80 protein-coding genes, 19 tRNA genes, 2 pseudogenes, 1 riboswitch and 1 other annotated feature (1 of these 103 cut by a window edge) are annotated in these 83,759 nt (G+C 44.9%); of the genes and pseudogenes, 29 read left to right on the forward strand and 72 right to left on the reverse strand.

Annotated features, from left to right (window positions below; all coding sequences use genetic code 11):
• On the forward strand, positions 1–424 hold the 3' portion of the coding sequence (gene pbuO, locus V756_RS0110580) for a hypoxanthine/guanine permease PbuO (protein WP_024714646.1). Its footprint begins 875 nt before the window's first position; only the last 424 of its 1,299 coding nucleotides appear in the window; its start codon lies beyond the left edge, outside the window; it ends in the stop codon at positions 422–424.
• Between the two features lie 39 nt (positions 425–463).
• Here the strand turns inward: pbuO and V756_RS0110585 are convergent, their stop codons facing one another.
• Both V756_RS0110585 and V756_RS0110590 read right to left on the reverse strand, forming a co-directional pair.
• Positions 464–1,621: an ABC transporter permease gene (locus V756_RS0110585; RefSeq protein WP_024714647.1), complete on the reverse strand. Its 1,158-nt coding sequence runs from the start codon at positions 1,619–1,621 to the stop codon at positions 464–466.
• On the reverse strand, positions 1,618–2,328 hold the full coding sequence (locus V756_RS0110590) for an ABC transporter ATP-binding protein (protein ID WP_024714648.1): 711 nt from the start codon (positions 2,326–2,328) through the stop codon (positions 1,618–1,620). Before V756_RS0110590 ends, V756_RS0110585 begins: the two co-directional genes overlap by 4 nt.
• A gap of 288 nt (positions 2,329–2,616) precedes the next feature.
• Here V756_RS0110590 and V756_RS0110595 point away from each other — a divergent pair, with 288 nt between their 5' ends.
• Positions 2,617–2,838 carry a DeoR family transcriptional regulator gene (locus V756_RS0110595; RefSeq protein WP_003152337.1) on the forward strand — a complete coding sequence of 74 codons (222 nt, stop codon included), beginning with the start codon at positions 2,617–2,619 and terminating at the stop codon, positions 2,836–2,838.
• A 120-nt stretch (positions 2,839–2,958) separates the two neighbouring features.
• Here the strand turns inward: V756_RS0110595 and V756_RS0110600 are convergent, their stop codons facing one another.
• Both V756_RS0110600 and murJ read right to left on the reverse strand, forming a co-directional pair.
• The gene (locus V756_RS0110600) at positions 2,959–3,678 is read right to left on the reverse strand and encodes a pseudouridine synthase (RefSeq protein WP_024714649.1); all 720 of its coding nucleotides are present in this window, start codon (positions 3,676–3,678) and stop codon (positions 2,959–2,961) included.
• Between the two features lie 68 nt (positions 3,679–3,746).
• Positions 3,747–5,381: a lipid II flippase MurJ gene (gene murJ / locus V756_RS0110605; RefSeq protein ID WP_024714650.1), complete on the reverse strand. Its 1,635-nt coding sequence runs from the start codon at positions 5,379–5,381 to the stop codon at positions 3,747–3,749.
• A 204-nt stretch (positions 5,382–5,585) separates the two neighbouring features.
• Between murJ and V756_RS0110610 the strand changes: the two genes are divergently transcribed.
• Together V756_RS0110610 and opuD are read left to right on the forward strand one after the other, a co-directional pair.
• On the forward strand, positions 5,586–6,848 hold the full coding sequence (locus V756_RS0110610; protein ID WP_024714651.1) for a BaiN/RdsA family NAD(P)/FAD-dependent oxidoreductase: 1,263 nt from the start codon (positions 5,586–5,588) through the stop codon (positions 6,846–6,848).
• 176 nt (positions 6,849–7,024) lie between these two features.
• Positions 7,025–8,560, forward strand: a complete 1,536-nt coding sequence (opuD, locus tag V756_RS0110615) for a glycine betaine transporter OpuD (protein ID WP_024714652.1) — start codon at positions 7,025–7,027, stop codon at positions 8,558–8,560.
• Positions 8,561–8,597: 37 nt separating this feature from the next.
• Here the strand turns inward: opuD and V756_RS0110620 are convergent, their stop codons facing one another.
• Both V756_RS0110620 and bioB read right to left on the reverse strand, forming a co-directional pair.
• Positions 8,598–8,780, reverse strand: a complete 183-nt coding sequence (locus V756_RS0110620; protein WP_003223398.1) for a sporulation protein Cse60 — start codon at positions 8,778–8,780, stop codon at positions 8,598–8,600.
• Positions 8,781–9,039: 259 nt separating this feature from the next.
• A complete protein-coding gene (gene bioB / locus V756_RS0110625) occupies positions 9,040–10,044 on the reverse strand; it encodes a biotin synthase BioB (RefSeq protein ID WP_172458993.1) in 1,005 nt (334 codons plus the stop codon).
• Between the two features lie 557 nt (positions 10,045–10,601).
• Between bioB and V756_RS0110630 the strand changes: the two genes are divergently transcribed.
• The 5 genes from V756_RS0110630 to melA are packed head-to-tail and all read left to right on the forward strand — an operon-like array spanning position 10,602 to position 15,999.
• The gene (locus V756_RS0110630) at positions 10,602–11,636 is read left to right on the forward strand and encodes a LacI family DNA-binding transcriptional regulator (RefSeq protein WP_024714654.1); all 1,035 of its coding nucleotides are present in this window, start codon (positions 10,602–10,604) and stop codon (positions 11,634–11,636) included.
• A 33-nt stretch (positions 11,637–11,669) separates the two neighbouring features.
• Entirely contained in the window at positions 11,670–12,950 is a 1,281-nt protein-coding gene (locus V756_RS0110635; RefSeq protein WP_024714655.1) for an ABC transporter substrate-binding protein, read from the forward strand.
• Positions 12,943–13,854, forward strand: coding sequence for a carbohydrate ABC transporter permease (locus tag V756_RS0110640; RefSeq protein WP_024714656.1), 912 nt, complete (start codon positions 12,943–12,945; stop codon positions 13,852–13,854). The genes V756_RS0110635 and V756_RS0110640 overlap by 8 nt, the downstream gene beginning before the upstream one ends.
• The gene (locus tag V756_RS0110645; protein WP_024714657.1) at positions 13,851–14,681 is read left to right on the forward strand and encodes a carbohydrate ABC transporter permease; all 831 of its coding nucleotides are present in this window, start codon (positions 13,851–13,853) and stop codon (positions 14,679–14,681) included. The genes V756_RS0110640 and V756_RS0110645 overlap by 4 nt, the downstream gene beginning before the upstream one ends.
• Positions 14,682–14,700: 19 nt before the next feature.
• Complete coding sequence (gene melA, locus V756_RS0110650; RefSeq protein ID WP_024714658.1) at positions 14,701–15,999, forward strand: alpha-galactosidase MelA; 1,299 nt, start codon at positions 14,701–14,703, stop codon at positions 15,997–15,999.
• Between the two features lie 22 nt (positions 16,000–16,021).
• Here melA and V756_RS0110655 read toward each other — a convergent pair whose 3' ends face one another.
• From V756_RS0110655 to V756_RS0110665, 3 genes are all read right to left on the reverse strand, one after another.
• Positions 16,022–16,333, reverse strand: a complete 312-nt coding sequence (locus V756_RS0110655) for a rhodanese-like domain-containing protein (protein ID WP_003237998.1) — start codon at positions 16,331–16,333, stop codon at positions 16,022–16,024.
• A 116-nt stretch (positions 16,334–16,449) separates the two neighbouring features.
• On the reverse strand, positions 16,450–18,864 hold the full coding sequence (gene leuS, locus V756_RS0110660; protein WP_024714659.1) for a leucine--tRNA ligase: 2,415 nt from the start codon (positions 18,862–18,864) through the stop codon (positions 16,450–16,452).
• Between the two features lie 109 nt (positions 18,865–18,973).
• Positions 18,974–19,188, reverse strand: a binding site (T-box leader).
• A 103-nt stretch (positions 19,189–19,291) separates the two neighbouring features.
• On the reverse strand, positions 19,292–19,627 hold the full coding sequence (locus V756_RS0110665; RefSeq protein WP_024714660.1) for a DUF4257 domain-containing protein: 336 nt from the start codon (positions 19,625–19,627) through the stop codon (positions 19,292–19,294).
• A 392-nt stretch (positions 19,628–20,019) separates the two neighbouring features.
• On the opposite strand from V756_RS0110665, the gene ytvA reads away from it, so the two are divergent.
• A complete protein-coding gene (gene ytvA / locus V756_RS0110670; protein WP_024714661.1) occupies positions 20,020–20,805 on the forward strand; it encodes a YtvA family blue-light photoreceptor in 786 nt (261 codons plus the stop codon).
• A gap of 30 nt (positions 20,806–20,835) precedes the next feature.
• On the opposite strand, the gene V756_RS0110675 is transcribed toward ytvA, so the two are convergent.
• On the reverse strand, positions 20,836–22,029 hold the full coding sequence (locus tag V756_RS0110675) for an MDR family MFS transporter (RefSeq protein WP_024714662.1): 1,194 nt from the start codon (positions 22,027–22,029) through the stop codon (positions 20,836–20,838).
• 187 nt (positions 22,030–22,216) lie between these two features.
• Between V756_RS0110675 and V756_RS0110680 the strand changes: the two genes are divergently transcribed.
• Positions 22,217–22,963 (forward strand): sunset domain-containing protein, encoded by a 747-nt coding sequence (locus V756_RS0110680; RefSeq protein WP_024714663.1) that lies wholly within the window; start codon positions 22,217–22,219, stop codon positions 22,961–22,963.
• 36 nt (positions 22,964–22,999) lie between these two features.
• Here V756_RS0110680 and V756_RS0110685 read toward each other — a convergent pair whose 3' ends face one another.
• The 12 genes from V756_RS0110685 to V756_RS0110740 form a co-directional block, all read right to left on the reverse strand.
• Entirely contained in the window at positions 23,000–24,940 is a 1,941-nt protein-coding gene (locus V756_RS0110685) for an ABC transporter permease (RefSeq protein WP_024714664.1), read from the reverse strand.
• Positions 24,930–25,691, reverse strand: a complete 762-nt coding sequence (bceA, locus tag V756_RS0110690; RefSeq protein WP_024714665.1) for a bacitracin ABC transporter ATP-binding protein BceA — start codon at positions 25,689–25,691, stop codon at positions 24,930–24,932. Before bceA ends, V756_RS0110685 begins: the two co-directional genes overlap by 11 nt.
• A 100-nt stretch (positions 25,692–25,791) precedes the next feature.
• Entirely contained in the window at positions 25,792–26,796 is a 1,005-nt protein-coding gene (gene bceS, locus V756_RS0110695) for a two-component sensor histidine kinase BceS (protein WP_024714666.1), read from the reverse strand.
• Positions 26,789–27,484 (reverse strand): two-component response regulator BceR, encoded by a 696-nt coding sequence (gene bceR / locus V756_RS0110700; RefSeq protein ID WP_024714667.1) that lies wholly within the window; start codon positions 27,482–27,484, stop codon positions 26,789–26,791. The genes bceS and bceR overlap by 8 nt, the downstream gene beginning before the upstream one ends.
• A 96-nt stretch (positions 27,485–27,580) precedes the next feature.
• Positions 27,581–28,897 (reverse strand): ABC transporter permease, encoded by a 1,317-nt coding sequence (locus tag V756_RS0110705; protein ID WP_024714668.1) that lies wholly within the window; start codon positions 28,895–28,897, stop codon positions 27,581–27,583.
• A complete protein-coding gene (gene ytrE / locus V756_RS0110710; protein ID WP_024714669.1) occupies positions 28,887–29,582 on the reverse strand; it encodes an ABC transporter ATP-binding protein YtrE in 696 nt (231 codons plus the stop codon). The genes V756_RS0110705 and ytrE overlap by 11 nt, the downstream gene beginning before the upstream one ends.
• A gap of 14 nt (positions 29,583–29,596) precedes the next feature.
• Complete coding sequence (gene ytrD, locus V756_RS0110715; protein ID WP_024714670.1) at positions 29,597–30,574, reverse strand: ABC transporter permease YtrD; 978 nt, start codon at positions 30,572–30,574, stop codon at positions 29,597–29,599.
• Positions 30,575–30,605: 31 nt separating this feature from the next.
• Positions 30,606–31,577: an ABC transporter permease gene (locus tag V756_RS0110720; RefSeq protein ID WP_024714671.1), complete on the reverse strand. Its 972-nt coding sequence runs from the start codon at positions 31,575–31,577 to the stop codon at positions 30,606–30,608.
• Positions 31,571–32,449, reverse strand: coding sequence for an ABC transporter ATP-binding protein YtrB (gene ytrB, locus V756_RS0110725; RefSeq protein WP_024714672.1), 879 nt, complete (start codon positions 32,447–32,449; stop codon positions 31,571–31,573). The genes V756_RS0110720 and ytrB overlap by 7 nt, the downstream gene beginning before the upstream one ends.
• Positions 32,442–32,834, reverse strand: coding sequence for a GntR family transcriptional regulator YtrA (gene ytrA / locus V756_RS0110730; RefSeq protein WP_024714673.1), 393 nt, complete (start codon positions 32,832–32,834; stop codon positions 32,442–32,444). The genes ytrB and ytrA overlap by 8 nt, the downstream gene beginning before the upstream one ends.
• 32 nt (positions 32,835–32,866) lie before the next feature.
• Positions 32,867–32,995, reverse strand: coding sequence for a hypothetical protein (locus tag V756_RS1000000123880; protein WP_032682082.1), 129 nt, complete (start codon positions 32,993–32,995; stop codon positions 32,867–32,869).
• 160 nt (positions 32,996–33,155) lie between these two features.
• Positions 33,156–33,428, reverse strand: a complete 273-nt coding sequence (locus tag V756_RS0110740) for a YtzC family protein (RefSeq protein ID WP_024714674.1) — start codon at positions 33,426–33,428, stop codon at positions 33,156–33,158.
• A 161-nt stretch (positions 33,429–33,589) separates the two neighbouring features.
• On the opposite strand from V756_RS0110740, the gene mnmL reads away from it, so the two are divergent.
• Together mnmL and mnmM are read left to right on the forward strand one after the other, a co-directional pair.
• Entirely contained in the window at positions 33,590–34,558 is a 969-nt protein-coding gene (gene mnmL / locus V756_RS0110745) for a tRNA modification radical SAM protein MnmL/YtqA (RefSeq protein WP_024714675.1), read from the forward strand.
• A complete protein-coding gene (gene mnmM / locus V756_RS0110750) occupies positions 34,555–35,139 on the forward strand; it encodes a tRNA 5-(aminomethyl)-2-thiouridylate-methyltransferase MnmM (protein WP_024714676.1) in 585 nt (194 codons plus the stop codon). The genes mnmL and mnmM overlap by 4 nt, the downstream gene beginning before the upstream one ends.
• Here the strand turns inward: mnmM and tbcS are convergent.
• Positions 35,129–36,232, reverse strand: coding sequence for a tetraprenyl-beta-curcumene synthase (gene tbcS / locus V756_RS0110755; RefSeq protein ID WP_024714677.1), 1,104 nt, complete (start codon positions 36,230–36,232; stop codon positions 35,129–35,131). The two genes, mnmM and tbcS, sit on opposite strands and share 11 nt — an antisense overlap.
• 20 nt (positions 36,233–36,252) lie before the next feature.
• Positions 36,253–37,032 (reverse strand): phospholipase YtpA, encoded by a 780-nt coding sequence (ytpA, locus tag V756_RS0110760; protein WP_024714678.1) that lies wholly within the window; start codon positions 37,030–37,032, stop codon positions 36,253–36,255.
• Positions 37,033–37,080: 48 nt separating this feature from the next.
• On the opposite strand from ytpA, the gene V756_RS0110765 reads away from it, so the two are divergent.
• Positions 37,081–37,596 (forward strand): gamma carbonic anhydrase, encoded by a 516-nt coding sequence (locus V756_RS0110765; RefSeq protein ID WP_024714679.1) that lies wholly within the window; start codon positions 37,081–37,083, stop codon positions 37,594–37,596.
• 248 nt (positions 37,597–37,844) lie between these two features.
• On the opposite strand, the gene alaP is transcribed toward V756_RS0110765, so the two are convergent.
• From alaP to metK, 3 genes are all read right to left on the reverse strand, one after another.
• Positions 37,845–39,236 carry an alanine permease AlaP gene (gene alaP, locus V756_RS0110770; protein ID WP_024714680.1) on the reverse strand — a complete coding sequence of 464 codons (1,392 nt, stop codon included), beginning with the start codon at positions 39,234–39,236 and terminating at the stop codon, positions 37,845–37,847.
• A 134-nt stretch (positions 39,237–39,370) separates the two neighbouring features.
• Positions 39,371–41,269, reverse strand: coding sequence for an asparagine synthase (glutamine-hydrolyzing) (gene asnB / locus V756_RS0110775; RefSeq protein WP_024714681.1), 1,899 nt, complete (start codon positions 41,267–41,269; stop codon positions 39,371–39,373).
• A gap of 148 nt (positions 41,270–41,417) precedes the next feature.
• The gene (gene metK / locus V756_RS0110780) at positions 41,418–42,620 is read right to left on the reverse strand and encodes a methionine adenosyltransferase (protein ID WP_003223309.1); all 1,203 of its coding nucleotides are present in this window, start codon (positions 42,618–42,620) and stop codon (positions 41,418–41,420) included.
• A 167-nt stretch (positions 42,621–42,787) separates the two neighbouring features.
• A riboswitch (SAM riboswitch) is annotated at positions 42,788–42,926 on the reverse strand.
• A 199-nt stretch (positions 42,927–43,125) separates the two neighbouring features.
• On the opposite strand from metK, the gene pckA reads away from it, so the two are divergent.
• A complete protein-coding gene (gene pckA, locus V756_RS0110785; protein WP_024714682.1) occupies positions 43,126–44,709 on the forward strand; it encodes a phosphoenolpyruvate carboxykinase (ATP) in 1,584 nt (527 codons plus the stop codon).
• 38 nt (positions 44,710–44,747) lie between these two features.
• Here pckA and V756_RS0110790 read toward each other — a convergent pair whose 3' ends face one another.
• Both V756_RS0110790 and V756_RS0110795 read right to left on the reverse strand, forming a co-directional pair.
• Positions 44,748–44,990: a DUF2584 domain-containing protein gene (locus tag V756_RS0110790; protein ID WP_024714683.1), complete on the reverse strand. Its 243-nt coding sequence runs from the start codon at positions 44,988–44,990 to the stop codon at positions 44,748–44,750.
• 51 nt (positions 44,991–45,041) lie between these two features.
• Complete coding sequence (locus V756_RS0110795) at positions 45,042–45,815, reverse strand: alpha/beta hydrolase family protein (protein ID WP_024714684.1); 774 nt, start codon at positions 45,813–45,815, stop codon at positions 45,042–45,044.
• Between the two features lie 149 nt (positions 45,816–45,964).
• Between V756_RS0110795 and V756_RS0110800 the strand changes: the two genes are divergently transcribed.
• From V756_RS0110800 to V756_RS0110810, 3 genes are read left to right on the forward strand one after another with little or no spacing between them, the layout of a single operon-like run.
• Positions 45,965–46,969, forward strand: coding sequence for an ABC transporter substrate-binding protein (locus V756_RS0110800; protein WP_024714685.1), 1,005 nt, complete (start codon positions 45,965–45,967; stop codon positions 46,967–46,969).
• Between the two features lie 12 nt (positions 46,970–46,981).
• A complete protein-coding gene (locus V756_RS0110805) occupies positions 46,982–47,764 on the forward strand; it encodes an ABC transporter ATP-binding protein (RefSeq protein WP_024714686.1) in 783 nt (260 codons plus the stop codon).
• Complete coding sequence (locus tag V756_RS0110810) at positions 47,739–48,551, forward strand: ABC transporter permease (RefSeq protein WP_024714687.1); 813 nt, start codon at positions 47,739–47,741, stop codon at positions 48,549–48,551. The genes V756_RS0110805 and V756_RS0110810 overlap by 26 nt, the downstream gene beginning before the upstream one ends.
• 25 nt (positions 48,552–48,576) lie before the next feature.
• Here V756_RS0110810 and ytkD read toward each other — a convergent pair whose 3' ends face one another.
• The 3 genes from ytkD to V756_RS0110825 form a co-directional block, all read right to left on the reverse strand.
• Positions 48,577–49,053 (reverse strand): RNA deprotection pyrophosphohydrolase, encoded by a 477-nt coding sequence (gene ytkD / locus V756_RS0110815; RefSeq protein ID WP_024714688.1) that lies wholly within the window; start codon positions 49,051–49,053, stop codon positions 48,577–48,579.
• Between the two features lie 207 nt (positions 49,054–49,260).
• Positions 49,261–49,665, reverse strand: coding sequence for a phage holin family protein (locus V756_RS0110820; protein ID WP_024714689.1), 405 nt, complete (start codon positions 49,663–49,665; stop codon positions 49,261–49,263).
• Between the two features lie 166 nt (positions 49,666–49,831).
• On the reverse strand, positions 49,832–50,269 hold the full coding sequence (locus V756_RS0110825; RefSeq protein WP_024714690.1) for a Dps family protein: 438 nt from the start codon (positions 50,267–50,269) through the stop codon (positions 49,832–49,834).
• A gap of 130 nt (positions 50,270–50,399) precedes the next feature.
• Between V756_RS0110825 and ytzI the strand changes: the two genes are divergently transcribed.
• Entirely contained in the window at positions 50,400–50,540 is a 141-nt protein-coding gene (ytzI, locus tag V756_RS0110830) for a YtzI protein (protein WP_024714691.1), read from the forward strand.
• Here the strand turns inward: ytzI and V756_RS0110835 are convergent.
• Both V756_RS0110835 and V756_RS0110840 read right to left on the reverse strand, forming a co-directional pair.
• A complete protein-coding gene (locus tag V756_RS0110835; RefSeq protein ID WP_024714692.1) occupies positions 50,534–50,971 on the reverse strand; it encodes a FixH family protein in 438 nt (145 codons plus the stop codon). The two genes, ytzI and V756_RS0110835, sit on opposite strands and share 7 nt — an antisense overlap.
• 119 nt (positions 50,972–51,090) lie before the next feature.
• The gene (locus tag V756_RS0110840; RefSeq protein WP_014114882.1) at positions 51,091–51,564 is read right to left on the reverse strand and encodes an S-ribosylhomocysteine lyase; all 474 of its coding nucleotides are present in this window, start codon (positions 51,562–51,564) and stop codon (positions 51,091–51,093) included.
• A gap of 128 nt (positions 51,565–51,692) precedes the next feature.
• Between V756_RS0110840 and yidD the strand changes: the two genes are divergently transcribed.
• On the forward strand, positions 51,693–51,920 hold the full coding sequence (gene yidD / locus V756_RS0110845; RefSeq protein ID WP_024714693.1) for a membrane protein insertion efficiency factor YidD: 228 nt from the start codon (positions 51,693–51,695) through the stop codon (positions 51,918–51,920).
• Here the strand turns inward: yidD and V756_RS0110850 are convergent.
• Together V756_RS0110850 and V756_RS0110855 are read right to left on the reverse strand one after the other, a co-directional pair.
• On the reverse strand, positions 51,917–52,480 hold the full coding sequence (locus V756_RS0110850; RefSeq protein ID WP_024714694.1) for a beta-class carbonic anhydrase: 564 nt from the start codon (positions 52,478–52,480) through the stop codon (positions 51,917–51,919). The genes yidD and V756_RS0110850 overlap by 4 nt on opposite strands.
• Positions 52,481–52,600: 120 nt before the next feature.
• The gene (locus tag V756_RS0110855) at positions 52,601–52,849 is read right to left on the reverse strand and encodes a type B 50S ribosomal protein L31 (RefSeq protein ID WP_024714695.1); all 249 of its coding nucleotides are present in this window, start codon (positions 52,847–52,849) and stop codon (positions 52,601–52,603) included.
• 206 nt (positions 52,850–53,055) lie between these two features.
• Between V756_RS0110855 and V756_RS0110860 the strand changes: the two genes are divergently transcribed.
• From V756_RS0110860 to V756_RS01000000122265, 3 genes are read left to right on the forward strand one after another with little or no spacing between them, the layout of a single operon-like run.
• Positions 53,056–54,387, forward strand: a complete 1,332-nt coding sequence (locus tag V756_RS0110860) for a cytochrome ubiquinol oxidase subunit I (RefSeq protein ID WP_024714696.1) — start codon at positions 53,056–53,058, stop codon at positions 54,385–54,387.
• 42 nt (positions 54,388–54,429) lie between these two features.
• Entirely contained in the window at positions 54,430–55,470 is a 1,041-nt protein-coding gene (locus tag V756_RS0110865) for a cytochrome d ubiquinol oxidase subunit II (protein ID WP_024714697.1), read from the forward strand.
• Positions 55,471–55,523: 53 nt separating this feature from the next.
• Positions 55,524–55,682: a DUF1540 domain-containing protein gene (locus V756_RS01000000122265; protein WP_032682083.1), complete on the forward strand. Its 159-nt coding sequence runs from the start codon at positions 55,524–55,526 to the stop codon at positions 55,680–55,682.
• An 18-nt stretch (positions 55,683–55,700) separates the two neighbouring features.
• Here the strand turns inward: V756_RS01000000122265 and V756_RS0110875 are convergent, their stop codons facing one another.
• From V756_RS0110875 to V756_RS0110905, 7 genes are all read right to left on the reverse strand, one after another.
• A complete protein-coding gene (locus V756_RS0110875; RefSeq protein WP_024714698.1) occupies positions 55,701–55,892 on the reverse strand; it encodes a hypothetical protein in 192 nt (63 codons plus the stop codon).
• 251 nt (positions 55,893–56,143) lie between these two features.
• Positions 56,144–57,259: an o-succinylbenzoate synthase gene (menC, locus tag V756_RS0110880; RefSeq protein ID WP_024714699.1), complete on the reverse strand. Its 1,116-nt coding sequence runs from the start codon at positions 57,257–57,259 to the stop codon at positions 56,144–56,146.
• On the reverse strand, positions 57,256–58,716 hold the full coding sequence (locus V756_RS0110885; protein WP_024714700.1) for an o-succinylbenzoate--CoA ligase: 1,461 nt from the start codon (positions 58,714–58,716) through the stop codon (positions 57,256–57,258). Before V756_RS0110885 ends, menC begins: the two co-directional genes overlap by 4 nt.
• A 90-nt stretch (positions 58,717–58,806) precedes the next feature.
• Positions 58,807–59,625: a 1,4-dihydroxy-2-naphthoyl-CoA synthase gene (gene menB, locus V756_RS0110890; protein WP_003219322.1), complete on the reverse strand. Its 819-nt coding sequence runs from the start codon at positions 59,623–59,625 to the stop codon at positions 58,807–58,809.
• Between the two features lie 34 nt (positions 59,626–59,659).
• Complete coding sequence (gene menH / locus V756_RS0110895; protein WP_024714701.1) at positions 59,660–60,484, reverse strand: 2-succinyl-6-hydroxy-2,4-cyclohexadiene-1-carboxylate synthase; 825 nt, start codon at positions 60,482–60,484, stop codon at positions 59,660–59,662.
• Positions 60,472–62,214 carry a 2-succinyl-5-enolpyruvyl-6-hydroxy-3-cyclohexene-1-carboxylic-acid synthase gene (gene menD, locus V756_RS0110900; RefSeq protein WP_024714702.1) on the reverse strand — a complete coding sequence of 581 codons (1,743 nt, stop codon included), beginning with the start codon at positions 62,212–62,214 and terminating at the stop codon, positions 60,472–60,474. The genes menH and menD overlap by 13 nt, the downstream gene beginning before the upstream one ends.
• Positions 62,211–63,626, reverse strand: a complete 1,416-nt coding sequence (locus V756_RS0110905) for an isochorismate synthase (protein ID WP_024714703.1) — start codon at positions 63,624–63,626, stop codon at positions 62,211–62,213. Before V756_RS0110905 ends, menD begins: the two co-directional genes overlap by 4 nt.
• Positions 63,627–63,917: 291 nt before the next feature.
• On the opposite strand from V756_RS0110905, the gene V756_RS0110910 reads away from it, so the two are divergent.
• On the forward strand, positions 63,918–64,637 hold the full coding sequence (locus V756_RS0110910; protein WP_024714704.1) for a yteA family sporulation protein: 720 nt from the start codon (positions 63,918–63,920) through the stop codon (positions 64,635–64,637).
• Between the two features lie 8 nt (positions 64,638–64,645).
• On the opposite strand, the gene V756_RS0110915 is transcribed toward V756_RS0110910, so the two are convergent.
• Positions 64,646–65,464, reverse strand: coding sequence for a UTP--glucose-1-phosphate uridylyltransferase (locus tag V756_RS0110915; RefSeq protein WP_024714705.1), 819 nt, complete (start codon positions 65,462–65,464; stop codon positions 64,646–64,648).
• 173 nt (positions 65,465–65,637) lie between these two features.
• Here V756_RS0110915 and V756_RS0110920 point away from each other — a divergent pair, with 173 nt between their 5' ends.
• The 3 genes from V756_RS0110920 to V756_RS0110930 are packed head-to-tail and all read left to right on the forward strand — an operon-like array spanning position 65,638 to position 69,097.
• Entirely contained in the window at positions 65,638–66,924 is a 1,287-nt protein-coding gene (locus V756_RS0110920) for a UDP-glucose dehydrogenase family protein (RefSeq protein WP_024714706.1), read from the forward strand.
• On the forward strand, positions 66,921–67,871 hold the full coding sequence (locus V756_RS0110925) for an NAD-dependent epimerase/dehydratase family protein (RefSeq protein ID WP_024714707.1): 951 nt from the start codon (positions 66,921–66,923) through the stop codon (positions 67,869–67,871). The genes V756_RS0110920 and V756_RS0110925 overlap by 4 nt, the downstream gene beginning before the upstream one ends.
• 2 nt (positions 67,872–67,873) lie before the next feature.
• Positions 67,874–69,097: a glycosyltransferase family 4 protein gene (locus V756_RS0110930; protein ID WP_024714708.1), complete on the forward strand. Its 1,224-nt coding sequence runs from the start codon at positions 67,874–67,876 to the stop codon at positions 69,095–69,097.
• A 74-nt stretch (positions 69,098–69,171) separates the two neighbouring features.
• Here the strand turns inward: V756_RS0110930 and V756_RS1000000124815 are convergent.
• The 4 genes and pseudogenes from V756_RS1000000124815 to cotSA form a co-directional block, all read right to left on the reverse strand.
• Positions 69,172–69,405: pseudogene (locus tag V756_RS1000000124815) on the reverse strand (hypothetical protein); the annotation flags it as partial.
• Positions 69,400–69,729, reverse strand: a pseudogene (locus V756_RS1000000124410) (hypothetical protein); the annotation flags it as partial. The pseudogenes V756_RS1000000124815 and V756_RS1000000124410, both read right to left, overlap by 6 nt.
• A gap of 1 nt (position 69,730) precedes the next feature.
• A complete protein-coding gene (gene cotS, locus V756_RS0110940) occupies positions 69,731–70,786 on the reverse strand; it encodes a spore coat putative kinase CotS (protein WP_024714710.1) in 1,056 nt (351 codons plus the stop codon).
• A 14-nt stretch (positions 70,787–70,800) separates the two neighbouring features.
• The gene (gene cotSA, locus V756_RS0110945) at positions 70,801–71,934 is read right to left on the reverse strand and encodes a spore coat protein CotSA (RefSeq protein WP_024714711.1); all 1,134 of its coding nucleotides are present in this window, start codon (positions 71,932–71,934) and stop codon (positions 70,801–70,803) included.
• A gap of 189 nt (positions 71,935–72,123) precedes the next feature.
• Between cotSA and cotI the strand changes: the two genes are divergently transcribed.
• Together cotI and V756_RS0110955 are read left to right on the forward strand one after the other, a co-directional pair.
• Positions 72,124–73,197, forward strand: coding sequence for a spore coat kinase CotI (cotI, locus tag V756_RS0110950; RefSeq protein WP_081719838.1), 1,074 nt, complete (start codon positions 72,124–72,126; stop codon positions 73,195–73,197).
• Between the two features lie 85 nt (positions 73,198–73,282).
• The gene (locus V756_RS0110955) at positions 73,283–73,750 is read left to right on the forward strand and encodes a TspO/MBR family protein (protein WP_024714713.1); all 468 of its coding nucleotides are present in this window, start codon (positions 73,283–73,285) and stop codon (positions 73,748–73,750) included.
• Positions 73,751–73,780: 30 nt separating this feature from the next.
• Here the strand turns inward: V756_RS0110955 and glgP are convergent, their stop codons facing one another.
• The 24 genes from glgP to V756_RS0111075 all read right to left on the reverse strand — a co-directional run bounded on the left by glgP (position 73,781) and on the right by V756_RS0111075 (position 83,689).
• Positions 73,781–76,177 carry a glycogen phosphorylase GlgP gene (glgP, locus tag V756_RS0110960; protein ID WP_024714714.1) on the reverse strand — a complete coding sequence of 799 codons (2,397 nt, stop codon included), beginning with the start codon at positions 76,175–76,177 and terminating at the stop codon, positions 73,781–73,783.
• The gene (gene glgA, locus V756_RS0110965; protein ID WP_024714715.1) at positions 76,164–77,618 is read right to left on the reverse strand and encodes a glycogen synthase GlgA; all 1,455 of its coding nucleotides are present in this window, start codon (positions 77,616–77,618) and stop codon (positions 76,164–76,166) included. Before glgA ends, glgP begins: the two co-directional genes overlap by 14 nt.
• Positions 77,615–78,646, reverse strand: a complete 1,032-nt coding sequence (gene glgD, locus V756_RS0110970; RefSeq protein WP_024714716.1) for a glucose-1-phosphate adenylyltransferase subunit GlgD — start codon at positions 78,644–78,646, stop codon at positions 77,615–77,617. The genes glgA and glgD overlap by 4 nt, the downstream gene beginning before the upstream one ends.
• Positions 78,647–78,669: 23 nt before the next feature.
• Positions 78,670–79,812 carry a glucose-1-phosphate adenylyltransferase gene (locus V756_RS0110975; RefSeq protein WP_024714717.1) on the reverse strand — a complete coding sequence of 381 codons (1,143 nt, stop codon included), beginning with the start codon at positions 79,810–79,812 and terminating at the stop codon, positions 78,670–78,672.
• The gene (glgB, locus tag V756_RS0110980) at positions 79,809–81,692 is read right to left on the reverse strand and encodes a 1,4-alpha-glucan branching enzyme (protein WP_024714718.1); all 1,884 of its coding nucleotides are present in this window, start codon (positions 81,690–81,692) and stop codon (positions 79,809–79,811) included. Before glgB ends, V756_RS0110975 begins: the two co-directional genes overlap by 4 nt.
• Positions 81,693–81,925: 233 nt before the next feature.
• A tRNA-Glu gene (locus V756_RS0110985) sits at positions 81,926–81,997 on the reverse strand.
• Positions 81,998–82,026: 29 nt separating this feature from the next.
• Positions 82,027–82,117: transfer RNA gene (locus V756_RS0110990), tRNA-Ser, on the reverse strand.
• A 3-nt stretch (positions 82,118–82,120) separates the two neighbouring features.
• Positions 82,121–82,195: transfer RNA gene (locus V756_RS0110995), tRNA-Asn, on the reverse strand.
• Between the two features lie 12 nt (positions 82,196–82,207).
• Positions 82,208–82,284: transfer RNA gene (locus V756_RS0111000), tRNA-Ile, on the reverse strand.
• A 15-nt stretch (positions 82,285–82,299) separates the two neighbouring features.
• Positions 82,300–82,373 (reverse strand) — tRNA-Gly (locus V756_RS0111005).
• A 10-nt stretch (positions 82,374–82,383) separates the two neighbouring features.
• Positions 82,384–82,459, reverse strand: a tRNA-His gene (locus V756_RS0111010).
• A gap of 19 nt (positions 82,460–82,478) precedes the next feature.
• Positions 82,479–82,554: transfer RNA gene (locus V756_RS0111015), tRNA-Phe, on the reverse strand.
• Between the two features lie 12 nt (positions 82,555–82,566).
• A tRNA-Asp gene (locus tag V756_RS0111020) sits at positions 82,567–82,643 on the reverse strand.
• Between the two features lie 65 nt (positions 82,644–82,708).
• Positions 82,709–82,785 (reverse strand) — tRNA-Met (locus tag V756_RS0111025).
• A 20-nt stretch (positions 82,786–82,805) separates the two neighbouring features.
• A tRNA-Ser gene (locus tag V756_RS0111030) sits at positions 82,806–82,898 on the reverse strand.
• Positions 82,899–82,904: 6 nt separating this feature from the next.
• Positions 82,905–82,981: transfer RNA gene (locus V756_RS0111035), tRNA-Ile, on the reverse strand.
• A 2-nt stretch (positions 82,982–82,983) separates the two neighbouring features.
• Positions 82,984–83,060 (reverse strand) — tRNA-Met (locus V756_RS0111040).
• A gap of 20 nt (positions 83,061–83,080) precedes the next feature.
• Positions 83,081–83,153: transfer RNA gene (locus V756_RS0111045), tRNA-Ala, on the reverse strand.
• A gap of 5 nt (positions 83,154–83,158) precedes the next feature.
• Positions 83,159–83,235 (reverse strand) — tRNA-Pro (locus V756_RS0111050).
• Positions 83,236–83,250: 15 nt separating this feature from the next.
• A tRNA-Arg gene (locus tag V756_RS0111055) sits at positions 83,251–83,327 on the reverse strand.
• Positions 83,328–83,336: 9 nt separating this feature from the next.
• Positions 83,337–83,422 (reverse strand) — tRNA-Leu (locus V756_RS0111060).
• Positions 83,423–83,436: 14 nt separating this feature from the next.
• A tRNA-Gly gene (locus V756_RS0111065) sits at positions 83,437–83,511 on the reverse strand.
• Between the two features lie 5 nt (positions 83,512–83,516).
• A tRNA-Leu gene (locus V756_RS0111070) sits at positions 83,517–83,603 on the reverse strand.
• A 10-nt stretch (positions 83,604–83,613) separates the two neighbouring features.
• Positions 83,614–83,689, reverse strand: a tRNA-Lys gene (locus tag V756_RS0111075).
• Between the last annotated feature and the right edge of the window lie 70 nt (positions 83,690–83,759).

Below are 83,759 nucleotides of genomic sequence, written 5' to 3' on the forward strand. Positions count from 1 at the left end.
AGGAGCTGTTTTCGGCACAAGTCCGACAACGGCATTTATCGAATCTTCCGCTGGTGTCGCAGCCGGGGGAAGAACGGGGCTTACAAGTTTGACAGTTGCTGTGCTGTTTGCGGCCTCTATGTTTTTCAGTCCGCTCGTCAGCGCCTTATCAGGCATAGCCGCCATTACCTCGCCTGCTTTGATTATCGTCGGCAGCCTGATGATGAGCTCTGTGTCGAACATGAACTGGAAAGAGATGGACGAAGCATTCCCAGCGTTTCTTGTTATTCTCGCCATGCCTTTGACATCAAGCATTTCTACTGGGATTGCGCTTGGCTTTATTTCATATCCGATTGTAAAAGCAGCACGGGGAAAATGGAGAGAGATTCACCCGCTCGTCTTCGTTTTCGCCATTCTGTTTTTCATCCAGCTGTTTATTTTATAACACATACAGAAAAACCCAAACGCCGCCGTTTGGGTTTTTTTATGTAAACAATAAAGAAACAGCGGCCGCTAAAAAACAGCAGGCGGCAAACGCATAGTGCAGCGTGTTGATACAGCTTTTTCGGGCCCGGTAATACTCATCACTTTCCTTATCAGCGCCAATTAAAAAAGGAGCATCCATGATCTTGTCAAAAATAAGCGTAAGGAGATAACGGCAAACACCTGTATACACGAACAGCACAATCAGCTTCAGCCAGATCGGGGAGACAAATAGCAGAACAGTGAACGCTGACAATAACATGTACATGTGCCTCATATACTCGCCATTCCTCAGCATGACTTTGAAAAACAACTCCTTATAGCCAGTACAGATTGTCCGTTTTTTAAATATCCTTTTTGAATTCCGGTAAAATAACGGTTTTCTTCTCATTCTATCTTTTACCTTCGGGATTCCCGCCTCCTGGCTCATCATCATCACAAGGCCTGCAAGCGCCAATCTGCTTTTTTTCTCTTCCATCACCTCTGCTTCAAAACCCAAGATTGAAGCTGCCTTTTTCAAACCGCGCCAGAATGCGAAAATCAAAAACAAAATGCCAGTGAGCGCAAGCAAACGCCAATCAGTAAAAGCCATCAGAGCAGCAGAACCGGAGAAAAGAACGGCTCTGAAAAGAATGTCAGCAAGCCATCTCGAAATGGAGCGCCGCTTTCTGATCGTGTCTTGTTTTAAGGATAAAAAGAATGCATGAAGGCCAAACAGGTAACACAATAGGGCTGCGCTTTCTGTCAATGTGATGTGAACAGAATGACGGATGAAAGGAAAAACAATGCAAAAGAGCAGCATCCATTTCGCCAGCGTGATCAAAAAAGAATACACAAGCGCGTACCGTTTTAGCTGATAGATCATCTCTTTCTTCTGCAGCAAAAACACTTTGTCCGCTTCCATTAAAAATGTATGGACCTTGCCTGTGCACACGATCAACACACACACAGCATACAGCCATCTCCATCCCATCACCTCAGACCACTCATAAAAAAGGCCTCTTCCGTTCAGCAAATCAATATACTGATAGATCAAAAAAGCAAGCGCCGGCAAAACAATGTAGAGAGCGACTGTCCAGTCAATAACAGCATGCAATACTTTAAACTGATACTTGTAATAGTCAAACAGCCTTCGAAAAAAGAGCGTACGCCCGTTCATGGCCGATCACCTTGAACCGCCTTATAAAAACAGTCGAGCAATGACTGCTCCTTTAATCCAGTCTTGTCCTGAATATCTTTTAACGTGCCTTGGAGAAATAAAGAACCTTTCTCAATCATATAAAATCGGTCACAGATTTTTTCCGCGGTATCGAGTACGTGCGTGCACATGAGAATGCCGGCTCCCCGTTCTTTTTCGGCTTTAAGCATGTCCACAAAGCGTTTCGTCGATATCGGGTCGAGACCGATGAATGGTTCATCAATCACATACACATCCGGCTTAGCGAGAAAGGCCTGGATCAGCATCAGTTTTTGCTGCATGCCTTTCGAAAAGGTGACAGGCAGCTCATGCATGACATGATCTAGCGAAAACGTCTGCAGCAGACTTTGGGCCCGCCGCGTACATTCATCCTCCTCGATGCCGTGGAGCGTGCTGATCAGATCCAAATGCTCCCACAGCGTCAGTTCTTCGTAAAAGGACGGATGCTCAGGAATATATGCGAATGAACTGTCGTTCCAAGTAATATCCCCTTTAAAGTATTCCGAGAGGCCGAGTATCGCTTTAATTGCGGTGCTTTTCCCGGCACCGTTAGCTCCGATCAGCCCGACCAGCTCCCCTTTTCCGACTTCCAAAAACACATCGGTGAGCACTTTTTTTCGGCTTGTATACCCCGCCTGTTTTATAGAAGCTTCAAGCAATTTTGTCAAATGTCACCCACCTCCAATATTTACTACGAAACAGAATAAAAAAAGTTTCTTTAACCATAATAATATTAAGCCGAAATACATAGTAATCCAACAAGGATGGCTGCCCAGCTCGTATTGGAAAAAATTAATAGGAGTTATCCCTAGATTCATCACTGCGATTTCGTGTATAATGAGGGCGAATTATCTAAAAACTTTAGATGTCTGCCTTAGTTGCTATTTCGTACGCAGTTGATAGTCGTGAGTTGTGGTTAGTCAAGTCCATCCGATCTTATGATAGGGAGTGGTTTTTTGAAACCTTCAACAAACCGTATGCTAACTCGAATCAAATCAGTTTACATGTTTATCCAAGAAAAAGGTCTTGTGACAACACAGGAACTGGTTGACGAATTCGGCATTACACCTAGAACGATTCAAAGAGACTTAAATGTGTTGGCATACAATGATCTTGTTCATAGTCCAAGCCGTGGCAAGTGGGAGACAACGAGAAAGAAAGTAAAAATTACCTCTTAAATTGCAAAATTACATATGGCCGCCTGTGTGCGGCCTGATAGATACAGGGCGCAGAATCTCCTAAGCCTTGTTTTTGTGTGCTTATATAAAAAAAATCCCGCATCGAAATGCGGGATTTTTTCATGCCTGCGGCTCTTTCAGCAAATGAAGTTCTTCTTCTGTAAGTTCACGGTATTCTCCCGGCTCCAGAGCGGGATCCAAGGCAACCGGCCCCATCGAAAGCCGCTTCAGATAAATCACTTCATTGCCGACAGCCTTTGCCATCTGCTTGACTTGATGGTATTTACCTTCTGTAATCGTCAGGTATATCACGGTATTGCCGCTATCGTTTGCTTTGATTTCCGCTTTTGCCGGCTTTGTTTTATAGCCGCCTTCTATGTAAACACCAGCTTCCAAATCGGAGATGTCTTCTCGTGAAATCTGTGATGTTAGGTGAACTTCATACGTTTTTGGAACATGCTTTTTAGGCGAAAGGAGCCTGTGTGCGAGCTGGCCGTCATTTGTGAGCAGCAAAAAGCCCTCTGTATCTTTATCAAGCCGGCCGGCTGGAAACGGCTCAAATCTCATCTCTTCCGGCGTCAGCAGATCGACCACTGTTTGCTGACGGCTGTCCTCAGTCGCCGACAGCACTCCCTGCGGTTTGTTCATCATCAAATAAATGAACTCGCGGTAATCAACCGGTTCACCGTATACGGTAACCTCCTGCGTATCAGGATCAACGTGCGCCTTTACATCTTTGGCCGGTTTGCCGTCGACCATGACGGCCCCCGCCTTCACAACAGCTTTGACTTCTTTTCTGGAACCATACCCGCTATTGGAAAGCAGCTTATCAAGTCTCATTCCCAATCTCTCCTTTATAAAAGAAAGCCCGCAGCATGCGAGCCTTCTATTGTACTATATTTTGTTCATCAGCCGGCATGTTTGCCTCTTTTTAAGAATCCCGGCAAACGGCGTCCTAATATTTTCTGCAAAAATCCTAACCGGTAGCCGCAATACAGGTAGACAGCTCCGCCAACAGCGGCCGCAATCACCACAATAATCGCAGCGTGAAGCTGGCCATCCTGATAGGAAATAAAGAAACTTAATAACCATTGCACGATTTTCACGGCTACAGCCATAACGGCGGACAAAACCAGCATCAATACAGTCCGTTTGACTAATACCTTATACGAATAGCCTGCATGACGTTTAATCATGATAAATCCATATAAAAGTGAAGCGATATAACCTAGCGCCGTCGCTAAAATCGCGCCGTCCGCCTGCATCAGCTTGATCAGCGGAACATTCAGCACAAGCTTGATCACTACACCGATGACAAGGCTGACAACCGCAAATTTTTGTTTATTGATGCCCTGCAGAATGGCTGCGTTGACCGTAAATAAAGAGAACAGAATCGCAATCGGGGAATACCAAAACAGAATGTTTGCCCCAAGTTCAGGTAGAAGGCTTTCAGATCCGTAAAAGAACGTATATGTCGGCCCAGCCAATACAGAGATCCCGACAACAGCAGGAATAATTAAAAACAGGATCGTCTGCATCGTTTGATTAATCTGCTGATTCAGCAGTTTATAATTTCCGCTTGTAAACGATTCAGTAATCGTTGGAATTAATGTCAGGCCGAAAGCAGTTGCAAGCGAAACCGGGATCATGACGAGCTTCTGCACATACAGGGTAAGAATCGCCAGCATGTCCTGGCTGATGGCTTGATGGCCTGCTTCAATCATCGCTTTGTTAAACGTATTTGTATCAATATAGTTGTACAAAGGGATGGCCAGTCCGACAAAAACGTACGGAGCGGCATAGCTGAACAGCTCGAGAAACATTTTCTTGTAGCTTAAATTTGCTGTCGGCCCCGTATTCGGCGCCATTGCCAGCAGGCTGCTCTTCCGTTTGTTCCAATAAATATACAGCACGATCAGTCCCCCGAAGGCGCCGATCAGCGCTGCGAAGGTCGCATAACCGACAGCGATGACAAGACCGCCGTTGAACACCTTCAATATTAAGAATGTCGCACTCAATAAAAAGATGATGCGGACAATCTGTTCAACAACTTGGGAAACAGCTGTCGGCCCCATCATTTGATGACCTTGGAAGAATCCGCGGACAAGGCTCATAATCGGCACGACCAAAAGCGCTAAGCTAACCATGCGGATGACATAAACGACATGATCTATTGTCAGGCCGTTATTGTCCTTGCCGCCCAGCGATATTTCCGCAAACATCGGAGCGGATAAATACAGAATGAAAAAGGCAATCATTCCTGTGACGAGCATAACCGACATACCCGCCTTGAGCATTTTTCGGCTTGTTTCATAATCCCCTTTGGAATTATATTTGGAAACAAATTTTGAAACAGCAGCCGGAAAGCCCATCGTAGCGATATTCAAAAATAAAGTGTATTGGTTGTATCCGTATTGAAATAACGCACCGCCTGTCGCCCCGACCATAATGCTGAAGGGAATTAAATAGACCATTCCCAGAATTCGCGATATGTACGTACCGAGCGTTAACACAAACGTGCCTCTTAACAGTTTGCTTGACATGTTTCTTCATCACCATTTTCTACGAAGATTCAACTTTTCTATTTTACCACAACTAGGCATTTAGACGGTAATAAATACAAAAGCAAACTTGTGAACATTCAGTTTCACTGCAAAAGACGTTTAAGGAGAGTCTGTCTTTCGCTATAATAGTACTGCGGACAGAGCGTTCGCACACGAAATGGAAAAAGAAAGTTGATGATAAAGATGAAACAATTTGACGTTATCGTAATCGGAGGAGGCCCTTCAGGCTTGATGGCTGCGATTGCAGCAGGAGAACAGGGAGCTCACGTGTTGCTGATAGATAAAGGAAATAAATTGGGACGGAAACTCGCGATTTCCGGGGGCGGCCGCTGCAATGTGACGAACCGCCTTCCTGTGGATGAAATTATTAAACACATCCCCGGCAACGGGCGTTTTTTATACAGCGCGTTTTCTGAATTTAGTAATGAAGACATTATCAAGTTTTTTGAAAATCTCGGGATTCAATTGAAGGAAGAGGATCATGGCAGGATGTTTCCTGTGACCGACAAAGCCCAAAGTGTCGTTGACGCATTGTTAAACAGGCTGAAACAGCTGCGCGTAACGATCAGAACGAATGAGAAGATTAAGTCTGTTATATATGAAGATGGGCGCGCAGCAGGGATTGTGACAAATAATGGCGAAATGATCCATAGTCAGGCAGTCATTATTGCTGTCGGCGGTAAAAGCGTGCCTCATACCGGAAGCACGGGAGACGGCTATGAATGGGCTGAAGCCGCAGGCCATACGATAACAGAGCTGTTTCCGACAGAGGTTCCCGTCACATCTGGCGAGCAGTTTATTAAGCAAAAAATACTTCAGGGCTTATCACTAAGAGATGCCGCTGTCAGTGTGTTAAATAAAAAAGGCAAACCGATCATCACACATAAAATGGACATGCTGTTTACGCATTTCGGCCTCTCAGGCCCCGCCATTCTCAGATGCAGCCAATTTGTGGTGAAAGAGCTGAAAAAACAGCCCCAAGTGCCAATCAAGATTGATTTGTATCCGGATATTAATGAAGAAACGCTATTCCAAAAGATGTATAAAGAGCTAAAGGACGCACCGAAAAAAACGATTAAAAACGTGCTGAAGCCTTGGATGCAGGAGCGCTATCTCCTCTTCTTGCTTGAAAAAAACGGCATCTCTCCGAACGTATCGTTTTCTGAGCTGCCGAAGGACCCTTTCAGACAATTTGTAAAGGACTGCAAGCAATTTACCGTTCTCGCAAACGGCACACTGTCTCTTGACAAGGCTTTTGTCACGGGTGGCGGGGTATCTGTAAAAGAAGTTGACCCGAAAAAGATGGCTTCTAAAAAGATGGAGGGCTTGTATTTTTGCGGCGAAATCTTGGATATCCACGGCTACACAGGCGGGTACAATATTACGTCAGCCCTTGTCACAGGCAGACTCGCAGGACTCAATGCCGGACAATTCGCCCGTTCTTAACCATTACTTCACACTATGAATCATTGAACTTCTCCGCATTCATGATAGGGCGGGACATGTTTTGTTTCACCTGATTGCGGGGTAATTTTAAGAGAAGGATGATCTGCCTGCGTACGGCCATACTAAGTTTCCAAGCAAAATATAGGCGCACACAAAAAATTAGAGGGTGAGAGTATTTGAAACATATATCCAGTGTATTTTGGATTGTGATTTCCATCACAGCCGCAGCTGTATTGTGGGGCGTTATTGCTCCCGACAGCCTGCAAAATGTGTCTCAATCTGCACAAGCGTTTATTACCAATTCATTTGGCTGGTATTATCTTTTAGTTGTCTCTTTGTTTGTCGGGTTCTGTCTCTTTTTTATTTTCAGCCCGATTGGAAAAATCAAACTCGGAAAACCCGATGAAAAACCGGAATTCGGGTTACTAACATGGTTTGCCATGCTGTTCAGCGCAGGCATGGGAATCGGCTTAGTATTCTACGGTGCGGCTGAACCGATCAGCCATTACGCAATTAGCTCTCCATCAGGTGAAACAGAAACGCCCCAAGCTTTCAGAGATGCGCTCCGCTATACGTTTTTCCACTGGGGTTTGCACGCTTGGGCCATTTATGCCATTGTGGCATTATGCATCGCCTATTTCCAATTCCGCAAAGGCGCTCCCGGATTAATCAGCAGCACGCTGTCACCGATTCTCGGCGATAGAGCAAACGGCCCGATCGGCAAATTAATTGACTGCATCGCTGTTTTCGCAACTGTTGTCGGGGTGTCGACAAGTCTTGGGCTCGGTGCGACCCAAATTAACGGCGGTTTGAATTACCTATTCGGCATTCCGAATAGCTTTGTGGTTCAATTTATTTTAATTGTCATTGTGACAGTGCTCTTTTTGCTTTCTGCGTGGAGCGGACTTGGAAAAGGCATTAAGTATTTGAGCAACACAAACATGGTTTTGGCAGGACTGTTAATGCTGTTTATGCTCGTTGTCGGTCCGACTGTGCTGATCATGAACTCATTTACAGATTCTATCGGCCAATACATTCAAAATATCGTTCAAATGAGCTTCAGACTGACACCGAACGACCCCGAAAAACGCGAGTGGATTAATGACTGGACGATTTTCTATTGGGCATGGTGGATTTCCTGGTCCCCGTTTGTCGGCATTTTCATCGCCCGTGTATCCAGAGGCCGGACGATCCGCGAATTTTTAATCGGCGTCTTGGTGACACCTTGTATTTTGGCATTTCTATGGTTCTCTATTTTCGGCGTATCAGCCATGGATCTTCAGCAAAAAAACACATTCGATATAGCAAAGCTTTCAACTGAAACGATGCTGTTCGGAACACTTGATCACTATCCGCTGACAATGGTGACATCGATCCTTGCGTTGGTTCTGATCGCTGTATTCTTTATCACATCTGCTGACTCAGCGACATTCGTGCTGGGCATGCAGACGTCCTACGGTTCTTTAAATCCGGCAAATTCTGTGAAACTCAGCTGGGGGATCATTCAGTCCGCCGTGGCGGCTGTGCTCCTATATTCCGGCGGGCTTGCCGCTTTGCAGAACACAGCGATTCTGGCAGCACTGCCATTTTCTATCGTCATTCTGCTGATGATTGCCTCTCTCTATAAATCACTCTCAAAAGAACGAAGAGAGATCAGAAAAGCGGAGAAAATCGATAAACCGAGAAGTCCAAGAGTAAAAAAGGCTTATTAACAAAAAAAGATCTTTCCGCACCTGCGGGAAGATCTTTTTATTTGCGATATAAAATAAGGGCGGAAAAACAGTAAAGCTGCTCGCCATCTGGGTCACACGCCGCCGACACCGTATATTTGATATCAATCAGCTGCTCCTCCGATATCCCTTTTAAAAATGAATTGATTTCTGTCTGCAAGTCTTTTTCATGCTCTTCATCAAATACCGCCACCTTCAGCATCTTATCCGCTCTCCTTTCTCTATCAATCTATTCCGTTTGGAACAGCGTTATGATAGAGAAATCATTTTCGCCCCGCTCTCCAGATAACTATGGCGTCTCCTGGCTCACCGTCTTGCCGCCCGACTTTCAGCAGTACGGCATAAACAACCCGCAGATGAACAGCAGATCAGCTGACGCTGGAAAAAGAGAGAGCGAAAGCACGAGGAGCGTATACTGCAAATACGGCGACAGACATCACACCGATTGCTTATGGATTCTCTCAGCTTTTCGCCATTAAACCAGCCTTCATTTCTTCGACTGATTCAACTTCAAAGCCCAAATCACTCAGCATTTTATGATCCTCCGTCTCTTCCTGGCCGGCAGTTGTTAAGTAATCTCCGACAAAAATGGAATTTGCGGCGTAAAGGCCTAATGGCTGCAATGAGCGGAGATTAACCTCTCTTCCTCCGGAAATACGGATTTCTTTTGATGGATTGATAAAACGGAACAGCGCCAGCACTTTTAAACAGTACAGCGGAGTGAGTTCGTTGACACCTTCTAATGGCGTGCCGTCAATCGCATGCAAAAAATTCACCGGAATGGAATCCGCGTCAAGAGCCTTCAAGCTTTTTGCGATATCGATGACATCCTGTTTCGTCTCCTTCATTCCGATAATGGCGCCTGAACATGGAGACAGCCCCGATTCTTTTGCCATTTCAACCGTATGAACCCTGTCGTCGTATGTATGTGAAGTCGTGATGTTTGAATGATTTCGCTGTGACGTATTCAAATTATGATTATAGCGGTCTACTCCAGCTTCCTTCAGCCGTTTCGCCTGCTCAGGCTTTAACAGTCCGAGACACGCACAAACCTTCAGTCCATATGTCTCTTTCATTTCCCGCACCGCATCTGCGACCTGATCCACTTCTCTGTTAGACGGCCCCCTGCCGCTTGCCACGATACAATATGTGCCGATATTCAGATCGTGCGCCCGCTTTGCGCCTTCAAGAAGCGTTTCCTTATTCACCATCCGGTAAGACTGAATCGGCGCTTTCGAAATCGCGGACTGTGAACAATAGCCGCAGTTTTCCGGACAGAGCCCTGATTTGGCATTCATAATCATATTGAGCTTCACTTTTTTTCCGTAAAAGTGTTTTCTGATGTGAAAAGCCCCATGCATCAAAAGCAAAATATCTTCATCTGGACAGTTTAATATCGAAAGCGCCTCTTCGTCTGTCACTTCTGCTCCGGCCAGCACCCGGTCTGCGAGTTCCATCCATTTCATTCTCATACCCCCACTTGATTCATTCTGACACGATAAAATGTTTCTTCTTTCATCCCTTCCCGCCCTTTCACTGATCACTGAAGAACATGTGGTGCTTCCCACTTAAAATGTTAACCAATTATAAAAAACGTTAACAATTAGAATATTATTGTTCTCACTTGTTTCTGTCAATAGACGAAAGCATCAATTGATGTCAGCCAGGTAAAAGAAAACCAAAAGACCGTTTTAACATAAAACAGCCCCCCAGTTTCGATCTTTTACTTTTGCAAAAACCGGACAGCTCCATGCCTTATGACTGTAATATGCAGACACCTTTTCATATCCGTTTACATCAAGCAGGGGCGTTTCAATGATGTTTCCTTCGCTTACTTCACATTTAAGAGGCAGATCTGGTTTCCCCTTTATTTTTACAAATCGCATCGTTTACTAAATATTAAGTAAATATAACAAAATTTTCCGAAAACAGTTATTGTAACCGCTTACTTTTATATGATAGTATCAATTTATCAAAAAACACAATGAGTTTATATTTTACTAAATAGATGAGAGGGATACCTATGGTTCGGATTAAAGATATCGCCTTGAAAGCTAAAGTTTCCAGCGCGACTGTTTCCAGAATTTTAAATGAAGATGAGTCGCTTTCTGTTGCGGGCGAAACGAGACAACGAGTCATCCATATCGCTGAAGAGCTCGGCTATCAAACAGTTTCCAAACGCCGGAAATCCCGCAGACAAAAACATCGTGCTCAGCCGCTGATCGGCGTGCTGAGCTGCCTGTCTCCCGATCAGGAACGGCAGGACCCTTATTTTTCTTCCATTCGCAAAGGCATTGAAAAGGAATGCTTTGAACAGAAAATCTTCATTACAAATTCGATTCATCTCGGTTCCTTTCAGGAGCATATCTTGCGGGAACTGGATGGTGTCATTGTCATCGGCCGAGTTCATGATGAAGCCGTTACGCACATCAGCGGACGGCTGGAGCATGCCGTATTTATCAATCACTCTCCTGATCCTCAAGCGTACGATTCGATTGGCATCGATTTTGAAGCGGCTTCACGCCAAGCGATTGATCATCTTTTCAATCTAGGCTACAAACGGCTAGGCTACATTGGCGGGCAAGAAAAAGAGCATACGCTGAAGGATGGCCAAAGCATTCGCAGAACCATCGAAGACAAACGCCTGACTGTCTTTTTGAAGTCCGCCGCGCCCCAGCCTGAGCATGTGCTGGTCGGAGAATACAGCATGCGTGAGGGCTATCGCCTGATGAAGAAAGCAATCGCTCAAGGCCATCTGCCGGACGCATTCTTTATCGCGAGCGATTCTATGGCGATCGGCGCGTTAAAAGCGCTTCAGGAAGCCGGACTGCAAGTGCCGCGGGATACAGCGATTGTCAGCTTTAACGGGATTGAAGAAGCTGAATTTGCCAGCACGCCTTTAACGACAGTGAAGGTGTATACAGAGGAAATGGGACGGACAGGCGTAAAACTGCTGCTGGACTGCCTCAATGGCCGAACGCTTCCTCACTGCGTCACCCTGCCCACCACTTTAATCGTGAGACAAAGCTGCGGATGTCCAGCTAAGGAGGTGACATAAGCAAGCATTCATCACGATGATAAGGAGGAAAAGATGAAATACACTTTTGTTTTATTTCTCTCTCTTATTCTGCTTATTCTGCCCGGCTGTTCAGCAGAGAAAAGCTCAGCGGACACCGCAAAAAAGACGTTAACCATTTATTCTACAATGTCAACGGACAGTGAAAGAGCTACGTTCAGAAAACTTGCGGCAGCGTTTGAAAAGGAACACAGTGACATTCGTGTCAGCCTTCATTTCCCAGGCAATGACTATGAAAATATGACGCGTGTCAGAATGGCTGCCAATGATTTGCCTGATCTTTTTGATACACATGGCTGGGGGAAAATCAGGTACGGAGAATATACAGCGGATCTCCGGGATATGAAATGGACTCAAAACCTCGATCCACATTTAAACAGCATTCTCAAAAATAAAAACGGAAAGGTGTATGCCTATCCGATCAATCAGGCAAAAGACGGACTGGCGTATAACCGCAATATGTTAGACCGTTATGGCATTGACCCGCCGGAAACGATTGATGACTTTATGAAAGCACTGAGAACGATTAAAGAAATGAGCAAGGGAAAGATTGCCCCCTTCTGGTTTGCCGGATATGACAAAAGCTCATTCGCCCAATATTACGACCAATTCGCTACACCTCTTCTCATTACAGATCCCGCCCATAACGAAAAAAAACAGCTCATTAACGGCACCTTTCAGTGGAGCAAATTCACTTATTTATCAGACATCCTTAAACAAATGCAGAAAGAAAAACTGATCAATATCGACGCTGTAACCGCAAAAAAATCTCAGCTCATTGAATTAATGGCCCAAAACAAAATCGCCTTTACAATGCAAGGCGGCACACTCGGCCACGATGTTGCCCAAATCAATCCAAACGTCGAGGTCGGCATTATCCCCACACCTGCGATACATGCCGGAGATGCCCCGATATGGATCGGCGGTGAACGCTATACGCTCGCAGCATGGAAAGACTCACCTCAACTAAAAGAAGCAAAAGAATTTATTTCATTTATGGCACGTCCCGCTAATGCCAAACAAATGGCTGAAGCCACCTCGCTTCCCTCGGGTCTGACCAATGTGAAAGCTGATATTTACTATGCAAATGACTATGAGCATTATCAAAATGTCAAAGTCGAACCTTACTTCGATCGTTTATACTTGCCTAACGGAATGTGGGACGTCCTGGGGACAGCCGGGCAGGAACTTGCGGCTGATATTTTGACGCCTCAAGAGATTTCGCAAAAGCTGAAAAGAGAATATAAACGACTCCGGGAGCAATCGGAAACACAGGGAGCTGAAAACAATGAGTGAGATTGCAAGGGACATTCATGTAAAACAGGTTAAGCCAAAAAAGCAGACCTCACTTTGGTGGATGTACATTCCTGCTTTACTCTCCGTTCTGATCTTTATGATTTATCCGTTTATGAAAGGCGTATTGATCACCTTTACAAACTGGAACGGCTTTTCGCAAGTCTACCAATGGGTGGGATTCGCGCAATATGAAAGGCTGTTTACTGACCCTGACACTTGGCACATTCTAAAAAACACGCTTCTTTACGGGCTCGGCAGCACCTTTTTCCAAAATGCGGTCGGACTCTTGTACGCCCTGCTTCTAAAGCAAAGCATCAAAATGAAAGCGATAACAAGAACCGTTGTCTATTTGCCTGTGATGATCAGTCCGCTCATTATGGGATACATTTGGTACTTTTTCTTCTCCTATGACGGAGGCGCGCTCAACGATTTGCTCGGTGTCTTCAGCATCAGCCCGATCAATGCGCTCGCCAGTCCAACACTGAATCCCTGGATCATCGTTTTGATTAACACCTATCAATATGTCGGGATCGCTATGATTGTCTACTTAGCCGGCCTGCAAAGCATTCCGAAGGATTACTATGAAGCCGCGCAAATGGATGGTGCGAAACCAGTCCAGCAGTTTTTCACCATTACACTGCCGCTGTTAATGCCCTCAATAACGATTAATATGGTCATCAACATCATTGGAGGCTTAAAGCTGTTTGACGTCATTATCGCGCTCACCGCTGGCGGCCCTGGGAATGCGTCACAATCCATGTCCACGTTTATGTATGATTTGTATTTCAAACGGCAGGATGCCGGCTATGCCGCAACGCAAGGCATATTGATGGCATTTGTCATTTTGATCATCAGCTTTTGTGCGCTTGCGTATTTTAAAAGAAAGGAGACGGAAATGTCATGAAAACCGCCCGTTCAAAAAATCTGCGGATCGTTACACTTCTTGCCGCCATTGTGGCCTGTGCGCATTTTATTCCTTTTTACATTCTGCTGACCACCTCATTAAAAGCAAAGGGAGACTACAGTTCGAAATGGATGTTTCCAGGCGATATCTCCTTCCGCAATTTTTCAGAGGCATGGGAGCGCGCTTCACTTGGAAACTCTTTTATAAACACCATCATCATCACAGGCTTTTCTGCTTTGTTATTGATCATATTCGGCTCACTTGCCGCCTACCCCCTTGCCCGGCGGGAAACAAAGCTGAATAAAGCCGTTTTCGCCTTGCTGATTTCCATTATGATCATCCCTCCGCTAACATCCATGGTGCCTTTATACCGAATGGTCGTGGATGCCGGAATGGTGAATACACACGCCATCGCCATTTTCGTCAATACAGCGGCTTACATGCCGTTAACCATATTCCTGTATTCAGGTTTTATCCGATCAACAGTTCCAAAAGAGCTTGAAGAAGCTGCAAAAATTGACGGCGCGGGCATGCTGAAAATCTTTTTTACGATCGTGTTTCCTCTGCTGAAGCCGATCACAGCGACCATCTGTATTATTTCCTGTGTCTTTATATGGAACGACTATCAATTTGCGATTTTCTTTTTACAAGATCAAAAGGTTCAGACATTAACAGTGGCCATGGCAGGGTTTTTCGGAGAAAACGCCAACAATCTGCATTTAGTTGCCGCAGCGGCTCTTTTGGCAATGTTGCCGATGATTGTTCTGTTTTTGGCGCTGCAGAAATATTTCATTGCCGGCCTGTCATCCGGAGCGGTAAAGGGATAACATTAAAGGAGGAAGCAATATGAAAAAGATTACATTTATCGGTGCAGGGAGTACCATTTTCGCCAAAAATGTATTAGGAGACTGCCTGTTAACAGAAGCACTGAATGGGTTTGAATTCGCTCTTTTCGACATTGACCCCAAACGCCTGCAGGAATCCCAGCTCATGCTGGAAAATCTGCGAGACCGCTATAACCCGAGTGTGGCGATCAACAGCTACGATGACAGAAAACTTGCCTTGCAGAACGCAAGCTATGTCATCAATGCCATTCAGGTTGGAGGATATAAACCGAGCACTGTCATAGATTTTGAGATTCCGAAACGGTACGGGCTGCGCCAAACGATTGCCGACACAGTCGGCATCGGCGGGATCTTCAGATCACTCAGAACCATCCCCGTCTTATTTGATATCGCAAAAGATATGGAAGACATGTGCCCAGATGCGTGGTTTTTAAATTATACAAATCCAATGGCCTCCCTTACAGGCGCACTGCTCCGCTATACAAATATTAAAACAATCGGGCTCTGCCACAGTGTTCAAGTGTGCACGAAGGATTTATTCAAATCTCTCGGAATGGAGCATGACGGAATTGAGGAACGCATCGCGGGAATCAATCATATGGCCTGGCTTTTGGAAGTCAAAAAAGACGGTATAGATCTCTATCCGGAAATTAAAAGGAGAGCAAAAGAAAAACAAAAAACAAAGCATCATGATATGGTGCGGTTTGAATTGATGGATAAGTTCGGCTATTATGTCACGGAATCATCCGAACACAACGCAGAGTATCACCCGTACTTTATTAAACGGAATTACCCTGAGCTGATCAGCGAGCTGCAAATTCCGCTAGACGAATATCCGAGAAGGTGCGTCAAGCAGATTCAAAATTGGGAGAAAATGCGGGATGATATCGTCAACAATAAACACCTTACGCACGTACGTTCAAAGGAATATGGTTCAAGAATAATCGAAGCGATGGAAACGAACGAGCCATTCACCTTCGGAGGAAACGTCTTGAACACAGGACTGATCACCAACCTTCCTTCAAAAGCCGTTGTGGAAGTGACATGCGTCGCCGCCAGAAAAAAAGTGACCCCGTGCTTCGCCGGAGAACTGCCTGAGCAGCTCGCAGCCCTAAACCGGACGAATATTAATACACAGCTGATGACAATTGAAGCCGCTGTCACACGAAAAAAAGAAGCGGTTTACCAGGCCGCAATGCTTGATCCGCATACAAGCGCGGAGCTTTCCTTGAATGACATCATCTCCATGTGCGACGATTTATTTGAAGCGCACGGCGATTGGCTTCCGTCGTACAAATAAAAAACTAGGGGACCGCTCTCCCCTAGTTTTTTGGTTTTGTTTCGCCTTCCCAAGCCATCATGCCGCCTTCGACATTGACTGTTTTAAAGCCCTGTTCATCCAAGTACCTGCAGACATTCATGCTGCGCATTCCTGAGCGGCAGATAAACACGTACTCTTTGTCTTTATCAAGGGTGTCCATTTTTTCAGGAATATCCCCCATGCGAATATGAACGGCTTGCGGGATCATGCCTTCCGCAACCTCTTCATCTTCTCTGACATCAATCAAATATAATTCTTCGTCCGCCTCAATTTTTTCTTTCAAAGCGGCTGTGCTGATTTCTTTTATTTCCAAAGAAAACACTCCCATTCACAATGATCATGTTTTAGTATATCAAAGTCAGCTGGACGATTGCTATTTCGAGACTGATTTAGAAAAATCCCCTTTTCGCAAAGGGGATTTTTCTAGGCTTAGTTTGCCACAATATTGACGAGTTTGCCAGGCACTGCGATGATTTTTCGAATCGTTTTGCCTTCAAGCTGCTCTTTGACCTTTTCATCGGCTTGAGCAAACTGTTCGAGCTGTTCTTTCGTCGCATCGGCAGGAACCAGTAATTTCGCTTTTACTTTGCCGTTCAGCTGAACAACGATTTCAACTTCATCATCCACAAGTTTCGTTTCATCATAAACAGGCCAAGCTTCATATGCAATCGTGCCGGAATGGCCAAGCTTCTCCCAAAGCTCTTCCGCTAAATGAGGCGCAATAGGAGAAAGAAGCTTCACGAAGCCTTCCATATATTCCTTCGGCAGCTCTGTTGCTTTATATGCTTCATTGATAAAGACCATCAGCTGGGATATACCCGTGTTGAAACGAAGGCCTTCGTAATGGTCTGTGACCTTCATGACTGTTTCATGATACACGCGCTCCAATGTTTCACCTGCGCCGTCAACGATTTTGCCGTTAAGCTCACCGCTGTCTTCTACAAACAGGCGCCATACGCGGTCAAGGAAGCGGCGCGCGCCGTCTAATCCTGATTCAGACCAAGCGATTGAAGCATCTAGCGGTCCCATGAACATTTCGTACAATCTGAGCGTATCAGCACCGTGAGAGGCAACGATTTCGTCAGGGTTGACAACGTTCCCTTTCGATTTACTCATTTTTTCGTTGTTTTCGCCGAGAATCATTCCTTGGTTATACAGCTTTTGGAACGGTTCTTTCGTCGGCACTACGCCGATATCATACAGGAACTTATGCCAGAAGCGGGCATACAGAAGATGGAGCACGGCATGTTCTGCGCCACCAATATACATATCAACCGGAAGCCATTTTTCCAACTTCTCTGGTGATGCCAGCTGATCCGGATTGCGCGGATCAATGTAGCGCAAGAAATACCAGCAGCTTCCCGCCCATTGCGGCATCGTATTCGTTTCTCTTCTTCCTTTTTTCCCTGTCTCAGGGTCTGTGACTTCCACCCAATCTTTAATGTTCGCAAGCGGTGATTCGCCTGTTCCGCTCGGTTTGATTTCATCCGTTTTCGGCAAAATCAGCGGCAGCTCCTCTTCAGGCACAGCCGTTGATGTTCCGTCTTCCCAATGAATGACCGGAATCGGCTCGCCCCAATAACGCTGGCGGCTGAAAAGCCAATCGCGCAGACGGTACGTCACTTTTTTCTCGCCGTTTTTCGTTTCTTCCAGCCAAGCAATCACTTTCTCAATCGCTTCCTGTTTGTTAAGGCCGTTCAGGAAATCAGAATTCACGTGCTCGCCGTCGCCAGTGTACGCCGCTTCCTCAACGTTTCCACCTTTCACAACTTCCTTCACCGGAAGGCCGAATGTTTTGGCGAATTCAAAATCACGCTCATCGTGTCCTGGAACAGCCATGACAGCACCTGTTCCGTATGATGCAAGAACGTAATCCGCAATCCAGATCGGCAATTTCTCTCCGTTTACAGGATTGATCGCATAAGCTCCTGTAAATACGCCTGTCTTTGTTTTCGCAAGATCAGTACGCTCCAGGTCACTCTTTGATTGAATTTCTTTGATATATGCTTCAACAGCTTCTTTTTGCTCAGCCGTTGTGATGTTTTCCACCAATGCATGTTCCGGGGCAAGTACCGTGTATGTAGCGCCAAACAGCGTGTCTGGTCTTGTCGTAAACACCGTAAAGGATTCATCATGTCCATCTATAGCAAAATGAACGTGAGCGCCTTCAGAACGGCCGATCCAGTTGCGCTGCATATCTTTAATGCTTTCCGGCCAGTCAAGCTCTTCCAAGTCTTCAAGAAGCCTGTCCGCATAAGCGGTGATTTTCAGCATCCACTGCTTCATCGGACGTCTCTCTACCGGATGGCCGCCGCGTTCGCTCTTACCGTCAATGACTTCTTCGTTGGCAAGAACCGTACCGAGAGCCGGGCACCAGTTTACAGGCACTTCGTCAACGTAAGCAAGGCCCTTTTCGTATAGCTTTAAGAAAATCCATTGCGTCCATTTATAGTATTCAGGGTCAGTCGTATTGATTTCACGGTCCCAGTCATATGAGAAACCAAGCGATTGAATTTGACGGCGGAAATTGTCGATATTCTGCTTCGTAAACACAGCTGGATCGTTCCCTGTGTCAAGCGCATATTGCTCAGCCGGCAGGCCGAATGCGTCCCAGCCCATCGGATGAAGGACATCATAGCCCTGCATGCGCTTCATGCGGGACAGGATATCTGTAGCTGTGTATCCTTCGGGATGGCCGACGTGCAATCCCGCTCCTGACGGATAAGGGAACATGTCCAGCGCGTAAAATTTTTGTTTTTCATTATGATCAAGAGTGGCAAATGTTTTGTTTTCAAGCCAGTATGTTTGCCATTTCTTTTCTATCTCTTTGTGCTGAAAACTCAAAGTAAAAACCTCCTTCTAATTGAATACGGCGTTTATGGTTCAAGTATTGACGGGAAGGAGCGAACTATATTCAGAATATTCCCAAACTAAAAAAAACTCCCTCATCCCAAAAAGGGACGAGAGACTTTCGTTTTCCCGCGGTACCACCCTCGTTAGCGCGGCATACGCCGCACTCACTTGATACTTTTAACGCAGTTATGCGTCAGCGGCTTTTCACCGCTGCAACTCTGAGGTGAGTTCGGAAACAAACTTGATTGACTTTCACCAGCCGTCAACTCTCTGCAACAATATCTGCTTCTTACTGCTCCTCTTCATTGTTCTTATCGCAACCGTAATCTTAACTGTATTTTATAGAATTCTGTTCATAAGTGCAAGCAGGTTTGTATACAATGGGAATGTACCCTGAACGGGCGAAGATTGAGGACAATTATTCGGGTGGAGTTTTGGTTTGACGTTTAGACTCGGCTGGGTCGCCGCCGCTGTTCATTTCTCTCACAAAGTCAAAACTTCTGAGAACAGCTTCACCGCCGTAGCCTGAGATAATCGATAAGATGACAAGTTGAATTCCTGAATCGGGGTCAGCGGATAATACAAGTAAAATGGAAGCTGTCATTCCGATAAACCAATCTTCCAAAAATCCAAGGTAGATAAACCGCTTCGTCATTCTGGGTTTCTCCAGCCTGCCTCTCTTTTTCACATGACCGAGAATCCCCATGATTCCTCCAATTACACAAGCAATAAGTACCTGATGCAGCATCTTCATCATCACCTTCCTAAAGCCCTTATTTCGTAAAGCGACTTCAGGCCATCCAGCCCCCTTAAACGATTCCGATGATTTTCGATATCTACATACTGGCAAATCTGAAAAAAGCTTGTTTCTTCCATTATATGTGAACACATGATCGATAAGCTTGATGCATTGGATTCATTTTTCACCCAGTGACATTTACCTAGTCACTCACTTAGCTGCTTTCGGTCATATGTTCAATCTCTGTTCTTATTTTAGTGTATACGAGGACAAGCCTTGATGACAAACAACAAACTGCGCTTGCTTGAATCAGAACATACGTTATGCTACGGTTACTGTAGAATTCATTTTAAAAAAGGGGAATACCAGGCTTCGCACAGTTAGCTGACAGCCTAAGGGGGATTTATATGGCTAGTTTTCAATCATTTGGCATGCACGGACAGCTGGAAGTCATAAAAAAAGCGCTTGATCACGCGCGAGTCGGTGTGGTCATTACAGACCCCGCACTCGAGGATCATCCTATTGTCTACGTAAACCAAGGCTTTGTTCAAATGACCGGTTATGAAGCCGGAGAGATTTTAGGAAAGAACTGCCGATTCTTACAGGGGAAACACACAGAACCCGCTGAAGTGGACACGATCAGAACCGCTTTACAAAATAAAGAGCCGGTTACCGTTCAGATCAAAAACTACAAAAAAGACGGAACGATGTTCTGGAATGAATTGAATATTGATCCGCTCGAGATTGAAGGCAAGACCTATTTTGTCGGCATCCAAAAAGACATCACCCAGCAAAAAGAGTATGAAAAGCTTCTAGAGGATTCCCTCACAGAAATCACTGCACTTTCAACGCCTATTGTCCCGATACGCAACGGCATTTCAGCTCTTCCGCTAGTCGGAAACCTGACTGAGGAGCGATTCAGTTCCATTATCTGCACATTGACGAAAATTTTAACAACATCCAAGGATGATTATTTAATTATCGATTTATCTGGATTAGCCCAAGTGAACGAACAAACCGCCGATCAGATTTTCAAGCTGAGCCATTTGCTGAAATTGACGGGTACCGAATTAATTATTACCGGCATTAAGCCCGAATTGGCTATGAAAATGAATGGTTTGGATGCTAATTTTTCATCGTTGAAAACATTTTCAAATGTAAAGGATGCCGTTAACGTTCTTCCTGTCATGTAAAAAGATCCCGCTCATCAGCGGGATCTTTTATTATGAAGAGATTGATGCTTGCTTATTTGTTTCTTTTGCCGGTTTTATCCGTTTGTCGTATAAAAGCGTTGTGGCAATACTGATCAGCAGCAAAACCAATAGAGATAAAACAAGAGCCCGGATGCCAAAATGATCGACAAGCAAACCGCCGAATAACGGACCAATCATTCTGCCGCCTGTCGCCGCGCTGTTGACAAAGCCTTGATAAAAGCCTTCTTTCCCCTTAGGCGCAAGCTGATTGGCAATCGTCGGCACCGCTGGCCAAACAAGCATTTCTCCGATAGTCAGAATCACCATGGCAGCCAGAAACATCGGGAAGTGCTTTGCCGTCAGCAGCATGCTGTAGGACAGTATAAAAATGATAAAACCGATGACCAATTGCGCTTTCAGCGACTCCGCCCATTTTTTTACCACAAAGCTGACAAACGGCTGGCCAATCACAATTAAAATTCCGTTAATTGTCCACAGCACGCTGTATAAGGAAAGAGATATTCCCATGCTTTGCGTGTACGAAGCAATCGTGGTAGACCATTGAGAATAAGCAAGCCAGCCTAGTACATAGCCGCTGCTTAATATGATCAGCGCGGCAAATTTCGCTTTGCCGTTCACAGCATCATAATCAAGCACGGATGTTTGAGACGCATCCTTCGTCTGAATATTTCGAAAGCCGAAATATACGATAAAGAAAAAGATCAGATACAATACGGCATTCGCCATAAATACGTAGGAAAACGAGAAAGACGCCACGACACCGCCAAGAGCTGAGCCGACGGCCACCCCCGCGTTTTGCGCGACATAGATCGCATTAAATGCCTTCCTTCCCCCTTCAGGCCACACTGCCCCAGCCATTGCATAGCTGGCCGGAAAAACAACACCGGATCCAAAACCCACAACCGTCAGCAGTGCAATATAGGCAGGCCAATCATGGAAAAAGACAAGACCCATCAAACTTGCTAACGTAATCGCAATCCCAAGCATAATCGATTTAAAGCCGCCGATTTTATCAAACAAAAAACCGCCGCATAAATTACCAGCCACACTGGCGCCGGAATTCAGCATCAGAACAAGCCCGGCTACTGTTAATGACTTTCCTAAATGATTATGAATATAAATCGTATTCAGCGGCCATAAAAAAGAAGCCCCCGTCACATTAATAAACATTCCAATGATTAAAATTTTAAGAGCACGCGGCATACTCATCCCCCTTTCTTACCTAAAAAAACTCATGAAAAAAACGAAACCTAAAACGGCTCCGTACGAATCGAGTGATCATAGCACATTCATTCTATCTGTCTACCTCACATTTTTCAACTGATGAGCATAAAAAAATCTAACACATATTGTTCGAAAAATGTAAAATAAATAGAAAAGGGGTCATTTTATGGAAATGGCATTAGCATTCTTAGGTTTTCTTGCATGTCTCATTTCGCTTAGCTATGGATTGTATCACCTCGTCAGATATGTGCTGAAAAAAGAAAAACGTTTTTCTAAGAAACTTTTTTGGCCGCTTTTGATAGGAGGCCTGGTGCTGCTCTTCACCGGAGCAGGACTGTCAGAGCCTGATGATGATGCTGCAAATGCGGAGAAAAAATATTCAGCGTTAAACGCCGAATATCAAAGTCTCACAAAAGAGCATGAAGCACTTGAAAAAGAATACAAATCTGTCAGCATTGAAGCAAAGACATTAAAAGACGGCACAGAAGATCAAGACAAGCTGAAGCAGCTTGAAAAAGAGAATAGCGAACTAAAAAAGACGCAGAAATCATTAAAAGCTGAAATGAAAGAGCTCCAAGACAATCAAAAACAGCTGAAAGAAGATACAAAAACCGCAAAGGCTGAAAATGAAACACTGCGACAAGATAAAACAAAGCTTGAAAAGCAATTAAAAGAGGCGAAAAGCCATACCGCAAGTTCTTATGAAGACACTGGAAGTTCTTCAAGCCATACCAATCAAGCTGATGAAGCCAAAGCAGCTGACACAGCAGAAGGCTGTAATATTAAAGGAAGCAAAAACGGCATCTACCATACGCCAGGCAGTACATACTACGACAGGACAACTGATCCGGCTGAAATGTTTTGCTCAGTTGAGGAAGCTGAAGCCGCCGGTTACCGGGCGCCAAAACGATAAACAAAAAGCTCCAGAATCTCTGGAGCTTTTGCTGTTTCACAACGATGATTTAATCACCTTCTTATAATAAAGAACAGACAGAAAACCGAAGATGGAGTAGAGCCCAGTATATAACACCATTACCACAATCATCGGCGTCCACACCTCTGACCCGAATAGGAACCAGCCGGATTGAACGGCAAAGTAGCTGTGGAAGAGGCCGACAACCAGCGGAATGCCGAAGTTGTACATTTGTTTGATGCGTATCCCTTTTATCAGGTCGTCCCGCGTAAAGCCAAGTTTTCTCAAAATCGTATAATTTGGTTTTTCATCTTCACTTTCACCCATTTGTTTAAAATAAAGGATACAGCCTGATGTAATCAGGAACGTTAATCCTAAGAAGCCGACGATGAACATCGCGAGACCAAACAGTGACTTTTGCGCGATGCCTGTATCCAGTCTTGATAAATGCTGATCTTTCTTGTTCACCTTTTGAAAAAGCTCATTTGCTTTTTCAAGCTGGTCCTCCTGTTTCACATTAATGCCGATAAATTCAGACTGCGCGAGCTGAATGCGGGGGTCTTTATCTTTGTTGAGCCGTTTATACAAGCTGTCATCCACTATAACTGCGGGCATTCCCCCGCCTGTAAACGTGTAGGATACAAGAAACTCATCTCTTAATCCTTTATAGTGTAATGGCTGCGTTTCATGCCTGCTTTTCACTTTTATGCTGCCGGAGTCTTTTAAAATCAGTATTTTTTGCAGCAAGTCGGTGTATCCTGAGAACACCGCCTCCCCAGCCGCCACATCGACTCCGTTTACATCTTTGTCGCTTACAACAGCAAGCTGTAATTTACTAGGGTCCCCCTGCAATTCTTTCGGGTTTCCATCCATGATATTTGTGACATCAAAAGCCGCTTGCAGGACAGGAGTTTCTTTTTTCACATACGAAATGTTACTTTCACTCAAACTGCTTTCAAATTGTTTGGCATCCTTCTCATTCATGAATGAAAAATCAGCCGCTACACTTTGTTCGGCGGTTTTTTCTGCCGAGTAATACGAAATATAAGCGAGTGACAGCAGCCCGATGGCGAGCGCTGAAACGGTTGTAATTATCGTCAGCAGCAACGCGTTCGATTTCATTCTGAACATGATCGATGACAGTGACAGTACTTCTGTAATATTTAAGTAGCCGCCCTTGCTTTTTCGAATGATGTTTGAGATAAATGTGACCGATCCTTTATAAAAGAGAAACGTCCCAATAATAACAGTCCCCAAGATAAAGCTCATCGCGCCAAACAGTTCGTTCATGGTCTTAAATTTTCCGCCAAACAGCTCAGAAGACACATAGTATCCTGTCAAAATCAGCACGATGCCTAAAGCGCCGATCAGCATTTGGAAAAATGATATTCTCTTCACCTTATCTTCAGTGGAAGACGCCACTTTAAATAAAGATAAAATACTTTGTTTTTTGATAAACATATAATTCATCATCATGATCAAGAGGTAAATGCCGCAGAACACAATAATCGTTTGAATCAAGGCTTGCTCAGAAAAATGCAGCTTCGCCTCAGTTTCGACATCGACAATTTTAAACAGGATCATGAGCACAAGCTTTGATATTGAAAACCCTGCCACTACCCCAATGGCTAAAGAGCCGAAATACAGCATGATATTTTCTGCACTTAAGATGCGGAAGATTTTATGCTTCGTCATTCCGATTAATTGAAACAGCCCGATTTCTTTACTCCGTCTTTTAATAAATATCGTATTTGCATATAAAATAAAAATCGTCACTACAGCGACAAGCAAAATCGAAGCGGCTTTAATGGCCGCGGCTCCCTTGATTGAAGCCTTTACTTCGTCAATCGCAGGATCATATTGGAGCGTGACAAAGGCGAAATAAAGCGCCACGCTAAAAATTAACGCAAACACATACAGATAGTAATTCCGAAGATTCTTTTTCAGATTTCGCAGAATGAGCTGATTAATGTTCATGCTGCACCCCGCCCAGCACGCCTTGCGTTTTCATGATATCCTGGAAAAACGTCTGCCTGTCTTGGCCTCCTTTATTCAGCTGGGTATACATTTGCCCGTCCTTAATAAAAATGACTCTGCCGCAGTAGCTGGCCGCGACCGGATCGTGAGTGACCATAATAATCGTGGCGCTGCGTTTTTGATTGAGCTGGCTCAGCTTGTTTAACAAATCAGAGGCTGATTTCGAATCGAGCGCGCCGGTCGGTTCATCAGCGAAAATAATGCTCGGGTCATGAATAAACGCTCTCCCGGCCGATGTTCTCTGCTTCTGGCCGCCGGATATTTCATTCGGGTACTTATCTCGCAATTCATAAATCCCCAGCTCTTTTGCAACTTCCTCAAATCTGCGATTGGCGTCCTTTTTTGATATTTTCGTGATCGATAGCGGCAAAAGGATATTTTCTTTCACTGTCAATGTGTCTAACAAATTGTAATCTTGAAAGATAAAGCCTAAATGCTGCTTTCTAAATTCAGCCAGCTGCTTTTCCTTCATAGCAGTCATTTCGTTTCCGTTAATGTTGATCGTTCCATGACTCACCTGATCAATCGAAGACAGTACATTAAGCAAAGTGGTTTTGCCCGATCCGGAAGCACCCATGATACTGACAAATTCGCCCTTTTCAATGTGAATATCGATGCCTTTCAGCACCTCGTGTTTATTCAGCTTGTTTCCATAGCTTTTTCGAATTTTATTTGCTTCTAAAATCATCATTTTGCAGTCTCCTTTATATTGGATAATCTCATTATAAAAAGGAATGCCGGGCTTTTCCTTCGATTGGGCGAACAAAAAAGAAAAGCATGTGACATTTTCGTCACACGCTTATGACACGTTCAAATTGATTCCGTTTTGGAAAGGTTAATGTAAAAACTGTCCCTGCACCGAACTCCGAATGCACATCAATATGGATTAATAACGGCGCCGCTGCTTTTTTCGCCAAGTACAGCCCCATGCCTGTGGACGCTTGATCATGGTGGTCTGTTGTGGAGGTGAATCCTTTCTCAAAAATACGCGGCACATCTTTTTGTTCAATGCCCCTGCCAAAGTCTTTCACTTCGAGCTGCGTCTGTTCCCCTTTTTGAAAGCTTTTGATCTCAATGTCATAGGCTTCGCTGTATTTCACCGCGTTTGTCAGCAGCTGCCTGATGATAAACGCCAGCCATTTTGCATCACTCAGCACTTCCTCTGCCTCCAGCTGAATATCAAAGCCGAGCCCTTTCTGAATGCACCACGATTGTAAATCTTTGATTTCCTTAAAGATTAAAGGCCGGAGCTGTATGCGCTCTACAGACAGGTCGTTTTCAATAAATGAGATGCGTTTTTGATGAAGCTGCTGATCAAGAAGCAGGTGAATACGCAGCCATTCATATGACAACTGAGATTTTAACGCTTGATCCTCCATTCTATCTATGAGTAAATGCATTGCTGTTAATGGGGTTTTAACCTCATGGATCCATGCCATCAGTTCATCTTTTTCATTTTCCAATGCTAAGCGATGCCGATCAGCAGTCTGCTTCAAGTGTTCCGTTTGCCCGGTAATGCTTCTTTCAACCATTGATTCAAACGGCGTTTCCGGTTCACTTATCGCTGTTACATCAAGATTGTTCTCCCATGTTTTCAGGCTTTTATAAAACGCCGTTTCTTTCCGATAGCGGACCCAAAGGAATATGATAAAAAACAGCACACACAAATACACCATATAAAGCACATTTTCAAATGAGATGGAAGGAGCAACAAAAGCAATGGACAAAATCAAAGCCTGCTGAAACAAAAACGTGGCAATCCAGCTTCGCCTTTCAATGAGAAATGCCTTAATCATAGAAATGATCCTCTTCCTTCGCCATGTAGCCTTGGCCGACCTTCGTCTCGATATATGCGCCAAGCTGCAGGGCATCCAGTTTTTTTCGCAGGCGATTGACATTGACGGTCAGCGTATTATCACTCACAAAACGCTCATCGTTCCACAAGCTTCTAATCAGCTCTTCCCGGCTGACAATCTTGTTTTTTTGTTCTATTAGCTGTTTGAGAATGAACATTTCATTTTTAGTCAGTTCAACAGAACCGTTGCCATTGCTGACGAGGTTCTGTTCCGCGTCTATGGCCGCGCCGCACCACGTTTTGATCGCGCTCGGCTCCGTATTATAATGATACACGCGCCGGAAAATCGCTTGGATTTTCGCTATCAGCACATCAAAGTGAAACGGTTTTTGAATAAAATCATCTGCCCCCAGCTGCATGGACATCACCATATCAGCAGGGTGATCCCGGGAGGATAAAAAGAGAATCGGCACATTTGACCGGGAGCGGATCAGCCGGCACCAATGAAACCCGTCAAATTTAGGCAGCTGGACATCAATAATGACGCAATCAGGCTGAACCGCTGCAAATTCCTGCAGCACTTGACTGAAATCCTGAATGCCGTATACATCATAGGACCATCCTGTTAAACGATCCTTGATTTCGTGAAACAGCGATTCATCATCTTCAATCAGCAAAAGTTTAAACAATCGACTCACCGCACTTTTTCCTTTTTTATCAAGTGTATAGCAAAACGCCATCCTGCGCTATAGAGAAAGCCGGCTTGCTCAGCCGGCTTTTACATATTATAATTCTCTTCTCAACGCTGTCAGCACGTTGGTTTTCGTCGCTTTTCTCGCCGGGTTCATTCCGGAAAGCACCGCAACCCCTCCGCAAATCACAACGGCAATTACGACAAGGCTCAGAGGAATGTAGGAGAATGTGTAATTCAAATCACCCGCATCACTTCCGCTAGTCGCCGCGAGAATCATCGGAACAACCAGGTTGACAAGGTAGCTCACGCCGTAAGAAATGATAATTCCAATGACACAGCCTAAAATCCCGATATACGCGCTTTCCATCAAGAACATACGGCGAATGATCGACGGACTCGCCCCAATCGCCTTCATAATCCCGATTTCCTGCGTTCTTTCTGTTACCGCCATCGTCATCGTGTTAAAAATACCGATTGCAGAAATGATAACGGCGATACATCCGACAAAGATCAGTCCGATTTTGAAGACCAAGAAGAAGGTATTGGCTCCTTTTAGCTGTGTTGTCACGGACATGACCTGATAACCGTCATCCATCAAATCATTTGACAGCTGTTCAACATGATCAAACTTGTCTGCATACACTTTTGTGCTTTTTTCAACAGAGCTGCTGTCTTTTGATAAATCAAGAAACTTCGAAAAATCGCGCTTGAAGCTGTTGCTCACAAAAATGCTGTTATCTTCCTGCCAATCTGTATTCGGTTTCTTCGTAATACCGACAATTTTAAAATCGTACGACTTTTCTCCGTCAACTTTGCCGGTTTCATCATTTGTTTTAGAGACATTGAGCTGAATCGTTTTATTCAGCACATCTTTTGTAAACCCTTTTGGCTGTTTGATTTCATCATAATTCACTTGGGATTTGCTGATTTCTTTTTCGTAATCTTCGGAATCTTTTTTCGTCCATAAATACTTAGCAAAATTGTATCCTACTACAATTTCGTTTTCTGACTTTGCAGTGCGTCCTTTTTCCAGCTCCATATTCGATTTTAATTCATCGTCCATATTTGTGAAAACCAAAGTGGAATTCGTATTGGTTCGATCCCCGAGTTTCGCTTTAACCGGTTCGTTTACCGTCGTTCTTTCCACCACTGCTTTTACATTGTCATATTTCTCTAAATCAGCCTTTTTAACATCTTTCCCATCTGATTTTCCGTACACCTGGATTTCTGTTACAACCTGCTGGCTCATCGTCATATCTGTAATCGTCTTTTGAATCCCAAATCCAACCGACGACAGCACCACCAAAAACGCACATGCCATTGTTGTCGCAAGAATCGTCATAAAGACGCGGAGCCTGTTTTTCTTCATATTTCTTCTGATAAAATGAACCTGATCTTTAAACCTCATCGGTAATTCCCCCTTTTAACACACCGTCATGAAGCTGAAATTTTGAATGTCCGATAGAAGCGACCTCATCATCGTGAGTGATGATCACAAATGTAATGCCCCGCTCGCGATTCAGCTGCTGGATCAAATCCAGTACTTCCTGTTCCGTTTCTGAATCAAGGCTTCCCGTCGGCTCATCCGCTAAAATAATAGATGGATTTAAAATCAACGCTCGCGCAATACTGACACGCTGCTGCTGGCCGCCTGACAGTTCATTCGGATAATGAGCGGCGTGATTTTCCAGACCGACGCGTTTGAGCATGTCCTGCACCTTTTGCTTGCGTTCGGATGGTTTCATCCCTTTTAACGCCAGCGGCATTTCAACATTCTCATACGTCGTTAGCCCCGGGATGAGCTGAAAGCTTTGAAAAATAAACCCGAAATGGTCAAGCCGAAACTGGGCCCATTCCTTTTCATTAAAGCCTGTCACATCAGTGCCATTAATGACAATCCGCCCTTTTGTCGGCGAGATGTAGCCGGAAATTAAATTCAGAAGCGTTGATTTTCCTGAGCCGCTTCGCCCGACAATACAGGCAATTTCCCCTTTCGCCACGCTTAATGAAACATCCTTCAATACTGGAACTTCATTCTCACGGCCTTTTTTTCCGATCGTGAAAGAATGGTCGATATGCTGAACATCAATCATATTTTCTCTCTCCCTTACAAAAGTTTCGTTTTTTTATAAATTGCAAAATAGCTGATCAAGAAACCGATTACCGCGCCTGCAGCCATGCCAATGAGATAGCCTGCAAAGCTCTCGCTGGCAGAAAATCCAAAGTACCCAAAGCCCATGATTCCTATGATAATAACAATGATCTGCACCGGTCGGTCAAGCGGCTTCCATAAGAAGAAAAACCCGTTTCTTTCATTAGACAGTTTGACAAAACTAATATAGCCGATGATGTAGAAGATGATAGTCATGATAGCTGGACTCACTAAATACTGTGGTGAATTCTCAACCCATTTCGAATCTACAAAGGTTATTGGAATTAAGTACTGCGCCCATTTGGATACCGGACCATGAATAAACTCTATTGATCCGCCAAAAAGGATCTCGAGGTTGAGCGCAGGCAGGCCGATGAGTAAAAACGGCGAAATGGCGACGGTAAATGAGACCAAAAGCTGTGCAAAAATATGGCCCGTCAGAGCTCCGCCAGCCATAATCAAAGAATAAGCCAGCAAACTGACAATGATCATTCCTAGACTGTAGTGGTGATAATAAACGGCCTGATCAGGCTTCAAAAGCATGATCAGCAACAAGGATAAAATATAACCTATGAGCTGCGGCACCACAATCACCATTCCGCCGAGCATAAACTTTGCATTAAATATCTGCCCGCGTGTATATGGAAGGCTTAAAGTAAAATCAAACAAGCCCTTGCTTCGTTCAATCCCAAGCTGGCTGACCGCCAAAACGACACCCAAAATCCAAAAGAATGAGATGAATGTGCCGTTTAAGTAATCAACACTGAATACGCAGGGACCGACCCAATTTTCTTTTCCGGTGACACAGCCTTGATAGGTAAGGTACATATTGAAAATCGATAAAGGATTGCCTAGAATTGAAACCAAAATGATGTTGACTAACAGAGCTTTATTTTGCCTCCACTCTTTATAAAGCAGGCCGTAATCCGGCATTTGTATGTCCCTCCAAACGCTAAGCCGTTTCTTAATGTCTTACTTTTTTATAGATGGAAAAATAGCTGATCAAAAATCCTACAATTCCCCCGATAATCATTCCGATAATGTAACCCACTATCGATTTGCCCGTAGAATACCCCATTAAACCGAAACTAAGGATACCTAACACAATGACAAGGATGTGTATAGGACGATCCAATGTTCTCCACAAAAAGAAGTGCCCATTTCGTTCATTGTGATGCTTTGTAAAACTGATGGATGCAATGAGATAAAAGAGAATACTCATCACTGCAGGAATAAGCAATAAATATTTACTTTCCTCCACCCAACTTGAATCCATATAAAAAATTGGTGTAAAGTCCATCAATTTATGGTCAAATTCATAAGAGAAAAAATTCCAAGCTTGAAGCCCTGAAAGGATGCCTATATGATAAATCGGCAACGTGATAATTAAGTATGGCAATATCGCCGTTGCAAAAGCTGTCAACAACTGAGCAAAAGCATTCCCAGCTAATGTCCCGGCGGCCATTACTAATGAGTAAAACATAAAGCTTGTGATGATCATACCAATGCTTCCATGTTCAAAATAGTTTACCTGTTCGGGTTTTAAAATTAAAATAAGCAGCCATGCCAATATAAACCCAATCAATTGTGAAAATACAATAACAACAGCGCCTAACCAAAATTTCGTTTGAAAAATTTGTCTTCTTGTATATGGAAGACTTAACAAAAAATCCATCGAACCTTTCGAACGTTCGAGCCCCATCAAGAAAACTGCCAATATAATCCCTATCACCCAATTTATTTGAATGTTGCTGCTGATATGGTAATTCAAAATAAAAGAACAATACTGCGGATCTGAATGTGCCAGACATGCCTGGCTGCTTGTATATCTGTGATAAACCATTAAAGGATTTGCAAACACTAAAAACACAATACTCAGCAAAATCACCACTTGATTCTGCTTCCACTCTCGATAGAGGAGACCTCGGTCTACCATCTCCGCTTCCCTCCAAACTTCGCAATAAACACTTCTTCCAAGTTGACAGGAAGCTCGTTCCACACTTTTGGCTTCAGCTCTTTTAAAAAGCTCTTCTTCTCTTCATCGCTTTTCGGTATCAGCACCGTGTAAAACACGCCGGCCTGATCAAGCATCGGAATGTTTTGCTCTCTGATCGCCAAATTGACATCTGTGTCAAAAGCCATTTGAATTTTGATATATTCTTCTTTTAACTCATCCATATCCATTACATTGGTCAGCCTGTTGTCTTCGAGAAACCCGATTCGGTTGCACATCCGTTCTATATCCTCAAGCCGGTGAGAAGTGATGAGAATGCTTGTATCACGCTCCGCCACTTCATCGACCATCAGCTGAAGCACATCATGCCTTGTCACCGCGTCAATCCCGTCCGTCGGCTCATCAAGAAGAATCAGCGCCGGTCTCGCCGCAAACGAGAGTACAAGCGACAGCTGTTTTTTCAAGCCTGTCGACAGCTCGCGGTATTTTTTCGTTTCCGGAATTTCGTATCTGTTCATCAATTCATTCGCATACGTGACATCAAACTTCGGATATATTCTTCTCAGGATATCGACCAGCTGCTTGTATGTATACTTATCGTAAAACGGATTCTGAACAGGCATGTAGATGATATTCTGTTTCACCTTCGGATGCTTTTTGATTTCTACGCCGTCAAACAAAACGGTCCCGCTGTCCGCGAAAATGATTTGCTGGATTAAGCGAAGCATTGTCGTTTTGCCTGATCCATTACGGCCAAGCAATCCGAAGATTTCTCCTTTTTCGATTGTTAACGAAACGTCCTTTAATACTTGATTGCCGTCAATCGTTTTTGACAGCTGCCGTAATTCAATCATCTTGTTGACCTTCTTTCACATCAGCGCTGATTTCCTTTATCCATTCCTGCAGTTTTTCCAGCTCAACCCCTGCATAATGGGCATCGATGATGAGCTGTTTGAGTTGCTCTTTTATCATCGTCATCTTCCCTTCAACCAAAGTCGTTTGTGCATTCCCCGAAATATAGGTCCCTCTGCCCCGTAGCGTTTCAATAATCCCCTCACGCTCGAGCTCTTTATACGCTTTGCTGACAGTGTTCGGATTCGCGATAATGATCGTCGCCAATTCTCTGACAGAAGGAAGCTTATCACCTGGCTTCATGATCCCTTTTAAACAAAGCTCTTTCATCTGCTGAATAATTTGCTCGTAAATAGGCGTGGAGCTTCTTGGATCGATTTGAATCATTTACTTCCCTACTTTCTATACGATCTGCCCTCTTATAAATAAAATGGGTCAATCACACTTTTTTGCCATTCAAAACCGATCATCACAAGGACAAGAAAAAATGAACAGGCGATGACAGATGCCGTAATGAGCATCGGCAGGTTTCGCTTTTTATTTTTCATAGCTGCCTCCTTTTAATTGAAGCTAAATAAATGACTGATCTATTATTAGTGTCTATAGTGTATTACATCAATTAGTACACTTAATACAATAAATACTTTGGCACTTAAAGTCAATCCTTTTTTTCACAAAAAACGGACCCTTATCAAAAGGGTCCGTGACTTACACATCAAGAGGGTGCTGCAGGATCATATTATTTTGCAAAGCCTGAAGCTGAAGTCTCGTTCTGTACAGCTGTTCTCTCTGCTGATCATTTGACGACAGCCACAGCTTATTCAAAGCATTCACTGCATTTTCAAGCTGCATTTGCGCATCACTGTACTCCTGATCGTTATAATGCTCTTGTTTAGAAGCGATTTTCAGCTGCTCTTCAGCATAATCATACGCCTGCATACATTGCTGGAGATGTTCATCTACTGATTGTCTAGTTGCCACAGTAACCCCTCCTCTTGGTAATGGAAACAATCCATCATTCATATTGTAGCCCCATCTGACTTCGTTCAATAAAGTAATTTATGGTCGATATTCATTTGTTCTCTTGTGAAATGCGTGCTACAATTTTAGGATGCAATCGTACGCAAGGAGGCACATGAATTGTGATGCAAAATAATCCTTTTCCTTATTCAAATACGGAAAAACGCTATCATACATTGAATTACCATCTTAGAGACCATTTCGGCCATAAGGTGTTTAAAGTGGCGCTTGACGGCGGCTTTGACTGCCCGAACCGGGACGGCACCGTTGCCCACGGCGGCTGTACATTTTGCAGCGCAGCAGGCTCTGGCGATTTCGCCGGAAACCGGGCCGATGATTTAATTACGCAATTCCATGACATCAAAAACCGCATGCACGAAAAATGGAAGGACGGCAAATACATCGCCTATTTTCAGGCCTTCACCAACACGCATGCGCCGGTTGAGGTGCTTCGTGAGAAATTCGAATCTGTCCTCGCGCTCGATGATGTCGTTGGCATTTCGATCGCCACGCGCCCAGACTGTCTGCCTGATGATGTCGTTGACTATTTGGCCGAGCTGAATGAACGCACGTATTTGTGGGTTGAGCTCGGGCTTCAAACGGTTCATGAACGGACGGCTCTTCTGATCAACCGTGCACATAATTTTGACTGCTATGTAGAGGGTGTCAATAAATTAAGAAAACACGGCATACGTGTCTGCTCGCATATTATCAACGGACTGCCGCTTGAAGACCGGGACATGATGATGGAAACCGCGAAAGCCGTCGCAAATTTGGACGTGCAGGGCATCAAAATCCATCTGCTGCACCTTTTGAAAGGCACGCCGATGGTCAAGCAATATGAAAAGGGAAAACTGGAATTCCTTTCTCAAGATGATTATGTGCAGCTTGTCTGCGATCAGCTTGAGGTCATCCCGCCGGAAATGATCGTCCACCGCATTACAGGTGACGGACCGATTGAATTGATGATTGGACCGATGTGGAGCGTCAACAAATGGGAAGTGCTTGGCGCCATTAATAAAGAGCTTGAAAATCGCGGCAGCCATCAAGGAAAGTGGTTTCAGCAGGTTGAGGAGAAGTCAGCGTTATGATTTTGAAAAAGATCCTCCCTTACAGTAAGGAACTGCTGAAAATGGCTGCGGGAGAAGGAGATATCGTCGTAGATGCAACGATGGGCAATGGACACGATACGCAGTTTTTAGCAGAACTTGTCGGAGAAAACGGCCATGTGTACGCTTTTGACATCCAAGAATCAGCCGTGGCCAATACACAGGAACGACTCAGTGAGTCTCATCAAGCGCGAACAACATTATTTCACAAAAGCCATGATAAAATCGCCGAATCTCTTCCGCCGGAAACACACGGCAAAGTGGCAGCTGCTGTGTTTAACCTCGGGTATCTCCCGGGCGGGGACAAATCGATTACGACGAGCGGCCATTCAACCATCAAAGCTATAGAACAGCTGCTCAGCATCATGAAAGATGAAGGCCTGATTGTTTTGGTCGTCTATCACGGCCACCCGGAAGGCAAAGCTGAGAAAAACGACGTGCTCGACTTTTGCCGTAACTTGGATCAGCAAACAGCCCGCGTGTTAACATACGGATTTATCAACCAGCAAAATGATCCTCCATTTATTGTCGCCATCGAAAAAAAAGCTCAGATCAGCAAATGATTTGAGCTTTTTTCTTTGAATTTTTCACCCAGGCCATTTTTTGGAATTTCCGATAGGCCCTGCCGTTAATATAAAAGAAAAATGAGGTTTTTCCGCTTGCTTTGATCAGCTTCTTCGCAAGCCGGCCCATTTCCTTTTGGCCCGCCACTTTATCATCTGACAAATAAACGCCGAGCAAGCCGCGGTTAATTAAACGGTGGAAGTTTTCATGCGGAATGCCTTGTAAATGTTCGTCGGCTTTTTGGATAAAGTGTTCAAGCCGCTTCATCATTTCTTCATGCGACTCATAATACGAGCAGAAATTCAAGTCCCCTTCCAGCAAGTCCTCCTCTTGATCAATCAAATAATCAAGCAGAATGTGAAGCCCTTGTATGTAAGGAAAATAACTATTGCGGATTTTTTCAGCGGTGTTTTCAGTGAAATCAGGCTGGAACGAATACGCCACAAGGCAGAAAATGCCTAACGTCGAGCCTGCACAAGCGGAAAATTCATACCATTCCATCTCAGGCAGCTCTGATTCATATTGAGTAAACCACTTCTCAAGCCGAGGAACACGCTCATGCTCAACGACGTGCTTATGCACCTGCAAATCGCAATAATAGCCGCACAGTTCGAGCAGATAAGGTTTAATCATACCGTAGTGTTCAATTGAACCAAGTACACGCTGGCACGTTTTGACCAACTCATGCAAATATCCGCCGTCATCCTGTTCTTCTCTGAATTGATAATAATTTTGCGGTTCCGCCCCTACTGTCAATGCGTCCCGCATCGAAGCATGGAGCATTCGAAAATCCTGCGGGTCAAGCGAGGTGCTGCGGTCGCATAGATTATCGAGATAATCGCTGATCGTTTGATACGCGATGATAAATTCGACGCATTTCTGTTTTTGATTGCCTGACAGCAAGGCCAGTATACCGCCGCCTTCACAGTGGAACGTTTTGTCTCGAATACTCGCGGTTGCCTGTGCTTTTAATTCGCTGTTATGAATGGATTCTGATTTTTGCTTCCACACGTTCAGCTCTTGATGAACAAGCGGAAAAATATCTCGATATACTTTTGCCATCAGTCCAAAAGGATGTTCCGGTACTGTCAACACATGCACCCCCAACTAGTTCAAATATATTGATCAGTAAACGCTCTTGCTGCTTTAAAGACATCTTCTCTTTCCGGTTCATTAAATATTTCATGATAAAGCCCTTCCCACTCTCTGTACGCTTTATTGCGGGAAGCAACACCTGAGAACCACTTGATGACCATCGTTTTGTCAACAAGTTTGTCGTCACCGGCCTGCATCACCAGAAGCGGCACTCTTAAAAATGCATCTGTCGGCACCATCGCTGACTCAATTGTTTTTAACAGCTCTCTGTACCATCTGACAGATACTTTTCTGACGTATAACGAGTCATTTTGATCGGCCTCGATGACGTCCTCATTGCGCGTCGCCATATCAATTGATAATCCCGAGTCAACCCTCAGCGACGGGGCGATGACATTCAAACCTCTTGATGCAAGATCAAGCGCTTTATTCACTTTAATTTGCAGCCCGAGACACGGTGATGATAAAATAATTCCCGTAATATGGGGATTTCTTTGCTGTTTAAACCATTCAATCGCGACCAGACCTCCCATGCTGTGACCGAGCAGAAAAACCGGCAGCTCAAACGTTCGCGCTTTATCTATCCAAGTATCTACCTCATCAATGTATTCTTGAAATGAGCGAATATGACCTCTGGCTCTTGTCGTTGTCCCCTGGCCCGGCAAGTCGCCCATGACAACGTGATAGCCCGAAGATCTCCACATTTCAATCAGCCATTTATATCTTCCGTGATATTCACTAGCCCCGTGGATGATCACAATCACGGCAACAGGTCTGTCTGCTTTCCAGGTCCACATACTCTTCACCTCGTACGAAATTTAAATAGAGAAAGAAGGATGAATATTATGATCTACCCCTATAAGGAACACATGCCAGATATCCACCCAACAGCTTTTGTGGCGGATAATGCAACCATTACCGGTGATGTCGTTATTGGAGAACAATCCAGCATTTGGTTTTCTGTTGTCATAAGGGGAGATGTCGCGCCGACAATGATCGGAAACAGAGTCAATATCCAAGATTTAAGCTGCCTCCATCAAAGCCCGAACCGGACGCTTCTCATTGAAGATGACGCCACGATAGGCCATCAGGTTACACTTCACAGCGCTGTTATCCGCAAAAACGCATTAATCGGCATGGGCTCAATCATCTTAGACGGAGCCGAAATTGGCGAAGGCGCTTTTATTGGTGCCGGCAGTCTTGTCCCGCCGGGAAAAATCATCCCGCCTGGCCATCTCGCTTTTGGCCGCCCTGCAAAAGTCATCCGCCCTTTGACGGAAGAAGACCGGCAAGATATGCAAAGAATACGGTCTGAATATGTAGTAAAGGGCCAATACTATAAATCAATTCAGCAAACATAAGACCTGTTTCGTCTTACTTTACCATTTTTTAAATTATGTTTGAAAGCAATAACCATTGTTTACCCGGACGGAATGACAGTTCGGGTTTTGATTTTTCCATAAAACGTTCACATGTAACGTTAAACGTATGACTTTTATCTTATCATAACGCAACTGAAGCAGCCTCTGCAAAAAACATATTCCTATTCTTACCTGCTCCCTGATTTATATGTGCTCACACAAAAAGAGCCCGCTGGGAGCTCTTTTTGTCAGCTTATATTTCGTTCGCTGGCAGCAGCCGCATTTTTCTTATGAAAACCTTTTCCATAATACATGGCAAGTAAGATGAGAAACCATACCGGCCCGATAATGACAGCCACTCTTGTATCTGGACTGTAAGCCATAAGAATAACGACAAATGCCAAAAATGCCAATGACAGATAAGACGCAAACGGAAAGAAAGGCATTTTGTATTTTAAGTGTTTCTTTTCTTCAGGCTGCAAGCTTTTTCGGTATTTAATTTGAGAAAGCAAAATGATCGCCCACGTCCAAATCGCTCCGAACGTCGCAATGCTTGTGACCCAAGTAAACACCTTCGCAGGCACAACATAGTTTAAGAGCACTCCGACTAATAAAACGCCCGCCGAAGCGAGAACAGCTTTACCCGGGATGCCGCCTTTTGTCAGCTGTCCGTATGCTTTTGGCGCTTCCTCTTGCTCAGCTAAGTTAAACAGCATCCGTCCCGTGCTGAAAATGCCGCTGTTGCATGAAGACAGCGCGGCGGTCAAGACGACAAAGTTAATAATGCCTGCAGCCGATGGAATGCCCACTTTTTCAAATGTGAGGACAAACGGACTTCCTTGTGAGCCGATTTCCTGCCAAGGGTAAATAGACATAATGACAAATAAAGCACCGACATAAAAAATCAAAATGCGCCAGAATACTGTATCGATTGCTTTTGCTAATGATTTTTGCGGGTTTTTCACCTCACCGGCCGTCACCCCGATCATTTCGATCCCTAAATAGGCGAACATCACCATTTGGAGTGACAATAAAACCCCTTTCATTCCATGAGGAAAAAATCCTCCGTTGCTCCATAAATTGCTGATTCCGGTTGCAATGCCTCCATTGCCGATCCCAACGATGATCATCAATAAACCGACAACAATCATTGATAAGATTGCGACAATTTTAATCAAAGCAAACCAAAACTCCAGCTCTCCGTAAGCTTTAACAGCCAAGAAATTAACACCCGTCATGATGACCAGCGCCGATAATGCCCAAATCCAGTTTGGCACGTCCGGAAACCAATACCCCATATAAATCCCGACAGCCGTAATCTCAGCCATACAGGTTACTACCCATAAAAACCAATAGTTCCAACCAGTTAAATAGCCTGCAAGCGGTCCCAAATAATCACGGGCATAACGGCTGAAAGAGCCAGCCACCGGTTTTTGAATAGCCATTTCTCCAAGTGCCCTCATAATAAAAAACATGATCAGGCCGCTTATGGCGTACGCTGCCAAAATACCCGGCCCTGCTAATTGAATAGCTGATGCGGAGCCGAGGAACAATCCAACTCCTATGGCAGCTCCTAAAGACATTAAAGAAATATGCCTTTCTTCGAGTCCACGGTGCAGCTCTTGTTTTTGTTTTTGCATGCTTTCTTCTCCTCTTGAAAAAAATATCAATGAATCACTTTTCTGAATTTTCCGTGCAGATTGGGTATCAATGATGATGGAGGAATAAAAGGATAATAACAAGGCTTTCGACGAATCGAAAGCCTTGCTGTCTGTTACACAAAGATGACTTCTTTAGGCTGATGGCTCAGCTCTTCAGGCATATACCGTTTTTCGATATTGATGCTGTGCCAGATCATAAAGATCAGTACAGTCCAGATTTTACGGCTGTTATCAGCCTTGTCCGCACAATGGTCTTCAAGAAGCTGAAGAACATAATCCTTGTGGATATATGCATCCGTTTGGCTTTCCTGAATAATGTTCCGCACCCATTCGTTCATTTCGTTTTTCAGCCAATGACGGATCGGCACAGGGAACCCGAGCTTTTTGCGGTTTAATACGTGCTCAGGAACAATTCCTTCAGCGGCTTTGCGAAGAAGATACTTCGTCGTGCCGTTTTTCGTTTTCAGCTCATCAGGAATTTTTGAAGCAACATCGAATACGACTTTATCCAGGAACGGCACACGCAGTTCCAAAGAATTCGCCATTGTCATTTTATCCGCTTTTAACAAAATGTCGCCGCGCATCCAAGTATGGATATCGACATACTGCATTTTGTTGATATCGCTGTATGAGCTGCTTTCTGTAAAGTAAGTCTTCGTCACATCGCGATATGAAAGATTCGGATTATAATGCTTCAGCAGCTGTTTTTTGACAGACTCTTCAAAGATCTTCGCGTTACCGATATAACGATCTTGAAGCGGCGTACAGCCGCGCTCAAGCAGGCTCTTTCCTCTCATCCCTTCAGGCATAACGGCCGCGACGTGCAGAAGCATTTTCTTCAGGCCGGACGGAATGCGTTCAAACGGCTTAAGCGAAAGCGGCTCACGGTAAATGTTATATCCGCCGAAGAGCTCATCCGCGCCTTCACCTGATAATGCAACCGTTACATGTTTTTTCGCTTCTTTCGCAACAAAGTACAACGGAATCGCTGCCGGATCAGCAAGCGGATCATCAAAATGCCATACGATCTTCGGAAGCTCGTTCATATATTCCTCAGGCGAAATGACTTTGCTGATGTTTTCAATGCCAAGCGCCGCTGCAGTTTCTTTCGCTACATCGACTTCACTGAAGCCCTGCTGTTCAAATCCGACAGAGAATGTTTTTAAGCTTGGATGCAATTCTTTCGCAACGGATACAATAAAGGAAGAATCAATTCCGCCGGACAGGAATGAACCGACAGGAACGTCACTTCTCATATGAACGTTGACAGAGTCGTAGATTGCGTCTCTGACCTCTTTCACAAGCTTGTCTTCTTCAGTCTGAACCGGCTTGAAGTTCGCTTTGAAATACGTTTTAAATGTGATATCGCCGTCCGGGCGGATTGTAAACTGTGAACCCGGCTCTACTTTTTTCACATTGGCATCAAGCGTGCTTGGTTCAGGAACGAATTGGAAAGACATGTACTGCTGCAATGCCTCTTTATCTATTTCAATATCATTTTGAGCAACCATTAAACTTTTTCTCTCTGAGGCAAAATAAACCTGATCATCGATCGTTGTGTAATACAGCGGTTTAATGCCGAAAGGATCTCTTGCTCCATAAAGCACATGATCGTTTTTATTCCAAATCAGAAAAGCAAACATACCGCGCAGTTTGGACGCCGCTTCTTCTTTATAGTGACGGTAAGTCGCAAGAAGAACCTCTGTGTCCGAATCCGTGTTGAATGTATACCCCTTTGCTTCAAGTTCTTCTCTCAGTTCAATATAGTTATAGATTTCTCCGTTAAAGATAATCCAATATGTTTCATCTTCATATGATAAAGGCTGTCCGCCATTTTCTACGTCAATAATGCTGAGCCGTCTGAAACCGAATCCAACGTGCTCATCATGGAAATATCCATCACTGTCAGGACCGCGGTGAACGATCATTTGGTTCATTTGTTTGATTAATTCTTCTTGATCAGCGGTTTGAGCTAACGGATGCTTGTTAAAAACCCCGACAAATCCACACATAGTATTGCCTCCATAATTAAAATTATCATCATTGAACCCCTATTTATAGACGCTGTGAATAGTATTTGGTTTCACGGTTATGTAAAAAAATAAACATGAATACAACGTAAAAAAGGGAAAGCCGCTTAACCAGTAAGCGGCTATAAAATTATTCTCCTAACGCTTCTTTACGCAGCTGCTCTGCTTTGTCTGTACGCTCCCACGGAAGATCAACATCGTGGCGTCCAAAATGGCCGTACGCAGCAGTTTGTTTGTAGATCGGGCGGCGTAAATCAAGCATTTTGATAATGCCGGCAGGTCGTAAATCAAAGTTATTTCGAACAACTTCAATCAGTTTTTCCTCAGAAGCTTTTCCGGATCCGAATGTGTTGATTGAAATTGACACTGGCTGTGCAACACCGATCGCGTAAGCAAGCTGTACTTCACAAGAATCAGCAAGCTCAGCCGCAACGATGTTTTTCGCAACGTATCTTGCTGCATAAGCCGCAGAACGGTCTACCTTCGTCGCATCCTTACCTGAGAACGCGCCGCCGCCGTGGCGTGCATAGCCGCCGTACGTATCAACGATGATTTTGCGTCCTGTAAGTCCTGCATCCCCTTGAGGGCCTCCGATAACGAAACGTCCTGTAGGATTGATGAAATATTTTGTTTCTTCATCAATCAGCTCTTTAGGAACAACTGGATTGATCACATGTTCTTTAATGTTGCGCTGGATTTGCTCAAGCGTAATTTCAGGGTGATGCTGAGTTGAAATGACAATCGCGTCAATACGCACAGGCTTGTTATTTTCATCGTACTCGACCGTTACCTGTGTTTTGCCGTCAGGGCGAAGGTACGGAAGAATATCTTCTTTACGAACTTCACTCAGGCGGCGGGCTAATTTATGAGCTAGTGAAATTGGAAGAGGCATAAGCTCTTTCGTTTCGTTGCACGCGTAACCGAACATTAAACCTTGGTCACCCGCACCGATCGCTTCAATTTCTTCGTCGCTCATTGTGCCTTCACGGGCTTCAAGCGCTTGGTCTACACCCATCGCGATATCAGCAGACTGCTCGTCAATTGATGTTAAAACTGCACAAGTTTCCGCATCAAATCCGTATTTCGCACGTGTGTATCCGATTTCTTTAATGGTTTGGCGAACCGTTTTCGGAATGTCAACATACGTAGATGTTGTGATCTCTCCGCTGACAAGAACCAAACCAGTTGTCACAGATGTTTCACAAGCAACACGCGCGTTTGGGTCTTTCTTTAAAATTTCATCTAAGATGCTGTCAGAAATCTGGTCACAGATTTTATCCGGATGCCCCTCCGTAACAGATTCTGATGTAAATAAACGACGATTTTTACTCATGATTTGCTTCCTCCTGCACAAGGCCTCCCGAAAGACCTTGTATATATGATACGGAACTCGCTCCCTCTTATACAATGTAACGTTATATTAGAGAATGTTAATTGGCATATTTATGAAATAAAAAAACCTTTTCCATCGAGGAAAGGGTTTGGTCTTTGTGCCTTTCACTCTTATCGCTCAAGGAATCATACAACCTTGCAACAGGTTAGCACCTTGGTTGTCTCACACAGTTTAACATAATAAATAACAGAGAAACCGGTTGCTGGGCTTCATAGGGCCTGTCCCTCCGCCAGCTCGGGATAAGAGTATCCGCTCAATGAAATATCTTATCGTAAAAGGGTTTGCAATGTCAATATGATTCAGAAGAAATAGGCACCTATATCGCAAGGGAAAAGATTGGAAAACGCACACACAAAAAACGATAAATAGTATAGACTATTCGAAAATATATGTTATACTAATTCACAATTAGCAAAACATAAAAAACGATAAAGGAAGGTTTCATATGAACTCAGTTGATTTGACCGCTGATTTACAAGCATTATTAACAAGTCCAAATGTGCGTCATAATTTATCAGCAGCACAGCTTACAGAAAAAGTACTATCGCGGAACGAGGGCATTTTAACATCCACGGGTGCCGTTCGGGCGACTACAGGGGCTTATACAGGACGTTCACCTAAAGACAAATTTATCGTGGAGGAAGAAAGCACGAAACATAAGATCGATTGGGGTATGGTGAACCAGCCGATTTCAGAAGAAGCGTTCGACCGGCTGTACACGAAAGTTGTCAGCTACCTGAAACAGCGGGATGAGCTGTTTGTTTTCGAAGGATTTGCCGGGGCAGACGAAAAATACAGGCTGCCGATCACTGTCGTAAATGAGTTCGCATGGCACAATTTATTCGCCAGACAGCTGTTTATCCGCCCGGAAGGCAATGATAAGAAAACAGTTGAACAGCCGTTTACCATTCTTTCTGCTCCGCATTTCAAAGCGGATCCAAAAACAGACGGCACACATTCCGAAACGTTTATTATTGTCTCTTTCGAAAAGCGGACGATTTTAATCGGCGGAACAGAGTATGCCGGAGAAATGAAGAAATCCATTTTCTCCATTATGAATTTCCTGCTCCCTGAAAGAGATATTTTATCCATGCACTGCTCAGCCAATGTCGGTGACAAAGGCGATGTCGCTCTTTTCTTCGGGTTGTCCGGAACAGGCAAAACCACATTGTCAGCCGACGCTGACCGCAAGCTGATCGGCGACGATGAACACGGCTGGTCTGACACAGGCGTCTTTAATATTGAAGGCGGATGTTACGCCAAGTGCATACATTTAAGCGAAGAAAAGGAGCCTCAAATCTTTAACGCGATCCGCTTCGGATCTGTTCTCGAAAATGTTGTTATTGATGAGGATACACGTGAAGCCAATTACGATGATTCCTTCTATACCGAAAATACGCGGGCGGCTTACCCGATTCATATGATTGACAACATTGTGACTCCGAGCATGGCAGGCCACCCGTCAGCCATTGTATTTTTGACGGCTGATGCATTCGGAGTCCTGCCTCCGATCAGCAAATTGACGAAAGAGCAGGCGATGTACCATTTCTTGAGCGGGTATACGAGCAAGCTAGCCGGAACCGAACGCGGTGTAACGTCTCCTGAGACGACGTTCTCCACATGCTTCGGCTCACCGTTTTTGCCGCTTCCTGCTCATGTCTATGCTGAAATGCTCGGGAAAAAGATCGATGAACACGGCGCAGAGGTTTTCTTGGTCAATACCGGCTGGACCGGCGGCGGCTACGGCACAGGGGAACGCATGAAGCTTTCTTACACGAGAGCGATGGTCAAAGCTGCGATTGAAGGCAAATTAGAGGATGCTGAAATGATGACTGACGATATTTTCGGCCTGCACATTCCGATTCACGTTCCTGGTGTTCCTGATCATATTCTTCAGCCGGAAAACACGTGGAACAATAAGGAAGAATACAGAGAAAAGGCTGTCTATCTCGCAAACGAATTCAAAGAGAATTTTAAAAAGTTTACACATACGGATGCTATTGCACAGGCAGGCGGCCCTCTCGTTTAAAAAGCAAAAGCCAAGAGCGATTACGCTCTTGGCTTGTTTTAATTAACAGAATGCAGAGAAGTCAGCTTGTACGTAATGATGGTCCGGCCGTTTTCCCATTGAAGTTTCTGCACTTCAGCTGTGCCTGACTTTTCTCCGAACTTTGTTTTTTGCACATCCATCGGAATCTCCATCGGATACACCCGGTATCCGTCTTTCTCTAACGTGAATATATTTTCATCTATGCGAACTTCGTTTCCTTTTGTCACAATCAGTGTATTAAATTCTACAGGCATTCCCAAAGTGAGATCCCCTTTCGTTCTCTTTTTTCTTTATCATACCATATTTCACCGTCAGCGGTTCTTCATCCATTGTGTGAGCTGCCGCACGATACACCGGTTTTCTTTTGGCGGGAAATAATGTGTGAAGGTACTGTAGTACCACGTCTCCACCGGCTTATGCAGCTGTTTTAGCTTTTCTTCGAATAAATAGGAATGCTGAATCGAAACGTTTTGGTCTTTTTCTCCATGGATTAACAGCACGGGTGCCTGAATTTTGTCTACATGGTCAAACGGTGTTCTCCATTTGTATTCCTCAGGCACCTTTTTAGGTGTTCCGCCAATGACCCTTTTCATCATACGCCGCAAATCCTGCCGCTCTTCATATGTAAGGATCATATCACTGACGCCTCCCCAGGAAACGAATGAAGCCGCATGCCGGCCCATTTCAATCGCAGTGAGCATTCCCATAATTCCGCCGCGGGAAAAGCCAAAGATATGAACCCTGTCCTTCTTGACATTCGGATGCCGCTGAAGCAGGCGAAAAGCGGAAAAAGCATCCTCCCTGTCTTCTCCGGCAAAATCCTCGTTGCCCTCTCCTCCTTGATTTCCTCTGTAAAAAGGAGCAAACACAACAAATCCTTGGGATGCAAACTGGATTATGCGGCCCGGCCGAACCATGCCCACACTTTTAATCCCCCCGCGCAAATATAAAAATCCGTCATATTGTCCCGGTGCCGCCGGCTCAGCCAGAAGCCCCTTTACCCGTAAGCCATTTGAAAGATAGCAGATCGTATACAGACGCACATGCTGGCTTGGCGACGGAAATCTTCTTTTCTCTACAATCAAAGCAGCCGCCTCCTTTTTCTATATGCTTTCCTTACTCCGCCATTACATCCGGAGAACCTGATTAGGCATTCACACATTTTTATACCCATCATACGATATGTAAAGCAAAAAAGGATATTAACTTGATGCTAAATAAGGAGGTTGTCTATGTGAACAAATGGTTAAGGCTGGGCTGCGCCTGTGTCGTCAGCACATTTCTGATGATCGCCCTGGCGGCTTGCAGGCAGGAAGATACGCTCACCAAAGTCAAAGTAGCTGAAGTGACCCATTCGATTTTTTACGCGCCTTTATATGTGGCTGAGTCTAAAGGATTTTTCAAGGAAGAAGGTCTTGATGTCGATGTCAATACGACATGGGGCGGCGACAAAACGATGACATCGCTTCTTTCAAATGGCGCAGACATCGCACTTGTCGGGGCAGAAACCTCTATTTATGTCGAAGCACAAGGCGCTAAAGACCCCGTCATCAATTTCGCCCAGCTGACCCAGACAGACGGAACGTTCCTTGTTGCGAGAGAAGATGTTGAACACTTCGACTGGGATCAGCTGAAAGAGAAAACGTTTCTCGGCCAGAGAAAAGGCGGCATGCCGCAAATGGCTGGCGAGTATGTGCTGAACAAACATAAGATTGACCCGCATAAGGATATTGACCTCATCCAGAACATAGACTTCGCCAATATCGCCAATGCATTTGCTTCCGGAACCGGTGACTATGTACAGCTCTTTGAACCGCAAGCTTCCCTCTTTGAGAAAAAAGGCATCGGACATATCGTGGCATCGTTCGGGGAAGAATCAGGCCAGGTTCCGTATACGACTTTTATGGCAAAACAAAGCTATCTGAAGAAACACGAAGATACAGCCGTCAAGTTTACAAAAGCCATTTATAAGGCGCAGCAGTGGGTGGAAAGTCACACAGCGAAGGACATCACGAACGCCATCAAAGATGAATTTGATGATACCGCCCCAGAAGTCATCGAAACATCCATCGAACGCTATAAAAAACAGCATTCGTATTCGCCAGACCCTCTCCTCAACGAAAAAGAATGGGAGCTGCTCCAAACCATTATGGACCAATCGGGAGAACTGCCGAAGCACATTCCATATCATCAGCTTGTAAATAAACAAATTGCCGAAAAAGTCACCTCGGAAAAATAGGAGGCGCCATCTATGTCTTTCTTACATGTCGACCATGTAACCCATACTTATTTTTCTATTAAAGAAAAAACAACGGCTGTGCGGGATATTCATTTCGATGCCGAAAAAGGTGATTTCATCTCATTTCTCGGCCCAAGCGGCTGCGGTAAAACAACACTGCTTTCCATTATCGCCGGGCTGATTGAGCCATCGGAAGGCAGAGTTCTGATTGAAGGCCGTGAGCCGAATCAAAAAGAACATAACATCGGCTACATGCTCCAGCAGGATTACTTATTTCCCTGGAAATCCATCGAGGAAAATGTGCTTCTCGGTTTAAAAATAGCCGACACGCTGACGGAAGAAAGCAAGACCGCCGCACTCGGCCTATTGCCGGAGTTCGGCCTCATAGATGTGGAGAACAGATATCCGAAAGAGCTGTCGGGCGGTATGCGCCAGCGGGCCGCGCTTGCAAGAACTCTTGCGCCAAATCCAAGTCTGCTTTTGCTGGATGAGCCATTTTCCGCGCTTGATTTTCAGACAAAGCTTTCACTGGAAAATCTTGTATTCCACACATTAAAGGAGTATCAAAAAACAGCAGTGCTTGTTACTCATGATATTGGGGAAGCGATAGCGATGAGCGACACGATCTTTTTATTTTCAAACCAGCCGGGCACCATCCATCAGATTTTTACCATTCCTAAGGAATTGGCCGCGATGAAGCCTTTTGACGCCCGCCAGGAGCCATCCTTCCAGACCCTGTTTCAAACAATATGGAAGGAGCTGAATTCCCTTGAGAAACAGCAAAGAAACCATTGATCTGCTTCACGAGCAATATCAATGCAAACAGAAAAAGGAAAAATGGAAAGTCCATTCTTTTCAATTCGCCATATTTATCCTTTTTTTCTCAGGTTGGGAAATCTCCAGCAGACTCGGCTGGATCGATCCGCTGATCTTCAGTTCTCCGTCAGCTGTATGGCGTTTACTGCTGGAGAAACTCGGTGACGGGTCTTTACTGTCACATATCGGCGTCACTTTATTTGAAACAGTGCTTGGCTTTTTGCTTGGGACGTTTATGGGCACGTGCCTTGCTGCTTTGTTATGGTGGTCCAACAGGCTTGCCAGGATTTTAGATCCGTACCTCGTTATTTTGAATGCGATGCCGAAAGTGGCCCTGGGCCCAATCCTGATTGTCGCGCTCGGTCCCAGTTTTATCAGCATTATTTCGATGGGAGCTATCATCAGCGTCATTATCACAACCATCGTCGTGTATACCGCCTTCCAGGAGGTTGACGAAAACTATATAAAAGTCATGAAAACATTCGGCGCAAAGAAATGGGTTATTTTTAAAGAAGTGATTTTGCCCGCATCTTCCCCCGCTATCATTTCAACATTGAAAGTAAACGTCGGGTTATCATGGGTTGGCGTCATTGTAGGAGAATTCCTTGTCTCTAAGGTCGGGTTAGGATATATGATTATTTACGGTTTCCAAGTCTTCAATTTTACGCTCGTCTTCTTAAGCCTGCTGATTATCGCCATATTCGCCACTCTGATGTATCAGGGCGTCGAGTTGCTGGAAAAGAAATGGACGAAGGGCAGAACATAAAAAAACCCGGCACATATGCCGGGTTTTATTCGATCCATCCAGTTTCCTTCAGTTTTTTCAAACTGATCGGAAGAACGGAATCCTTCATAATAAAGCTGAATTTTTTATTGCGGGAAAGGTTTTCCGGAAGCTCATGAAACAAAACCGGGCCTTTCGTTTCAAAGTAATCAGCTTGCTTTTCAAGCTTTTCTATATCTGCAAAATATATATTTTTCACAATCACTTTTTCTTTACCGAGAACTTTATACTGTCCGAGATACTTGAGGCTTTTCACTCTCGCCCCCGTCTCTTCTTTTACTTCCCGGAGCGCTGCATCTTCTGCACACTCCATCGGCTCTACTTTCCCGCCTGGAAACTCATAGCCTCTGTCCTCATGTTCTGTTAAAAGCCATTTGCCGCCAAAACGGCAAATCACCCAGACATGCTTCGGGCTGTCCGAGAAAGGCTGATCGTCAAAGGAAAGCTGAACAGTATTCTGATAATAATCTTTAAACTCGTACATGTTTATCCCTCAAATCCGTTCCTAGCTATCTTCCATACATCATACCACAGTTATGTTTCTTCTGAAGCCTTTTATCAAAAAATAAGGGAAACCCAGCACGCCGTCAGGTTCTGCATGCAACTGGCTCGTACAGTTTTTTGCGATACCTTTTGCCAAAAAATGCGACTGGCGCTCTGGGCTTTATTATGACCCGTGAACTGGGAAAAGTTACGGTTTGCGCTTGAATTTATTTTTCAACGTTTCTAAAAGATCGACAAGCATCTGAGGAACCGGTATGCCGAGAGAGCTTGCTGTCACTACGATTTGCACAGTTTCATAAAGAATATAAAACATAATTGCCAAGTCACGCATTGACCCTTGCGTATTCAGCAGCTGATCAAAAAAGTGGCATACAGAGATCAGAGCGAGCGTGACTAATTTTTTGACAAGCCGGGCAAATACCTTTTTAAACGCCAGTTTGTGAATAATCGTTTCCTTCAAGGTCGTACTGATAAATTCAATCGCCATAAGAGAAAGCAAAATCAGAAATGAATACTGTAATCCTCCAAAGAAAAAACCCGCGGCTGTAACGCTGACTGCTAAAAACGAAAAGATGCCAAAGTCTCTATCCATTTATCCCAACATCCTTTCACAGAAACGGCCTTACGATATTGTATGGAAAACAAGCCGAACGGATTGGATTTTTCAGAAAAATGGACTGGTTGTCGCCTATTTTTTCAGCTGCAAACAAGAAAAGCCGGACATCTTTTATAAAGACATCCGGCCTTTCTATTTAGATTTAACCAAGGTAAGCTTTCAGCATCCAGTTGTGTTTTTCAATATTTTGGTGGATCGCTAGAAGCATGTCCCCTGTTGTTTCGTCACCGACCTCATCAGCTAAATCCATGCCGCTTTTCAGTTCCTCCGCGATGACTGTGAAATCATCATATACGCTTTGAACCATTTGCTCTGCCGTTTCATTTCCTGCCGCTTCTTTTACAGAAGCCGTTTCCAAGGACTCTTTCATTGTCGCAATCGGTTTTCCATTCAGCGCCAAAAGACGTTCTGCTAAGTCATCGATATAAGTGGCTGTTTCGTTATACAGCTCCTCAAACTTTTCATGAAGAGTGAAGAAATCTTTCCCTTTCACATACCAATGATAATTATGTAATTTCACATACATGACTGTCCAGTTCGCTACTTGTTTGTTCACTGCTTGAATCAATTGTTCTGACATGATTATCTTCCTCCTTGTTATATGACTATGTATACCCTGTATATCGTACGTTAAAACCTCTTTTTTATCCTTACCTGTCATGATTTCTTCTTCTATGCTACAATTGTTAAAAAACGGGAGGTGGAATGTCATGACGCTTCTCATTACCGTAAGTATTCTGATTGTGCTGGCTGTTTTGCTTGTCACCATTTGGACGACTGTGAAAGCCTATGGCGTAAAGCACACCATTGATCCTCCGCAGGAAACCCGTTCTGATTCAAAAAATCAATGATGGTGTGATTGCCCGTCTTCAGACTGATTGCTGGCAGCATCCGCGTCTCCGACTTGGACTTTTAAGGTCGGCATGCTATGCTGTTTTTTTGCTGTGACATGGGATTGGACTGTGTATACACCATCTTCCTTAAACGTTGTATCCAATCGGTATACGCCTTTTTCCTGTTTCGCTTTATACATTTGGCCGGCGTCTTTTTCTCCCTCTTTCCACACCTCAAACTTCACTTCATCAGCATCCGTTACTGCCTCGTCACCATATGATACCGCAGCTTCATAGGCGGCGATTTCTCCGGGATTTACTTTTTCGGGCCCGGTCAGCTTGACATCCAATACCTCCGGCGTCTCAGCTGTATTTGCTTTGCTTTCGCCAGACCCGCATCCGTTCAGCAAAAAAGCAGAAAAGAGCAGAACAACCAACATCTTCTTCATGCCATCACCCTTTCATCATTTACCTAAATAGTAGCAAACGCTTACAGCAAATGGTACACAAAATATAAGACGTCACAAAAAAGACCTTTTTGCGTAAACGCAAAAAGGTCCCTTTCTGTTTAGCCAAATACTTTTAACAATTCTTCTTTATCCTGTGACAGCCAGAAACGCATTAAACGTTTAGCACCTTCCAGATCATGAAGCTTCGCTTGGCCGCACTGCTTTTCATTCGCAGCCGGAATTTCGGTAATCTCTACCGCTTCCTTCATTGTATCTTCAAGCAGATCAACGATTTCCGCTGGTGTCGGCTCTCCGCTCACAACAAGATAATAGCCGGTTTGGCAGCCCATCGGAGAGATATCAATGATGTCAAAATGATCATATTTCTCCGCATGAGAGCGAATCGTAAACGCAAGCAAATGCTCAAGTGTGTGAATGGTGTCAGGCTTCATCGCCTGTTTATTGGGCTGGCAAAAACGAATATCAAATTTATTAACAACGCCGTCTGTTCCAACTTTATGCACGCCGCAATGTCTTACATATGGAGCAACAACTGCATTATGATCAAGCTCAAAACTTTCTACTGAAGGCATAATGGCACTCTCCCTTTTCTAAAAATGTATACTCATTATAACATACCTTTCCGATAAGAATTATCAAATAACTTTTCAATCCGCGTTTTTTTTCTTATACTTGCATCAGAAAGGTTGCTGAACGAAATATGAAAACCCTATTTATCGGTCTGATCAGAGGATATCAAAAATTCATCTCGCCGCTGACGCCGCCAACATGCCGCTTTTATCCGACCTGCTCCCAATATGGAATCGAAGCGATTAAAACACATGGGGCTTTAAAAGGCGGCTGGCTGACAATCAAACGGATTTTGAAATGCCACCCATTCCATCCGGGAGGAGTCGATCCCGTTCCTGAAAAGAAACGAAAACATTAAGCGTTATAGCCGTTTACGACAAGATCCAGTTTTCCTGTTTCAGGATCAATGACTAGCCCATGAACTGGAACGTTTTCCGGAAACAGGGGATGATGTTTAATCACATTTACGCTGTCTTTCACACTTGCTTCCACTGAATCAAAGCTTTTAAACCAGTGATCAAAGTCCACACCCGAGTACCTCAATGTTTCGATGCGTTCTTCTGGGATTCCTCTTTCTTTCATTCTTTTAAGCATGCTTTCGCTGCTGATTTTGCTCATGCCGCAATCGTGATGCCCGATCACACATACCTCATCGGCGTTAAGCTCGTACACTGCAACCAACAAACTTCTCATGATGCTTCCGAATGGGTGTGTCACAAGCGCACCGGCACTTTTAATGATTTTCACATCCCCGTTTCTCATATTCATCGAATGCGGCAGCAATTCGACCAAACGAGTATCCATGCAAGAAAGAATGGCCATTTTTTTATCAGGGAATTTTGATGTCTGATATTTTTCGTATTCCTTTTGCTCAGTAAACGACTTGTTAAATTGAAGAATATCATTTAGCAGGCTCATAGCTAGTTGTATTCCTTCCTTGTCTTTTTTCTCTTCAATATATCACAGCATTTGTCTTTTCGTCATCTTATACAAAATCAAACCGGAATAAGAAAAAAAGACAAACCCTGAGGGTCTGTCTTATTTCCCCATATTATATCGTTTTTTGAACTGCTCAACCCTTCCGCCTTTTTCATTGAATTTCTGTCGGCCCGTATAAAACGGATGTGTGTCAGAGCTGACCTCTACTTTAATGACCGGATATGTGCTGCCGTCTTCCCACTCTGCTGTTTCATTAGATGTTTTGGTAGAGGTGCTGAGAAATCGGTAGCCGCTGTTGACATCCTGAAATATGACTTTGTGGTTTTTGGGATGAATTCCTTCTTTCATGTCTATCCCCTTTCTCTCAAATCGTAATAATTACGTTTTATTTTATAACCTTACAAACGTTTTGTCAATCTTCTTACATCCTTCCCTGCGTTTTCTCATCATAAACCTCAAGTTATTTAAGAATAGGAAGAATAATCTAACCGAGGAAGCAAATAATAACCCAAAATACATATAGAAATGTTTTTTTCGAAAGGTGGTTTACGATTGTGGATGATTTAGTTCTGGCCAGAAGCCTGTTTGGCACGACAATGGGATTTCATATCATTTTCGCAACGCTTGGAGTCGGGCTGCCGCTCATGATTTTAGCAGCAGAATTGATCTATCAAAAAACGAAAGATGACCATTATGCAATCATGGCGAAAAGATGGACGAAAGCTCAAGCCGTTTTGCTGGGGGTCGCCATACCGACCGGAACGATCGCGGGCACGCAGCTCGCGCTTTTATGGCCTGGATTTATGGAAGTCATCGGCCGGGTCATGTCCCTGCCGTTTCAGATTGAGATCTATGCTTTTTTTCTTGAAGCCCTTTTCATGTCGATTTATGTATACGCCGCAGACCGTTTGTCACCGGCTATGAGGATTGTCGCCGTTTTCTTTGTGTTAGTCGGAGCTGCAGCGTCGGCCGTTCTGATCACGAATGTCCATGCCTTTGAAGGAACGCCGGCAGGTTTTAAAATTTTAAACGGAAAAATCACAGATGTTGATCCGTGGGCCGCGTTCTTTAATCCGAGCTTTTTTATCACTGCCGGCCATGTCGTTTTATCCGCATTTATGACGGGAGCGTTTATCGTGGCTTCTGTGGCGGCCTATAAAATGATTCGGACAAGAAAAAAGGAAGAAGTCTATCGCTTTCACCGGAAAGCCCTTTTGCTCGCACTGACGATCGGCGGTATTTTTTCATTGCTGACTGCTTTGAACGGACACGAATCTGCACAGATGCTGTACGAATACCAGCCCGAAAAATTAGCAGGTGCGGAAGGCCTGTTTGAAACAAGATCACACGCTCCGCTTGCGATCGGCGGCTTTACCGATGCGAATGAAGAAAAAGTAAAATGGGCCATTGAAATTCCATGGGCGTTAAGCTTTCTGGCAGCGAACCGCTTTGACACTGTTGTAAAAGGATTAAATGCATTTCCTAGAGATGAGTGGCCGCCGCTTTTCATTCACACGCTGTTTAATGCGATGGTCGGAGTAGGCATGCTGCTTATTCTTTATTCCATTATCGGAGTGGTTTGGAGAAAGGTGCTCAAGAAAGACCGTTTCCCAACGTGGCTTTTGGTCATTTTCCTGACAGCAGGCCCTTTTAGTCTCATCGGCATTGAATTCGGCTGGATTTTCGCCTGTACGGGGAGACAGCCTTGGGTCATCTATCATCTCCTGAAAACGTCGGATGTCGTGACAACGACTGGATCGATCGGGGTGCTGTTCTTATTTTTCACATTTGTTTATGCTGTGTTAGGCGCAGCTGTCGTGTACGTGCTGCTGTACTATTTCCGCAAACACCCGGTTGACGAAGATTTAAATACAGCGGAGTCGTAATGGCTCTCTCATCAGGAAACCAAATGGAAGGAAGATCGACAAATGGACATTTCAACTGACGCTCTGATCGCCATCTCAATTATCTGGGGCTTTGTGTTTATTTACGCCGTCATGGCGACAATGGATTTCGGAGCGGGATTTTGGTCTATGATCTATTTAAACAAGGAGCACATGAAGGCCACCGATATTGCAAACCGCTTTCTGTCTCCGACTTGGGAGGTCACAAACGTCTTTATTGTGGCTATTGTTGTGGCGCTTTTCAGCTTTTTTCCCGGCGCGACCTTTGTACTCGGAACCGTTTTATTAATTCCCGGCAGCATGATTTTACTGCTTTTAGCAATCCGAAGCGGATTTCTCGTTTTTTCAAACACAGCAAAAGAACGGAAAGTGCTAAGATATATTTCCGGCATATCCGGCTTTATCATCCCTGCTATTTTAATTTTAGTGCTTCCTGTCACGCACGGAGGGTTTATAGAAAAAACGGGCGGAATCTATAACTTGAATATGTCTAAAATCTTTTCAAGCCCGAACGCCTATGCATTTATCGGGTTTGCGATTTTAAGCACTTTATTTTTGTCCTCGCTGCTGCTTGCTGATTTTTCAAATGTGGCGGAGGAACAGGACGCATACCGCGCTTACAGAAAAAGCGCCATGATTACAGGCCCGATTTCACTCCTGTTTGCTGTATGCATTATGCTGACAATGCGGAATGAAGCAAACTGGCTGTATAGCGGTATGATGAAAAATTTCTCTTGGATTATCGCATCGTTCATTACATTTGTCATTGCTGGAATCGCTCTTTTTCTGCCTAACAAGAGCTTTGGCCAAAAAATCGGAAAGCCGCGGCTTGCACTTGTTGCGATTGCGATTCAGTATTTTCTCGCAAGCTACGCGTACGGGCGGGCGCACCTCCCGTATATGATTTATCCCGATGTGACAGTCATGTCGGGTTTCACAGAGCCAGCAACGTTCAGAGCGCTGTTTGCCACGTATATCGTAGCATTTATCATTCTGTTTCCAGGCTTTTATTTCTTCTGGAGAATGTTTATGCGGGATAAACGGTATATCCGCCAGGAGGAATAGAGGGCAGGCCCGCCGGCTATACTAAGCCAGAACCTTTATGAGGAGGGGATGGCATGGAGCAGAAAATTCTATGCGAAGTCAACAACTGTTCTTATTGGGGCAAAGGAAACAAATGCACCGCTGATGCCATTTATGTTGTCAGCCATACTGGTGAAACGGCTGAAAACAGCAAGGAAACAGACTGCAAAACGTTTAAGCCGCATGACTTGTAATCAAAAGAAAGAGCTGCGTCAGCCAGCTCTTTCTTTTTGCATATGTAGTGCTCTCAGTTTTTCTGTCATGCCCCCGTTTGCACGCAAAAACAAAAAGGTCCCTGTATAACATTCACCTGTCCCAGCCGAGAACTTGAAACAGTAAACCACATTTGCAAAAAAATAGCCCATGACACCGAGCAATGCGCTGAGAATCAGCATAACCTTCATTAAGATTACTCCAACTGCCCGAAGATCTATTTCGGCAACACAGACGACCAGGTAAGCCAAAAGCATGCTTTTTTATTCAGATGAGACAAAAAGTTTCCTGCTTGCAAACATATCGCGTTTTATCAAGCGTCATTAGCATAAAAAAACCGGCTGCATCAGCAGCCGGTCCAAACGAGAAGGGATGTATTCAACGAACGCTTTTACTATAACAGCACACAGACATTCTATCAAAATGACAAAATGCTTTTTTCTTATCCATGCTGTGTGAAAACATCCATTTTGGTCACATATTTTCGCATAATGTCCTGGTTCACCTCTACCCCTAAACCAGGCTGTTTTGACACAGAAATAAATCCATTATCAATACGGATATCAGGGGTCACGATATCCTCATCCCAATAGCGTGAGGATGAAGAAATATCACCCGGTATTGTGAATTGCGGCAGTGAAGCCAGCGCCACGTTTTGCGCTCTGGAAATGCCAGTTTCCAGCATTCCGCCGCACCAAACCTGCATTTGATGCTCTCTGCATAAATCGTGAATTTTTAAAGCCTCTGTTAAGCCGCCGACACGGGATGGCTTAATATTAATGATTTTGCAGCTCCCGAGCTCAATCGCACGTCTCGCATCATCGGCCGAACAAATGCTTTCATCAAGGCAAATGGCCGTTTTCAAATGTTTCTGCAAGTGGCGGTGGTCAACGATGTCGTCAGCTTGAAGCGGCTGCTCAATCATCATTAAATGGTACTCATCAAGCTCCTTTAAGCGGCTGATATCCTTCAGTCCATACGAGGAATTGGCATCGGCCATGAGCGGGATGTTTGGGAACCGGCTGCGGATGGCCTTGACCAATTCTACATCGTGACCAGGCTGAATTTTAATTTTTATTCTTTGATATCCTTCTTTTTGATACCTCTCAATTTCCTTCAGCATGTCATCAAGGGGCGCTAAGCCGACAACCACCCCGGCAGGTATTTTATCTCTTGTCCCGCCCAAGGCCTCGGCAAGCGATATGCCCTTCTTTTTCGCATAGAGATCCCAGACAGCCGATTCAAGGCCCGCTTTTGCCATACGGTTTCCTTTATAGCGCGCCAGACTGTCCGGCACATCGGAAGGGTGATTGAATTCACGTCCGACAACATTGGGAATAAAAAAATCCTTTAGCATGTGCAAACAGGTTTCAATGGTTTCCTCGGTGTACCAAGGCGAAGAGAACGCAGATACCTCTCCCCAGCCTGTGACACCGGATGTATCAATGGCTTCCACAATCAGAAATTTACGCTCTTGAAGCGTTTCTATACTGTTTTTGAACGGTTTCTTTAAATTCATGCTCAAATGGTAAAGCGTAATTTTCTCGATTTCGATCATAGCAGTTCTCCTTTACGCGCATCCTTCAGCTGATTTCGCAAGAGCTTATTAGACGCATTGCGCGGCAGGCTGTCCAGCACAAAGAATTTTGCCGGAATTTTATACTTCGCCAAGCGTTCTTTGCAGTAGGCGGTCAACTCTTCTGCGTTCACAGGCTTGTGAAGGACAAGATAGGCGTGGGGCACTTTCCCCCATTTTTTGTCCTCAGCCCCTGAAACACCGGCTTCGGCAACAGCAGGGTGTGAAAGCAGCACTGACTCTACTTCAGCCGGATAAATGTTTTCTCCGCCTGAAATGATCAGATCTGAACGTCTGTCTAGTACATATAAAAAGCCTTCGCTGTCCAAATACCCAAGATCCCCTGTTTTCAGCCAGCCATTTTGAAAGGCGGCTTCGTTTGCGCTCTCCCGGTTAAAATAGCTTTTCATGACATTTGGGCCTTTGACCATGATTTCACCATGTTCAAGCGGTTCACACGCCTGTCCGTCCCGCTCTATTTTGATTTCACATGAAAACAGCGGTTTCCCCGCAGATCCGAGCTTTTCCATACTGAATTCCGGCGACAGGGTAACAATTTGTGAGCATGTCTCTGTCATTCCGTATGACTGAAAAACGGGGAATCCTTTCTCACGGCATTCTTCAAGCAATGGCAGCGGTGCAGGACCTCCGCCGAGCAGAATACATCTGATGGTTTCAGGGCAGCGGCTTGTTTCTTCTAAAAGACTGGCGAGCATTGTCTGCACAACAGATATCATTGTCACTTGATGCCTGTTGATAGAATCCAGCACATCGCTTACGGAAAAGCGCTGGTGAAGCACGACAGTCATGCCATAGATCACAGATTTAAATAAAGCGGACAAGCCGCTGATGTGAAAGAGCGGCAATGCGATAAGCCAGCGGTCTTGTTCTGTTATACCCAAATTAAGCGCAGATGACACCGCACTGAAATAATGGTTACCGAACGTTTGCTGAACCCCCTTGGGCTTACCTGTCGTACCTGACGTATACATCAAGGTTGCCGTTTGATCCAATTGCATATAAGCCTGGATCTCAATTTCCTCAGCGTCTTCTTTCGTCAGTTCATCCACATCAATAATGTGTACGGTGTGTTTATAATCTTGCTGTTCAAAGCTTGAATCTGTCAGTAAAAAGCGGGCGCCGGAATCCTCCAGCTGAAACAGCCTTTCATGTGTTGACAGCTTTGTATTCAGGAGCACTGCTTTAACACCTAGCAAAAAACAAGCGTGAACGGCATAAACCATTTCTATACGGTTTTGGAGCAAAATAGCCGCAGTGTCTCCTTTTTGAACCGAATGAGCAGCAAGCTGAGCCGCCATTCGCTTAGACGCGGCAAACAACCCTGCAAATGTAACGGTTTGGTCTCCATAAATGAGAGCGATTCTCTCAGGGGTCAGCTGTGCCCGCTGCATGAGCCAGTTCGGCTGTTCTGTCAGCATGTCATCATCTCCGAAATAAAATGTCTGTATTGAAAAGAAAACAGCTTGGACCGCAAAGTCTCAAGCTGTTTGTTTACTAAGTATTGCTGATCACGGGAAACGAGGGAACTGTCCGAAATCAGGTTTGCGTTTTTCCTTAAAGGAATCACGGCCTTCTTTTGCTTCATCAGTCGTGTAGTAAAGAAGGGTAGCATCCCCTGCAAATTGCTGAATTCCAGCAAGTCCGTCTGTATCCGCGTTAAACGCAGCTTTAAGAAAACGAAGTGCGGTCGGGCTTTTTTCAAGCATTTCTTCACACCATTTAATCGTTTCTTCTTCAAGTTGTTCCAAAGGAACGACTGTGTTGACAAGACCCATGTCCAGCGCTTCCTGTGCATTGTACTGACGGCACAGATACCAAATTTCACGGGCTTTTTTATGTCCTACGATTCGAGCAAGGTAGCCAGAACCATAACCAGCGTCAAAGCTTCCGACTTTAGGGCCTGTTTGTCCGAAAATCGCGTTGTCAGCAGCGATTGTCAAATCACATACGATGTGAAGCACATGGCCTCCGCCGATCGCATATCCGGATACCATCGCAACAACCGGTTTCGGAATGACGCGAATTAAACGCTGAAGATCCAGTACGTTCAGACGCGGAATTTGGTCGTCTCCTACATATCCGCCGTGGCCGCGCACTTTTTGGTCTCCGCCGGAACAAAATGCTTTGTCCCCGGCACCGGCAAGCACGATCACTCCAACGTTTTGATCATCTCTCGCGTCAGCAAAGGCATCAATCATTTCAGCAACCGTTTTAGGGGTGAACGCGTTATGTACCTCAGGGCGGTTGATTGTTATTTTTGCAATACCATTATACGTTTCATACAATATTTCATCGTATGTCCGTTTTGTTTTCCATTCTGCAGCCATATGATGACCTCCTTTTATTCTCTATGTGAATGAGTCAGATGTTTGTCAAAAACTCACTCACTATTTTACCAAACAATTGCGGCTGTTCCACATGGACTGTATGTCCGGCTTCTGGAACAATCTCTATTCTACTAGATGGAAGCTTCTTGTGCACCTCTTGATTGATGGTGCAAAACTTTTTGTCCCACTCCCCGCAGATCAGAAGCACAGGCACGGCCAATTCATCCACCCGGCTCCACAAGGAAGGCTGTGAACCGGTCCCCATACCCGTTAAACTGTTTGCAAGCCCAATCTTATTGTTTCGCAGACGGTCCGACCGTATGCTGTGCCGAATATCTTCAGCCAGCCGCTGCTGCGATGAAAACAAAGGAATGTTCTCCCAATACTCAACAAACGCTTTGATCCCGTCACGCAAAATAAAATCTGCAAGCTTCCGGTCCCGCATGATCCGGTCCCGCCGTTCCTCAAGCGTTTTGAGACCCGGCGTTGTGCTTTCAAGCACAAGGGCCGATACCCGTTCAGGATATGCTGCTGCAAAAGAATAAGCAAGTCTTCCTCCCATAGAATACCCAATCAATTTCACTTTGTGAAGTTTTAATTGATCAAAAATCTCGGCAAGGTCAGAAACTTGCCGGCTCGTGCTGTATCTTTTCCCATTCAGCGGGGCATCTGTTTCACCATGCCCTAAACAATCTATTTTGATCAAACGGGAATCAGGCAGCATCTCATCAAGAAAAGTCCATGATTGTTTGCTGCCGGTAAAACCGTGCAGGCAGACGACGGCCTCTGAAGCCTTTGACCGCTCGTCTGCCACAGCATAACGGACACCGTCTGAAACAGTTATGCTTACAGTTCCCATTGGTTTTTCACTTCCCGCACAGCCTCATTCAGCATATCGCGATGAAGCTGGACTCTCGATTGGCGATCCGTTTTGATTTCGATCAAATGGAGTCCGGGCTTGTCCGCCTGCGGCGCGTAAGCTGCTTTGAATTCATCCCACGAAGCCGGACAGGAATACGTTCCGCCGTAAAGCGCCGCCGCATGCTCGAAATCAAGCCCTGTCGGCGTGCCGAACAAATCTTCAAAATGTGTCTTCTCAGAAGCCTGCGGCAAAAAGGAGAAAATCCCTCCGCCATCATTATTCACGAGAATCACAGTAAGAGGAATGCCCAGCTTTTTAGCTGCCAGCAGTCCGTTTAAATCGTGATAAAAAGATAAATCTCCAATCACGAGGGTGACAGGCGCTTTTGTTCCTTCACATACCCCCATAGCAGAGGAGACGACACCGTCTATCCCGTTTGCACCCCGATTTGAATAAATCCGGAAATTGCGCTCCTGCTTTTCAAAAAACGTATCAACATCCCTGATCGGCATGCTGTTGCCGACAAAGAGCGAACTGTTTTCCGGCACAAGGTGCTGAAGGATTCGATAGAGATTGCCTTCAAACGAAACCTCTTCACTGCTGATTGTTTGCAGATGCGCACGAAAACGCTCATTGACAAGCTGCCACTTTTCCAGCCATTCTGACGGTCTGGTCATGTCAGTAAGTTCAGCCAAGATGACTTCGGCAAAAACCGACGCATTACTATGAATCATATGCGCGCTTGCCTGTGTCGGGTCTCTCCACCCTCCATCCTCGTCAATCACAATCTGCTGAATGTCAGGATCATCCTTGAGCCATAAGAAAACAGGCTTCGAAACAGGCATCGGCCCAAAACGGATAACAACTTCAGGACGCAAATTCGATTTCAGTTCATCATCTTTTAAAAATGAATCGTACGCATCAATGACAGTGCTTTTATCATGAGCGCCGTTCCGCAGATTGGACAGCGGGTCCGCTAAAATCGGATACTGAAGCGCCTTTGACAGCGCGATAATGTTTTCCTTATCTATATCACTATGGAGCTCTCCGCAGACGATCATTCCTTTTTCAGCCTCTCCGAGCATTGCTGCCACATCAGACAGGGATTCGTGATCAACAGACTGCATACCCGTTTTTACAGACACATGACGGCCTGCTCTCATTCTTGCAAACGGCTCATCTGAAAGATCCGGCATCAGCGGTTCCCGCAGCGGCACATTCACATGCACAGGACCCATTGGGCGTTTTTGCGCTTCGCCGGCTGCGCGGCCGGCCAGCGTTCGGATATATCTCAGCATTTGCGGAGACTCTTCTGGAAGAGCAGAGTCTGTGAAAAACTTAACAAAGTTGCCGAATAAGAAGTGCTGATTAATAGCCTGCGGTGCGCCTACTTCGCGCAGCTCGTGGGGCCGATCAGCAGTTAACACAATAATTGGCACTCTTGAATAATGGGCTTCAATCACAGCCGGATAAAAGTTGGCTGCGGCTGTTCCTGATGTGCAGATCAAAAGCACGGGACGCTGCTTCGCTTTCGCCAGCCCTAAAGCAAAAAAACCGGCAGATCTTTCATCAATTTGGACATGGACGCTGATATCGGGATGTGCGGCCGCAAGAATAGCCAGCGGTGTGGATCTTGAGCCCGGACAAACAACAGCGTCCGTAATTCCGGAAAGGGCGAATTCATCAATAAAACTTCCGATATAATGGGTAATCGGGTTGGCTGTCAACGCCTCTCACCTCCTAATGCAGAGATCATCGGCTTCAATTTAATCTGTGTTTCTTCATATTCCGATTGCGGATCAGAGTCTTCTACAATGCCGCATCCGGCAAACAGCCTTGCTGTGCTGCCTTCAATCAGCCCTGAACGGATGGCTACTGCGAATTCTCCGTTATCCTGGCTGTCAATCCAGCCTATAGGAGCCGCATACCAGCCGCGGGACAGCGGTTCGATCTCTCTGATCACTTCAACCGCTTTTTTCTGTGGTGCTCCTCCGAGTGCCGGGGTCGGATGCAGTTTCTCAATTAAGTCAAAGAGCGACGCCGACTCGCGAAGCTGTCCGACAATCGGCGTAAATAAATGCTGGACGCTTTTCGTTTTGTACAATACTGGTCCGTCAGGCTTTTCAATCTCAGAGCAGCTTGATTCAAAAGCGTCTTGGATCATGCCCACCACAATATCATGCTCCAGCAGATTTTTCTCATCGTTTAATAATTCAAGACCTAGCCGGTAGTCATCTTCTTTATCCGCGCCTCGTTTAATGGAGCCTGCAAGACAAGAAGACATAACAGTGCTGCCGTCTCTTTTGATCAGTCTTTCCGGAGACGCGCCGACAAAGGTTTTCCCTTCCTGTTCGATCGCAAAAACATAGCTTGTCTGCTGATCGTTCAGAAGCGTTTTAAGCACAGGTTCTATTTGGACCGGGCCGTCAAACGTAAGCAAAAGCTCGCGTGCAAGAACCACTTTGTCATATTGTTTTTCTTTAATTTGGCTTGTAGCCGTTTCGATTGCTTTTAGCCAATCATCCTTATCCAGCTCTTGAGATGCTGCTATCGCAGCCTGATCTCCATGATTGAATCCAGAAACCTTCATTTCCGCCGCAAAAGCTTTTAACCCTTCTAAAACAGCCTCTGCTTTTTCTTCTCCGCTTACCCACCTGTTGACTGTTAAAAACGGGCCTTCAGCAGTCATCGTCAGCATAAGCGCAGGCACAAAGAAATCCCCTTCCGAGAAATGGTCCCATTGTGTACCTCTTTCTTCGCAAGGGTCAAAAGAAAATCCTCCGAATAACACAGGTCCCACTGCAGAATGCTGCAGCTTTTCTTCTTCATAAATATGAAAAGCCGTCTTTTTAAAGCGCTCCCATTGTTCAAAGACCTCGCGATACCGCTCGCTGTTTTTTTGATTCGTCTGGAAAACCGCTTCTTTGCCAAGACCGACTATTGTCAATTCACTTTCAGGATCTGACCAAAAAAATCGATTGCCTGTATATTTTTTTGCTCCGTAATTGAAAAATGATAGAGGGTCAAGAGACTCAATTTGTCTCGAATAGCTTATTAAGACAGCATGGTTGACTTCTTTGGCTGTATGTAATGCATGTAGAACTTCCTTTCGGAACGTACGCTGCATCGTTGTCACCATGAGACATTCCTCCATAATCCTTAAAATGCTTTTAATACCATACACCTGTGTCTTCTTTGTGTCAAACACACAGATCATGCAGTTCAAATGGCCTGCCTTACCTATTATAAACCTAATTTCAGAAATGAAAAAGAAACAAACCTTAAATTTCTTTCTCCACTGATAGCAAAGGTTGTATCCGCTTACCATATAAGGAAAATCTCCTATATTCCTCCACCCTCTATTTATGAAAGTTCTCAGTCGATCTGTTCATACTAAAGGTATGCATCACAGAGAAACGAGGGGATTATGTTGCTTACAAAAGATCAGCTTCAGCATTTAAAACACGAACTGGAACAAACGAAAAAAGATATCTTAAACCGTTTCAAAGACAATGACCATTTTCAGCTTAACTCAGCCTTTCCTTATGATTCATGGGGTGAACTTTCCGCTTATGACAACCACCCCGGCGATCAGGCGACAGAGCTTTACGAGCGTGAAAAAGACATCGCTCTCGACTTGCATGAGCGAGAGCACCTCCGGGACATTGAACATTCATTGAAGGCGATAGAAAATGGTACGTACGGTATTTGTGAAGTCAGCGGAAAGGAAATCCCTTACGATCGTCTTGAAGCGCTCCCGACTGCTACAACGCTCGCAGAGTATTCGTCACAGGATGTCGTTTCCAAAGACCGACCGATCGAAGAGGAAACGCCTTTCGGGCAATTTGAATTTGACGATGATGAAGAAATCAGAGCGCCTTACGACAGTGAAGATTCCTACCAGGACGTCGAAAAATACGGGAACTCATCAACACCGCAGGATATGGAAAACCCTCCGCTCAGCTACGATGACATGACGATGAATGCCGAAGAAAATATCGGCAATACGGAGTCGTACGAAAATTTCATCGCTACAGATATTACAGGCAAAGAAATAACAGTTTATCAAAGCAGAGCTCATGAGCGTTATGAGGAAGAACTCGATGAAGAGGGAATCATGACAACATTCGGCGATCTCCACGCTGATTGAACCCCCGGTTACCGGGGGTTCTTTTCCGTTTTCAGTATATCGGTAATCAGCTTCAAATAATCCTTTTGCAGGCCGATGTCATACCGCTCGCCCTCCAGCAGTTTTCCGTAAACATTGCATGCCCCGAGTGAAGCTTTAATCGCATCCGTTACCTGCACTTCTCCTCCGCTATCAGCTTCTAATGCATCCAGCTCATTAAAAATATCCGGTGTAAAAATGTAACGCCCTGTTGCGGCAAAATGAGACGGCGGATTTTGTTTAGGCTTTTCCACAATATCCTGAATGCGATAAAGCCCTTTTTCAACAAACTCCCCTTTTATGACCCCGTAATGGTGCAAATCCTCCGTTTTTGTTTCTTTTAAGCCAATCATACTGCACCGATATTTCGTATACGCCTCAATCAGCTGCCCCAATGCCGGCTGATGAGCGGAAAAGATCAGATCATCAGGCAAAACGACGGCAAAAGGCTCTCCGCCTGCAAATTGCTTTCCTAAAGAAATCGCGTCGCCAAGCCCTTTTGCATAAGGCTGCCGTACATAATGAATCCGTATATCCGGAATCGGATGTTCACTGAGTAAATGCAGTTTATTCCGGGAAGCCAGAAAAGCTTCAAGCGCCAAAGAGGAATCAAAATAGTCGACAATCAGATTTTTGTGGCTCGAGACAACCATCAAAATATCTTCAATGCCTGACTCCTTCAGCTCTTCGACAATATAATGAATCACAGGCTTAGACCCTACCGGAAACATTTCTTTCGGAATCACCTTCGTTACAGGCAGATTTCTCGTTCCATATCCGCCGGCAGGAATGATCGCTTTTTTTATCATGTTATTTTTTCCCCTCAGCTCTTGTTTATTACATGATATTCCATGAGCAGCCCCCGATGTTTGTCTATTTAAAATTAGGCGGAAGCAACTGGGCAGAAAGCGGAATCACGAACCAACCCTTTTTTAATAGGATATTGATATATGACCAGTAATCTTGTAAAGGAGCTCAGGTGATGAAAATTTGTGTGGTTGGCGCAGGGTATGTCGGTTTAACCTTATCAGCGGCACTGGCATCCATCGGACATGACATGATATGCACAGACAAAGACGTTAAAAAAATCGAGCAGCTGAAAAAAGGAGTCGTTCCCTTTTATGAGCCTGGGCTTTCAGATGCAATACTTCGTTGCCGCAATCTCTCGTTTTCTTCTGAAGTAAAAACGAGCATGGAGGAATGTCCCGTTGTTTTTATCGCAGTCGGAACTCCACCGCGTTCAGACGGATCAGCAAATACGAAAGCCCTGCAGTCTGTCATCAGCGATTTGAGCGAGGCAATCCAATCGTATAAAACCATCATTACGAAAAGCACTGTTCCGCCCGGGACAAACGAAAACATAGCCAAACAGCTGATGGCCTCAGGAGTGTCTGAAGATTTGTTTAACATCGTATCCAATCCGGAGTTTCTGCGGGAAGGCAATGCCTTGCATGACATGATGCATCCTGACAAAACAGTCATCGGGATTCAGGAAGGAGATCACATATCGGCAGCAATCGTCAAATCCATTTATAAACACATTGACACCCCTTATATCATTACAAGCTTAGCGGGAGCTGAGCTGATCAAGTATGCTAACAATTTCTTCTTGGCAGCCAAAATTTCGTTCATTAATGAGATGGCCCGCATATGTGAAGCCTATCAATCAGATATCTCAGATATTTCCCGCGCCATCGGACTTGACCCTAGAATCGGGGGACACTTTTTGCAGGCCGGTATCGGATATGGCGGCTCTTGTTTTCCAAAGGATCTGCAGGCGCTGCAATTCGCCGCTCAGGAAAAAAACACGGAGACCCGCCTGCTTCAAGCCGTACAGCACATCAATGACACCCAGCTCGGCCTGTATATGAAAAAAATACAGTCCTACTTCGATACACTTCACGGCAAAAAAGCGGCAGTGCTCGGCATTTCCTTTAAGCCGCATACCGATGACATCAGGAATTCTCAAGCCGTCAGACTGATGGAAAGGCTGACAGAGCTGGGATGTGATGTTCATGCTTATGATCCTGAAGCTGTTCTTCCAGAACATTTGCAGCAGCATGTGGCTCAGCATTCTCAAGCTTTTGATGCGATAGAAGAGAGTGACTTTTTATTTTTGGCGACAGAATGGCCTGAATTTTTAGCATTAGATTGGAAAAAGACAGCAAGCACCATGAAAGGGCGTCTCGTGATCGACGGGCGCAATGTACTGAAAAAAGACCTGCTCGAAGCTTGCGGGCTGATCTGCACAGGAGTTGGCCGCCCATGAAAATACTCGTCACAGGAGCAGCGGGTTTTATCGGCTCCCACCTTTGCGAAGAATTGCTAAAGGATGAGACACATCACGTGATCGGAATCGACGACTTTATCGGACCGACTCCATTTTCCTTCAAATTAAAAAACCTTGAAGACTTGCTGCCAGAAAAGCGATTTACGTTCATAAAGGATAATCTGCTGACAGCAGATCTTTCTCCCTTGCTGGAAGGAGTGGACGTCATCTTCCATTTGGCGGCCATACCCGGTGTCCGTTCAAGCTGGGGCAATCATTTCCACCCATATGCCGCACATAATATACAAGCGCTCCAAAGGCTCCTTGAGGCATGCCGGGAACATCCGATTCAAACGTTCGTCTTTGCTTCCACTTCCTCCGTCTATGGCGAAAAACAAGGGAAAGTCAGTGAAGATGCGGCACTTTCCCCTTTGTCTCCGTACGGCGTAACAAAGCTTACGGGCGAAAAGCTTTGCCATGTGTATCAACAAAGCTTTGGCCTTCCAATTGTGATTCTCCGTTTCTTTACCGTATACGGGCCGAGACAGCGGCCGGACATGGCTTTTCACCGGTTCATCAAGCAGCACCTTTTGCATAAACCGCTCACCATATTTGGCGACGGGCGGCAGTCAAGAGACTTCACCTATATCGGCGACTGCATCAAAGGGATCACCGCTGTACTTGGTAAGCCCCGCCTTATTGGCGAAACGGTGAATATCGGCGGCGCAGAGCCTGCTTCAGTTTTAAAGATTGTCTCCCTCATTGAAGACATTTCAGGTGAAAAAGCAGCACTGCACTTTTCGGACAAAATCGCTGGAGAACCAAGCAAAACGTGGGCCGATATTTCAAAAGCAAAACAGCTCTTGCATTACGATCCCGCCACATCCTTAAAGGATGGTTTGGCCAACGAAGTCGCTTATTTATCGTCGCTGTATCAGGGGGAATGAAAATGAAGCTTGCCTTTATCTGTACAGAAAAGCTGCCGGCGCCCGCGGTGCGCGGCGGCGCTATTCAAATGATGATAGACGGTGTCACGCCTTATTTCAGCAGCCGGTACGATCTCACCATTTTTTCCATAGAAGATCCGGCGCTTCCAAAAAGAGAAACGAAAAACGGCGTACAATATATCCATCTGCCAAAAGAGCACTATCGCGAGGCGGTAGCCGAAGAACTGCGCGCCTCTTCCTTTGACCTCATTCATGTGTTCAACAGGCCTTTAAATGTCTCTTTATATCAAAAAGCCTCACCAAACAGCAAGATCGTTCTGAGCCTGCATAACGAAATGTTTTCTGAAAAAAAGATGACCTTCGCGCAAGGAAAAGAAGTACTCGACAATGTCTCCATGATCACAACCGTCAGCGAGTTTATTAAACAAACCGTCATTGAACGGTTCCCTGAAGCCAAGGACATTACAAAAGTCGTATACTCCGGCGTTGACATCCACTCTTATCCGCCTGTCTGGACGATAAAAGGTTCGGCTGTCAGGAAGGCATACCGTGAAAAATACGGTATTGAGGATAAAAAAGTCATTTTATTTGCCGGCCGTTTAAGCCCGGCAAAAGGGCCTCACCTTCTCATCCACAGCATGAAACGGATTTTGCAGGGGCATCCCGACGCTGTGCTGGTCATAGCAGGCGGGAAGTGGTTCAGCGATGACGGCGAAAACCAATATGTCACCTATCTGCGAAAGCTTGCGCTGCCATACAGAGAGCACGTCATCTTTACGAAATTCATCCCCGCAGACGATATTCCAAACCTCTTTTTGATGGCGGATGTATTTGTGTGCAGCTCACAATGGAATGAACCCCTCGCCCGTGTGAATTATGAAGCGATGGCGGCCGGAACGCCCTTAATTACTACAAATCGGGGCGGAAACGGAGAAGTCGTAAAACACGAAGTCAACGGCCTTGTGATCGACAGATACAACAAGCCCTCTTCCTTTGCGAATGCAATTGACAGAGCCTTTACAGACAAAGAATTAATGAGCAAAATCACAAAAAACGGCCGGCGCCGTGTAGAATCTTCATTTACCTTTATCCATGCTGCCAAGCGCCTTAATGCCGTTTACCAATCCGTTCTGACACCGGAAAATATACAATTTCCGCCGCCTTTTTTGACGCAAAACCTAGATTTATCGTCGATCAAACAGCTTTTTGTGAAAGCAAAATCATAATACCTGCAGCTCGTGTTGCAATTCGGGCTGTTTTTTTGGTGTGTAGGCACATAAAAAAAGGCATAAAAGTGATTTTATGCCTTGCGTTTTACAACATTAGAAACCCATGGAGCAGGTGCAGAATCACTTGGAAGAATGATGATTTCCACTCTGTCATCCTCCGTTTGTTCCGGCTCTTCCTCCTCTTCTTCCTCTTCAACTGGCGGCGCTGAACGTTTTGAAGCACGCTCCTCCTCAGGCTCTCGAACGGTTTCGAATTTCGTTGCTTCATCATCCGTGACTTCACGGTCTGTTTCCTTTTCCTTTTCCTTCTCTTCTTCCTCCTCAACTCGCGGCGTTGAGCGTTTTGAAGCACGCTCCTCCTCAGGCTCTCGAACGGTTTCGAATTTCGTTGCTTCATCATCCGTGACTTCGCGGTCTGTTTCCTTTTCCTTCTTCTCTTCTAGATATTCTTTCGGTGCATTGATGTTAGGGAGCTCCCGGATGCTGCCCGCAGCTAAATGCATCTCCTCTTCTTCCTTTTCAGCTGAGATTGAGTCATGAGCCTGCCATCCCATCGATCCAGGCGGTGTGAATACGAATTGGTCGAGATCGAGTTTAGAAATGGAGGATTTTTGTCTCGATGACCTCATGTCAATTCGCCTCCCGATACGCTTTTATTTTTTTATACAGTTCCGGCAGTTTATCCAAAAACACATCTTTAGATTCTTCAACAGAAATCATATTTTGCAGCGCCCAGTTGTATTTCTCATCTGACCACGTTTTCTTTTGCTTCAAATAATACTTATGGCCGATTGCACAGAATAAATGCGGAAACGCGAGATCTATCCATAGCACCTCGTATTGTTTTTCTGTGAGCGGATACACTTTGTCATAGGCCGCAAGCAGTGCAACCATGAAATCAGTATCCCATACAGAAAGCTTCACCATCACTTTATTCAGCAGAATGCGAAGATCTCTTGACGGCAAATCATAGGTAATCGAGTGAAGCTCCTTTAAAAAAGGCTCCCCGTCAATCTCTGTCAATCGCGCCAATGTAAAGTCCTGAAAACAGAATCCGCCATGTTCTAGCGCTTCTTTTGTCCAGTTTTCATACTCTGACTCATCCAGCGCTTGCAGAGCTTTTTTTCCTCTTGCCAGCATTTTATCAGCGTGTTTTAAGAAAGTTTGCGAAAATACGTCATCAGGATAAGATGCCGCGATCTGCATATTCCCTTCTAATTCCTGCAGCTTCCAGCGGTACAATTTGTGCCATTTGCCAAGCCTGCTTCTTTTCTTGCTTTCATCTGTGCAAACATATCCTTTTGACGCATGGTGAAAATGACCGGCGAATGACATGACTTTTTTCATTTGCTCTGCATCATAGTAAATCATTTCTTTTCCTGTCACTTTGTCATATAAACTGTAAGACACTCGATCCGTGCCTAAGCAGCTCCCGCCATTTTTTGTTTGATGGATCGGTGCTATCGGCAGCCCTTTTTCTTGTAAATGGGCATGTGCCTGAGTGATAAAAAGCATCCGCTCCGGTTTCATCTGCGCTTCTTTCAACAGCTTTGGACCTTGATCGGTTTGTATCTCCCAGATTTTGCGTCCGCTTTTGTTTGACTTCAGCGCCACATGTTCAATTTGGAACGGATAATAGCTGAGAATGTCGGACACAATCTGTTCTTCATACTCTTTTTGGTACACTCTGTTCACCCCTTCTATCTGTTCTTTTCATACACGCTGAGCAGATTGTCCGCCACCCTCTGCCAGCCGAATTGGCTTTCTGCCACACGGCGGCTGTATTTCCCAAGCCGTTCCCGTTTTTCCGAGCTGTTCAGTAAATCATTGATATGTTCAGCATATTGTTTCGGATTTTCAAAGTCATGAATGATGTAACCGTTTTTCCCTTCCTCTATGACCTCTGGATTTCCTCCCCTGTTGCTTGTAATAATAGGCAGTCCCGCAGCCATCGCTTCATAATGCACCCTTGCTAAAGGCTCCTGCCACTGCGAAGAGCACACAAATACATCTGACATGGAATAAAGACGCGGAATGTCCTTTGGCTTCACAAATTGAATAAATGTGACATGTTCCTTTTGCATCGCACCAAGAGTATGAAGATGTTTGACATAGTTATTTAACTCGTTGTCCCCAAACCATTTTGACCCGATAAATACCATCATCACATCGGGATGCTCCTCGATAATGTCAGGCAGCGCCTGCAATAAAATGTGCGGGCCTTTTACTTTGCTGAGCCGCCCGACAAACAGGACGATTTTTTTGCCGTGAAAATCCAACTCGCTTCGCATCTCTTCGCGAGCCCGCTGTCCTTCTTTCGTCCAGCGGGGATGGTATGCCTTTAAATCCACACCGGAATACACCGTTTTTGTTTTTGATCGTGCTGACGGAAAACGGCTTGTGATCGTCCGGCCGATATAATCGCTGACCGTAACAATCTGCGCTACTGAATTGATGCAAACCTCACCTTCTGCCTGGCTGATTTTATCGTAAGCGAACATTTCATTGTGAACGCTTAAAACAAAAACAGCGTCCGGCGCCTGTTTTTTCAGTTTCGGCACCCAGCTTGGGCGATTACAAACATGCACAAGATCAAATCGGCTCTTTTTCAGCTCTTCTCCAACAGCTTCTTCATAACGTTTTTCATCCAAATGCACATAATGGACACCGTCTGCCGTCTCTCTATCAGCGAGATTCGGATCTTTAATAGAAAACACAGTCACCTCATGTTTTTTGGCAATCAAAGGGGCAACCGCTTCGAGGTAGATTTGAATAGCGCCTCCTCGAACCGAGGGGACAGGAAGCTTCTCTGTGGCGATCAGTGCTATTTTCATACATAGCCTCCATTCCTGCGTGATTTGTAACTAGTTAGAATCATGATACGGCTGAACAACCAACTTGTGCGGATTGGGACTGGCTCAAAAACAAAACGGGTAAACAACCATATCCTTCTGTTAAATATAGTCAAATATCTCAATCATTTTTTGCTTTTGATTCATAAGGTAGGAGTAAAACAGGTAAGGATGTGTCCTTTAATGGCAGAAAACCAAGAAGTCATTGAGGAGGGAAATTCATCAGAGCTTCCTTTATCAGCAGAAGATGAAAGAAAATTAACCGAGCTGGCTGAAAATGTGCTTCAAGGATGGGATATACAGGTCGAAAAGATAGACGTCATTCAGGGTAACCAGATGGCGCTAGTATGGAAGATTCACACAGACTCCGGCGCGGTGTGTCTGAAACGAATACACAGGCCCGAAAAGAAAGCCTTGTTTTCTATTTTCGCGCAGGATTATTTAGCAAAAAAAGGCATGAATGTTCCAGGCATACGCCCAAACAAAAAAGGCAGCCTATATTCCAAGCATGGCTCCTTTCTATTTGTTGTCTATGACTGGATCGAAGGAAGGCCGTTTGAGCTGACTGTAAAGTCGGATTTGGAGTTTATCATGAAAGGCCTTGCTGATTTTCATACAGCCTCCGTCGGATATCAGCCGCCAAATGGCGTTCCCGTATTCACCAAACTGGGGCGCTGGCCGAATCACTACACAAAACGGTGCAAACAGATGGACACATGGAAGCTGATGGCGCAGATGGAAAACGAAGATCCTTTCTCACAGCTATATCTGCAGGAGATAGACAGCTTTATTGAAGACGGACTGCGCATCAAAGACCGGCTTTTGCAATCGTCTTATGTTCCATGGACTGAACAGCTGAAAAAAAGCCCTAACCTTTGCCACCAGGATTACGGAACCGGAAATACTCTTTTAGGGGAAAACGAACAGATTTGGGTCATCGACTTAGATACCGTATCATTTGATTTGCCTATTCGCGATTTGCGCAAAATGATTATTCCTCTGTTGGATACAACAGGCGTTTGGGATGAAGAAACATTTCATGTCATGCTGAACGCATATGAATCCAGAGCGCCCTTAACTGATGAACAAAAACAAGTCATGTTTATTGATATGCTGTTTCCTTATGAGCTTTATGATGTCATTCGTGAAAAATACGTTCGTAAATCTGCTTTACCGAAGGAAGAATTGGAGTCAGCTTTTGAATATGAACGCATAAAAGCAAACGCATTGCAGCAGCTGATTTAAAACCATCATTTCCCCCGTATATCGGGGGTTTGATTTTTATATGATAAAGGGTAAATGTAAAATAAATACATACGGAGGTGCGAACATGAAGAAGATTGCCGGCGCCATAGCAGTTTTTGTGATTACATATGCGCTGTTCTCAGCCGCAGGCTACCTATTTCCAATTGACCAAGAATGGTACAATTCATTGAAAAAACCGGACTGGACGCCAAGCGGATCTGCAATCGGCATCATTTGGGCCATCCTGTTTGCCCTCATTTCCCTTTCAGCTGCCATTGTATATGTTGCGTTTTCACTTAAAGGTGCGAAAAGCTTTTGGTTTGCGCTTTTGATCAATTACGTGCTCAATCAAGCATTCAGCTATTTCCAGTTCACGCAAAAAAATCTGCTGGCCGCATCGATTGACTGCCTGCTCGTCGCCATTACAGCACTCGTATTAATGATTGTTTCAAAAAAATACAGCAGAGCCGCAAGCTATCTTCTTCTGCCTTATGTTTTATGGAGCGCATTTGCAACGTTCTTATCCTTTACAATCGAGTCAATGAACCTGTGAACCAAAAAAGCCGCTTATACTGCGGCTTTTTCACATCATCGGCTTGATGCCCCAAATGTCCTTCGCATATTCCCGGATCGTGCGGTCGCTGGAGAAGTATCCAGAATGGGCAATGTTTACAATCGAACGCTCAGACCATTTCCGCCGATCGCAATAATCAGCTTGAATTCGCTCCTGCGCTTCAGCATATGAGCTGAAATCCTTCAGCACAAAATACTCATCATTATGCGGAAGCAGCGAGTCATAAATCGCTTCAAATTCAACTGTTTCCCCTTCAAAAAAACCGTTGATCAGCTGATCCGCTGCCTGTCTGATTCTGCGGTCATGCTGATAATATTCCCTCGATCTATAGCCGCCGTTTTCCTGATACGATAGAACGTCATCCGCCTTTAAACCGAATGTATAAATACAATCAGGCCCCACCCGCTCAAGGATCTCAATATTTGCGCCATCATGCGTGCCGATCGTCAAAGCGCCATTCATCATAAATTTCATATTTCCTGTACCAGACGCTTCCTTGCTTGCGGTTGAAATTTGCTCACTTACATCTGACGCCGGAAAAATTCGCTCAGCCATAGAAACTCTATAGTTTTCTAAAAAAACAACTTTGATCAGCTGTTTAACCGCCGGATCATAATTGACTTTTTCGGCGACAGAATGGATCAGCTTAATGATTTTCTTGGCATAATAATAGCTTGGTGAAGCCTTTGCCCCGAAAATAAAGGTTTGCGGGAAAATTGAAAATCCAGTGTCCTCCTTGAGGCGATTATACAAATACATAATGTGAAGAACATTCAGCAGCTGCCGTTTGTAGGCATGAAGCCGCTTTACCTGTACGTCGAATATGCTGTCAGGGTTCACAACAACACCCGCCGTGCAAAAAATCAAATCGGCAAGCTCTTGTTTTTTCCTGCTTTTGTTATTTTGAAACTGCTCAATAAAAGCAGGATCTGAAGCGTACGGTTCTAAGCCGATTAGTGATTCCGGCTGTTTCACCCATTGATTGCCGATCGCCTCCGTGATGATGGCAGATAAGCCGGGATTCGCTTTTAACAGCCAGCGCCTGTGGGCAATTCCATTCGTCTTATTGTTAAAACGATTTGGGAACAGCAAATGAAAGTCGCGCATCTCCCTTTCCTTTAAAAGATCGGAATGAATTTTGGCAACGCCGTTTACACTGTAGCTGCCCACTATGGCAAGATGAGCCATTTTGATAACACCATGCGCCGTAATCGCCATGTTCTCTATCCTTTTCCAGTCCCCCGGATGCTTTTCCCAAACCATACGGCAAAACCTTTCATTGATTTCTTCAATAATCATATACATTCGCGGGAGCAGCGGCTTAAACAAATGAATCGGCCATTTCTCTAGCGCTTCTGACAATGTCGTATGATTTGTATAAGAAATCGTATGCACGGTGATATGCCAGGCCTCTTCCCAGGTCATATTCTCTTCATCAAGCAAAATCCTCATCAGCTCAGGCACGGCCAGCGCAGGATGGGTGTCATTAATATGGATGCTTACTTTTTTATGCAGCCCGGATAAAGATTTGTTTGTTTTCCGGTAATTGTTTACAATACTTTTCAAACTTGCGCATACTAAAAAATACTGCTGCTTCAGCCGTAATATTTTCCCCTCGTCATGAGTGTCATCGGGATATAAAAATTCAGAAACAGCTTCTGTTTCCCGCTTATAAGACAATATATTTCCGCCGTGATAATGCGTATAGGGCTCGGCGTTCCAAAGCCTTAGCGTATTGACCGTGCCCGTTTCAAAGCCGATGATCGGAATATCATAAGGAACAGCGGTAACAATTGTCGCCTGCTCATGGCGAACATGCAGACGCCCGTTTTTTTCTGTCAAATGGACCTCGCCCCAAAACGGCACGTCAACAGACTGATCCGCATTTCTCACTTCCCACACATTCCCGTTTTTCAGCCATTGCTCAGGCAGCTCCACCTGATGCCCGTCTACAATTTTTTGCTCAAACAGGCCATGCTTATAACGGATACCCATCCCGTGTCCCGGCAGGTTCAATGAAGCGAGCGAATCTAAAAAGCATGCGGCTAAGCGTCCAAGCCCGCCGTTGCCGAGACCTGCATCACTCTCAATCTGAAGGATTTCCCCTAAATTGATGCCGACTTCCTTTAAACCTGCTTCTACAACATCACGAACGCCAAGATTCATTAAATTTTGTTCAAGGAGCTGACCGAGAAGAAATTCGATTGACAAGTAATATGTCTGCTTCCCGGCATTGGACCTGCTCTTCTCATTGGTCTGGATCCAATCAGCGCTGATATACTCTCTGACCATATTGCCCAACGTTTTATATTGATCCAGCTTGGCGGAGTCTTTAAAGCTTTTTCCGCACGTCATTTCCAGACGCTTTAAAAATAAGGCTGCAAAGCGTTCTTTACTTGAGAACATCCCGTCCACTCCTTGTCACATGCTCGAAAATGCGCTGATACTCTTTCGCTGACTGCTCCCAGCTGTAATCTGCATTCATTGCGGTCTTCATGATGCTCTTCCATACATCCTTTTGACGATAAAACAACAGCGCCCTCTCAATCGTAAATTTCAGATCATGCGCATTGAAGGCAGAGAACGTAAAGCCATTGCCCGTACCCTCTTCCTCCTGATAAGAACGGACAGTGTCATAAAGCCCGCCTGTCTCCCTGACAATCGGAATGGTGCCATATTGGAGAGCAATGAGCTGTCCCAAGCCGCACGGCTCAAATTTCGACGGCATCAAAAACATATCAGAGCCCGCATAAATTTGATGGGCAAGCGGCTCATCAAACCCAATATACGCTCGGCACCTCTCATAAAAAGCAAATTCTGCGTACCGGAAATAATCTTCAAATTCCCGTTCCCCTGTGCCAAGCACAACCAGCTGTATCTCCTGCTCCTCAAGAAGTTCATGCATTATTCTGCGCACAAGATCAAGACCCTTTTGTTTAGTGAGCCTTGTCACCATACTGATCAGCGGAATATCGTTTCTCTCTGGAAGCCCCAGACGCCGCTGAAGCTTTCTTTTATTTTCTTCCTTGAAGGCAAGATGCTCTGAATCATAATGCACCTCTATATAGGGATCGCTTTTCGGCTGATAGAACGTATCATCAATGCCGTTTAATATGCCGGTTACATCATTTTCCCTATATTGCAAAACCCGCTCCAGCTGTTCGCCGTAATAAGGCGTCAATATTTCATTTCTGTAAGTAGGGCTTACAGTTGTCACATGATCCGCCGCAATAATGCCCGCCTTCATAAAATTAACAAATCCGTTGCATTCTAACCTTTCGTAATGAAAATGATCCATCCCAAGCCCCAGCAAGTCATGTGTGACATCAGGCGGGAATATACCCTGAAACTGCAGGTTGTGGATCGTGAGCACGCATTTCATCTGTTCATAAAAAGGATGTGTTTTATATTCCTCTTTCAGCAAATAATTGACCATCGCTGTGTGCCAATCATGAGTATGAATAATATCGGCTTGAACATTCACAGCTTCGGCGGCCTCCAGCACAGCCCTTGAAAAAAAGGCAAACCGTTCACCGTCGTCATAATGCCCGTACAACGAATCCCTGTTGAAATAGTACTCATTGTCGATGAAGTAATAATTGACATCATCTTCTGCCATATGTTCAATTCCGCAATATTGCTGGCGCCAGCCGACAGCTACCGTACACTCAGCCGTTTTTTTCATACGTTTTTTCCAACGCTCAGGTATTTGACTGTACTTCGGCAGCATCACAGCTACTTCATTGCCTAATCGCACAAGTGCCTTTGGCAGAGCACCTGCTACATCGGCAAGACCTCCTGATTTCACAAACGGGGTACATTCAGACACAGCAAATAATACCTTCAAGAATTCATCAGCTCTCCTTGCACCAAACCTTTTCTTAATACAAGCGGCTGCTCAGTTGTTCCCGCAGCCTCCGTCGCATTGCCGATTTTAACGTCCTTATCAGAAATGACCTGCTCAAGCAGGCAATCCTCGCCAATCTGCGTTTTTTGCATAATGATGCAGTTTTTCAGCTTCGTTCCCTTGCCAACATGAACCGCCCTGAACAATATGCAGTTTTCAACCTCTCCTTCAAGCACACAGCCGTTTGCCACTAAGGAATTTTTGACAGTGCTGTGTTTTCCGTATTTCGTCGGCGGCTCATCCTTCACTTTTGTATAGATCGGCTGCTGCGGCAAAAACACCTGCTGCCAAAAACGAGGCTGAATGAGCTCCATACTGTGGGTATAATACTTTTCCACCGAATCAATGACTGCGGCATAGCCTGAATATTCATAAGGACAAATGGTCAAGGAGGAGGATCCTTTTTCAATAGCTTCCTGAATGGTTTTAAAGCCTTTTTCACTATGTCCGTAGACCAGATCCTTTAAGAGCGCTGTGGACATGATATAAATTTGCAGCGGCTGGCCGTCCTGAAATACCTCGGTGACGTCGCAGCCAACTTCCTGATGGCGTTTCAGCACATATTGAAATTGTATGTTGCATACGGTATGGCTGTTGGAGATAACAGCATATTGCTGTGTGCTTCTGTGAAAGTAATCAAGGTGGTCGGAAAACTGTCGAAAGGAACCGAATTCATCGTATTCTTGGTGAAGGCGGGGCGACGGGAAAAAAAAGAGGCCATCCTTTTTTCGATGCAAATCCCATTCTTTCCCCGCCCCAAGATGATCCATGAGAGAACGGTATCGATACTTCGGAAAAATCGCGACACTCTTAATATCCGCGTTTACCATGTTAGAGAGCATAAAATCGATCAGACGGTACCTGCCGGCAAAAGGGATCGCTCCCAGCGACCGCTGTGCGGCTAAATCCTGAAGAGAATGCTTATATGTGGTTTCATCTATAACACCTAACATTTGATTATTGAACACTGACTCTGCCTCCTCTTCAGTCGTTAAATCAATTCTTTTTCTACAAATTCTTCTGAAACAAGCAGCACCTCCTGAATATCTTTTTCCGATCGGATCACTGCGCCATCCGGCAGCACCAGACCCTTAGGCACGATGGCATTTTCAATGACTACATGCTCGCCGACCGTCACATCCGGCATAATCACCGATGATGTAACAGTCGCATGCTTACCGACAGTAACACCTTGAAAAAGAACGGAGTGAGACACATTCCCATACACTGCACAGCCTTCATTCACAAGCGATTCATGCACCTGTGCGTCAGATGAAATAAATTGCGGGGGCTGATTCGGATTGACGGAGTAAATTTTCCAATTCCGTTCAAAGAGCTTCAGCTCCGAGTCCTCTTTTAACAGATCCATATTGGCTTCCCACAAGCTCTGCACCGTTCCGACATCCTTCCAATATCCTTTAAACGGATAAGCAGAAAGCTTCTTTTTCTCCTCTAAAAGCAGAGGAATAATATCTTTGCCGAAGTCATGGCTTGAATATGGATTCCGATCGTCCATCTCAAGGGACTGTTTCAATAGCGGCCAATTGAATATATAAATGCCCATTGAGGCAAGATTGCTCTTAGGGCATTTGGGCTTTTCATCAAAATGTGTGATCGTTCCATCTGCATCGGTCTTCATGATGCCGAAGCGGCTTGCTTCCTCCCAGCCCACTTCGATGACAGAGATCGTTACATCCGCTTTCTTTTTAATGTGAAAATCAAGCATTTTCCCATAGTCCATTTTGTAAATGTGATCTCCTGATAATATCAGCACGTATTCAGGATCATACTGATTTAAATAATTGAGATTTTCATAAATGGCGCTTGCCGTCCCTTTATACCATTTGACCCCTGATGACTCGGCATAAGGAGGTAAAACCGTCACACCGCCATTATATCTGTCAAGGTCCCATGCACTCCCGATTCCAATATAAGAATTCAGCTCAAGAGGCTGATATTGTGTTAAAATTCCGACTGTGTCTATGCCTGAATTGGAACAGTTGCTGAGGGTAAAATCTATAATCCTGTATTTCCCCCCGAAAGATACAGCCGGTTTGGCCATATTTTTCGTTAATCCGCTGAGACGTCTGCCCTTTCCGCCGGCAAGGAGCATGGCAACACATTGTTTTTTCATCTTTTTATCTCTCCTCTTTTTTTAACCGCCCGTAAAATCGAAATGCCGTAAGGAGGAATGGTCATCGTGATAAAACACGGTTTTTGATGAAGAGCTCCCTTTTTGGCCGTTAACGGCTTTTGGTTGATTTGTCCTGAGCCTCCATATGTTTCACTGTCGCTGTTCAGCACCTCAATGTATTGGGTAAGAAAAGGAACACCGACATCGTAGTGATGATAGACCTCGGGTGTAAAATTACAAATGATAACAAGCGCCTCACCGTGCCTTTTGCCATAACGAAGAAAAGAAAAGATTGATTGTTCATCATTATGGACATCAATCCATTCAAACGACTTTGCACGATGGTCATGTTCATAAAGGATTTTGCTTTTTTGGTAAAAGCGGAGAAGATTTTGCGTATAAACGCTGGCTTTCTGATGCATGGGGAAGGAGTTCAAAAACCAATCAAGCTGTTCCGTGTCTTTCCATTCATCAAATTGGGCAAATTCAGAACCCATAAAAATCAATTTCTTTCCGGGATGAGCCGTCATATAACCGAGCAAAAGCCGATACTGAGCAAATTTCTGCCAATAGTCGCCAGGCATTTTATTAAGAAGTGATTTCTTTCCGTATACGACCTCATCATGAGAAAACGGCAATACAAAATGCTCACTAAACGCATACAGTAAGGAAAAAGAAATAAGCTGATGACAATACCGTCTTTCTTCTGGCGGCGTCTCCATGTATGTCAGTACGTCATTCATCCAGCCCATATTCCACTTAAAATGAAAACCGAGCCCCCCTTCCTCAACGGCACCTGTCACTTGAGGCCAATCCGTGGAATCTTCTGCAATCATCATGACATGCGGGTGTGCCTCTCTCATGGTTTGATTGAGTTTTTTTAAAAATTGAACAGCATATGGATTCGTATGGCGTTCGTCCTGATTTGTCCAATACAGGATATTAGCCACCGCATCAACCCTAAATCCATCTATATGATAGATTTCCGCCCAGTACAACGCATTCGAAATTAAAAAACTATGAACTTCCGGTTTTCCCAGATCAAAGTTTGCCGTACCCCATAGCCAGTTCTCCCGATCGCGTTCTTCTTGATATTCGTAAAGAGGTTCTCCATCAAACATATAAAGGCCATGGGCATCTTTACAAAAATGTCCGGGAACCCAATCCAAAATGACTCCAATGTTTTCTTGATGGCATTCATCCACAAACTTCATCAAATCATAGGGCGTGCCAAACCTGCTGGTCGGGCTGTAATAGCCCGTTCCTTGGTATCCCCAGGAACGGTCATAGGGGTGCTCATATATTGGAAGCAATTCGATATGGGTAAACCCATGCTCTTTGATATAGGGAATAAGTGACTGGCTTAATTCCTTATAGGAATAATGCCTGCCATCGGAATGTTTCTTCCAAGAACCGAGATGAAGTTCATAAATAAAAACAGGTTTCTCATACATCGTCCTGGTCTTCTGTTTCTTTTGCCATTTTTGGTCTTTCCAATTGTATTCTCCCAAGTCGTAAGTAAGTGATGCTGTATCGGGCCTGACTTCAGAATAAATGGCATATGGATCTGCCTTCAGTTTGATCTCACCGCTATGAGTCACGATTTCATACTTATACCGTTCCTCTTCTCCCAAACCTGGAATAAATAGCGCCCAAATCCCATTATCGCTCACTCTGTGCATCACATGACGTTCTCCTGACCAGCTGTTAAAATCCCCCGCCACTCGTACTTCTGACGCATGAGGCGCCCACACACAGAATTCATATCCGCTTTGGCCATTCAGCTCGCAGTAATGCGAGCCAAATAGCTGATAGCTTTTAAACAAACTGCCTTCGTGAAAAAGATAAACATCATGTGCTGTTGGGCTGGCAGCGGCCATGTAATCATCCTTTCTGACATCATAGTTTTCATTTATAATATTTATTCGAAGAAATAAAAAAAAGCCCTTTCTTGAAAGCGCTTATACTTATTGACATTTAACTTCATTTTCCGAAAAACAACGAAATATATGGAGATTTTTGTTATCTGTTTATAGAAGAAAGAATGAAATGTATGTATATCATATAATTTATAGAAAATAAAAAAACCTTGCATGATATGCAAGGTTTTGGATGACCCGTACGGGATTCGAACCCGTGTTACCGCCGTGAAAGGGCGGTGTCTTAACCGCTTGACCAACGGGCCGATGTTGAGAGCTTATATCTGTAATCATATGGCGGAGAAGGAGGGATTTGAACCCTCGCGCCGCTTACACGACCTACACCCTTAGCAGGGGCGCCTCTTCAGCCACTTGAGTACTTCTCCATATGGCTCCACAGGCAGGATTCGAACCTGCGACCGATCGGTTAACAGCCGATAGCTCTACCACTGAGCTACTGTGGAATACAGAAATCATGGTGGGCCTGAATGGACTCGAACCATCGACCTCACGCTTATCAGGCGTGCGCTCTAACCAGCTGAGCTACAGGCCCATGACAATATAAAAATGGAGCGGGTGATGGGAATCGAACCCACGACATCAGCTTGGAAGGCTGAGGTTTTACCACTAAACTACACCCGCAATTATTATTTGGGGCGATTGATGGGAATCGAACCCACGAATGCCAGAGCCACAATCTGGTGCGTTAACCACTTCGCCACAACCGCCAAAATATATATTGATAAATGGTGGCTCGGGACGGAATCGAACCGCCGACACACGGATTTTCAGTCCGTTGCTCTACCAACTGAGCTACCGAGCCTTATTATTTAAATGGCGGTCCGGACGGGACTCGAACCCGCGACCTCCTGCGTGACAGGCAGGCATTCTAACCAACTGAACTACCGGACCATATTTATATAATGAATTATTTTGAGTTGCACCCTTTGGGCACTCCTTATTTCATTCAAATCATTTGGTTGCGGGGGCAGGATTTGAACCTGCGACCTTCGGGTTATGAGCCCGACGAGCTACCGAACTGCTCCACCCCGCGATGATTAAGAAGAATATATATGGCGGAGGAAGAGGGATTCGAACCCCCGCGGGCTTTGACACCCCTGTCGGTTTTCAAGACCGATCCCTTCAGCCAGACTTGGGTATTCCTCCGTATAGTGGTGGACCTTGTAGGACTCGAACCTACGACCGGACGGTTATGAGCCGTCTGCTCTAACCAACTGAGCTAAAGGTCCATTGGTAGCGGCGGAGGGGATCGAACCCCCGACCTCACGGGTATGAACCGTACGCTCTAGCCAGCTGAGCTACACCGCCAAATATTTATTGAAATCAAGTGGAGCCTAGCGGGATCGAACCGCTGACCTCCTGCGTGCAAAGCAGGCGCTCTCCCAGCTGAGCTAAGGCCCCAAAAATGGTCGGGAAGACAGGATTCGAACCTGCGACCCCATGGTCCCAAACCATGTGCTCTACCAAGCTGAGCTACTTCCCGATTTCATATAGAACATGGCGCGCCCGAGAGGAGTCGAACCCCTAACCTTTTGATCCGTAGTCAAACGCTCTATCCAATTGAGCTACGGGCGCAAAACTTAATGCCGAGGGCCGGACTTGAACCGGCACGGTAGTCACCTACCGCAGGATTTTAAGTCCTGTGTGTCTGCCAATTCCACCACCCCGGCGTGGATGGTATAGTTGGAGCGGAAGACGGGATTCGAACCCGCGACCCCCACCTTGGCAAGGTGGTGTTCTACCACTGAACTACTTCCGCAAAAATGGTGCGGATGAAGGGACTTGAACCCCCACGTCTGTAAAGACACTAGAGCCTGATTCTAGCGCGTCTGCCAATTCCGCCACATCCGCAACATATAAATGGTGAGCCATGAAGGACTCGAACCTTCGACCCTCTGATTAAAAGTCAGATGCTCTACCAACTGAGCTAATGGCTCTTTTTACAAGAGACTTGAGTATTATACCATATAAAAGTGGTGCCGGCAAGAGGACTTGAACCCCCAACCT

This window comes from Bacillus tequilensis KCTC 13622 (assembly GCF_000507145.1).
GTDB classification, from domain to species: Bacteria; Bacillota; Bacilli; order Bacillales; family Bacillaceae; genus Bacillus; species Bacillus tequilensis.

Excerpts from the sequence above, each read along its gene's own strand:
- V756_RS0110645 (WP_024714657.1), top strand. The coding sequence starts at position 13,851 with ATGAAAACCGCCCGTTCAAAAAATCTGCGGATCGTTACACTTCTTGCC.
- V756_RS0110820 (WP_024714689.1), bottom strand. The coding sequence starts at position 49,665 with ATGGATAGAGACTTTGGCATCTTTTCGTTTTTAGCAGTCAGCGTTACA.
- murJ (WP_024714650.1), bottom strand. The coding sequence starts at position 5,381 with ATGTCAAGCAAACTGTTAAGAGGCACGTTTGTGTTAACGCTCGGTACG.
- melA (WP_024714658.1), top strand. The coding sequence starts at position 14,701 with ATGAAAAAGATTACATTTATCGGTGCAGGGAGTACCATTTTCGCCAAA.
- ytrD (WP_024714670.1), bottom strand. The coding sequence starts at position 30,574 with ATGCCGGATTACGGCCTGCTTTATAAAGAGTGGAGGCAAAATAAAGCT.
- mnmM (WP_024714676.1), top strand. The coding sequence starts at position 34,555 with ATGATTTTGAAAAAGATCCTCCCTTACAGTAAGGAACTGCTGAAAATG.
- metK (WP_003223309.1), bottom strand. The coding sequence starts at position 42,620 with ATGAGTAAAAATCGTCGTTTATTTACATCAGAATCTGTTACGGAGGGG.
- cotSA (WP_024714711.1), bottom strand. The coding sequence starts at position 71,934 with ATGAAAATAGCACTGATCGCCACAGAGAAGCTTCCTGTCCCCTCGGTT.
- V756_RS0110840 (WP_014114882.1), bottom strand. The coding sequence starts at position 51,564 with ATGCCTTCAGTAGAAAGTTTTGAGCTTGATCATAATGCAGTTGTTGCT.
- V756_RS0110835 (WP_024714692.1), bottom strand. The coding sequence starts at position 50,971 with ATGAAGAAGATGTTGGTTGTTCTGCTCTTTTCTGCTTTTTTGCTGAAC.
- V756_RS0110620 (WP_003223398.1), bottom strand. The coding sequence starts at position 8,780 with ATGCTGAAGGTGGCGGTATTTGATGAAGAGCATGAAAAAGACTTGCAG.
- asnB (WP_024714681.1), bottom strand. The coding sequence starts at position 41,269 with ATGTGTGGATTTGTCGGGGTTTTTAACAAGCATCCGTTAGCTCAAACC.
- V756_RS0110955 (WP_024714713.1), top strand. The coding sequence starts at position 73,283 with ATGAAGAAGATTGCCGGCGCCATAGCAGTTTTTGTGATTACATATGCG.
- ytvA (WP_024714661.1), top strand. The coding sequence starts at position 20,020 with ATGGCTAGTTTTCAATCATTTGGCATGCACGGACAGCTGGAAGTCATA.
- V756_RS1000000123880 (WP_032682082.1), bottom strand. The coding sequence starts at position 32,995 with ATGAAAAATAAAAAGCGAAACCTGCCGATGCTCATTACGGCATCTGTC.
- V756_RS0110905 (WP_024714703.1), bottom strand. The coding sequence starts at position 63,626 with ATGGTGACAACGATGCAGCGTACGTTCCGAAAGGAAGTTCTACATGCA.
- V756_RS01000000122265 (WP_032682083.1), top strand. The coding sequence starts at position 55,524 with ATGGAGCAGAAAATTCTATGCGAAGTCAACAACTGTTCTTATTGGGGC.
- V756_RS0110885 (WP_024714700.1), bottom strand. The coding sequence starts at position 58,716 with ATGCTGACAGAACAGCCGAACTGGCTCATGCAGCGGGCACAGCTGACC.
- ytpA (WP_024714678.1), bottom strand. The coding sequence starts at position 37,032 with ATGTGGACCTGGAAAGCAGACAGACCTGTTGCCGTGATTGTGATCATC.
- V756_RS0110705 (WP_024714668.1), bottom strand. The coding sequence starts at position 28,897 with ATGAGGTTTAAAGATCAGGTTCATTTTATCAGAAGAAATATGAAGAAA.
- V756_RS0110875 (WP_024714698.1), bottom strand. The coding sequence starts at position 55,892 with ATGAAGGTTATGCTGATTCTCAGCGCATTGCTCGGTGTCATGGGCTAT.
- V756_RS0110855 (WP_024714695.1), bottom strand. The coding sequence starts at position 52,849 with ATGAAAGAAGGAATTCATCCCAAAAACCACAAAGTCATATTTCAGGAT.
- yidD (WP_024714693.1), top strand. The coding sequence starts at position 51,693 with ATGAAAACCCTATTTATCGGTCTGATCAGAGGATATCAAAAATTCATC.
- V756_RS0110925 (WP_024714707.1), top strand. The coding sequence starts at position 66,921 with ATGAAAATACTCGTCACAGGAGCAGCGGGTTTTATCGGCTCCCACCTT.
- bioB (WP_172458993.1), bottom strand. The coding sequence starts at position 10,044 with ATGAAATGGATGGAACTCGCAGACCGGGTGCTGGCCGGAGCAGAAGTG.
- V756_RS0110600 (WP_024714649.1), bottom strand. The coding sequence starts at position 3,678 with ATGAGACTTGATAAGCTGCTTTCCAATAGCGGGTATGGTTCCAGAAAA.
- V756_RS0110630 (WP_024714654.1), top strand. The coding sequence starts at position 10,602 with ATGGTTCGGATTAAAGATATCGCCTTGAAAGCTAAAGTTTCCAGCGCG.
- V756_RS0110915 (WP_024714705.1), bottom strand. The coding sequence starts at position 65,464 with ATGATAAAAAAAGCGATCATTCCTGCCGGCGGATATGGAACGAGAAAT.
- menC (WP_024714699.1), bottom strand. The coding sequence starts at position 57,259 with ATGATCGAAATCGAGAAAATTACGCTTTACCATTTGAGCATGAATTTA.
- glgP (WP_024714714.1), bottom strand. The coding sequence starts at position 76,177 with ATGTTCTCAAGTAAAGAACGCTTTGCAGCCTTATTTTTAAAGCGTCTG.
- cotI (WP_081719838.1), top strand. The coding sequence starts at position 72,124 with ATGTGTCCTTTAATGGCAGAAAACCAAGAAGTCATTGAGGAGGGAAAT.
- V756_RS0110685 (WP_024714664.1), bottom strand. The coding sequence starts at position 24,940 with ATGAACATTAATCAGCTCATTCTGCGAAATCTGAAAAAGAATCTTCGG.
- V756_RS0110930 (WP_024714708.1), top strand. The coding sequence starts at position 67,874 with ATGAAGCTTGCCTTTATCTGTACAGAAAAGCTGCCGGCGCCCGCGGTG.
- V756_RS0110610 (WP_024714651.1), top strand. The coding sequence starts at position 5,586 with ATGAAACAATTTGACGTTATCGTAATCGGAGGAGGCCCTTCAGGCTTG.
- V756_RS0110635 (WP_024714655.1), top strand. The coding sequence starts at position 11,670 with ATGAAATACACTTTTGTTTTATTTCTCTCTCTTATTCTGCTTATTCTG.
- V756_RS0110765 (WP_024714679.1), top strand. The coding sequence starts at position 37,081 with ATGATCTACCCCTATAAGGAACACATGCCAGATATCCACCCAACAGCT.
- V756_RS0110865 (WP_024714697.1), top strand. The coding sequence starts at position 54,430 with ATGGACATTTCAACTGACGCTCTGATCGCCATCTCAATTATCTGGGGC.
- ytzI (WP_024714691.1), top strand. The coding sequence starts at position 50,400 with ATGACGCTTCTCATTACCGTAAGTATTCTGATTGTGCTGGCTGTTTTG.
- V756_RS0110585 (WP_024714647.1), bottom strand. The coding sequence starts at position 1,621 with ATGAACGGGCGTACGCTCTTTTTTCGAAGGCTGTTTGACTATTACAAG.
- menB (WP_003219322.1), bottom strand. The coding sequence starts at position 59,625 with ATGGCTGCAGAATGGAAAACAAAACGGACATACGATGAAATATTGTAT.
- alaP (WP_024714680.1), bottom strand. The coding sequence starts at position 39,236 with ATGCAAAAACAAAAACAAGAGCTGCACCGTGGACTCGAAGAAAGGCAT.
- V756_RS0110640 (WP_024714656.1), top strand. The coding sequence starts at position 12,943 with ATGAGTGAGATTGCAAGGGACATTCATGTAAAACAGGTTAAGCCAAAA.
- ytrA (WP_024714673.1), bottom strand. The coding sequence starts at position 32,834 with ATGATTCAAATCGATCCAAGAAGCTCCACGCCTATTTACGAGCAAATT.
- V756_RS0110680 (WP_024714663.1), top strand. The coding sequence starts at position 22,217 with ATGGAAATGGCATTAGCATTCTTAGGTTTTCTTGCATGTCTCATTTCG.
- V756_RS0110720 (WP_024714671.1), bottom strand. The coding sequence starts at position 31,577 with ATGGTAGACCGAGGTCTCCTCTATCGAGAGTGGAAGCAGAATCAAGTG.
- menH (WP_024714701.1), bottom strand. The coding sequence starts at position 60,484 with ATGGGAACTGTAAGCATAACTGTTTCAGACGGTGTCCGTTATGCTGTG.
- V756_RS0110825 (WP_024714690.1), bottom strand. The coding sequence starts at position 50,269 with ATGTCAGAACAATTGATTCAAGCAGTGAACAAACAAGTAGCGAACTGG.
- ytkD (WP_024714688.1), bottom strand. The coding sequence starts at position 49,053 with ATGTACGAGTTTAAAGATTATTATCAGAATACTGTTCAGCTTTCCTTT.
- ytrE (WP_024714669.1), bottom strand. The coding sequence starts at position 29,582 with ATGATTGATGTTCAGCATATCGACCATTCTTTCACGATCGGAAAAAAA.
- glgB (WP_024714718.1), bottom strand. The coding sequence starts at position 81,692 with ATGGCCGCTGCCAGCCCAACAGCACATGATGTTTATCTTTTTCACGAA.
- pckA (WP_024714682.1), top strand. The coding sequence starts at position 43,126 with ATGAACTCAGTTGATTTGACCGCTGATTTACAAGCATTATTAACAAGT.
- V756_RS0110805 (WP_024714686.1), top strand. The coding sequence starts at position 46,982 with ATGTCTTTCTTACATGTCGACCATGTAACCCATACTTATTTTTCTATT.
- V756_RS0110675 (WP_024714662.1), bottom strand. The coding sequence starts at position 22,029 with ATGCCGCGTGCTCTTAAAATTTTAATCATTGGAATGTTTATTAATGTG.
- ytrB (WP_024714672.1), bottom strand. The coding sequence starts at position 32,449 with ATGATTGAATTACGGCAGCTGTCAAAAACGATTGACGGCAATCAAGTA.
- V756_RS0110850 (WP_024714694.1), bottom strand. The coding sequence starts at position 52,480 with ATGAGCCTGCTAAATGATATTCTTCAATTTAACAAGTCGTTTACTGAG.
- bceA (WP_024714665.1), bottom strand. The coding sequence starts at position 25,691 with ATGATGATTTTAGAAGCAAATAAAATTCGAAAAAGCTATGGAAACAAG.
- V756_RS0110975 (WP_024714717.1), bottom strand. The coding sequence starts at position 79,812 with ATGAAAAAACAATGTGTTGCCATGCTCCTTGCCGGCGGAAAGGGCAGA.
- V756_RS0110920 (WP_024714706.1), top strand. The coding sequence starts at position 65,638 with ATGAAAATTTGTGTGGTTGGCGCAGGGTATGTCGGTTTAACCTTATCA.
- V756_RS0110665 (WP_024714660.1), bottom strand. The coding sequence starts at position 19,627 with ATGAAGATGCTGCATCAGGTACTTATTGCTTGTGTAATTGGAGGAATC.
- bceS (WP_024714666.1), bottom strand. The coding sequence starts at position 26,796 with ATGATTAAGGCATTTCTCATTGAAAGGCGAAGCTGGATTGCCACGTTT.